Below are 115,343 nucleotides of genomic sequence, written 5' to 3'. Positions count from 1 at the left end.
TTGTTCAGCATGGTCAAAATTATCTTTGCCCAGATCACGGTCGCCAAAATAACGTTCCAGCCAAGTCACACAACCCATCGATAAGCTGATAAGCGTGGTGGCCTGAGCGCCAACACCGGTAACTAACTCCGTACTGCCGCCGCCAATATCGACGACTAAACGTTTATCCGGGCCGCCGGTTGTGTGGGCAACGCCGTGATAAATCAAGCGTGCTTCCTCTTCACCAGCGATTACCTGTACCGGACAGCCAAGAATTTCCTGCGCTTTTTGCAGAAACTCATCGGCATTACTCGCCAGGCGTAGCGTAGCGGTTGCCACCACTCGAATTTGTTCCCGCGGAATATCTTGCAGACGTTCCGAAAACAGCCTCAGGCACTGCCAACCCCGTTGCATGGCCTCCTGAGAAAGCAGGTTGTTTTGATCCAAACCTGCCGCCAGGCGTACTTTGCGTTTGATTCTCGCCAGCGTCTGAATACTGCCGGCCACCTCACGGACAACCAGCATATGAAAGCTGTTCGAGCCTAGATCTATCGCTGCATAAAGTGAGGTGGAGCTCAGCATAGTATCAGCCCGGACGCTTACGGTTGCTGCGCGGTGCACTGCTGCTGCGACGCGATGACGAATTGCCATTACGGCGTGGGCCGCTGCCGCTGCGGGCTCGTGCCAGACGTTTTGGCGCAGGCAAGTCTTCGAGCAAAGCATCGCTGTTGTATCGGCTAACCGGAATGCTATGGCCTGTATAGGTTTCAATCGCGGTTAAGTTCAACGCGTACTCTTCACAAGCCAGGCTGATGGAGTGGCCACTTAAACCAGCACGGCCAGTTCGGCCAATACGATGAACGTAATCTTCACAGTCGTCAGGCAAGTCATAGTTGAATACGTGAGTTACCGCAGGAATGTGCAAGCCACGTGCTGCAACATCGGTGGCAACCAAAATATCCAGTACACCTTTCGTAAAGTCTTCCAGCACGCGCAGACGTTTTTTCTGCGGCACATCGCCGGTCAGCAAACCGACACGGTGACCATCAGCAGCCAGATGGCCCCAGACGTCTTCACAGCGGTGTTTAGTGTTGGCGAAAATGATGCAACGGTCCGGCCACTCTTCTTCAATCAGCGTTTGCAACAGGCGCATTTTCTCTTCGTTTGAAGGGTAGAACAGCTCTTCCTGAATGCGGTGACCCGTTTTTTGTTCCGGTTCGATTTCAATCGACTCGGCGTTGTTCATGTTTTCGAAAGCCAGCTCTTTTACACGGTAAGAGAGGGTTGCGGAGAACAGCATATTAAGGCGCTGAGTCGCTGGCGGCATGCGGCGGAATATCCAGCGGATATCTTTAATAAAGCCGAGATCAAACATGCGGTCGGCTTCGTCGAGGACAACAACCTGGATTGCACCCAGATCAATATAATTTTGTTTAGCGTAGTCAATCAGACGGCCGGTTGTGCCGATGAGAATATCAACGCCACTTTCCAGCACTTTCAGCTGTTTGTCATAGCCGTCACCGCCGTAAGCTAAGCCTAGCTTCAGCCCGGTTGATTCAGACAATGCTTCAGCATCTGAATGAATTTGTACCGCCAGTTCGCGCGTTGGTGCCATGATTAAAGCACGCGGTTGATTGATCTGACGACCCTCAGCGGCAGGGTTAGAAAGCAGATAATGGAAAGTAGACGCTAGAAAAGCCAGCGTCTTGCCGGTACCGGTTTGCGCCTGACCTGCAACATCACGCCCAGCGAGCGTGATTGGCAATGCCAATGCCTGAATAGGAGTACAGTAATGAAAGCCTTTCTTTTCAAGGGCTTCAACTGCCAGCGGGTGCAGGGCGAAGTCGGAAAACTTCTGTTCGGTCAAGTGTGTTTTGCTCATAGTGTGGTAGAATATCAGCTAACTATTGCTTTACGAAAGCGTATCCGGTGAAATAAAGTCAACCTAATGTTGATTAATGCTACATCAACAAGGTAAAGATAATCCTTTGGAGTAGAACATGAGCGATAAAATTATTCACCTGACTGATGACAGTTTCGACAAAGATGTACTGAAAGCCGAAGGTCTTGTGCTTGTCGATTTCTGGGCTGAATGGTGTGGTCCGTGCAAGATGATTGCTCCGATTCTTGATGAAATCGCCACTGAGTTCGAAGGCAAGCTGACCATCGCTAAGCTGAATATCGATGAGAACCCAGGTACTGCACCTAAATATGGCATCCGTGGTATTCCTACCCTGCTGTTATTTAAAGACGGTGAAGTTGCAGCAACGAAAGTTGGCGCACTGTCGAAAGGTCAGTTGAAAGAGTTCCTGACGGCCAATCTGTAATCTGTTGGGATGACCAAACCTAGGTGTTTAGCGGGCTAATATGTTTTTCATATTGTCCGCTAGACGCCTGTCAAGAAGCGTGATAAGTTTACGCTTACTGCAAATAGAGCTTACCTGTAGTTTGATTCTTGCGTTTTATTCTGTGTCAAAAACATCTGCCTAGACCTATAAAGTGACTTTGATAAAATAAGTTGAACTGGCACTGTGCTTTGACAATCTAACGGTTTTGACAAAATCGGCATTAAGACACCTTCAAGATCAGTCTGCCCATTCAAGAATAGCCCTCGCGTGTTACTGCATGTGGTCTATATTCAGAAACTGCTAATGAGTGTCCTACACAAACAGGCATGGATGATCCTGCCTTACCCATTCACGACAGATGTTCGAGACATACCCCGAGTTTAAGAACCCATCATTATGAATCTTACCGAATTAAAGAACACGCCGGTCTCTGACCTTATTGCACTCGGCGAAAGTATGGGGCTAGAAAACCAAGCCCGTATGCGCAAGCAAGACATTATTTTTTCAATCTTGAAGCAGCATGCAAAAAGCGGAGAAGACATCTTCGGTGATGGTGTACTGGAGATATTGCAGGATGGATTTGGTTTCCTCCGCTCCGGGGACAGTTCCTATCTCGCCGGCCCCGACGACATCTACGTTTCACCAAGCCAAATTCGCCGTTTTAACCTCCGTACTGGTGATACTATTTCCGGTAAAATCCGTCCTCCAAAAGAAGGTGAACGTTATTTTGCCCTGTTGAAAGTTAACGAAGTTAACTACGACAAACCAGAAAACGCCCGCAACAAAATCTTGTTCGAAAACTTAACCCCGTTACATGCAAACTCACGTTTGCGTATGGAACGTGGCAACGGTTCTACCGAAGATTTAACCGCTCGCGTACTGGATCTTGCATCCCCAATTGGCCGTGGTCAGCGTGGTTTGATCGTTGCACCACCGAAAGCGGGTAAAACCATGTTGTTGCAAAACATCGCGACCAACATTGCGTATAACCACCCTGATTGTGTACTGATGGTACTGCTGATTGATGAGCGTCCGGAAGAAGTTACCGAGATGCAACGTCTGGTTAAAGGTGAAGTTATTGCATCAACCTTTGATGAGCCGGCTTCCCGTCACGTACAGGTAGCCGAGATGGTTATCGAAAAAGCGAAACGCCTGGTTGAGCACAAGAAGGATGTCATCATTCTTCTTGACTCCATTACCCGTTTGGCGCGTGCTTATAACACCGTGGTTCCGGCGTCAGGTAAAGTTCTGACCGGTGGTGTAGATGCTAACGCTTTGCATCGTCCAAAACGTTTCTTCGGTGCAGCACGTAATGTTGAAGAGGGCGGTAGCCTGACCATCATCGCGACCGCGCTGGTTGATACCGGTTCTAAAATGGATGAAGTTATCTACGAAGAATTCAAAGGTACCGGCAACATGGAACTGCATCTCGCGCGTAAAATCGCTGAGAAACGCGTTTTCCCTGCGATCGATTACAACCGTTCTGGTACGCGTAAAGAAGAGCTGCTTACTACTTCGGAAGAGCTGCAAAAAATGTGGATCCTGCGCAAAATTATCCATCCAATGGGTGAAATTGATGCAATGGAATTCCTGATTAACAAACTTGCGATGACTAAAACTAACGACGATTTCTTCGATATGATGAAACGCTCGTAATTGGTGCAAAAGAACGCTAACGCCACGCTAAGTCGTGGCGTTTTTTGCTTTTGGTCGCTACGCTAAAACAACTTGCGAAAATTGTTGCAATTAAGATAAGCGCCGATAGTTTTTTAGTGGCCATTTCTCTACCTTATGCAAGCTACACGGAAGACACCCCAGTAGAGGTATTGCGTTATACAAAACCGAAACTGTTCCATAGGATATGACTTTAAGGCTGTGAGGTTTTATGACGTTAGCCATGCTAAGCTGCCTTATCTTTTTGCAGAGATTTTTTGACTGTGAACATGCTCAATATGAGTACTGAACTCCTCGTTATTTTATTGTTTTCTTCTGTTTTTTTGTTTTTGGCCCGTAAGGTTGCCAAAAAAGTCGGCTTGGTTGACAAACCCAATTACCGCAAGCGTCATCAGGGGCTTATCCCGCTGGTTGGCGGTATTTCCGTATATGCCGGGATCTGCTTCACTTTCCTTATCACTGATTATCAGATAGCACATCGTATGCTCTATTTGAGCTGTGCTGGTTTATTGGTGTTTGTTGGCGTTCTGGATGATCGCTTCGATATTAGCGTTAAAATCCGCGCCTTCGTGCAGGCGCTGGTGGCGATTGCAATGATGGTTTATGCCGGGCTGACCCTGAAAAGCTTGGGCCACATTATCGGCCCCTGGGAGATGATCCTTGGACCCTTTGGCTATCCGATCACGCTGTTTGCCGTGTGGGCTGCCATCAACGCCTTTAACATGATGGATGGTATTGACGGGCTGCTTGGGGGATTATCCAGCGTCACCTTTGGCGCTATGGGGATCGTGATGTACATGAGTGGCCACATGGATCTTGCGCTCTGGTGCTTTGCCATGATTGCCGCCACCCTGCCTTACGTTCTGCTCAATCTTGGGGTTTTTGGCCCGCGTTATAAAGTCTTTATGGGTGATGCAGGTAGTACGTTGATTGGTTTTACGGTTATCTGGATCTTGCTGCAAAGCACCCAAGGAGTGACGCATCCCATGACGCCAGTGACCGCGTTGTGGTTGATTGCCATTCCCCTGATGGACATGATTGCCATCATGTACCGTCGTCTGCGTAAGGGGATGAGCCCCTTTTCCCCTGACCGGCAACACATTCATCATCTGATTATGCGAGCAGGATTCAGCTCACGTCAGGCATTTGTCTTGATCACTCTGGCTGCTGCTATGCTCGCTGCTGTGGGAGTGATCGGCGAACATCTCGTATTTGCCCCTGAATGGTTGATGTTGTTACTGTTCCTGTTGGCTTTCTTGTTCTATGGCTATTGTATCAAGCGCGCATGGCGCGTAGCGCGATCGCTTAAACGTTTTAAACGACGCCTTCGACGCGCTCAATAACCCCATTTATTATTCATTGTTTAGAGGTTTACTGGCTGTGATGACATCAGAGACAAATGCCAAAAAATTTGAGGCCAGTATTGATAATGAGCTGGATATCCGCGGTTTGTGCTGCACACTGTGGCGTGGGAAATTTTGGATTGTCGGCCTTGGGTTGTTGTTTGCCCTCATTGCGCTGGGTTCTTCGTATTTGATGAAGCAGGAGTGGAGCTCAACGGCGATCACTGACCGGCCAACGGTTAACAATCTGGCCTCGTATTTTTCTCAGGCCCAGTTTTTACGCAATTTAGATGTGCGTAATGCGCCTGTTCCGCTGAGCGATCAGCCGTCGATCTCCGAAGATGCCTATAACGAATTTATTATGCAACTGGGAGCATACGATACCCGGCGTGATTTCTGGTTAAGCAGCCCTTATTACCAGAAGCGCAAAGAAGGCGATGCCCGCAGCGATGCTGTCTTGCTTGATGACCTGGTTAATGACGTCCAGTTTACTGCGCGTGACGGACTAAAAATCCCTAATGACAGCGTGAAGCTGACTGCTGAAAATTCTGCTGACGCGAACAAACTGCTGCGCGAATATGTTAATTTCGCCAGCAAACGTGCTGCACAGCATTTATATAATGAACTGCAGGGAGCTTGGGCGGCGCGCACTCAGTCGATGAAAGCGCAGGTCAAACGTCAGGAAGTGGTGGCGCAGTCCATCTTCCAGCGTCAAACGAACAACACACAGCAGGCGCTGAAAATCGCCAAGCAGCAGAATATTAACAAGAGCCTCACGGAGACGCCTGCTGAGCAACTGCCCTCTTCGGATATGTTCCTGTTAGGGGCTCCGATGCTGCAGGCTCGCCTGGAGTTATTACAAGCTTCAGGTCCGAACTTTGACCTGGACTATGATCAAAATCGCGCCATGTTATCGACGCTGAACGTTGGGCCGACGCTCACCGCACATTTTCAGACTTACCGTTATCTGCGCACGCCGGAAGAACCGGTAAAACGCGACAGCCCGCGCCGGGCCTTCCTGATGATTATGTGGGGCGTAGTTGGCGGTCTGATGGGGGCTGGCGTTGCGCTGGTTCGTCGCCGGAGTGGGATAACCCAATAAATAAATCGATAAGGGCGAACAATTTCGCCTGGCCAGCAGGACGTGTCTGCGCCTAATTGAACAAGAGAGACTCACTGTGAAAGTGTTGACGATATTCGGCACCCGTCCGGAAGCCATAAAAATGGCACCGCTGGTGCACGCCTTGGCTCAGGATGAAGCCTTTGAGTCAAAAGTCTGTGTCACGGCCCAGCATCGTGAAATGTTAGATCAAGTATTGCATCTGTTTGGTATTCAACCTGAGTATGATCTCAACATCATGCGTCCAGGGCAGGACCTTACGGAGATAACCACCCGCATCCTGGAAGGATTAAAACCTGTTTTACAGGAATTCCAGCCTGACGTTGTATTGGTTCATGGCGACACCACCACCACACTGTCTGCCAGCCTTGCCGCATTTTATCAGCAGATCCCTGTCGGACATGTGGAGGCCGGTTTGCGTACTGGCGACCTCTCCTCCCCATGGCCTGAGGAGGCAAACCGCCGTTTAACCGCCCATTTGGCGAAGTGGCATTTTGCACCGACCGACACCTCGCGAGACAATTTGCTGCGCGAAGCGATCCCGGCAGAGAATATTTTCGTCACGGGCAATACCATCATTGATGCTTTGCTATGGGTACGTGATCGGGTCAAAGAGGATGCAAGCCTGGCCGAACAACTGGCAGCCCTTTATCCCTTCATCGACGCCAGCAAGAAAATGATTTTGGTCACCGGCCATCGTCGCGAGAGCTTTGGCGGCGGTTTCGACCGTATTTGCAATGCACTGGCTGAAATTGCGCGGCAGCATCCGGAGGTGCAAATCGTTTATCCGGTGCATCTCAACCCCAACGTCAGCGAGCCAGTAAATCGTATTCTGCGCGGCATCGACAACATTATTTTGATCGACCCACAAGACTATCTGCCATTCGTCTACCTGATGGATAAGGCCTACCTGATCCTCACGGACTCAGGAGGCATTCAGGAAGAGGCGCCATCATTGGGCAAACCGGTACTAGTGATGCGAGAGGCCACCGAGCGACCGGAGGCGATCAGCGCCGGAACCGTCAGACTGGTTGGCACCGATACCGCTAAAATAGTGAAAGAAGTGACCCGACTGCTAAATGACGAAAATGAATATCACAGCATGAGCCGGGCGCATAATCCTTATGGCGACGGACAAGCTTGCCGTCGTATTCTTGCCGCATTAAAGAATCAACGAGTATCACAATGAGCTTTCAAACGATCTCTGTCATTGGCCTGGGTTACATCGGTCTGCCAACTGCGGCAGCCTTTGCATCACGGCAGAAAAAAATCGTGGGTGTTGATATCAACCAGCATGCTGTTGACACAATAAATCGCGGTGCCATACATATTGTGGAGCCGGATCTTGATGCGCTGGTGAAAACCGCCGTTGAGGATGGTTTTCTTCAGGCATTCACTAGCCCACAACCCGCTGATGCTTTTCTGATTGCTGTCCCGACACCTTTTATGGGCAATCACCAGCCGGATTTGAAATACGTTGAGTCGGCTGCACGTTCTATTGCACCAGTGTTGAAAAAAGGCGATCTGGTGATCCTCGAATCCACGTCGCCAGTCGGTACGACCGAACTGATGGCTGGATGGCTGGCTGAATGTCGTCCTGACCTGCGCTTTCCCCAGCAAGAAGGTGAACGTGCCGATGTGAATATTGCCTACTGTCCTGAGCGTGTGCTCCCGGGGCAAGTAATGGTTGAATTGGTTAAAAACGATCGGGTGATTGGCGGGATGACGGCAGTCTGTTCGCAGCGCGCCTGTGATTTATACAATATATTCCTGCAGGGTGAATGCGTGGTGACCAACACACGCACCGCTGAAATGTGCAAGCTTACCGAAAACAGCTTCCGCGACGTCAATATCGCCTTCGCCAATGAACTGTCGCTGATTTGTGAAGCGCAGGGGATCAACGTCTGGGAGCTCATCGCGCTGGCCAATCGCCATCCGCGAGTCAATATTCTCCAGCCTGGTCCCGGCGTTGGCGGGCACTGTATCGCGGTCGATCCCTGGTTTATCGTGGCGCAAAACCCGGATCTGGCGCGGCTGATCAAAACAGCGCGTGAAGTCAATGATAGCAAGCCGTACTGGGTGGTTGACCGGGTAAAATCAGCGTTAGCCGATTGCCTGACGGCGACCGGTCAACGCGCATCTGAGGCGAAAATTGCTTGTTTCGGACTGGCATTCAAACCCAATATTGATGACCTGCGTGAAAGCCCGGCGGTTGAAGTGACCCATTTAATCGCCGACTGGCACGCCGGCGAAACCTGGGCAGTAGAACCTCATGTCCATCATCTTCCAGAGGTACTTGACGGTAAAGTGACCCTGCATACGGTGGAGGATGCGCTGCAAAACGCCGATCTGTTGGTCATGCTCGTCGATCATAAGATTTTCAAAGCGATCCCGGCGGAGCAGGTTCATCAGTTATGGATCATCGATACCAAAGGTGTCTGGCGTTAATCACTGATTGGAGACAGGCATGAATATCTGCGGCAGGCTCGAACCCCTCGACTGGGAAAGTGAATTTTTCAGTTTGAGCACGGCAAAACTGCACGTGGATCCGACGGCTGAAGTCCTGACGGAATCGACGTTTACTGCCTATAGTCGGGTGCAGGTAAAAGTAAATGCCGATGACAGCCAAATGCTTGACGCTTTGCAAAATCTGGGTTTTCGGCTGGTTGAAGGCGAGATTGATTTCTGCATTGCGCTGGACAGCTTAACATCGATGTCCGGTACCCTGCATACGGCGACTGAACTGGATATGGCTGAAGTCAGCACGGCGGCGAGCGTGGCCTTTCGTCTCAGCCGTTTCCGTGCTCCCTGGTATCAGCTGCAGGACAGTGAACGTTTTTATACCCTGTGGGCGCAAAAGGCCGTGCTGGGTACTTTTGATCATGTTTGTTTACTGGACAAAGGCCCTTCTGGTGAAACCCGCGGCTTTGTGACTATTCGCCAGACGGTATCCGGTGAGGCGCGCATTGGTTTGCTGGCCGTCCTGCCCGTATGGCAGGGTAGTGGCGTCGGAAAAACACTTATGGCGGCAGCACAACAGTGGTGCGCAGAAAGCGGCATTTCCCGGTTACATGTTGCGACACAAACCGGCAACCTTGCCGCCCTGAATCTTTATCTCGCCAGCGGGGGAAAAATTTCCCACGCGGCATATTGGCTGTACAGGTGAAAAAATGATCCCTTTTAACGCGCCTCCGATTGTCGGCACCGAAGTCGACTATATGCACTCAGCGATGAGCAGCGGAAAAATGTGTGGCGACGGCGGCTTTGGTCTGCGTTGCCAGCAGTGGTTCGAACAGCGTTTTGGCAGTGCAAAAGTGTTGTTGACGCCCTCCTGTACTGCGTCTTTAGAGATGGCCGCGCTGTTGCTCGACATCAAAGAAGGCGATGAAGTGATCATGCCAAGTTTCACCTTCGTCTCGACTGCCAATGCTTTTGTACTGCGTGGCGCAAAAATCGTGTTTGTCGATGTGCGCCCCGACACCATGAACATCAATGAGACGCTCATCGAAGCGGCGATCACTGACAAAACCCGCGTAATAGTGCCGGTACACTACGCAGGCGTGGCCTGTGAAATGGACCGCATCATGCAGCTGGCACAGCAGTACAAACTGTTTGTGGTGGAAGACGCGGCGCAGGGTGTGATGTCGACGTATAAAGGAAAAGCGCTCGGCACCATCGGCCACATCGGCTGTTTTAGTTTCCACGAAACCAAAAATTACACCTCGGGTGGTGAGGGCGGCGCGACGCTGATCAATGACAAAACCTTGATCGATCGTGCGGAAATCATTCGTGAGAAAGGCACTAACCGCAGCCAGTTTTTCCGCGGACAGGTGGATAAATACACCTGGCGCGATATTGGCTCCAGCTATCTGATGTCAGACTTACAGGCTGCGTATCTATGGGGCCAACTTGAAGCCGCTGAGCAGATCAACCAACGTCGTCTGGCGTTGTGGCACACCTATAATGAGACATTGCAAACGCTGGCGCAGGCTGGGCGTATTACACTGCCGTCGATTCCGCAGGGCTGTGTGCAGAATGCTCACATGTACTACATCCGGCTAAATGACATCAAAGACCGTGATGCCTTTATTGCACACATGAAAGCCGCCGATATTCTGACCGTTTTCCACTACATTCCTCTGCATACTAGTCCGGCGGGCGTCAGTTTTGGCCGTTTCAGTGGTGAAGACCGTTTCACAACGGTAGAAAGCGAACGTCTGGTGCGCCTGCCGCTGTTCTATAACATGACGGATGAGATTCATCAGACCATTATCGCCGCCATGCTGAAATACTTCGCCTGATATGTCTCTGGCAAAAGCTTCGGTCTGGACTGCGGGTTCAACGCTGATAAAAATCGCTGCGGGCTTGCTGGTGGTGAAATTGCTGGCCGTGGCCTTTGGCCCGAGCGGCGTTGGTCAGGCGGGTAACTTTCGCCAGATGGTCACCGTGCTGGGCGTGCTGTCTGGTGCCGGGATATTCAATGGTGTGACTAAATACGTCGCCGAGCATCATCAGGATCCGGCACGCTTAAAAGCCGTTCTGGGCACGGCATCCAGCTTGATTTTAGGGTTCTCGACGCTGTTGGCGGTGATTTTGCTGTTGGCTGCGGAGCCAATAAGCGTCGGCCTTTTTGGTCATATCGACGACCAGCCATTGATCCGTGCGGTCGCGTTGATTCAAATGGGTATCGCCTACGCCAACTATTTTCAGGCTATCCTCAAAGGCTATCGCGATGCCAGAGGCAATGCGCTGGCGGTGATTGGCGGTAGCCTGATTGGGTTGCTGGCTTATTTTCTCTGCTTCAAACTGGGCGGCTATGAAGGCGCGTTAGCTGGTTTAGCGTTGGTCCCTGCGCTGGTAGTACTGCCCGCAGGCGCGATGTTATGGCGCCGTAAGCCTTTCCCGCTGCATTTTTTGCGGCTGGGCTGGGACAGTGTAATAGCCAGCCATCTGGGTAAGTTTACCATTATGGCGCTCATCACTTCGGTGACGCTGCCGGTGGCGTATGTCATGATGCGAAATCTGCTGGCTAAGTACTACAGCTGGGACGATGTAGGGATCTGGCAGGGCGTCAGCAGCATTTCAGATGCCTACCTGCAATTTATCACCGCCTCGTTCAGTGTTTATCTGTTGCCGACGTTATCGCGCCTGACGGATAAGCAGGCGATTTCGCGCGAAATCATTAAGTCGCTGAAATTTGTGCTCCCGGCCGTCGCCTGCGCTAGTTTTATGGTGTGGCTATTGCGTGACTTCGCCATCTGGCTGCTGTTTTCCCACCAGTTCACCGCTATGCGCGATCTCTTTGCCTGGCAACTGGTCGGCGACGTCCTCAAAGTCGGATCTTATGTTTTTGGGTATCTGGTGATTGCCAAAGCGTCGCTGCGCTTTTATGTGCTGACCGAAATCAGCCAGTTTTTACTCCTGACCGGTTTTTCACACTGGCTGATCCCGTTACACGGCTCTTTGGGGGCAGCGCAGGCCTACATGGCGACCTACATCGTCTATTTCACCCTGTGCAGCGTCATTTTTGTTATCTATCGTAGGCGAGCATGACAACGCTGATTCACGTATTGGGATCTGATATCCCGCACCATAATCTCACCGTGCTGCGCTTCTTCAATGACGTGCTGGCAGAGTGCGCGCCGCAGGAACAAATCCGCAATTTCATGGTGGCCGCAGCGGACAGTGCCGCGTTTGCCGGATTGACGCGCCTGCAGCTTGATATCTACCCAGATAAAAAAAGTTTGGCACAAGCAGTGATCGCTAACGCACAGCAGAACCGCAGCCATCATTTCTTCCTGCACGGGCAATTTAACCCAACCCTGTGGCTGGCATTACTCGGCGGCAAGATCAAAGCGAGGCAGGTATGCTGGCATATGTGGGGTGCTGATTTGTATGAAGCATCCGGAAGCCTGAAGTTTCGTCTGTTTTATCTATTGCGGCGCATTGCCCAGGGGCGTGTCGGTCATGTATTTGGTACGCGCGGCGATCTGATTCATTATCATCAGCGCCATCCGCGGGTGGCTTCTTCGCTACTCTACTTTCCGACGCGTATGGATCCGGCCCTGACTCAGTTAGACAGTCAGGCGGAAAGCCGTGGGCTGATGACCGTTTTGGTCGGCAATTCCGGGGATGTCAGCAACCGGCATCTCGAAGCATTGAATGCGCTGTATCAGCAGTTTGGTGCGGATATTCGGGTGATTATTCCGCTGGGCTATCCGGACAATAATCAGCCTTATATTGAGCAAATCCGCGCTGAGGCCCTGAAGCTCTTTCCTGCCGAGAATGTTGAGTTACTGGCAGAGGCGATGGCCTTTGATGAGTACCTCAAGATGCTACGCCGCTGTTCGCTGGGTTATTTTATTTTTGATCGACAGCAAGGTATCGGCACCTTGTGTCTGCTCATTCAGTTTGGCGTGCCTTTTGTGGTGAGCCGCAAGAACCCGTTCTGGCAGGATTTAGCCGAGCAGCATCTGCCCGTGCTTTTTTACGGTGATCAGCTAGATAATGCGACCGTTGCCGAAGCGCGCCGTCAGTTACTGACTACCGATCGCCAAAACATCGCGTTCTTTAATCCAAACTATATTGCCGGATGGCATCAGGCGCTGAATCTGGCAGCAGGGGCGTCATCATGACGCTGGCGCAGTTCGGCGGTCTTTGCGTGGTCTACGCCTTTTCGCTGATATTCATTTTGACGCTGACCTACAAAGAATTTCGCCGCGTCCGTTTTAACTTCAACGTATTCTTTTCCATGCTGTATCTGCTGACGTTCTACTTCGGTTTCCCGCTGACCTGTCTGCTGGTGTTTCGTTTTGACGTGCAGGTGGTTCCGGTGGAGTACCTCCTGCAGGCGATGCTAGCCGCTACCTGTTTCTACGGCATTTACTATGTAAGTTATAAGACTCGACTTAAAGTACCCTCAGCGACGCCAAGAGCCGCGCTTTTTACCATGAACAGGGTGGAAACCCACCTGACGTGGATGCTGCTGGCACTCGTTGCCATCGTGACCGTGTCAATTTTCTTTCTGCATAACGGTTTGCTGTTGTTCAAACTCAAGTCGTACAGCCAGATCTTTTCCAGCGATGTCTCCGGTGTGGCGCTCAAACGTTTCTTCTACTTCTTCATTCCTGCCATGTTGGTGGTCTATTTTTTGCGGCAGAACAGCCGTAGCTGGCTGTTTTTTCTCCTGAGCACGGTAGCTTTTGGCCTGCTGACTTATGTGATCGTCGGCGGCACTCGTGCCAATATCATCATCGCTTTTGCGCTATTTCTGTTTATCGGCATTGTGCGTGGCTGGATATCGCTGTGGATGCTGGTCGTGGCGAGCGTTATGGCGATTATGGGTATGTTCTGGCTGGCCCTTAAGCGCTATGGGATGAACGTCAACGGGCCGGAGGCGTTCTATACTTTTCTCTACCTTACCCGCGACACTTTCTCGCCGTGGGAGAATCTGGGCCTGTTGCTACAGAATTACGACAAAATCAGCTTTCAGGGACTTGCTCCAATTATCCGCGACTTCTATGTCTTTATTCCGAGTTGGTTGTGGCCGGGCAGGCCCAGCGTGGTGCTCAATTCCGCCAACTACTTTACCTGGGAAGTACTCAATAATCATTCCGGGCTGGCCATCTCTCCGACCCTCATCGGCTCGCTGGTGGTGATGGGCGGGGTGTGGTTTATTCCTTTGGGAGCGGTGGCGGTTGGTTTGATCATCAAATGGTTCGACTGGCTGTATGAACTTGGAAAAGCGGAGAAAAATCGTTACAAAGCAGCAATTTTGCAAAGTTTTTGTTTTGGCGCGGTCTTTAATATGATTGTGCTTGCACGGGAAGGCCTGGATTCTTTTTTCTCGCGCGTAGTTTTCTTCTGCCTGATTTTTGGCGCGTGTCTGGCCATAGCAAAACTTCTGTACTGGTTTTTTGACGCAGTAGGTCTGATCAACCCGCGGCCATATCGCATTGTTAACATTATCAATACCGAAGGGATCCCAACGACGCATCCGTCGTTGGATGAACACTCATGAATTTAGATAATAACATTCCAATTTATTCAATCCGTGGTATTGATCTGTGGGGCTTTCGCGACATGGATCAGTTCCTTGACTATCTGTTTGCCTGCCACCGGGTGAAGACCGGTGCGCTGGTGGCTATCAATGCTGAAAAAGTGTTGGCTATGGAAAGCCAGCCGGAAATTGCCGGGCTTATTGGTCGCGCAGAGTACAAATACGCCGATGGCATAAGCGTTGTGCGTTCTATACGTCGTAAATACCCGCAGGCCGAGGTGTCGCGTATTCCTGGGGCGGATTTATGGGAAGGGATGATGCAGCGTGCGGGGCAGGAAGGGACGCCCGTCTTTCTGATTGGCGGTAAACCTGATGTGCTGGAGCAAACTGAAGCCAAACTGCGCGCGCAGTGGAATGTAAACATTGTTGGCAGCCAGAACGGTTATTTGGACCCACAGCAGCGTGATTCACTGTTTGAGCGTGTTAAAGCCAGTCATGCTGCCATTGTCACCGTCGCGATGGGATCACCTAAACAGGAGGTTCTCATGTACGACTGCCGTGCCGTGCATCCTGATGCCTTATACATGGGTATCGGTGGTACCTACGACGTGTTTACCGGTCATGTGAAGCGCGCACCGAAAATCTGGCAAAAGCTGGGGCTTGAGTGGCTCTATCGTTTAATCCGCCAGCCCAGTCGCCTCGGTCGTCAGATTAAACTGCTTAAATATCTTCGTTACCACTACTCTGGCCGCCTCTAAACGCCCCTGCGGTCATGGTATCTAAATTAGGGCAGCAGAGCGGATGGAAGTGGCAATTAATCCCGATACGAGGATTTATTTGCTGATAGGCAGGGTTTTCATCGCAGCGAACCGCCTGATATACTCCCCGCTGGGGATGAGCATGTGCTCGTCATTGACGGCTGAACAGACAAAATAACGTCGTTAGTCATGGGTAGTGAGAGTAAGTCGCCTATTTTTAGCGCGTATTGGACAAAGAGCAGTCAAACGAAACTTTTCCAATAAAAAGCACTAGACAGGGTGGTATGGAAACCGTAGTATCCTCATCCGCAACGGCGCTAAGCGCCCGTAGCTCAGCTGGATAGAGCGCTGCCCTCCGGAGGCAGAGGTCTCAGGTTCGAATCCTGTCGGGCGCACCATTAAGTTTGCGCTAGAGTTGCGGTGGTGATGTTTGAAGTTAAGCATCCCACGATGTAGAAGAGTTTGAAATGGTGGCTATAGCTCAGTTGGTAGAGCCCTGGATTGTGATTCCAGTTGTCGTGGGTTCGAGCCCCATTAGCCACCCCAAATTTTTTAAATGATTTTGTGAACGTGACATGCGATGGTGGCGGAATTGGTAGACGCGCTAGCTTCAGGTGTTAGTGTCCTTTGGATGTGAGGGTTCGAGTCCCTCCCTTCGCACCACACACAAAATGCATTTAAATGATGCAGTTAGTATCAAAAAATAGTAATATGCACGACATCGGCGAGTAGCGCAGCTTGGTAGCGCAACTGGTTTGGGACCAGTGGGTCGGAGGTTCGAATCCTCTCTCGCCGACCAATTTGAAAAGCCTGCTTTTGAAGCAGGTTTTTTTTCGCCTATCGTTTGTGAGGATGAGAACCTCCGCAGGAGGTTTGAGCCGAGCGCAGCGAGACCACGTTTTTCGTCTCCTTTTTCTGCTGCTCAATAATAGCGACACTGCCGTAGGCTCTTGTCGTTGCAGGGTGACATTCAGTCATATGAAAAATAAGGGTTTATCGGCCTCTTGCTTTGATTGTCGCTGAGCAGCGACACTAATTGGTGTTAAGTTGGTTTTCCGCTCTGCGCCGTTTTGAAAAATCCAAATTCCCCCGTCTAAATAAAAAATTTAAAGCATTAAAATCAATAAGATGAATTTATTATTTTGCGAGACCAAAAATACAGCCTGATGTGGCACGAGTCCTGCTATATCTAATATGTAGATGCTCATTCCACCTCTTATGTTTGCCTGACGGCTTCATAAACCTGGGAATGATGCAGAGCCAATTTATAGTGCCTATTGTCTATCTGACCGATAAGCGCCTCTCATCAGGCCTTTATCAACCAGCAGGCAAAACGTTGAGTGAGGCACTCCCCCTGTTGTCCATGACCTGATTGTTTTTAACACTTGCTGACCGGCAAGTGTTTTTTTTTGCAAATATCCGTCATCCTTCAAGTGCCAGATGCATTGGCTTACGGCTTCCCTTGCGCACTCGGATCCCTTCCCAATATCGATGTCAGGATAAATCAGAGAGGAGATCACATTGAGAAGCGCGCCAATACAACTGTGGTGCGGTAATGAATACTTTATTTAAAAAAAAGCGAAAGCACGCAGCATAAATGCGCATTTACTCACTACGATTGAACGCTTACACTTTCCACACGGACTTAAGGGGTATTGCCAAGGAGCGGGTATGTACTATAACGATCAAGTCATCAGTTATTTACAAGCCAATAGAATTCTCGCACTCAAACTCGATCATGCTTTAACTGCTGTCAGAAGACAGGTAGCCGATCAACTTAAAACATTGGGTGCGGGCGCTCAACGCTTGACCTATTACACATCGTGTTTTACTGACGACTATCAGGACGTCTGCCAGCAGCAAAAGACTGAAGATATTCGATTCCGAAATGCAGTTATCCATCTTCTTCGACATGGCGGCGTTGTCTTTGACATGCTTAAAATCTATTTCGAAGAAATATTTAAATACAAAACATCAGCACAATTAGAACGTATCAAAAAAATGCTAATGGCGGTGAATATTCACATTGCCGCCAGTTATCTCACCACAGCGGGATTCGCTTTAGCGGTCGCCTCTGTCGTTGCTGTTGGTATGAATCTAAGCCTTAATATGAGCGCCTTAATTGGGGGCAGGACTGCGGGTTTTTTAGCTGGAGTTGGCACATATGGCATTGTCCAGAAGGCAGCCGATAGCGCCCACCGTCTTTATTATACCTATCCGGCCTATTACGCCGCGCTGTATGCTCAAGAGCTGGAAATGATGTTTTTCCTAGTAGAATCATTGTTTGAACGAGCAGGTGCGTTTAAGCAATCAACATCAGATGGCGGTATTGCGGACATCATCACCAAGATGATTAGATAACATGACGAATCTTATAAAAAGATTTTTTAGGCGGATATTCAGGTCATTGGTTTCGTATTATGGCCCTACGGTACTAACCATCATATCCGCATTAGTGCAGGGTTTTTTATTCCCAGATAGTCCAATCTGGCTTATCCCCGCATTCTTCATATTCGTGATAATTGTTTTTTATCGTTACGTGAAATGGTAATTTGCCGGCAATCACCACTACTTAAACATTTAATAAGGAAATTTTATGTCGACTCCCGCGCACTCTTTAGCAGTCGCCACCGCTGTTAGTCTCGGCATGAATCTCAGCCTTGAAATAAGCGCCCTGACAGGCCGCACTGCTGGCACAGTGGCGGGGGTAGTGACTATGTATGCTGTTGTTCAAAAAGCGGCTGATAGCGCCCAACACTTGCGAATTGCTTATCCCGCCTATTATGCTGCACTGTATGCTCAAGGACTGGAAATGATGTATTTTCTGATAGAACCGACGTTTAAACGGGCCGGTGCGTTCAAAGCACAAGAAGCATCAGACTCAGGCATCGCGGAGATCATTAAAAGGATGATTAGGGAACCATGAGGTTTCTTAAAAGATTCTTACTCTGGCAATTTAAATTCTTATGTTCGATATACGCCCCAGGATTGCTAATACTTCTGTTTGCAATCGGCCTCTTCCATTTTTTCCTTGATGGCCCAATTTGGCCTGTCGGTGTATTCGCCATATTTATTGTGTTTATATTTTCTCGTTACGTGAAATGGTAATTTGCCGGCAATCACCACTACTTAAACATTTGATAAGGAAATTATATGTCTACTCCCGCGCACGTATGGTTTGAAGATGAAAATGGTTCGCCAATTGTTGGCGCTTGTTTAATGCCGATGCGTTTAGGCTCCATCGAATTAAAATCATTTTCCCACGGCGTCAGTATTCCCGTTGATCCACAGTGGGGCAAGCTCACTGGGACGCGAGTTCACAGCCCGATAGTGATCGTGAAAGAATTCGATCAAACCACACCGCTTCTATATCGCGCAGTATGCGAAGGTCGTCCTCTAAAAAAAGCAACGATCAAAATGTACCGCATTTTGGATGCTGGCATCGAAGTTGAGTATTTCAATATCATCCTGGAAAACGTCAAACTCACGGCAATTTCGCCTTATCTTTCGCCTACAGGCATGAGCAGTACTCACCTGGAGACGCTTGAATTACGTTATGAGGCGATCACATGGAAGTACACGGATGGTAACGTTATCTATCGTGATTCGTGGAATGATCGTTGCACTGCCTGATAACCATCCTGCAAGATGCCATAACCTTTAATCCGTTAAAGGGTAATGCAAACCTGTAGTGTGGGTTAACTTGTTGAAAGTATTCACCGGCCCCTGTGTAGAGCCAAAGCTAAAGGCTCCCGAAGGAGGCCTTTAGCCGGTGAGCATAAACTTACTGTTCTTGTGAATTATTCAGGGTCAGCATCAACCCTTTATGACGCATATCGGCGGCTTCTGCGGGCTTGCGTAGCTTATCGAGCGCATCCGCCAGCCATGCATAATCATAAGCGTCAGGGCGCTGCTTAAGCGCTTCATGGAAAGCCTCCGAGGCCTGCAACCATTCGCCATGCTTCATCAGCAACTGCCCCAGCGTGCTGTTCAGCAGCGGCGTAGCGCCATTTTGTTTGATGATCTGACGTACGGTTTTCTCGAGCTGTTCAGGATTGCCCGAACGTAGCTTCGGCATCATGGCGATCAGGCGTTCATCGTACTGGCGCTTTAGTCCGTCAAGAATCACTTCCTGTGCCAGATCCTGATCATTACATTCAATCAGATGCGCAGCCATCGCGACCTGCAGGGCCACTTCATGGCGGGTTTTACGGTTCTGGTCTTTCCACCAACGTTTCAGGCCTTCACTGCCTTCCTCCGCCATCATCTGATTCATCATGCCGATGTACGCTTGTTCTTGCAGCGCACGAAGCTCTTCGTCGTCATGAATACCGGCTTTGGACATTGAGGGCAGGATCTCCAGTAATGAGCCGTACGCACCGGTGCGTAAATAGGCCTGTTCGGCCAGACGCAGGATCTCCGGATGACGCGGCGACTGACCAATCAGTCGGTCAACGCCATGGCGCGCGGCATGAACTTCTCCCTGCGCCAACTGGATACGCACACGCGTGATATCCACAGGCATCTGATCAGTATCGGCCACTTCAGCCGCGCGTTCCAGATACTGGTTGGTGCGCATATTATCGCCACGTTGCTGTGCTGCTTCAGCCGCCATCAGGTAGTTCACCACCGGTTGCTCGGCGTGGTCAGCATTACGCGCCAACAATTTTTCCATCTGGCGATGGTCGCCTTCAGCCAGTTTCAGCATTGCTGCATGGGTCTGTTTTCGTGCTTTGGAGCTTTTACGACCCGCAAACCACCCACGCGTGCGCGCACCAGTGCGCAAGACACGGCGTAACAGCCACTCGATGAAGAACAGGACCAGCATCAGCACCACAAACATAATCACTAAACCAGTGACGCTGGTTTCGACGTTGTAATTGTCCGTCTGGATCAGTACATAGCCCTGATGTCCGGCTATCATCGGCCCGACGACAATCCCGGCAATGATGAGAATGAATAACACGAAAATCTTTAGCATGCGTTATTCCCCCTGAGCAGCGGCAGCGGGCTGTTGAAGCAGATTACGCACCCGAGATTGCATCAATTTCTCCAGCATCGGCTGGCTTTTCAGCTGATCGGGGACGTCCATCGAAATAGACTGCTGGCTGAGATTATCGACCTCTTCCAGGAAGGCTTTGGTCGACGGGTCGCTGGTATCGAAATAGGCGCGAACCCAGGTCGATACCGACTCGAGAGATTGTTTGTAGATTTCATCCTGATGACGAGGCACTGCCTGCGCGGCGATCAGCAGGCGAGAACGAATGTTTTCACGCAGATAAACGTCCTGATTGGGTGCCAGCAAAGGTTCGACGCTGCTATCGCGGCGACGTACAGTGATGAACTCTGACATAAAGTTATGCCAGCTCTTAGTCAGGTTTTGCCGCCATTCTGCGAGCGATCCTGACACGCTGGTGCCATCGTCGTCCATGGGAGCTTCATCGCTATCATTGTCGGCCAGACGCAGGTTATCGACTTGATTAGACAGCTGATTTACTTTCAGGATAATGCCGTCGAAATCGACCTGCGTCACGGCGGAGAGGCTGGCGACGTCCTCATTGATCGCACGGCGCACATCAATCAGGCTCGGGTCATTCATGTCAGCCAGGCTGGCGTCGGCGCTTTTCAGCAGCGCGGCGGCGGTGGTGACATCCTGATCGCTCCACAGTTTACGTCCCGCCAGTTTTACCAGGAAATCGGCCTGAGCCAGCATCCAGGTTTTGGCATCGCTGCCAGAAATGCTGGCAACCTTGTCCTGCAATTCATTCAACTGACGGCTAAACGAAGCCTGCTGGCGCTCGCTGGCCTGCTGTGATTTGTCTTGCTCACCGAGCAGGGCGTTAATTTGCTGTTTGTCCTGCTGCTGACTTTTTTGCAGGGCAACAAGCTGGTCTTGTAGTTCGTCGACAGCGGCCGTTTGCCCCAGCGCCTGCTGGTGCCCGTGATAATAAAGGCCAACGCCCAGCGCAATCACCAGCACAATTGCAATCGCCCCGAGAACCGGAGCAGTACGCTGTTTTTTACGTAAGGTGTCCAACGGGTCTTGTTGCTGTTTGTCACGTGAGTCAACGTCTGGCTGCTGGGGGCTCTCAACCGCAGGGATGATCACATCATCTTGTGCGGAAGGTTTTTTTTGTTCCGTCATTTTGGCACTTCCCTTAGTCAGGTTATTTTAATGCGCGGATCAGCGCATCATTATCTGCGTTCTCAGCAACCCGGATCTTGCTCCAGCCTAATTGGCGGGCGAGGGTGGCTAAGCGTTCACTGACTACTACAAGGTTACAACCCAGTAACCAGGTATCACGATAGTACTCAGGAACTAACGTATAAAGCAGTTGTAGCATCTCGCCGCTGGTGACGACCAGGGTCGAAATGCCTGCGCGCTGCCAACTTGAGCTTTGTTCACTGCCGTCATAGAAAATCGGGCTGCGTTGGTAACATTCGCAATAGATGACCTCAACCCCACGTTGGCGAAGCGTTTCGGCCAGCAGTTCCCTGCCGCCATTGCCGCGCAGGATCAGCGCTTTTTTGCCTGTGAGATTTTGTAAATCAGGCAGTTGTAGCAAGGTTTCGCTGGTTTCACCATCATGTGGGTAGACCACAGGAAGGTGACTCATACGATGAAACAACAGGCCCGTCGTGCGGCCAATCGCGTAGTAATCCAGGTTTTCAGGCCAGCTCTGGCGTGATTGCTGCAACGCCCGATCAGCGTATTTCACTGCGTGCTGAGAAAGAATGAACACCAGATCCTGCTGACTTAATGAGGATAGCAGGTTCGGCAATGCTGCGAGCCCGTTGCCGGGTGCAAAATCAATCAGTGGGGAGTGATAGGCAACCCGACCAAGCGTGCGCAAGCGGCTGACAAGCTGTTCTCCGAAAGGAGAAGGGCGGGTTACCAATATGGTCATCGTGGAAGATTTCCCTGATAAACCTTGTACAAGATCTCACGTGCGCCGTTAGCCAGTAACTCTTCGGCCAAATCAACGCCCAGACGTTCTGCATCGGTGGTATTGCCACGACGCTCGCCGCGCACCATCTGGCTGCCATCCGGTGCGCCAACCAGGGCGCGTAACCAGATTTGATCGCCATCCACCTCAGCATAGCTGCCAATCGGCACCTGGCAACCCCCTTCAAGTCGCATATTCATCGCCCGCTCCGCTAATACGCGCAGGGTAGTTTCACGGTGAGCTAAAGGCGCCAGTAATTCGCGGGTGCGGTGATCGTCAAGGCGGCATTCAATGCCGACTGCACCCTGGCCAACGGCGGGGAGACACTCTTCCGGCGACAGCGCAACGCGGATTCGATCTTGCAGGCCCAGACGCTTCAGACCGGCAACTGCCAAAATAATGGCATCGTAATCACCGTTGTCCAGTTTGCCTAGGCGGGTCCCGACGTTGCCGCGTAAATCGCGGATCACCAGGTCGGGGCGCTGTTCACGCAACTGGCACTGGCGACGCAAGCTTGAGGTGCCTACGATACTGCCAGCAGGCAAGGCGGCGAGATTGGCGAAATGGTTAGAAACGAAAGCATCACGCGGATCGTCGCGTTCACAAATTGTCACCAGACCCAACCCTTCAGGGAATTCTACCGGTACATCTTTCATTGAGTGCACGGCGATATCCGCGCGACCATCCTGCATCGCCAGTTCGAGTTCTTTAACGAACAGACCTTTGCCACCGACTTTTGCCAGAGGGGTATCCAAAATGATGTCACCACGTGTGACCATTGGCACCAGTTTAACCTGTAAACCGGGGTGAAACGCCATTAATTGGGTTTGAACATATTGTGCCTGCCACAAAGCCAGAGGGCTCTGCCGGGTAGCAATTCGAATGATTTTGTCTAACATGCTTATTACCATTTTACTGATTCACTGACCATCCTACCACCGACATAGGAAAGCTGTCAGCGTAAGAAGCCATAGTCAAAGGCGGGAAATGGGCGCAAAAGGAATGTGCTACATCCGTGCTCAGTGCGTGATCGGGAAGTAAAATGTAAAGTTGCGGAAGGATAATTGTGGTGCGTTACTTCCTTTACGGTCAATCAGCAAGGTGTTAAATTGATCACGTTTCCAGCATTTACCCGTCAACTAATTTCTTTTATACGATAAATGACGGTTTTGGAACGGGGTTTTTTCTAAACACTGTAAAATCAGGCGAACAGTCTTGTACCTCTACATCGAGACACTGAAGCAGAGATTGGATGCGATAAACCAGTTACGCGTGGATCGCGCCTTAGCGGCCATGGGACCGGCTTTCCAACAGGTCTACAGTCTTCTGCCAGTTTTACTACATTACCATCACCCCCTGATGCCCGGATACCTTGACGGTAAGGTCCCACACGGCGTCTGCATCTTTACGCCTGATGATATTCAAACTACCTACCTCGCTGACCTCGAAGATAAATGGGGCAGCTCTGTAGATGTTATGGCGAAAGGCGAACTGCCAATCACCGGCGTCTACTCGATGGGCAGTACCTCCTCTATTGGTCAGAGTAACACTTCGGATCTTGATATCTGGGTGTGTCATCAGTCGTGGCTCGACAACGAAGAGCGCAATCGCTTACAGCAGAAATGCAGCCTGTTGGAGAAATGGGCCGCGTCGCTTGGCGTGGAAGTGAGCTTCTTCCTGATTGATGAAAATCGCTTCCGCCATAATGAAAGTGGCAGCCTTGGTGGTGAAGACTGCGGATCGACGCAGCACATTCTTTTACTTGATGAATTTTACCGGACCGCCGTACGTCTGGCTGGGAAACGTATTCTGTGGAATATGGTGCCGGGTGAAGAAGAAGGACATTACGACGAATACGTGCTGTCGCTTTACGCCCAGGGGGCACTGACGCCCAATGAGTGGTTGGACCTAGGCGGACTCGACACGCTGTCGGCTGAAGAGTATTTCGGTGCCAGCTTGTGGCAACTGTATAAAAGTATTGATTCGCCTTACAAAGCGGTACTCAAAACCTTGCTATTGGAAGCCTATTCCTGGGAATACCCGAATACGTCACTGTTAGCGATGGACATCAAAAAACGTTTGCATCAGGGCGAAATTGTCTGCTTTGGCCTCGATTCTTACTGCATGATGCTCGAACGCGTGACCCGTTATCTAACCCAAGTTGAAGACACCACGCGCCTCGATCTTGTCCGCCGCTGCTTCTATCTGAAAGTGTGCGAAAAGCTCTCCCGCACCAGTGCTTCAGTGGGTTGGCGTCGTGAAATCCTCAGCCAACTGGTCAGCGAATGGGGCTGGAGTGATGATCGTCTGGCGATTCTTGATAACCGCGCTAACTGGAAAATCGAGCGGGTGCGCGAAGCGCATAACGAACTGCTTGATGCCATGATGCAGAGTTACCGCAATTTGATCCGTTTCGCCCGTCGCAACAATTTAAGCGTCAGCGCCAGCCCGCAGGATATCGGCGTGCTGACCCGTAAGTTGTACGCCGCATTTGAAGCGCTGCCGGGCAAAGTCACGCTGGTGAACCCACAGATTTCTCCTGACCTGTCAGAGAGCGATTTAACCTTTATCCACGTGCCTATTGGCCGCGCCAACCGCACCGGCTGGTATCTGTATAACCAGTCGCCGTCTATGGAGTCCATCGTCAGTCATCAGCCGCTGGAATATAACCGCTACCTGAACAAGCTGGTGGCCTGGGCCTATTTCAACGGCTTACTCACCTCCACCACGCGGTTGCATATTAAAAGCGGCAGTCTGTGTGATATCGCCAAACTGCGCGAGTTGGTGGCGGACGTTTCACATCATTTCTCGCTTCGACTGGCTGCACCTACGCCCAAAGCGTTGTACAGCCCGTGTGAAATCCGTCATCTGGCGATCATTGTTAACCTTGAACACGATCCGACTGCTGCCTTCCGTAATCAGGTGGTACATTTCGATTTCCGCAAACTGGACGTGTTCAGCTTTGGTCAGCAACAGCAATGCCTGGTTGGCAGTATTGATTTGCTGTACCGCAACTCTTGGAATGAAGTGCGAACGCTGCATTTCAGCGGCGAGCAGGCGGTGCTGGAAGCGCTGAAAACTATTCTGGGCAAAATGCACCAGGACGCCGCGCCGCCGGAGTCGGTGGAAGTGTTCTGCTATAGCCAACACTTACGCGGCCTTATCCGTACACGTATTCAACAGTTGGTCTCTGAGTGCATCGAACTGCGTTTGTCGAGCAAACGTCTTGAACCGGGCCGCTTTAAAGCGGTGCGCGTCGCCGGGCAAACCTGGGGATTATTCTTTGAGCGGCTGAGTGTTTCGGTGCAAAAACTGGAAAATGCTATCGAGTTCTACGGTGCTATTTCCAACAACAAGTTGCATGGTTTATCGGTCAAGGTGCAAACGGGTCAGGCGCATTTACCGGCGGTAATTGACGGCTACGCTAGCGAAGGGATTATTCAGTTCTTCTTCGAAGGGAGCAGTGATGATGTCGGTTTCAACATCTACATTCTTGATGAAGCCAATCGCGTCGAGGTTTATCACCACTGCGAAGGCAGTAAAGAAGATCTGGTGCGCGACGTCAGCCGTTTCTACTCATCATCGCATGACCGTTTTACCTATGGCTCTAGCTTTATCAATTTCAACCTGCCGCAGTTTTACCAGATTGTGTCACTCGATGGTCGTACCCAAGTGATCCCTTTTCGCAATAATCCGCTGGCGCATCTTTGTGCCACCGTGCCTGAAAGCACAGCAGAAGAGCCAAAGCGTTTTCAACTGCATTAAACCGGGATTTTTCCCCTTTGAATCTCTGAACTGCGCGGTCTGAGATTATCGATTCCTATTGCTTTTCATGATCCACCTGCGATTATAGAGAGCTTGGTGGCATGAATTACAGGCATTCATAAAATGAAAAACGTTTTACTCTGGTCTTTGGCCGCAACGGTACTCTTTACTCTTTCTGGCTGTGGATTGAAAGGACCACTCTATTTCCCACCGGCTGACAAATCATCAACACAAAAAAATGGTCAGGTGCCGGGCGTCGCAGGTGATGGTTCGTCTCAGCAAAATGGCGTGTCACCGGAGAAACTGGGCAGCCATTCTAGAACTTAATTGCGTGACCAGATTGCGCTTTCTGCAGGTTTTCTGCGGAAATAGACAATAATGTAAAGGATCATCGCGACTGGATCTGACCAGTGGTAAGCGGAGCAAAATATGCAGTTCTCCAAAATGCACGGCCTGGGCAACGACTTTATGGTCGTCGATGCTGTCACCCAAAATGTTTATTTCTCTCCCGAGTTGATCCGCCGTTTGTCTGACCGTAACCGTGGTGTAGGCTTTGACCAGTTGCTGGTTGTAGAACCCCCTTACGATCCTGAACTCGACTTTCACTACCGCATTTTCAACGCTGACGGCAGTGAAGTAGCACAATGTGGTAATGGCGCTCGCTGCTTTGCCCGTTTTGTGCGTATTAAAGGCTTAACCAGTAAACGTGACATTCGCGTCAGTACGCAAACCGGTCGCATGATATTAACCGTCACCGAAGACGAAATGGTGCAGGTGAATATGGGCGAACCGGTGTTTGACCCACAGTTAGTGCCTTTCCGCGCTGTAAAAGCAGAAAAGACCTACATCCTGCGCGCCGAAGAGCACACTATCTTTTGTGGTGTAGTCTCGATGGGTAACCCTCACTGTGTGTTGCAGGTCGAGGATGTCGCCACCGCCAGCGTTGAATTACTGGGCCCGATGCTGGAAAGTCACGAGCGTTTTCCTGAACGCGTCAACGTCGGCTTCATGCAGGTAGTTGACCGTGAAACGGTGAAACTGCGCGTTTACGAACGAGGTGCTGGTGAAACCCAGGCGTGTGGAAGCGGTGCCTGTGCAGCTGTCGCAGTCGGGATCCTGCAGGGTTTACTTGCTGAAGATGTTCTGGTGGAATTGCCGGGAGGCAACCTCGAGATCCTCTGGAAAGGACCCGGTCATCCGCTTTATATGACCGGCCCTGCCACCCACGTATATGACGGATTTATTCATCTATGAACAATCTTGACGACCAGTTGGACGCAGCTGTTGCCATCGCGCTTGACGACGATAGCGTGCTGCAATATCTGCTGCAAAACCCAGATTTCTTCATTCGTAATGCGCGCAGCGTTGAACAAATGCACGTACCGCACCCGGTGAAAGGCAGCATTTCGCTGGTGGAGTGGCAATTAGGCCGCCAGCGTAATCAGATTGGTCAGTTAGAAGAAGAGATCACCTTGCTGATGGAGCAGGCTTCCGTTAATGAAGCTCTGTTCGGACGTTTGATCGAGTTGCAGGCCACGCTGGCCGCAGCCAGTAGCTTGCAGGATATGCTTAACCGCCTGCAACGCTGGGCGCGCGGTCTTGGGCTGGCGGGTGCCAGCGTCCGTCTGTTCAGCGAAAGCTGGCGCATTGGTGCGCCGTCGGACTTTACTCATCTGGCACTCAACCGCAGTGCATTTGAGTCGCTACGCATTCAGCGTCTTGGCGACACCCATCATTTTCTCGGCAGCCTAAACGGCCCCGAATTGTTGTTGGTATTACCGCAGGCCAAAGCCGTTGGCTCCGTCGCGCTTTCATTGATGGGCGAAAACGGCGAGCTGGGCATGCTGATTTTCAGCAGTCGCGACGTGCAACACTATCAGCCGGGGATGGGCACCGTGATGCTCAACCAACTGGCGAAGATGCTGCCCGGTTTATTGGAACGTTGGATCGAACGGGCATGAGTCGCGCTGACTCGCCACTGAATCCAGCGGTCGAGGCATTTTTACGTTACCTGCGCGTTGAGCGCCAGCTTAGCCCGCTAACCTCCAGTAGCTACCAACGTCAGCTCGACGTCATTATCGGCATGGCCGGTGAAATCGGTATTACTCATTGGCGTCAACTGGATGCCCCAAAGGTGCGGATGTTACTGTCAAAAAGTAAACGCGCCGGACAAGGGGAAACCAGTCTTGCTTTACGCATGTCGGCATTGCGCAGTTTCCTTGACTGGCAAGTGAGCCAGGGAATGCTCGACGTGAATCCCGCCAAGGGTATCTCCACGCCGCGAATGAATAAGCATCTGCCCAAGAATCTTGATGTTGACGAAGTCGACAAACTCCTTGATATCGACCCCAGCGACCCCCTTGCAATACGCGATCGTGCGATGTTGGAAGTGATGTACGGAGCGGGTTTGCGCCTGTCAGAGCTGGTCGGCATTGATATCAAACATGTCGATATGCTCGCGGGTGAGGTTTGGGTGGTGGGGAAAGGCAGCAAGGAGCGACGATTGCCCATTGGCCGGACTGCCGTGGTCTGGCTGGAAAAATGGTTGGCCCTTCGTCTGGATTATGCCCCTCAGGATGATGCGATGTTTTTATCCAATCAAGGGAAGCGGATTTCCGCGCGTAATGTGCAGAAACGCTTTGCCGAATGGGGCGTCAAGCAAGGGGTTAACAGCCATATTCATCCGCATAAACTGCGGCACTCCTTTGCCACTCACGTGCTTGAGTCGAGTGGTGACCTCCGTGGCGTTCAAGAACTGTTAGGCCACTCCAGCTTGTCGACCACGCAAATTTACACCAGCTTAGACTTTCAGCATTTGGCGTCGGTGTACGATGCCGCGCATCCACGAGCCAAACGAGGAAAATCCTGATGAAGTTCTATCGACCGCTGAAACGTATTGAAGCGATCACCTTCGATTTAGACGACACGCTGTACGACAACCATGATGTTATCCGTCGTACTGATACTGAAACACTGAAGTTTATTCAGGGGTTTCATCCGGCACTGGCCGACCTGTCGGGAGACGTCATCCGTCTTGTGCGCGCAGAATTACTCACGCAGGATACCGAGATTTACCACGATGTCACCGAGTGGCGTCGTCAGGCGGTGCAACTGGCGATGACCCGCGCGGGTCTGAGTGATGACGATGCGAAGTATGGCACGAAAGCTGCGATGGAAACCTTCGCCTACTGGCGCAGCAAGATTTATGTTCCACAGGAAAACCATGATGCGTTGGCCGCGCTGGCTGAACGCTGGCCGCTGGTGGCCATCACCAATGGTAATGCGGATCCCCATGCCTGCGATTTATCTCAGTACTTCCAGTTCACCCTGAGAGCAGGCCAACATGGTCGTGCCAAGCCGTATGCTGACATGTATAAAAAGGCGGCGCTGAAACTGGATTTACCGCTCGAACATATCCTGCACGTGGGGGATGACCTCACCACCGACGTGGCCGGTTCTGTTGCGTGCGGTATGCAGTCATGCTGGATAAACCTGCGTGAAGGCAACCTGATGCATCTCAAAGATGCTCGCCTGTTACCGCATATTGAGATTTCGCAGTTGGCATCGCTGACAGCATTGCTATAATCCCCGTCATTCTCTGTATAAATTCACAGTAGAAAAGCGTCCGTTGGGCGTTTTTCTCTTCCAGACCAACGGTGCCTATGGACGTTTCTGACCTGCTCGACAGCCTGAATGAAAAACAACGTGAAGCCGTGGCCGCGCCACGCAGCAATCTGTTGGTGCTGGCAGGAGCAGGCAGTGGCAAAACCCGCGTCCTGGTTCATCGTATTGCCTGGCTTCTGTCGGTAGAAAACTGCTCGCCGTATTCCATCATGGCGGTGACCTTTACCAACAAAGCGGCGGCGGAAATGCGCCACCGTATTGACCATCTGATAGGGACCAGCCAGGGCGGCATGTGGATTGGTACTTTCCACGGTCTTGCGCATCGCCTGCTGCGCGCCCATCACCTTGACGCTAAACTGCCGCAGGACTTTCAGATCCTCGACAGTGATGACCAACTGCGTCTACTCAAGCGTATTGTCAAGGCGCTGAATATCGACGACAAACAGTGGCCACCGCGTCAGGCGATGTGGTACGTCAATGGAAAAAAAGACGAAGGTCTTCGTCCGCAACACGTTGAAACCTATAACAACCCAGTGGAAGCCACGTGGTTGCGCATCTATCAGGCCTATCAGGAGGCCTGCGACCGTGCCGGGCTGGTGGATTTTGCTGAACTGCTGCTGCGCGCCCATGAGTTGTGGCTGAACAAACCGCATATTCTGCAGCATTACCGCGACCGCTTTACCAACCTGATGGTGGACGAGTTTCAGGATACCAACAGTATTCAGTACGCGTGGATCCGTCTGCTGGCGGGCAACAACAATAATGTGATGATTGTCGGTGACGATGACCAGTCGATCTACGGCTGGCGCGGCGCCCAGGTCGAAAACATTCAGCGATTCCTGAAAGACTTCCCCAATGCGCACACCATTCGCCTGGAGCAGAACTACCGCTCCACCAGCACCATTCTGACCGCCGCCAACGCGCTGATCGCGAATAACAGTGGCCGTATGGGGAAAAATCTGTGGACCGAAGGGGTTGAAGGCGAACCGATTTCGCTCTACTGCGCGTTCAATGAACTCGATGAGTCACGCTTTGTAGTCAATCGCATCAAAGCCTGGCAGGACAACGGTGGCGCACTGAAAGATTGTGCGATTTTATACCGTAGCAACGCCCAGTCGCGTGTGCTGGAAGAAGCGTTATTACAGATGGCCATGCCGTACCGTATTTACGGTGGGCAGCGCTTCTTTGAACGCCAGGAAATTAGAGATGCGCTGGCTTACCTGCGCCTGATGGCCAACCGCAATGACGATGCTGCTTTCGAGCGCGTGGTGAATACGCCGACGCGCGGCATTGGCGATCGTACACTCGACGTGGTGCGTCAGACGGCACGTGACCGGCAAATGACCATGTGGCAGGCTACGCGTGCGCTGTTGCAGGATAAAGTGCTGGCGGGCCGGGCGGCATCGTCATTGCAACGATTTTGCGAGCTGGTGGATGCGCTGGCGCATGAAACTGCTGATATGTCGCTGCACGTTCAGACTGACCGGGTCATTAAAGACTCCGGCCTGTTTATGATGTATGAGCAGGAAAAAGGCGAGAAAGGTCAGGCGCGTATCGAAAACCTTGAGGAACTGGTGACGGCGACACGGCAGTTCAGCTATCAGGACGAAGATCAGGATCTGATGCCACTCCAGGCCTTCCTGTCCCACGCCGCGCTGGAAGCGGGTGAAGGGCAGGCGGATGCCAATCAGGATGCGGCTCAGCTGATGACGCTGCACTCGGCTAAAGGGCTGGAGTTCCCGCAGGTGTTCATTGTCGGTATGGAAGAGGGGATGTTCCCGAGCCAGATGTCACTCGACGAAGGCGGCCGTCTGGAAGAAGAGCGCCGTCTGGCCTACGTTGGCGTGACGCGTGCGATGCAAAAACTGACCCTGACCTACGCTGAAACCCGCCGCCTGTACGGCAAAGAGGTTTACCACAAGCCTTCACGCTTTGTCGGTGAATTACCGGAGAACTGTGTCGAAGAAGTTCGCCTGCGCGCCAGTGTGTCACGGCCGGTCAGTCATAAACGCATGGGCACGCCGATCAATACCAGCGACACCGGATTCACCCTCGGCCAGCGCGTGGTCCATCCGAAATTTGGTGAAGGCACCATCGTGAATATGGAAGGCAGTGGCGAACATAGCCGTCTGCAAGTGGCTTTCCCCGGCGAGGGGATCAAGTGGCTGGTCGCGGCCTACGCCAGACTCGAAGCCGCAAGCTAGCTTACTGGTGCTTTTGAGCTTGGGCAGTGCTCGCACAAAAGTGTGAGCACTTTTGAACGCCTTTGAAGGCGGCCCGTATGGGTGAACGTAGTGAATAATCCTCACGTACTTTAGTACGCTCCGGTTGCTCCGCGCTGTCCGCACTCAGAAGCCCTAAGCCGCTGACGCTTGCACCACGGTGTATTAAAGGGCGAAAACCTCACCGACTTCCGCTTTCGCATACCATTCCAGCGTTTCCTTCACGCCTTCTCCGCCTTCCGGCGGGGTACCTGGCAGATAATCCTGTTCGGTTACGGGTTGGTAGGCGCCGCATTTCACTTCAAAAATCACGCCACCTTCGTCGAGCGATAACACGCTGTGCCAGCTGTTGGCGGGGATCTCCAGCAGGCGGGTTTCTGCGCCCAGCCACAGGCGGTCGGTGACTTTGCCTGCGGCATCATAAATCAGCACCAGAAAGCGTCCGCGTAGCGCGGTGAGCATCTCCCAGGTGTGCGGATGGCGATGCACGCGCACGTAAGTGCCGGGTTCCATGGCAATCGCCAGACGCTGCACGTCATCTTCCGGAGTCGGATGCATATTCAGGTTCTGACGCAGGCGGGGTGAATTGGCGGCCTGGGTTATCAGTTCGCACATCATGTCTTGGTTAATCTGTTTAATCATCGGAGTTCCTGTGCGGCACGCGCCGAAAAAGGGCAGAATCAATGCCGTCGAGTGTAGCCAAAAAATCGGCGGCATATAAGTCTGTGTTGGTTATCGCGATAGCCTGAATATTATGCGTAAATGTTACGGGATTACTTTTGTTGGTAGTTGACACTGTTTTTCTTCTCGGCGTAACATGCGCGCACTAATATCAATGAGGACCTTCGCCTTGGACACACCCAGTAGATACTGGCTCGATAACCTGTTCTTCAGGTACCACTTCTAAGGCTATCCTCGTTCCTGATGGCCTTAGTGGTTGTCAGCGACCCCCGTTCTGTCGCTGTGAGTCGGATCTGAATTTGGTCTGAAACATGCCGGTGACACTTTTTCACCCTGTGTTTTCCTGTGCTTCAACGCGTTGTCCATACCTGTCACCTTTGGGAGAACGGGCACATGCTGAGTGCTTTTAAATTAGAGAACAGCCGCTTATCCCGCCTGGAGCTGGACGAATCTGAAGCCGAAACCGACGATCTGAAAACGTCGTTATGGGTCGACCTGATTGAGCCAGATGAACAGGAACGTGAGCGTGTTCAATGTGAGTTAGGCCAGAGCCTGGCAACGCGTCCGGAACTGGATGATATCGAAGCGTCGGCCCGTTTCTTCGAAGACGAAGATGGCCTGCACATTCACTCCTTTTTCTATTTTGAAGATGCGGAAGACCACGCGGGCAATAGCACCGTGGCATTTACTATCCGTGAAGGCCGCCTTTATACGCTGCGTGAGCGCGAACTACCGGCATTTCGTCTCTACCGTATGCGTGCCAGAAACCAGACGCTGGTGGACGGTAATGCCTATGAACTGCTGCTGGATCTGTTCGAAACCAAAATCGAACAGCTGGCGGATGAAATTGAAAATATCTACAGTGACCTGGAAAAACTCAGCCGGGTGATCATGGAAGGTCAGCAGGGTGACGAATATGATGCCGCGTTATCCACGCTGGCGGAGCTCGAAGATGTTGGCTGGAAAGTGCGTCTGTGTCTGATGGATACCCAGCGCGCCCTGAACTTTTTGGTACGCAAGGCCCGTTTACCCGGCAGCCAGCTTGAACAGGCGCGAGAAGTGTTGCGCGATATCGAATCGCTGCTGCCGCATAACGAATCGCTGTTTCAGAAGGTTAACTTCCTGATGCAAGCGGCGATGGGTTTCATTAACATCGAACAGAACCGCATTATCAAGATATTCTCGGTAGTGTCTGTGGTCTTCCTGCCGCCAACGCTGGTGGCATCTAGCTACGGCATGAACTTCAAGTTTATGCCTGAGCTGGATCTTACCTTTGGTTACCCGGCTGCGATTGGCCTGATGATCTTAGCCGGTTTGGCACCTTATCTGTACTTCAAACGCAAGAATTGGCTTTAAGCGTTAATCCTGCTGGCATGGTTGTGAACCTATGCCAGCAGACTCCTTGTGCCTGTTTATCCCGCCAGATTTCCCTGCGATGTTCAAACTATGTTAAAAATGTGCCTCCGCTTGTGCTGATGCAGAATTAAATTATGTTGATGGAAAGGATTGCTCCCTCGGGACAGTGGTCGTTGCTGGTTATCGCTTCGCTGATCCTCGGTTTCTTCTTTCAGGCATTTCACGTGCCGGCCGCTTTGCTGCTGGGGCCGATGATGGTCGGTGTCCTGATGGGATTATTGGGTGCAACTGTGCGTATCGCGCCGGTTTTCTTCAAAATTGCTCAAGGTATTCTTGGCTGCATGATTGCCCAGAGTTTATCGCCTTCGATCTTGCCTCCATTGCTCAATGACTGGCCGATGGTTCTTCTGGTACTGGTCGCTACGCTTCTTGCAAGCGGCATGTCAGGTTGGTTGCTGGTGAAATTCAGTAGCCTGCCTGGGCCGACCGGCGCGTGGGGCTCTTCCCCCGGCGGTGCCAGTGCGATGGTGGCGATGGCCGGAGACTTCGGGGCCGATGTGCGCCTGGTGGCCTTCATGCAGTATCTGCGGGTGTTGTTTGTGGCAACGGCTGCTGCATTTGTCGCGCGCATAAGCCTGGGTGATGGTGCGACGGCGGCAGCGGCTGTGATTTGGTTTCCACCGGTTGACTGGCGTTTCGCCGCCACGCTGCTGCTGGCGCTGGCAGGCTTCTGGCTTGGGCCCCGGCTGCGCATTCCTTCCGGTGCCTTATTACTACCTGCTGTGGTTGGCGCGGTGCTGCACTCTACCGGAACCATGGCGTTACAGGTGCCGGAGTGGCTTTTGGCGATGGCATATACCCTGATTGGCTGGAGCGTAGGATTAAGATTCACCCGGCCCATTTTCAGGCTTGCATTGCAGACGCTGCCACAAATGGTGGCATCAATTCTCGGGCTTATGCTGGTTTGCGGCGGGATGGCGTGGATTCTCACACAGGTGTTGCATGTCGATATGCTGACGGCTTATCTGGCGACAAGTCCGGGTGGGCTGGATACGGTGGCGATCATTGCGGCAGGCAGTGATGTCAATTTAGGGTTCGTCATGGCAATGCAAACGTTGCGTCTGCTGACCATCATTGTGACCGGTCCGGCCATGGCGAGGTTCATTTCGCGCAGAGCCAGACCTTCATCCTCAACGCCTTAGGCGGTGTTGAGTGTAAAGCGCGTCAGTGACGAAACAGATCAAACCGGCCCAGATAAACCCGAAGGTAATGAGCTGTGATACGTTGACTTTCTCACCGTAGAACACCGCCAGAATAAACATCAGCGTTGGGGCAAGATATTGGAAAAAGCCCAGCGTGGAGAGTTTGAGGCGTGCTGTTGCGGCGGTAAAAAACAGCAGTGGGATAGTGGTAATGACCCCCGCCGCTATTAGCAGCAGATTCAGCGACCATGGATTGGCTGGCAGATGACTGGTGACGGTGTCGGTGATGAAAAACAAATAGATGGCCGCTACCGGCAATAGCCACAGGGTTTCAATCAGCATGCCAGTTTGGGCTTCTACGCCGATGCGTTTACGCAACAGTCCGTATAGCGCAAAACTCAGCGACAGTCCCAGAGCAATCATCGGCACTGAACCAAATACCCACACCTGATAACCGACGCCAATAAACGCCAGCACCACGGCAACCCATTGCATCAGGCGGAAACGCTCACCTAAAAATATCATCCCCAACAGTACGTTAACCAGCGGGTTGATGAAGTAGCCAAGGCTGGCTTCCAGCAGATGATTATTGTTGATAGCCCAGATATACAACAGCCAGTTGCCGCCAATCACCGTGGCCGTCAACAACAACAGCGCCACCTTCTTCGGCACTTTTAACACCTGACGCACGTCTCCCCAGCGGTGGCTAACTGACAGTAAAACCAGCATAAAGAAGAACGACCAGATCACCCTGTGAGTGAGAATTTCGCCCGCGGGAACTTGTTTAATCAACTTAAAATAGATCGGGGCAATGCCCCAGATAAGATAGGCGATAAAAGCAAAAATAATGCCTTGCCGGGTGCGTTGTGCGTCCATGTTGATCTGGCCCGATGAAAATTAAGACAGCGAGTGTAACCGATACTTACCGATGGATTTGCTTTCTCATTATTCAGCCCACCAGATAAGTGGCATTGGCGGTAGCAATATGTACGCCACTGTCATTGTGTAGATCGACTCGCGCGACGGAAACTTTATTCCCAGCACGGATAAGCTGGCTGCTGACCGTAAATACCTCGCCACGCCCCGGGCGCAGATAGTCAACGCGCAGATCGATGGTACCCATTTTCGCCAGGCGTTGGCGCATTTCCGCTTCCAGCAGGGGATGGTCAGGCTTATCACGACGGATCAGCGAACTGGTGACGCATACCAGACCGGCAGCGACATCAAGTACGGCAGCGATCACACCACCGTGCAGGATCTTCTGTGCGGCATTACCGACCAAGCGGGCCTGATGAGTAAAGATGAGCTCAGCGTGGTCTGCATCAAGGTTTTTAAGTTCAAGGCCAAGTTCGCGGTTGAACGGCATATCATAAACGAAAATATCACCGATTAATTGGCGCGCGGCATCGTGGCTCATGGGAGTGACAGACATGACAGATTTCCTGAAGTGCGGGCCTGAATGTTAATGGAATGTAGATTTTAGGCCGTTGACTTATTGATTTCCAGAGTACGAATGATAAATCTAATCAATACTCAGTGAGAGTGCTATTTGTGTGTAAAATGGCCTGCTTTTTCTGGGTTCTCAAAAAATTCAATAAAATGGTGGCCGCACAGTCGGCAACTTAACAATTTTGGTGGAGAAGTAATGCGTAAAAATTGGGCTGTTGGGGTTGCTTTACTGGCTATGCCGGCGCTGGGCTATACGGCTGAAGCGACCATTCAGGATGTACATGATAAGCCGATTGTACGTGGTAGCGTGATCGCCAGCCTGCTGCAGGAGCACGACAACCCGTTTACCTTATATCCTTATGACACCAACTATCTGGTTTATAGTGACACCAGTGGTATCAATAAAAAAGCCATTAAATCATACGATTGGGCTGATAACGCACGCCATGATGAAGTCGAGTTCCAGCTCAGTCTGGGTTTCCCGATCTGGCGCGGAATTGCCGGTGACAACTCATTGCTTGGTGCATCCTACACGCAGAAATCCTTCTGGCAGCTTTCTAACCGCGCGGAGTCTTCGCCATTTCGTGAAACTAATTATGAGCCGCAAATCTTCATTGCCTGGGCGACAGATTACCAGTTGATGGGCTGGACCCTGCGTGAGGCAGAATATGGTTTAAACCATGACTCCAATGGCCGGTCAGATCCCACTTCCCGTAGCTGGAACCGCGTTTATGCGCGCTTTATGGCACAAAATGGCAACTGGCAAGTGGATCTCAAACCATGGTACCGCATTCCGGAAAGCGACAAAGATGACGATAACCCGGATATTAACAAGTATATGGGTTACTACCGTCTGAAAGTCGGCTATGCGCTGGGCGAAAGTGTTATCAGCGTTGAGAGCCGATACAACTGGAATACCGGTTACGGCGGTGCGGACGTTGGTGTCAGTTACCCGATCACTAAGCATATGCGCTTCTACACCAAAGTGTTCAGCGGCTACGGCGAGTCATTGATCGACTATAACTACAAGCAGACTCGTGTGGGTGTTGGTATCATGCTCAACGATATAATGTAACGTAGGCCTTCGGGCAACGTCATTAATACAGTCCCAACGGTCTGAAAGGCCGTTGGGCGGTTTAAACAGTTGGGGAATTGAGTGTCTACGGCGGCAGTGATAAATAAAGAAGAGCTGGCACAGCAGGTATTACGCGATACCTTTGGTTATCAGCAATTCCGACCAGGTCAGCAAACTATCATCAATACGGCAATCTCCGGGCGAGACTGCCTGGTAGTGATGCCTACGGGTGGCGGCAAGTCGTTGTGTTACCAAATTCCTGCTCTGGTGATGGATGGCCTGACGCTGGTGGTATCGCCGTTGATCTCACTGATGAAAGATCAGGTTGATCAACTGATGGCGGCGGGTGTCGAAGCCGGTTGCCTCAATTCTACTCAAAACCGCGAACAGCAACAGGATGTCATGGCGGGTTGCCGCAGCGGGCGCATTAAAATGCTCTATATCGCCCCGGAACGCCTGATGATGGGCGACTTCCTTGAACAGTTGCAGCAGTGGAATCCGGCCATGCTGGCCGTTGATGAGGCCCACTGTATTTCCCAATGGGGGCACGACTTCCGTCCAGAATATCGCGCTCTCGGCCAGTTAAAGCTACGCTATCCTCATTTGCCGGTGATTGCGCTTACTGCCACCGCCGACGAAGCTACCCGCAACGACATCGTCCGCCTGCTGGAGCTTAACGATCCGCTAATTCAGGTGAGCAGTTTTGATCGCCCCAACATCCGCTACACGCTGGTGGAAAAGTTTAAACCCCTCGATCAGTTGATTCGTTTCGTGCAGGACCAGCGCGGCAAAAGCGGCATTATTTACTGTAACAGCCGTGCCAAAGTCGAAGACACCGCCGCGCGTTTGCAAAGCCGTGGTATGAGTGTCGGCGCGTACCACGCCGGTCTGGATAACGACACCCGCGCTCGCGTGCAGGAAGGTTTCCAGCGCGACGATTTGCAAATTGTGGTCGCCACCGTGGCGTTTGGCATGGGCATCAACAAGCCCAACGTGCGTTTCGTTGTTCACTTTGATATTCCGCGTACCGTCGAGTCTTACTATCAGGAAACTGGTCGTGCAGGGCGTGATGGCCTGCCAGCCGAAGCGGTGCTGCTGTATGACCCGGCGGATATGGCGTGGCTGCGCCGCTGCCTGGAAGAGAAACCCCCAGGTGCCCAGCAGAACGTGGAACGCCACAAGCTGAATGCCATGAACGCGTTTGCCGAAGCGCAAACCTGCCGCCGTCTGGTGCTGCTCAACTATTTTGGTGAAGGCAAACAGAATGCCTGCGGTAACTGTGACGTCTGCCTTGACCCGCCAAAACGCTACGACGGTCTGCTTGATGCACAAAAGGCGCTATCCGTAGTGGCACGCGTGGGGCAACGCTTTGGTCTGGGCTATGTAGTGGAAGTGCTGCGCGGTGCTAACAACCAGCGTATCCGCGAATATGGGCACGATAAGCTGTCGGTATATGGCATCGGCAAAGAGCAAAGCAATGAACACTGGACTAGCGTGGTGCGCCAGCTGATTCACCTTGGCATGATTATGCAGAACATTGCCATGCACTCGGCGCTGCAACTGACCGAAGCGGCCCGCCCGGTACTGCGGGGCGAAACGCCTCTACAGCTGGCGGTTCCACGCATTCAGACGCTGAAGATTAAGAGCAGCGCGAGTCAGAAAACCTATGGTGGTAATTACGACCGCAAACTGTTTGCCAAACTGCGCAAGCTGCGTAAATCGTTGGCCGATGACAACAACGTGCCGCCGTACGTGGTCTTTAACGACACCACGCTGCTGGAAATGGCCGAGCATTTACCGATCAGCCCGAGCGACCTGCTGGATATCACCGGCGTCGGCCAACGCAAGTTGGAAAAATTTGGCCGACCGTTTATGGCAGTGATACGAGACCATATCGATAACGGCGACGACTGACAGATTCTAATCCCTACACATAACACAGAGAGTTAATCATGCTGACGTTGTTCCTGATGGTTGCGATGGTACATATGATTGCACTGGCGAGTCCCGGTCCTGACTTCTTCTTTGTCTCGCAAACGGCGGCCAGCCGCTCGCGTAAAGAAGCAATGATGGGTGTTATTGGTATTACGCTGGGTGTCGCAGTGTGGGCAGCCGTTGCGCTGATGGGGCTGCATCTGATCCTGCAAAAAATGGCATGGTTACATCATATTATTACTGTCGGCGGTGGCCTGTATTTGTGCTGGATGGGCTGGCAGTTACTGAAATCGGCGCGCGCTAAAAAGCAGGCCGGTGGTGCAGGAGAAGCCGACGTCGCCGTGGCATTACCTGCCCGTGGCCGCACCTTTATGCGCGGGCTGTTGACCAATCTTTCCAACCCGAAAGCGGTCATCTACTTCGGCAGTGTGTTCTCCATGTTTGTGGGTGACAGCGTCAGCGGTGGTGAGCGCACGGGCATATTTCTGTTGATCGTGATTGAAACCCTGGCCTGGTTCTCTTTGGTGGCCGTGGTCTTTGCTCTGCCGAAGATGCGTCGCGGCTATCAGCGTTTATCCAAATGGATTGATGGCGTAGCAGGCGTGGTGTTTACCGGTTTTGGAATTGCGTTGATTGTGAACCGTTAATCAGAAATTCTGCGCATGAAAAAGGGTCCGGCTTAACACCGGATCCTTTTTGCATTCTGAGGACTCAAACTTTCCGCGCACTTGCCAGCAACAGGCCGACCAGCATAAAGAGTGAGCCGAAAATCCGATTCAACAGTTGCATCTGTTTTGGTGCTTTGACCCAACCGGCAATGCGCGTCGCTAGCGTCGCGTAACCAATCATCACGATAATATCGACCACCACAGTGGTCACGCCTAGCGCGACATACTGCGCGGTCTGCGGCTGGTGCGGAATAATAAACTGCGGGAACAGCGCGGCTAAAAACACAATGCTCTTCGGATTGGTCAGGTTGACCAGAATCGCCCGTTTGAACAGGCGACGTCGTGGCATACTGCTGGCTAACGCATTGAGATCAATCGCACCGGCGGCCCGCCACTGACAGATACCCAGCCAGATTAAGTAAGCCGCACCCAGCCATTTCAGCACTTCGAATGCTATCAGGGATTGCGAAACCAGCGCACCAAGGCCAATGCCAACCAGCACGATGTGAATAGCCAGACCGAGTTGTAAGCCAGCAATCGATGCCACCGCGCCGCGATAACCATGGCTGATGCCCACGCTCATAGTATTGATGGCACCGGAACCCGGTGAAAGGCTTAAAATCGACGTGGTGAGCAGATAGGTTAACCACCAGTCCAACGTCATTGTACTACTCCCTGAAAAGGCTATTTTATGGCACAATACGCTATTGTTTATGCTTGTGCTACGGCTCACAAAAAACTTACTTCACATTCCTGTAACAGGTTTTCGGAACCCTTGAATGCCATCAAATTTTGTAAAGTGGTTAACGCGAGAGAAAGAGTTTTCTGCCTTTGCAACCGGGCCATTGCTGGATTTTTGGCGTCAGCGTGAAGAGAGGCATTTTGCCGGAGTCGATGATGTTGATATTCACTATGTCTGCTTCACTGCCGCTGAAAACGACAGTGTCATTCTGGTGTCACCGGGCCGTATTGAAAGCTATGTCAAATATCCGGAACTGGCTTACGACCTCTTTCACTGTGGCTACGATGTGATCATTGTCGATCACCGTGGGCAGGGACGTTCCGGCCGCATGTTGGAGGATCCGCATCGCGGCCATGTCCAGCATTTTGACGATTACGTTGAGGACTTACACCGCCTCTATCAGCTTGAAATTGCACCGCGAGGTTATGGTAAAAAATTCCTGCTGGCCCATTCGATGGGCGGGGCAATTGGCGCGTTGTTCCTGGCGAAATATCCCCAGACGTTCGACGCGGCAGCTTTTTGCGCACCGATGACCGGCATCTATTTACGGATACCCGGCTGGGTCTCACGGCGAATACTCAACTGGGCTGAAAACCGCCCGACGCGACGCGACGGGTACGCCCTTGGAACCGGCTACTGGCGTCCACTGCCATTTTTGGTTAATGGCCTGACGCACAGCCGCGAACGCTATCGCCGCAACATGCGTTTTTATGCGGATTACCCAGAATTACAGGTTGGTGGGCCGACCTACCACTGGGTTAGGGAAAGTATTGAAGCGGGAATGCATATTCTGCAACAAGCCGAAAACATTACTACACCCCTACTATTATTACAGGCAAGCGAGGATCGGGTGGTTGATAACCGCTCACAGCTTGCTTTTTGTCAGGCGATGGCCGTTGCCGGGCACCCTTGTGAAGGGGAGAAACCAATGGTCATCGAAGGCGCGCGCCATGAGATCCTGTTTGAGCGGGACGACCTTCGGGCACAGGCGCTCGATGCCATTATGCGCTTTTTCGCGCGGCATTAACTCGCGGCGGACTGCCGCGCACAACTCCATCAGAGGTTAGAACCTATCGCTATGTATCATGTTGTTGCTTCCGATTTAGATGGCACCTTGCTGTCACCCGATCACACCCTGAGCCCGTACGCCAAAGAGACGCTGAAGATGCTGACTCAACGCGGTGTACACTTCGTCTTTGCCACTGGCCGACATCACATTGATGTGGCGCAAATTCGCGACAATCTGGAGATCAGCGCATTTATGATAACCTCCAACGGTGCGCGGGTGCATAACACCGAAGGTGAGCTGATCTTCTCCCACAACGTAGATGAAGACATCGCCCGTGACTTGTTCGGTATCATGCATAGCAATCCGAATATTCTGACCAACGTTTACCGTAACGATGACTGGTATATGAACCGCGATCGTGACGATCAGGATCAGTTTTTCCGCGAGTCCGTGTTCAAGCACAAACTGTATGAACCGGGTCTACTGGAAACTGACGGCATTGGTAAGGTCTACTTCACCGCTGACACCCATGAAGAGTTAATGCCGTTGGAAGATGCGATCAATGCCCGCTGGGGGGATCGCGTTAATGTCAGCTTCTCGTTGCCAATCTGTCTGGAAGTGATGGCCGGTGGCGTGTCGAAAGGCCACGCGCTAGAGCACGTCTCTAAATTGATGGGCTATTCACTGAAGGATTGCATCGCCTTTGGCGACGGTCTGAATGATTTAGAAATGCTGACGATGGCGGGCAAAGGCTGTCTGATGAGTGGCTCGCTGCCTCGCCTGAAGGCAGCTATGCCGGACGCTGAAATTATTGGTTCGAACGCTGACGATGCGGTGCCGCATTACCTGCGGAAAATGTATTTGTCTGCACCGGCTTAACTTCGCGTTACGTTGAGCCATAAAAAACGGGCAGGGTGAAAACCTTGCCCGTTTTTATTGTCTGAGTGTACTGGATCACGCTATTTCATTGTTTGCTTGTACTTATATAAGCTATTATATTATTTTTCTGGTGTCTTATATTTTCTAACTCAATGAAATTAAAAAATAAAAAAGGTATATATGAAAGTTACATATAAGTTATTGCTCGGCTTTATTTTTGTTACAGCTCTCGCCGGTTGTGTGCGCACCGCGCCAATACTGACACCTCAAACTACAATTATCACACAAAACTCTGCCAATCAGGTTAAGTCAGCGATTTTTGAGGCGGGTCAACAGCGGGGTTGGATTATGACGCCTGCGGGCGCGGGCGTCATTAATGGTCGCTTGGCCAGCCGTGATTATACTGCAAATATTCGAGTTAATTATAGCGCCAAGGCTTATACGATTAACTATGTTAGCAGCACTAATCTCATGGCAAGTAGTGGAAGTATCCATCGTAATTACAATCGTTGGGTAAATAATCTGGATAAGGATATTCAGTTGCAGTTAGCAGCGAAAGCATTTAAATAAAAATAAGCTCGGTTTAAGCCAGATTGATATCTGGCTTAACTTTTTATTAGGAATGACGATCAGGGATATCGAAGAGTGACTGTACACTATAATTACGACAATGATAATATTAGTGCTTTAGATGCAATTACTGAGGCGCAAAGAATTGCATTTGCTCCGATGTTATTTCAGGCAGCGCTAAATTTGCGTGACTCTGGGATTTTAGCGTTGCTCGATAATTGCCGAAAGGAAGGCGTTACGCGCCAAGAGATAACGCTTGGTTGTGATCTGGATGATTATGCCGTTGGCGTTCTGCTCGATATGGGGATGAGTGGCCAGATTCTTTATCAAACGGATGAGCGCTATTTCATCGGCAAAATTGGCCATTATTTGCTTCACGATGCCATGACGCGCGTCAACATGGATTTTACGCAAGACGTCTGTTATCAGGGGCTATTCCATTTGAAAGAGTCCTTGCAGCAGGGTAAACCTGCGGGGTTACAGGTATTTGGTACATGGCCGACAATCTATCCTGCATTAAGCCAGTTACCTGAGCAGGCGAAACAGAGCTGGTTTGCCTTCGATCATTTTTACTCAGATGGCGCATTTAATGCAGCATTGCCGCACGTGTTTGGTCTTCAGCCGGCCAAAATTTATGATGTAGGTGGTAATACGGGCAAGTGGGCATTACGTTGCTGCCAGCACGATGATCAGATTGAAGTCACGATCATCGATCTCCCTCAGCAGATCGCCATAGCCGAAGAGAACGTTGCCAGGCATGGATTATCTGAACGTATTTTCGGTCATGCCGCAGATATGCTTTCTGACGAAAAATTGCCCAATGATGCCGATGTTTGGTGGATGAGCCAGTTCCTTGATTGCTTCTCTGAAGGTCAAATCGTTGCCATCTTGCAGAAAATCGCGGCAGAAATGAAACCGAATGCGCGCGTATGTATTATGGAACTGTTCTGGGATTGTCAGACCTATGAGGCTGCGGCTTTTAGCCTAAATGCTTCCTCTCTCTATTTTACCTGCATGGCAAATGGCAATAGTCGATTTTACAGCGCGGTAAATTTCCTGAGTTATTTACATAAAGCGGGTTTTGAAGTTGAAAAACAAATAGATAACCTTGGTGTTGGGCATACCTTGCTGATGTGTAAAAAGCGCTGATGCATTTTGAGGCAGGCCGCAGAATGGCGATAAACAAGGGAATATGATAGATAATGGGCAAATATTTCGTCATCAATAATGAACGCTGAATTTTGCTCATTTCTCCGCCAAGAGAGCACCAACTAATGAAGTTGACACTGAACATAACTGACTGGCAAGCCATTGCACCGGGGCTCGCGGATCGTGATGAGTGGTTATTATGGGCCGAACAGTATCCTGCCCGAGTGGATCACACCCAGCCGTTGGTGAAGTGCAGCCAATTACCCATGATGACTGCCCGTCGTTTAAGTTCTGGGAGTCGTTTAGCCGTTGAGTGTGGACTGGCCATTTTACGCCGCCAGCAAGTTGATGCCATCGTGTATACCAGCCGTCACGGAGAGCTTGAACGCAACTATCGCATTTTGGTAGCGTTGGCGACTGAGCAAAGTTTATCGCCTACGGATTTTGCCATGTCGGTGCACAACTCGGCGGTGGGGAATCTCACGATTGCGGCCAAACAGCCGCTAGTTTCTTCTTCACTTTCGGCCGGTATTGACACATTTCAACAAGGGTTATGCGAAGTGTTAGCGATGCATCAGGCAGGTTACTCCCGGGTGCTGATGGTGGATTTTGATGGTCTCATTCCTGAGTTCTATCATGCGTTAACGCCACCGACGATGCCTAAATATCCTTTTGCCACGGCATTACTGATCGAACCCGGCAACGAACTACGTTGTGAAACTGTTCCTCTCCTTCAGCCTAAATCTGAGCCTGATTTACCTCAGAGCCTGCAATTTTTGCATCATTGGCTTGGTAACTCTTTGTCATTTACGGTTACCGGTGGGCGCTTTGGCTGGCGGTGGGATCGCTAAAATGTGTGGTGACCGTTGAGTCTCTCGCCATTGAACGTTTTATGGTTGTCGAAAAGAGTGAGTGAGCGCCAGACGCTCACCCATTAAACTGACAATTCGCCCTGATTTTGACGCCTGATAAGGGCAACATACTTTTGGATGTAGCAAATGATGCAAGAACTCTCTCTTGAAATAAAAAAAATCATTATTGAGACCTTAAACCTGGAAGATATCAGTCCCAATGACATTGAGACTGATGGCGCGCTGTTTGGCGATGGGCTGGGATTAGATTCTATTGATGCGCTGGAATTGGGTTTAGCCGTTAAAAACCGTTATGGCGTGGTGCTATCTGCGGAAAGCGAAGAGATGCGTCAGCATTTCTATTCTGTAGCGACGTTAACGTCCTTTATTCAATCTCAACGTGCTTAATAGTTAGGTGACAATCAATGGAAAAACAAGATATCTACCAAGAAGTTTCTGGCCTTTTGGTTAAGCTTTTCGACATCTCTCCGGAACAAATTACACCGCAGGCGCGTTTGTATGAAGACCTGGATTTAGACAGTATTGATGCCGTAGATATGATCGTACATCTACAAAAGAAAACGGGACGCAGAATTAAGCCAGAGCTGTTCAAATCAGTTCGCACAGTACAAAACGTTGTGGATGCGGTAGAGCAGTTACTGCAAGAAAGCTGATTTCGTGTCGAATAAACGTATCAATCCGCGCTCACAGACACTGCTACGCGTTGCTAACGCGCTGCTGATGGTGTCGTGGCCGTTCATTATCTGGGCGGGTATTGTGCACGGGGCTTCTTTTTGGCTCGCTCCCGTTTTGGCCTTGTTTTTCCTGCTGCGTTTCTGGCTATTAAAGGGAAAAATGGGTGGAAAGCTGTATGCGGAAAAAGCCTTATCGCTAACTGGCGTAGCCTTATGTTCGGCCAGTTTATTGCTACGCGATCATCAACTGTTGCTGTTTTATCCCGTAGCGGTGAATGTTGTGCTGCTGCTACTGTTTGGCAGTTCACTGCTTTATGGCATGCCAATAGTGGAGCAGATCGCCCGGTTAGGTGAGCCAGACTTGCCACCCAAAGGGGTGACATATACCCGTAAAGTCACGCAGGTATGGTGCGTATTCTTTATTATTAACGGATCTATTTCCCTGGCAACCTGTTTGCATAACGATATAAAAATATGGACGTTATGGAACGGTTTCCTAAGTTATTTATTCATTGGAACGTTAATGGGCGTGGAATGGCTGGTTCGTCAGCGGGTCAAAAAATGAAAAGTATATTGCCGCTGTCTAAATGGTTATCTGATGTTCGCGCGAATGGCCATGTGGTTGCCCGCCGCGGGGATAAAAACATCTGTCTAGCGGATTTACGCCGCGATGTTGGCATGTTGCATGCTCGTTTGACCAAGCGTTCGGAGCGGCGATGGGCGCTCTGTTTTCATGATAGCTATCAGTTTTGCGTCGCGCTTCTGGCGCTATTGCACGCCGCAAAAGTGCCTATTTTGTTGGGGCATCATCGTCATGCTCAACTGATAGAGCAACGAGAGCATTTTGATGCGGCGCTGAGTGATATTTCACTCGATCTGCCTTGTGCAGTTTGGTCGCTGAGCGACGAGGGAAACGTCACGCCGGAGCTGCCTTCTGTTTCTGACTCCGCGTATCTCACGTTATTTACATCGGGATCGACCGGTGAACCGCGCCGTATTGTCAAACGGGTGAAAGCGATGGATCGCGAGGCCGAATGGCTGGCTCAATTATGGGGCGAGCAAATTGATGGCTGCCTGATTCGGGCATCCGTTAGTCACCAGCATTTATATGGACTTACGTTCCGCATTTGGTTGGGTCAGGCCTTGGGCATACCGTTCGAATGTGAAATGGTTGCGTTTCCTGAACAATTAGCCCGTAACGTTGTGCACAACAATCAGCGCAGCGTATTTATTACCAGCCCCGCTTTTTTGCAGCGTTTGGATACTCAATTACCTGCACCGCCAACGGCGCTGGTAATTTCTGCCGGTGGCCCGCTAACCCAAAAGGCCGCGCAGTTAGTTCACCGCTGGCTGGGGGTTAACGTTGATGAAATTTACGGCAGCACTGAAACTGGCGTGATGGCATGGCGTTCCCGGCAAACTGATGCTCAATGGCAGCGGTTTCCTGGGGTGAAATTCGAGCGCGACCTGCAAGATAACTGGTGCGTAATGTCGCCGTTGATTGCCAGCCCTGAAGGATTCATGCTCGATGATCGCCTGATTTTTGCGCCCGATGGTACATTTCAGCTTGATGGCCGCCATGATCGGGTGGTCAAGATTGAAGAGAAGCGGATCTCTCTTAGTGAGATTGAGCGTCGACTGGCGGCGTTAGACGGTATTGATCAGGCGGTTGTATTGCTGGTGCAGAGAGGGACGAGGCAATGTATAGGCGTGGTTCTGGTGCTCAATTCAACCGGACTACACTTACTCAATCAATTCGGACGAGGCGTTCAAATTCGTCGCTGGCGTCAGCAGCTTAGCGATTGGCTGGAGCCGGTTGCCATACCGCGCTACTGGCGCATTGTGAGTGAAATTCCACTTAATCAACAAAGTAAACGATCTTGGCCAGCGCTACAGGAGCTATTTAATGAAACCCACTGAGCTATGCCGCCATCCGTCGGAGCCGCATCAGATGGAGATTAGCCTGTACCTGGATCCCGCGCTTTCCTGGTTTACCGGACACTTCGATGTTCAGCCATTGTTGCCCGGAGTAGCACAGATTGACTGGGTGATGAGCTATGCCACTGAGCTTACTGGCTCTGGGTGGCAATTTTCTGGCATTGATAAGGTTAAGTTTCAGTTACCGTTATTGCCCAACAGTCGGGTTCTGCTCAAGCTGAATTGGAATGAGGCACGAGGTCTGATGACGTTCAGTTACGCGCTGTTGCAGGATCAAGAATCGCGCATCGCGAGCCACGGAAGCATCAAATTATGTCGCTAAGTGTGAGTCCTTTTTCTCCTTGCGTGGTTATCCCTTGCTATAACCACGGGGCAATGATGGCGTCGGTTCTGACTCGCCTGATACCTTTTGGTTTGCACTGTTTCATCGTCGATGACGGCAGCGATCGGGTAACCCAACAGACATTGGAGCAGCTGGCGCGCGCTCATTCTGAGGTTACGTTAATCAGGCAGTTGCAAAATAACGGCAAGGGTATAGCGGTATTGACGGGCTTTAGGGCGGCCTTACAGGCAGGATACACGCACGTATTACAGGTTGATGCGGATGGGCAGCACTGTATCGAAGATATTCCACGGATGTTGGAACAGGCACAGATGTTTCCCGAAAAATTGATTTCTGGGGCGCCGGTCTACGATGAGTCCGTGCCGAAATCAAGGCTCTATGGGCGCTACGTCACCCATGTTTGGGTTTGGATTGAAACGCTGTCGCTGTCGCTTAAAGACAGCATGTGCGGTTTTCGTGTCTACCCTCTTGCGCCCGTGATGGCGTTAATTGCCCGGCAGCCGATCGGTAAGCGAATGGATTTTGATACCGAAATTATGGTGCGGCTTTACTGGCAAGGTACCGACAGCCATTTTGTGCCTACAAGGGTCACTTATCCTGAAGATGGTCTGTCTCACTTTGATGCGCTGCGCGACAATCTGCGAATTTCATGGATGCACACCCGCCTATTTTTTGGCATGTTACCGCGATTACCCGCTTTGCTGATGCGTCGCCATCAGCAGCACTGGGCTGGGGTAAAAGAACGCAAAGGGCTGAGCGGAATGCGTTTTATGCTCGGTATTTATCGTCTGCTCGGTCGCCGGACGTTTGAAGTGATGTTGCGCCCCGTGGTGGGTTATTTTTGGCTCACGGGGACCACGCAGCGCTTGGCTTCTCAGCAGTACCTTTCTCGTGTGAAAGCTACCGCCGAACAACGGTCATTGACCTTGCCGAAAAATATTAACAGTTACCGACATTTTTTGCGTTTCGGTAGCGCGATGCTGGACAAAGTTGCCAGCTGGCGAGGTGATTTACGCTTAGGTCAGGAAATTGTCTTTGCTTCCGGTTCACAAGAGGCGATAAATGCAAAAAGTGATGGCGGGAAACTGATCCTGGCGTCGCATCTTGGTGATATTGAGGCGTGCCGTGCGCTGGCCCAACACCATGGTCATCGGCAGATTAATGCGCTGGTGTTCAGTGAACACGCTCAACGTTTTAAACAAGTTATTGAGGAAATTAGCCCGCAGGCAGGCATAAACCTGATCCCCGTGACGGATGTTGGGCCTGATACTGCCATGTTGTTGAAAGAGAAATTGGATGCGGGCGAATGGGTGGCTATCGTTGGCGACCGCACCTCCGTTAACATCCAGCGCGGCGGGGAGCGTCGGGTGGTGTGGAGTTCATTTTTGGGCCAGCCTGCACCTTTCCCGCAAGGTCCTTTTGTACTGGCTTCGGTGTTACGTTGTCCGGTGGTGCTGATGTTTGCTCTGCGGCAAGAAGGCAAATTACACATTCACTGTGAGCCGTTTGCCGATCCGTTGCTGTTGCCGAGGGCACAGCGTGCGGACGCCTTGCAGCAAATCGTCGATCGCTACGCCGCCAGACTAGAGCATTATGCTTTGCTGGCTCCGCTCGACTGGTTCAACTTTTTTGATTTTTGGCGACTGCCTGATGCGCCTTCAGATAAGGAATAACACGTGCTAACCGATACACGCTTTACCGCTGAGGTGACAATTACCGTTCCATTTCATGATATTGACCCGATGGGTGTAGTTTGGCACGGCAATTACTTTCGCTATTTTGAAGTGGCGCGTGAGGCGTTGCTTAACCAGTTCAATTACGGCTATCGCCAGATGCGTGAGTCTGGCTATGTTTGGCCCGTCGTCGATACCCGCGTGAAATATCGCGATATTATTGAATTCGAACAAAAAATCCGGGTGCGTGCCACGGTTGAAGAATTTGAGAATCGATTAAAAATAGGCTACCAAATTGTTGACGCACATAGTGGTAAGCGGACTACGACGGCCTACACCATTCAGGTTGCCGTAGACGCGGGCACGCGCGAAATGTGTTTTGTTAGCCCGGATATTTTGTTCGAGAGAATGGGGGTTTGGCCGTGAAAAAATGGATATTAATGCTGTTTATTCTGCTAAGCAGCGCCGCTCAGGCCGTCACCTTTGATGAAGTTCAGCAGCGTTTTGCCCAGCAACCGGTGGTCCGCGCGCAGTTTAGCCAGGAGCGCCATATTAAAGATATACCACAGGCGCTGCATTCTGGCGGCGAATTGATGATAGCCCGAGATAAGGGGCTATGGTGGCAGCAGCAAAAGCCATTTCCACTGACGTTAGTCTTGGACGATAGCCGCATGGTGCAGGTGATTAATGGGCAATCGCCACAGATTATTACCGCGGCATCCAACCCTCAGATGTTCCAATTTAATCATCTGCTGCGCGCGTTATTCCAGGCCGATCGTGCCGTTCTTGAGCAAAATTTCTCACTGAAATTTAGCGACCAGGGACAAGGGAAATGGCAGCTGGTATTAGTGCCAACCACATCACCACTCGACAAGCTGTTTAACACTATCACATTGCAAGGTCAGCAGTATCTGGACCACATTGCACTTAACGATCGTCAGGGTGACAGTACGGAGATCACCTTCAGCAACCAGCGATTAACGCCCAAAAATTTAACGCATGACGAGCAGCAGCGTTTTGTCTTCTAATCAGCCACGCCTGTGGGCGCTGATATGGCTTTTCATCTGCGTATTGCTTGGCGCGACGCTGACCGTATTAGTGCCACAATCGAAGATATCTGGCAGCGTGTTAGCGCTGTTACCGGCGCAGACGATGGGACACATCCCACCGGCGCTGAACGATGGCTTTATGCAGCGTTTAGATCGCCAGTTAGTATGGATGGTGAGCCCTGCTCAGGGGGATGATCCCGCAGCGGCGAAAGGGTGGTTAGAACGCCTGCAAGGGTTATCAATGCTGACGGCGGTGAAAGGCCCGATGGACGCCGAACAGCAGAAACAATGGGGACAGTTCTTCTACCAGCATCGCAATGGGATGATCGATCCACAGACGCGACAGCGCTTATCCAACGGTGGCGAAGGGCAGGCTAATTGGGTATTGGCCCAGCTGTATTCCGCTTTTGCCGGTGTCAGCGGCGTGGAGCTTAAAAACGATCCGCTGATGTTGGTACGTGGTTCTCAGCTTGCACTACAACAGAACGCCAGCCGCCTGCGGATGAAAAACGGGTGGCTGGTGGCGCAGGACGACCAAGGGCGCAGCTGGTACTTCATCCACGGCGAGCTCAATGGTTCGTCCTATAATATGCAGCAATCGCATCAGGTAGTTACCGATCTGGCCGCGTTGGAAACGGATCTTCAGCATCAGTTTCCGGGCGCAAAAGTGATGTCACGCGGCACATTGTTCTACAGCAATTACGCCAGCCAGCAGGCTAAGCATGATGTTTCAACGCTAGGAATCGCGACGATCATCGGTGTTTTGTTACTGATCTTTGGCGTGTTCCGCTCACTGCGCCCGTTATTACTCTGTGCATTATCCGTGGGAATGGGTGCATTAGCAGGCAGTACCGTAACGCTATTGATTTTTGGTGAACTGCATCTGATGACGCTGGTGATGAGTATCAGCATCGTGGGTATTTCCGCAGATTACACCCTCTATTATCTCACTGAGCGTATGGTTCACGGCCGTGAAACCACCACCTGGCAGAGTCTACATAAAGTTCTCCCCGCATTGATGATGGCGTTGAGCACCACGGTGATCGCCTATCTCATTATGATGCTGGCACCGTTTCCCGGAATACGCCAACTGGCTGTTTTTGCCGCCGCAGGCCTTACTGCATCATGCCTGACCGTCGTGTGCTGGTATCCATGGCTGGCGCGCGGTTTGCCGGTAAGACCGGTTCCCTTAATGCTGCCGCTGATGTGCTGGTTGGCGGCGTGGCGTAGCCGCAAGATGTTATATATTGGCTTGCCGGTGGTGTTGAGCATTTTCTCAGTCGCGGGATTACTGCATCTAAAGGTCAATGATGACATTGCCCAGCTACAGTCGCTGCCGCAGGATATTCAGCAACAAGAAAAAGCTATTACTGCGCTGACTGGGCAGGGTATCGACCAGAAATGGTTTGTGGTTTATGGCGATAACCCGGAACAGACACTGCAACGTCTGGAGCATTTTGTGCCGAAGCTGGATCAGGCCAAAAAACTCGGTTGGTTGGGGAGTTATCGTTTACTGCCGCTTTCGTCCTTAAAACAGCAACATATTGATTTAACGCTATTAAAGCAGGCATCGCCGAAAGTGGTGGACAATCTCGCCGTGGCGGGGATAACCAAGGTGCAGGTTGATGTTAATCCGATGCCGGTGACGCCAGAGACGTGGCTCAACAGCGTAGCCAGTGAAGGTTGGGCGCTGATGTGGCTCTCTTTGCCCGATGGCCGTAGCGGCGTGTTAGTTCCCACTGACGGTGTGAAAAATACGGTTGCGCTGAAACAAATGACGGTTAACCAGGCGGGCGTCAGTTGGGTCGACCGCAAAGCGTCATTCGACCAGATGTTTGCGTTTTATCGCGCCATGTTGGGATGGTTATTGCTAGGGGCCGTTGTGGCGATTGCATTCACCTATGTTATGCGGCTGGGTCTGCGTAGAGGGTTAATTAGCGTATTGCCCTCGCTGCTCTCCTTAGGCTGCGGGTTGGCGGTATTAACCTTTAGTGGTCACAGCTTAAATCTGTTTTCGCTATTGGCGCTGGTGCTGGTGCTGGGAATTGGCATCAATTATACGTTGTTCTTCAGCAATCCCCGCGGCACGCCGCTAACGTCGTTGCTTGCCGTTAGCGTGGCGATGAGTACCTCATTGCTGACGCTGGGTATGATGGTCTTTAGTAGCACTCAGGCGATTAGCAGTTTCGGTATTGTGTTGTGCAGTGGGATATTCACGGCATTTTTGCTTTCGCCATTGGCGATGCCACCGCGCCGCAGAGGAAAAAAACTATGATGATCTCACGCATTATTGCGGCGCTTTGTCTGGCGCTGGCACTGGCGTCCTGCGCCACCAAACCGCACGATAATCGGCCGCAGGCATGGTTAAAACCCGGGGTGCGCGTCACACTGCCTGCGCCGAATATCATGCCTGCGATCAGCCAACAGCAGTTGCTGACGGCCACAGTGAAAGGCAAACAACAGTCATTGCTGGTGTTGCTCAATGCGGATCAACAACGGTTGTCGCTGGCAGGTCTGTCTTCGTTAGGTATTCGCCTGTTTATGCTGACCTACGATGCGCAGGGCATCCACACGGAGCAATCGATCGTGTTGCCTGAGCTGCCGCCAGCCAGCCAGGTTTTGGCCGATATCATGCTCAGTTACTGGCCGATTGCCGCATGGCAGCCGCAGTTGCCGCAGGGATGGACGCTACGTGATAAAGGTGACCGCCGTGAACTGCGCGATAACCGCGGCAATCTGGTGACAGAAATCGTTTATATGACCAGTAAAGGTGAACGTCAACCTATTAGTATCCGCCAGCGGGTATTTGGTTATCAGATCGCCATTCAACATCTGGACAGCTAGCATGATTTACATTTCTGCGGTGGGTATGTTGAATGCGCTAGGGTGCAATGCTGATGAAATTGCTGAAAATTTACATCGTAACGAGGCTCCCGGTATGCGACTGAGTGACGGCTGGGTTCAGCCAGAACAGCCGTGTTGGCTTGGTAGCGTTGAGGGTGAGCTTCCTGAGATCCCTGTCGATTTGGCGATGCATCGCAGCCGCAACAACCAATTATTATTAGCGGCGTTAGCGCAAATCCGCCCTCAGGTTGATGAGGCTATTATACGTTTTGGCCGCGATCGCGTTGCGGTTGTATTGGGAACCAGTACCTCGGGGCTCAATGAGGGCGACCGCTTAGTGAATGGCCAGTTGAATAGTCAGACGACCGACGGTTATCACTATTATCAGCAGGAATTGGGCGACTCTGCGCGTTTTCTCAGCGTCTATCTCAATCTTGAAGGCCCTGAATTCACGATTTCTACCGCCTGTTCCTCAAGCTCACGCGCTATCATCAGCGGACGTCGTCTTATTGAAGCAGGTCTTGCCGACGTGGTGATTGTTGGCGGGGCAGATACCCTCAGCCGAATGCCAATTAATGGCTTTAATAGCTTAGAGTCCTTGTCTATGACGCGCTGCCAGCCGTTTGCCAGTGAACGTTGCGGGATCACTATTGGAGAAGCGGCAACGCTGATGTTACTCACTCGGGATGCACAACCGGTCGCCTTGCTGGGCGTAGGAGAATCAAGCGATGCATGGCATATGTCAGCACCGCACCCTGAAGGCGCTGGCGCTATCCGGGCCATCGAACAGGCATTACACGATGCCGGGTTATGTGTGAATGACGTCGGTTATATCAATTTGCACGGCACGGCAACGCGACTTAATGATCTCATCGAATCGAAGGTCGTACACCAGCTGTTTGGTGACAATACGCCTTGCAGCTCAACCAAGCATTTAACCGGACATACATTAGGTGCCGCTGGTGCTTGTGAAGCGGCGCTATGTTGGTTGTTGTTAACGCGTAAGATTCCTTTGCCTGCGCAGGACTTTTCAAATTCTACACCCGACGAGACACTGCCGAAATGTGGTTTATTGCTGAAAGCTGAACCGCTGATGAAACCGGTGGTGATGTCGAATTCTTTTGCTTTTGGCGGCAATAATACCAGCCTGATCTTGGGGGAAGTCTGATGGATGAATATCTGGCAGCAGGCGAGTATCTGCCACATAGTTCACCGATGATGCTGCTTGATGACGTTATCTCAGTGGAGGATGACAGCGTACATTGTCGCGTAATGGTGAGTCGTGAGGGTGTGTTAGCGCCGTTCCTGACGCCTGCAGGCGACTTACCCGCATGGTTTGCTCTGGAAATTATGGCGCAAACCGTCGGGGTATGGTCTGGCTGGCACAGTCGCCAACGCGGTGAGCCGTCGGCAAGGCTTGGAATGTTGCTGGGTGCGCGGATCTTACGCAGCCAAACGGCCACCATCGCCTGCGGCAGCTTATTAGACATAAAAATGACGCTGCTACTGCAAGATGAAAAATTTGGCAGTTTTGAAGGGGAAGTGAGCTGTACGGGATGCTCTTTGGCAACGGCCCGGCTAAATACATACCAGCCAGATCAACAAGAACTCAAACAACTATTTAAACAGGATGGAATGGCATGACGCGTTCAGTTTTGGTCACGGGTGCCAGTAAAGGTATTGGACGGGCGATCGCCTGCCAGCTCGCTGCCGATGGGTTTTGCATTGTGGTGCATTATCACCGTGATCTTCCGGGAGCACAGCAAACGTTAGCGCAGATCAAAGCCAACGGCGGCAGTGGTCGCGTGCTCAGTTTTGACATCGCAGATAGAGCAGCCAGTCGTAGCACCATTGAGTTGGACATTGAAAACCACGGAGCCTACTACGGCGTGGTTAATAATGCCGGGATCGCGCGCGATGGTGCATTCCCCGCGTTAAGCGAAGAGGATTGGGACTGCGTGATTCATACTAATTTAGACAGCTTTTATAACGTGATTCATCCCTGCGTGATGCCGATGATCGGGCTACGTCAGGGAGGGCGAATTATCACGCTGTCTTCGGTTTCTGGTCTGATGGGTAACCGTGGTCAGGTCAATTACAGCGCGGCGAAAGCCGGCATCATCGGTGCGACGAAGGCGTTGGCGATTGAGCTGGCGAAGCGAAAAATCACCGTTAACTGTATTGCTCCAGGCCTTATAGACACTGGTATGATCCAGATGGAAGAGCCTGCGCTAAAAGAAGCCATGAGCATGATCCCGATGAAACGCATGGGGGCGGCCGAGGAGGTCGCAGGGCTGGCGAGCTATTTGATGTCTGATATCGCTGGCTACGTCACGCGTCAGGTTATTTCTGTGAATGGGGGCATGCTATGACGCGTCGAGTGGTTATTACGGGTATGGGCGGCGTCACTGCTTTTGGCAACGATTGGCAAAGCGTTTCCGCAGGTCTATTAGCCGGACAGAATGCGGTTCGATACATGCCGGAATGGGCACAATACGACGGTTTAAATACCTTAGTTGGCGCACCGATAGACGATTTTGTATTGCCGGAACACTATACGCGCAAGCGAATTCGCTCGATGGGCCGCGTATCGCTATTGGCGACTCGTGCCACAGAATTAGCCTTGATGCAGTCTGGCCTGTTGGGTGAAGCGGTGCTGACCAACGGTGACACCGGTATTGCCTATGGCTCATCCACCGGCAGTACTAAACCGGTGAGTGAGTTTGCCACCATGCTCACGGAAAAACACACCAACAATATTACCGGCACCACCTATGTGCAGATGATGCCGCATACTGCAGCGGTCAATGCCGGGTTGTTCTTTGGTTTGAAAGGCCGGGTCATTCCGACGTCTAGCGCTTGTACCTCTGGTAGCCAGGGGATTGGATACGCGTGGGAAGCGATTCGTCATGGTTATCAAACGGTCATGGTGGCCGGAGGTGCGGAAGAGTTATGCCCCTCTGAAGCGGCGGTTTTCGATACCCTCTTCGCCACCAGCCAGCGCAATGATTCACCCCACACCACGCCAGCGCCCTTTGACCTCAATCGCGATGGGTTAGTTATCGGTGAAGGCGCGGGAACGCTGATTTTGGAAGAGCTTGAACATGCGAAGGCGCGTGGGGCAAAAATCTACGGCGAAATCGTCGGTTTTGCCACTAACTGCGATGCGGCGCACATTACCCAGCCGCAGCGTGAGACGATGCAAGTGTGTATCGAGAAAGCGCTGAAGATGGCTAATTTGCAGGCTGCGGACATGGGCTATATTAGTGCGCATGGAACGGCGACTGAGCGAGGGGATTTGGCTGAAAGTCACGCGACGGCAGCGGTCTTTGGCGATCGTACTCCGATTTCATCGTTGAAAAGTTATTTTGGTCATACGCTCGGCGCCTGTGGGGCATTAGAGGCATGGATGAGTTTGGAAATGATGAATGAAGGCTGGTTTGCGCCAACCATTAATCTCACCCAGCCAGACCCTGCCTGCGGTGAACTGGATTACATCATGGGTGAGGCGCGTCGCATCGACACCGAGTATTTCCAGAGTAATAACTTTGCATTCGGCGGAATTAATACTTCGCTGGTGTTCCGTCGCTGGCCGTAATGCATGTTCAAAACTGCGGATGGATCGATAGGTGAACTGAGCCAACCGGAAGAAATGTACGGTTGGCTCGGCGATGATGCATTAGCGCAGATACCCTCAGGGAAACGCCAGAAAGCGTGGCTTGCGGGGCGAGTCTTATTGGCCCAGTCCATCCAGGTGCGGCCTCTCCCTGCCATTTTGCTGGCATCAAACGGCAAACCCGCTTTTAGCCATGCAGAACTCCCCGCGTTTAATATCAGCCACAGCGGTGACTGTGTTTTCGTCGCCATAGCGATGTGCGGGCAGATCGGCTGTGATGTTGAACTGATCCGTGAACGACCGACCAGCCTTGAGATCGCCCATCATTATTTCAGCTCACGAGAGTATGCATGGCTTGCTGCACAACCGGACGAGGGTGTTTGCACTGAGTTTTGGCGGTTGTGGACGGTTCGCGAGGCGATCCTGAAGCAAAAAGGAGCGAGCGTGTGGCAAATGCAAAGTATTCAACTCGATCCTGAAACGCTGGCCACACCGGATGTTGCGGTTTCTCATTGGTATCAGAATGGGTATAGCTTCGCCGTGGCGATAGAAGAATAATGCGGGTATTGGGAATACCCGCATTGGTTTACTTGCTGGATCGAGATCTTACCTAAAGCGTGTGCATCCTTATGCAGTTTTCGCTAATTGTGCTTTGTGCTTGTTTTCACTCAGCATAACAATCACCAGCAAAATCACCGCCAGCACACAGCCGCCAATCATCACGATAAATCCGCCGTCCCAGCCAAAGTAGTCAACGGTATAGCCGACAATAGCACTGGCCGCAACCGAACCGCCGAGGTAACCGAACAGACCGGTAAAGCCAGCTGCCGTTCCTGCCGCCTTCTTCGGTGCCAGTTCCAGAGCGTGTAAGCCAATCAGCATGACCGGCCCGTAAATCAGGAAGCCAATGGTGATCATGCAGGCCATATCGATACCCGGATTACCGACTGGGTTCAGCCAGTACACCACGGTGGCGATAGTCACCAGTACCATGAAGAACACGCCGGTTGCGCCACGGTTACCTTTGAACACTTTGTCCGACATCCAGCCACACAGCAGCGTACCTGGAATGCCTGCATATTCGTAGAGGAAGTAAGCCCATGAAGATTTGTCGAGGGCGAAGTGCTTCACCTCTTTCAGGTAGGTTGGCGACCAGTCGAGGATGCCGTAACGCAACAGATAAACGAACACGTTGGCGATGGCGATATACCACAGCAGTTTGTTCGGCAGAATGTACTGCATGAAGATCTGTTTAGCGGTCAGTTCCTGCTCGGCTGACTCTTTTACGTAATCTGGTGGGTAGTCGTTTTTGTACTCTTCAATTGGCGGCAAACCGCAGGACTGCGGGGTGTCGCGCATGGTAATGAAGGCAAAAACGGCCAGTGCGATCGCACCGAAAGCTGGCATATACAGCGCCGCATGCCAGTCGTTAAACCATGCCATGCCCAACAGGAACAGCAGCGGAGGAATACCACCGCCGACGTTATGGGCGCAGTTCCATACGGACACGACACCGCCACGTTCTTTCTGCGACCACCAGTGCACCATGGTACGTCCGCAAGGTGGCCAGCCCATTCCCTGGAACCATCCGCACAGGAACAGCAGTACAAACATGATGGCAATGCTGGACGTTGCCCAAGGCACGAAGCCCATAAATAACATTACGGCAGCGGACAGAATCAGACCGACGGGCAGAAATACGCGTGGGTTGGAGCGGTCGGACACCGATCCCATGATGAATTTGGAAATACCGTAAGCGATAGAAATGCCGGACAGTGCAAAACCAAGATCGCCACGGGAGAAGCCTTGATCGATTAAATAAGGCATGGCCAGTGCGAAGTTTTTACGCACCAGATAGTAAGCGGCATAACCGAAGAAAATCCCCATGAAGATCTGCCAGCGCAGACGGCGGTACAAGGGATCAACATGGTCTGCTGCCACGGGAGCCTGATGGGCTGCGGGCTTGAAGATACTGAGCATTAACGCCTCCAATGGCATTGGTCAGGCCGTTCATCGTGAACGGTTGACAATAAAATCAAACTGAAATGTTCCATAACGAGCGTTATGCTAGTCGTATGTGCGTAAGTAAATTGTGATAGATGACATAATTGTTACACTTTTATGAAATTGGAGGCGAATATTGCAGCATTGGTTAACATTTGGAAATACGTAATGACCTCTTTTAGCCGTCAGTGATCACACTTTTGGTTTTTCATTGCCGTATGTTGGGGGAGTGGCGCGAAAATATTCGTTTATGAGCGAATAAGTCCATGGAGAGAGCGCGGATTTAGTGTGTCAGGACGCATCAGGAATGGATCAGAAATGAAAAAGCGGGGAGAGCCCCCGCTTTGAAATACTTAACTGAAAAGGATCACTGAATTTTAAGCGTATTTATGATCGCTTCTGCATCAGTTTGCGCCTGCTGCTGATTATCCGCAGGCAAGGTGATCTGCAAGGTTAGCAGGTGGCTGTCCACTTTACCCAGAACAATCGAGGAGTAAGCTTTCTGACCGGCAGAAGAGATCACGCTGTCGTACTGTTGCAGGGTCTGGCCGTTGATCTGAATCGACTTATTGGTCACCACTTGCAGATTGGTGTCGCGAGCTTTCTGTTGATCCTGCAGGCGGGCTGTCAGAACTTCCAGTGACTCGGTGGTGTTATCACCCAGGATCACAATCACCGCTTTCTGACCGGTACTGTCAGCGTAAACGTGCATATTATTGGCTTGGCTGCCCAGCTTACCGCTCTGGTCGCTCATGCCCTGCGGCAGAGAGAAAGTCACTTTACCGTCAAGCAGGCTGACTGGCACGGCCGCAGCAGTGGCAGATGCTGCCGGTGCGCCCTTATCAGCTGCTTTATCACTGGTTTTACCATCACACGCCGCCAGACCGATGATCAGCACGCTCATACCTGCAAATTTCACTAAATTACGCATAGTTCTTCCTTTGATTTTAACGCGCTATATACCCGCCCTATTTCAGGTTGCCGCCTTGCTGCAACGCGAAATTTTTTGGGTATAGATTCTTGATTTCACTGCCCGTATGGCAACCCATTAACGCGCTAAATGCAACTCCAATTATCTGGAATATAACGGCAGCGGACTAGTGAGAATCTAGCTGAAAATGTGGGTTATGCCCGCTTTGTGAAAGACGCTTCAACAGCATATTGAGTAGCACACCGTACATCGGCAGGAAGAACACGAGGCATATCAGTAGCTTGAATGTATAGTCCACTAAGGCGATCTCCACCCAGTTATTTGCCATAAACGCGTTACTGCTTTTATAGAAAGCGATAAAGAAGAATGACAGGGTATCGCTGATGTTGCCAAGGAACATGGCGGCGGCAGGCGCCACCCACCAGTTGCGCATCTGCCGCAGGCGGTTAAAGACGTAAACGTCGAGGATTTGGCCCAGCACATAAGCCATAAAGCTGGCGATAGCGATACGCGCCACCATAATATTCAGACTGCCAAGTGTGGCAAAACCTTGCCACGCCGCATCAAAGAACAGCGCAGAAATCACATAGGAGATGATTAGCGCAGGCATCATGACCGACAAAATAATACGTCGGGCCAGCGGTGCGCCAAAAATACGTACGGTCAGGTCGGTCGCCAGGAAAATGAAGGGAAAAGTGAACGCACCCCAGGTGGTGTGGAAACCGAATATAGAGATCGGCAGTTGCACCAGATAGTTACTGGACGTGATGATAACGATGTGGAATAACGACAGCCATACCAACGCGGAAAACCGCTGTTGAGCAGTAAAAGAATACATACATGTGACCTTTTTAGTGAATTGGGGTGAGGGAACCCAAATAAATACCTGGCGGACTTGAAGCCGCAGCGGCGCGCATAGTACATGTTTGCAAACCCTTTGCGCAACACATCCGGTGGTTAATTTTAGCGCAATGGTTTGCGTTGGTTGCACCAGACAACCAACGGGTTAAACTGTCGCGCAATTGATGCCGAAAGATGTTGAGAAACCCAATGACCGATTCCTTTTCTAATCCTGACTATCAACTGGATGCGTTAGGCCTGCGTTGTCCTGAACCGGTGATGATGGTTCGTAAAACGGTGCGCGCAATGAAAGATGGCGAAACCCTGCTGGTGATTGCCGATGATCCGGCAACCACCCGTGATATCCCGGGTTTTTGCCGTTTTATGGAACATACGTTGTTAGCAGCCGATACAGAACAGCTACCGTACCGCTATTTATTGGCAAAGGGCGTGGTAAAAGCGCAGTAAACGCTTACTTCGATTTATTACGCAATAACCTCAGCGCATTGGCGGTGACCAGCGCAGTGGCACCTGAGTCGGCCAGTACCGCCAGCCACAACCCGGTTAATCCCATCAGCGTAGTGACCAGAAAAATTGCTTTAAGCCCAAGTGCAATAGTGATGTTCTGGCGGATATTTGCTCGCGTGGCCCGTGACAGACTGATCATCTGCGCCAGCCCGCTGAGACGGTTGTGAGTCAACGCCGCATCCGCCGTTTCCAGTGCCACATCGGTCCCACTGCCCATCGCAATGCCTATGCGCGCGGCTTTCATTGCCGGTGCGTCATTGATGCCGTCACCGACCATCGCCGTCGGGTTCAGCAGAGCAAGCTCGGTGACGGCCTGCACTTTATCCGCAGGTAATAAACTGGCCCGATAATCAATGCCTAAACGATCGGCAATGGTCTTGGCGGCTCGTGGATTATCTCCGGTTAGCATGACGGCCGAGATGCCTAAAGCTTTCAGTTCGGCCAAAGCGCTGACCGCGTCGTCACGCAGTTTGTCCTGCATGGCGATCAGGCCGATGACATTACCTTCCTGAAGCACCGTGACCACAGTTTTACCTGTCGATTCCCAGTCGGCAATTTGCTGTAGCCATTCTGCTGCCACGCTATTGTCTGCCAGATTTTTCGGTGCCAGCACCTGAATTTTTTTACCCGACACCACGCCTTCGACACCCGAACCCGCCAAAGCACGGCGGTCCTGGGCATTAATCGGTAGCGGATTGCTCTGTTTGGCACGGGCAATGATGGCTAATGCCAGCGGATGGTGCGAACCGGCCTCTACCGCCGCCGCCAGACTCAGTAATTCATTTTCACTGACGCCATCCAGCGGCAGTACATTGGTGACCTCCGGTTTACCTTCGGTCAGGGTGCCGGTTTTATCCAACGCAACGGTACGGATCAACGCCAGCTGTTCCAGCGCGGCGCCACCTTTAATCAATGCTCCCTGGCGCGTTGCCGCTGCCAGCGCTGAGGTAATGGCGGCCGGAGTTGAAATAACCAACGCACAAGGGCAACCGATCAACAGCAGCGTTAGCCCGCGATAAATCCAGGTTTCCCATGACAAGCCCATTGCCAGCGGTGGGATCAAAATGACCAGCAGTGACATCAGCATGATGGCGGGCGTGTAGTAGCGGCTGAAGGTATCCAGGAAGCGTTCAATCGGGGCGCGGCGTTCGTCTGCTTCTTCAATCAGCTGCAGAATACGGTCAATGGCGCTGGCACCGGGGGCTGAAGCAACATTGAGACGGGCCACGCGGTCGACACACAAACTCCCTGCCGGGACTTTTTCACCCGGCTGGCGTTCCACCGGCACCGCTTCACCGGTCAGCGCGCTTTCGTCGAAGCTGGCGGCAGAATCGAGCAGGGTAGCATCGGTAGGGAGGCGGCCACCGGCGGATACCTCGATAACATCACCCGGCCGTAAATCAGCAACTGGCACGTTCGATGACTGGCCCGCAACAATGCGCACCGCGCTATCGGGGATCAGCGCCATTAGCGCTTTTACACCACTGCGCGCTCGGTCGGCGGCGAAAGACTCGAGCCGTTCACCGACCATAAACAGCAGCAGTACCATCGCGGCTTCCGCCGTGGCGCCAATGAATAACGCGCCCAATGCTGCGATGCTCATCAGGGTTTCAATCGTGAAAGGTGAGCCGGCGCGGGCGGAGCGTATAGCCTGCAATAAAACCGGCCACAGCCCGACCAGTGTCGTGACCACAAAGGCTATTTTGCCCAGTGGCTGGCTGAACTGATCCACGACCCAACTGCCCACCATCAACGCAATGAGGATCAGCAACGGCGCGTACTCTTTCAGACGCGACGTTTCGATGGCGGTTGGGTTAGGTTTTTGAGTCAGTGATTGCAGCGTGAAGCCTGCGCGGATGACGGCTTTGTGCACCTCGGCGGAGACGTCGCCTGCGGCGCTGACCACCAATTTCTCGGTGGCGAACTGGACTTTTACATGATTAACGCCTGTGACGGTGCTGACGGCTTTTTCGATGGTGCGGGCACAGGCCGGGCAGTCCATCCCTGTCACTTTCCAGCTCAGTTGGCAGGTATCGCTCAGGCCGGAAGGTAGCCCGCTGGGGTCACTGTCGGCGTCACCCGAACCGCTGTCATCACTGTCAGGCGTTGGTGAGTGCTCACTGGGTTGTGAGCGACAACTGTCGGATTTGCAGCAAGCCGAAGCAACAAGCGGGGCTTTTTCGCTACAAGAGTTAGCCGGATGAGGTTCGCTGTGGGCTACATCGATGATTTTTTTAATACGCAACATAGCCGGTTTGGTGCAACTGGCGGACTGGCAACCGCACTGAGAGGTTTTACGTGGCTGAAGCATACGGGCTCCTGTCGAAACAGAGTGGAATTGCGTTCAGTCTAAAGCCTGGAGTCTACTCCAGGGTCAAGAGAAAAATAATCAGGTGCATAACAGGGCAATAAAACGGCGAAACAGGTAGTTTCGCCTGAAGAGAGGACTTTAGAGATACAGTGAGCGAACAATCAGGAAATGGCCGCCAAAGTAGCAGGCAGCGACAATGGCGTCGGCTGCACGGAATTTAAAACGGTAGCGGCTGGTCAGCCAGAAAATATTGCCGAGCAGTAGCAACACGGTGCCGCACAACAGTGAAAATGCCATATCGGTGCTGCGGGCAAAATATTGCTCACCGGCCAGCCAGACCATCAGCAAGGTCATGGCGATGTAGGCTGATACCGCCCAGCGCATTTCTGCCAGCCGTGACCAGATAACCGCCAGTAGCAATGCTCCGGTAACGATCAGCGCCAGAGGTAACGGCCAAAAGAACGTCACGGTCATTTGGCTGGCGAAACTTAAGGTGTACAGCAAATGTGACAGGAAAAACGCGCCAATCGCATAGAGAAAACGCTCTTCCGGCAGCAATAGCAGGCCATCAGCCACCAGAGTTGCGGCCAGACCGAGCAGGATCAGGTAGCTATAAACATTCAGAACCGGCGCCTGCCAGGCGAGCAGCAGAAGCAGCAGCAGCGTGACCGGTTTGAACAACCAACGCTGCCAGCGCGGTCCGCGGTAACTGGCATCGACGAACAGCCAGCCGGAGAAAAATACGGCAAGAAATGGCCAACTCATTGTTTATCCTTTTTTAGAAAAAAATGTAAGCAAGGTTCTGCCAGTAAGGAAAGGTCTTACTGCATGGTTTACCGTTTTGGCAACGGAGGCTGTTTTTTTTGCCAGGCCAACAGTTCAAACACGCCGAACAGGAAGATTCTCAGCTGTAACCAGCCGCCGATTTTGGCCGGCTCCTTTCCCTGCGTGGCTTTGAGCAGCATGACCTGTAAACCGTGCATGAAAAACATAAATACCATCGCGACATCCAGAAAGTATTTCATCGGTTTTGGAAACGGGTGAATGATATTGAACAACAAGAAACTCCAAATGCACAGCATCAGTAACCGGCCAACATTTATTAACAATTTACTGCTCCTCTTCGCCCGACGTCGGCAATATATCTCGATGATAAAGACGATAAGCAACCTGTCCGGCAACCTTCTCGCGGTGCAGTCGCCAGCCTGCTGGCACGGGGATCGCACCGTGCTCAACTTCCGCTTCGACATAAATCCAGGCTTCATCCGCCAGCCAGCCCTGTTGTTCCAGCATAGCCAGCGTCTCTTGTAAAATGCCTTTACGGAATGGCGGATCGACAAATACCACGTCAAACGGCGTGCCGTTTTTTGCCAGCCAGTTTAGCGTGTTGGTATGAACCACTTTCGCATCACGGGTATTGAGCAGCGCCAGGTTTTTCTCCAACTGTTGGGCTACCGGACGTTCAAACTCCAGTAAAGTGGCACTGGCCGCATAGCGCGACAGCGCTTCGAGGCCCAGCGCACCGCTTCCGGCGAAACAGTCCAGGCAGTGCGCACCCCGGATGACTGGTGCCAGCCAGTTGAACAGGGTTTCGCGTACGCGATCGGTGGTAGGGCGCAGGCCCGGGCTGTTAGGGACCGGCAGTTTGCGTCCGCGCCATTGGCCACCAATCAGTCGGATCTGGCCCGCGGCGGGAGTGTTGGTTTTTTTAGCCATAGCTCGCTTCAATAATACGCTCCCGTAATGGCAGCATTGCAAATCAATTGGCGTCTATTCTACCGGTGTGTCGGCCTGCGGCAAATATTTAACATTCCCGATTGAATACCCTACGCAAATCAACATGCGGGTGTGTAGGCCTTATTGGAAAGTGATAGACTGGAACGCATTACCTTATTAACAATCCGTTCGCCCTGAATTCTCGGCGAGGAGTGAAGTTGTAAAATGGCAAAAGATAAAAAGCGCGGATTTTTCTCCTGGTTCGGTAGTGGTCGACAGGAAGAAGAACAGCAGCAGAAAGAAGAGACCAGCGTTGAACAGACTGTGGTCGAAGAACACTCCCCGGAATCGCATGATGCGGTTGTTCCAGAAGAGCAGCCGGTCAAGACTGAACCTGAAGTTGAACACGCGGAAGTTGCTGCAGAGATCGCGCCTGTAGTTGAAACCCTTCATGAGGTTCCCGCAGCGCCTGTTGAGCCAGAACCCGCCCCCAAAGCGTTAGCCGCCTTTGAACTGGCTGAAGAGATTGTTGCCGTCACGGAACAGGTCGTTGAAGTGCAGCATGACCATTTTGTTGAATCTGAAGCGGAGATCGCCGCCGATGAGCAGCAGGATGAAATTGATGTCGTTGACGACAGTTTGGCCGATGAGCCGCTGCCGGTCGTTTTGGATCCTATCGTTACCTTGCCTGCGCCTGAAGCTAATTTGCCTGCAGGTGAAACCGAACAGCAACGCCCGACCAAAGAGGGCTTCTTTGCGCGCCTGAAACGCAGCCTGGTCAAAACAAAAGCGAGTCTGGGGTCCGGCTTCGTCGGGTTGTTCAGCGGTAAGAAGATCGACGACGATCTTTTCGATGAACTGGAAGAGCAGTTGATCATCGCTGACGTTGGTGTTGAAACCACGCGTAAAATCATTACTTCACTGACCGAACATGCCAGCCGCAAGCAGTTAAAAGATGCGGAAGCTCTCTATGGCAAGCTGAAGGCAGAAATGTCTGAAATTTTGGCTAAAGTTGATCAGCCATTGGATGTCAGCGGCAAGACGCCCTTCGTGATCCTGATGGTCGGCGTCAACGGTGTGGGTAAAACCACCACCATCGGCAAAATGGCGCGCCAGTTTCAAGCGCAGGGCAAGTCAGTCATGCTGGCGGCGGGTGATACCTTCCGTGCTGCAGCGGTTGAACAGTTACAGGTCTGGGGCCAGCGCAACAAGATCCCGGTGATTGCACAGCATACCGGTGCCGACTCCGCGTCGGTGATTTTCGACGCTATCCAGGCGGCTAAAGCGCGCAATGTTGACGTGTTGATCGCCGATACTGCCGGACGTTTACAGAATAAAGCGCACCTGATGGAAGAACTGAAGAAGATTGTCCGCGTCATGAAAAAGCTAGACGAAGATGCCCCTCATGAGGTTATGCTGACGCTCGACGCCAGCACCGGCCAGAACGCGGTCAGTCAGGCGAAACTCTTTAATGAAACCGTGGGTCTGACCGGAATTACATTGACTAAACTGGACGGTACCGCCAAGGGCGGAGTGATATTCGCAATTGCCGATCAGTTCGAAATCCCTATTCGTTATATCGGTGTGGGTGAAGGCATTGAAGATTTGCGGCCTTTTAAGGCTGACGATTTTATTGAGGCACTTTTTGCCCGAGAGGATTAATACGGATGATTCGCTTTGAACAGGTCAGTAAAGCTTATCTAGGCGGGCGACAGGCGCTGCAGGGCGTCGATTTTCACATCCAGCAGGCTGAAATGGCCTTTCTGACCGGTCATTCCGGTGCGGGTAAAAGTACCCTGCTGAAACTGATTTGTGGAATTGAACGCCCGAGTGCCGGACATATTTTGTTCGGTGGACACGATATCAGTCGTCTAAAAGCGCGTGAAGTACCGTTTTTACGCCGTCAGATTGGCATGATTTTCCAGGACCATCACCTGCTGCTGGACCGCACCGTGTATGACAACGTTGCTATGCCGCTGATCATCGCGGGTGCCAGCAGTGAAGATATTCGACGCCGTGTCTCTGCGGCGCTGGATAAAGTCGGTCTGCTTGATAAAGCCAAGAACTTCCCGATCCAGCTCTCCGGCGGTGAACAACAGCGCGTGGGCATTGCCCGTGCGGTGGTGAACAAACCGGCGGTGTTACTGGCTGATGAACCAACCGGTAACCTTGACGACGCGCTGTCAGAAGGCATTTTGCGCCTGTTTGAAGAGTTCAACCGCGTCGGCGTGACCGTTTTGATGGCAACCCATGACATGGCACTGATTGCCCGTCGTAATTACCGCACGCTGACGTTGAGTCAGGGTCGCATGGTCGGAGGCGCACGTCATGGCCAATAGTCCAAATCCAGCGAAAACCGCCCAAAGCGCCCGTGCCGCCAAAAGCAAAGCGCTGCAGGGCGGCTGGCGTGAACAGTGGCGCTATGCGTGGATGAACGCCCTGGCGGACATGATCCGCCAGCCGCTGGCGACGCTGCTCACCGTGATGGTGATAGCGATTTCCCTTACGTTGCCAAGCGTCTGTTATCTGGTGTGGAAAAACGTCAGCACTGCCGCTGAGCAGTGGTATCCGACGCCACAGCTGACGGTATATCTCGATAAGGCGCTGGACGACAATGCCGCTGAAAATGTCATTAAGGCATTGAAAGCGGAAGCCGGTGTCGAGAAGGTGAATTATCTGTCGCGTGATGAAGCTATGGGCGAGTTCCGCAACTGGTCTGGCTTTGGTGGCGCAATGGATATGCTGGAACAGAATCCGCTGCCCGCGGTGGCGATCATCACGCCGAAAATGAATTTCCAGGACTCAAATACGCTTAACACCTTACGCGATCGTGTGGCGGCGGTGCAGGGCGTTGATGAGGTTCGCATGGATGACAGTTGGTTTGCGCGGCTGGCGGCGCTGACCGGGCTGGTCGGGCAGGTTGCTGCGATGATTGGCGTACTGATGATTGTGGCGGTATTTCTGGTGATTGGTAACAGCGTGCGTCTGAGTATCTTCAGTCGCCGCGACACCATCAACGTGATGAAACTGATCGGTGCCACTGACGGCTTTATCCTGCGGCCATTCCTTAATGGCGGCGCGATGCTCGGCTTCTGCGGGGCATTGCTGTCACTGATCCTTTCCGAAGCGCTGGTACTTCGACTGGAGAGTGTGGTCGCGCAGGTGGCCAAAGTCTTCGGCACCACCTTTGACTTGCATGGTCTGGCGTGGGATGAAAGCCTGCTGCTGCTGCTGATTTCCGCGATGATTGGCTGGATCGCCGCTTGGCTGGCAACGGTACAACATTTACGGCGATTTACACCACAATAACGATTCTTTGATATACTCTTCTCCTGCTGCAAAGGATCTTGTGCAGGGGAAGAGCCTGATTGGCGCTCCATCATTTCGCCTTTACTTCTCTTCTTCCCCGAAAGCACGAATTCCCTATCCTGTAGTCTGTTGGTCACATAAAGTCGCCATGCTGTTGCGTTGAGCGATGAACTTTATGTAAAATTAGTGGTCCTAATAGCGGCAAAAGAATCAACGAAACTTAAGAATAAACTGGCAGTAAAATATGAAGGGCTCTGCGTTGTTTTCTTAGTACGTCCAACCGGGCGGGCGGTATTCACTCCGCAGCAACGCAGTATAAAACCTACATTACGTCATACATGAGAGGCTTTGAATGACCAAAGAAATGCGAACTTTAGCACTGGTACCCCAAGGTAGTCTGGAAGCCTATGTCCGGGCGGCCAATACTTATCCGATGCTCACTGCTGAGGAAGAAAGGGCTCTGGCTGAACGGCTGCATTACGACGGTGACCTGGAAGCAGCGAAACACCTGATCCTGTCTCACCTGCGCTTTGTTGCTCACATTGCCCGCAACTATTCAGGTTACGGTCTGCCACAGGCTGACCTTATCCAGGAAGGCAACATCGGCCTGATGAAAGCGGTTCGTCGCTTTAATCCTGAAGTCGGTGTGCGTCTGGTCTCCTTTGCGGTGCATTGGATTAAAGCAGAAATTCACGAATACGTGCTGCGTAACTGGCGTATCGTGAAAGTCGCGACCACAAAGGCGCAACGTAAGTTGTTCTTCAACCTGCGTAAAAACAAACAGCGTCTTGGCTGGTTCAGTCACGATGAAGTGGAGCACGTTGCCCGCGAGCTGGGTGTCACCAGCAAAGACGTTATGGAAATGGAATCACGCATGGCTGCACAGGACATGACGTTTGACCCGACTCCTGACGATGAACCGCGCGATGGTGCTGCCATGGCACCGATGCTTTACCTGCAAGATAAAAGCTCTGACTTTGCAGAAAGCATTGAGGAAGATAACTGGGATAGCGACGCCGCAGATAAACTGAGTAATGCGATGGAAGGTTTGGACGAGCGTAGTCAGGATATCATTCGTGCGCGCTGGTTAGATGACGACAGCAAATCTACCCTGCAGGAACTGGCCGATAAGTACGGCGTATCCGCAGAGCGTGTTCGTCAGTTAGAAAAGAACGCGATGAAGAAACTGCGTGTGGCCATCGAAGCCTGATAAGCCCCCGCGCTTTTGAAGTGAAAAGCTGAAGTGAAAAGCGACCTACGGGTCGCTTTTTTTATGCCTTGCCTAAATGTCAGCTTATAACTTCTTCCAAATATTCCCTTCAAGAGAAAAACCACATGCCTGCATAAATGCAACAGTGACGGCATCGCCATCCGCTTTCATCTTCCAGCTTTTTATATGGGGCAACTGCGACTGCAGATCCTCAATCAGATATAGCCCAACGCCACGCCGACGGGTGACTTCCCGCACCAACAGATCGCTGAGTTCGCCATGATCCCCACTGAGATTTATTTTAACGGCAGCCAGAATGCGTTCATTAAACACGGCGACGAATAACATGCGGTTATCTGTCAGGCTGGCTTGCCAGTCATTTTCGATTTGCTCAGGCCAGATTTTTGCCAGATCGATCAGGTCTTGAGCGCTGAGCGTAGTCAGCTTTTCAATGGTTAATTTCATGGTTTTGGGCGCATAGAAAAACAGGCTGCCAGTGTAGCGGATCGTCCTGTTAGTCATGCGTAACTTTTTTTGTACAGTAACAAGTTGAAAAATTTTTCAGCGATCCCTGTATAAGCGATAAATGTTGGATTTAAAGGACTAAGCCAGTGCTAACTGCTAGATATCGATGAAATGGTCGAGTTAATGGCAAGATATAATTCTGTTTACACCTATTATTTCTGAATACATTATTTGATTTGCAGCAGAAAATTCCTGTTTAATGATATGAAATATAAAGTCTTATTGAAAAAAAAGACGCTATAAGCCGCTAACACATTATTAGTTATGACAAAATTATTAATTGATGATGTTTTAAGCAGGTGAAAAACAACATACACATCACATACAAATGGGGTATCAGGATGAAAGCAACAACGGGCAAGATCTGGCTGGCAGGATGTATCGCATTAGCAATGAGCCACGCCGCAGTGGCAAAAGATATCAAAGTGGCCATCGTTGGTGCCATGTCAGGTCCGGTTGCCCAATACGGTGACATGGAGTTCACCGGTGCCAAACAGGCTATCGCTGACATCAATGCCAAAGGCGGCGTAAAGGGTGACAAACTGGTTGGCGTTGAATATGACGATGCCTGTGACCCAAAACAAGCGGTGGCGGTGGCCAACAAAGTGATCAACGACGGCATTCGCTATGTCATCGGTCACCTGTGCTCATCTTCAACTCAGCCTGCGTCTGACATCTATGAAGATGAAGGCGTGCTAATGATAACGCCAGCGGCGACCAATGCAGACCTGACCACCCGTGGCTACAAAATGGTGATGCGCACCACGGGTCTGGATTCTGACCAAGGTCCAACTGCCGCCAAATACATCCTTGATACCATCAAGCCTAAACGTATTGCCGTGGTGCATGACAAACAGCAATACGGTGAAGGTCTGGCGCGTTCTGTTCAGGACAGCCTGAAGAAAAACGGCGGCAACGTCGTGCTGTTTGAAGGCATCACCGCAGGCGATAAAGATTTCTCCACGCTGGTGGCACGCATGAAAAAAGACAACGTGGACTTCGTCTATTTTGGTGGTTACTACCCGGAGATGGGCCAGATCCTGCGTCAGGCTAAACAAGCTGGTCTGAATGCCAAATTTATGGGGCCTGAAGGCGTAGGTAACTCGTCACTGTCGAACATTGCGGGTGATGCATCCGAAGGCATGCTGGTCACGCTGCCAAAACGTTACGATCAGGTTCCGGCTAACCAGCCAATCGTCGCTGCGCTGAAAGCCAAAAAGCTGGATCCAACGGGTCCGTTTGTTTGGACCACCTATGCTGCATTGCAGGCGCTGACTACCGGTATGGAGCGTAGCGGCAGCATGGAACCGGCTGATATAGCCAAGAATCTGAAGGCTGAACCGGTGAATACCGTAATGGGTCCGCTGAGCTGGGATGCGAAGGGCGACCTGAAAGGCTTCGAATTCGGTATCTTTGAGTGGCATAAGGACGGCACCTCCACCCCAATCAAATAAATGCCCTTCATCCTTCAGGTTGCAGGGGTGTTGGCTGCACTCGCTCACCCGAATCACTGACTTATGTCAGCTCATCGGGATTATGAGCTTCATTCATGAAGCTCACCCTGCGGGCCAGCGCAAGCGCTGTTCAAACCGGTCTTTGACCGGCTTGTCATCCGATTGCTGCCTACCTGCAACCAGAATGATTTTGTGCATGGCTATGCATTACGTAACAGAACAGCGCATTACTCTGCCCGGCGTCTACTGTTAAAAGAGACGCTGGGTTGTAGTCTCAGCACAGAATTCAACCCCCTTGATGTAAAAGGATAGGGTATGTCAGAGCAGTTTTTATATTTCCTTCAGCAGATGTTTAACGGCGTGACGTTGGGCAGTACCTACGCGCTGATTGCCATCGGCTACACCATGGTTTACGGCATTATCGGTATGATCAACTTCGCCCACGGCGAGGTGTATATGATCGGCAGCTATGTCTCTTTTATTGTGATTGCGGCCCTGATGATGATGGGTATCGATGCTAGCTGGTTGCTGATCGGTGCCGGATTCATCGCCGCGATTGTCATCTCCAGTGCCTATGGCTGGAGCATTGAACGCGTGGCCTATAAGCCGGTGCGTAACTCCAAACGCCTTATTGCGCTGATCTCTGCCATCGGAATGTCGATATTCCTGCAAAACTATGTCAGCCTGACGCAGGGCTCGCGCGACCTGGCATTGCCAAGTTTGGTCACCGGTCAGTGGACACTCGGCGTCGCCAACGGTTTTGCGGCAACTATTTCGACCATGCAGCTGATTATCTGGGTGGTCACCTTTGTCGCGATGCTCGCGCTAACGCTGTTTATTCGTTATTCCCGCATGGGACGCGCATGCCGTGCTTGCGCCGAAGATCTCAAAATGGCCAGCCTGCTGGGTATTAGCACTGATCGCGTGATCTCACTCACCTTTGTCATCGGCGCCTTAATGGCTGCGGTAGCGGGTGTCCTGCTTGGGCAGTTCTATGGTGTGATTAATCCGTATATCGGCTTTATGGCCGGGATGAAAGCCTTTACCGCTGCAGTGCTTGGCGGCATCGGTAGCATTCCTGGGGCGATGATTGGCGGCCTGATTCTGGGTGTGGCCGAAGCGCTGACTTCAGCCTATCTCAGCACCGAATATAAAGACGTTGTCTCCTTTGCACTGCTGATTGTGGTGTTGTTGGTGCTGCCAACAGGTATTTTGGGCCGTCCGGAGGTTGAGAAAGTATGAAGCACCTCAATCTGTTCAACGCCCTGCTTTCTGCCTTCGTCTTACTGGTGCTGGCCTCTTTCATTATGGGGCTGAAACTCGGTCTTGATGGCACCAAACTGGTGGTCAACGGCGCCGGCGAAGTTCGTTGGATGTGGATTGGCATCGGCTGTGCTGTGGTGTTCGTGTTCCAGCTGTTTCGTCCGCTAGTGAGCAGCGGCCTGAAGAAAATCTCCGGTCCGGGCTGGGTTCTGCCGAGCTTTGATGGCTCCACGCCGAAGCAAAAACTGCTGGCGCTGCTGCTGATCATTGCCGCTATCGCCTGGCCGTTTATCGTGTCACGCGGGACAGTGGATATCGCCACGTTGACGCTGATCTACATTATGCTCGGTCTGGGCCTTAACGTCGTGGTCGGTCTCTCTGGATTGCTGGTGCTCGGTTACGGTGGTTTTTACGCTATCGGCGCTTACACTTACGCGTTGCTCAACCACTATTACGGTATCGGATTCTGGGAAGCGTTGCCGTTGGCGGGTTTGGTCTCGGCCGCTTTTGGTTTCCTGCTCGGTTTCCCGGTGCTGCGGCTGCGGGGCGACTATCTCGCCATCGTGACGCTCGGTTTCGGCGAGATAGTGCGTATTTTGCTGCTGAATAATACTGAAATTACCGGTGGGCCGAACGGTATCAGCCAAATCCCCAAACCGACGCTGTTTGGTCTGGAGTTCAGCCGTACACCGCGCGATGGCGGCTGGGATACCTTCAGCCATTTCTTTGGCCTGAACTATGACCCCAGCGACCGGATCATTTTCCTCTATCTGGTTGCGCTGTTGCTGGTGGTTGCCACGCTGTTTATCATCAACCGCCTGTTGCGTATGCCGCTCGGCCGTGCGTGGGAAGCGCTGCGTGAAGACGAAATTGCCTGCCGTTCACTGGGTCTGAATCCAACCCGCATCAAGCTGACCGCTTTCACTATCAGTGCCGCTTTTGCGGGTTTTGCCGGTACGTTGTTTGCAGCGCGTCAGGGTTTCGTCAGCCCGGAGTCTTTCACCTTCGTCGAGTCGGCTTTCGTACTGGCGATTGTGGTGCTCGGCGGTATGGGCTCGCAGTTTGCTGTAATTTTGGCGGCAATTTTGCTGGTGGTTTCCCGCGAGCTGATGCGTGACTTAAATGAATACAGCATGTTATTACTCGGCGCGTTGATGGTGCTGATGATGATCTGGCGTCCGCAAGGTTTGTTGCCGATGAAACGCCCACAGTTAAAACTTAAGTTATCGAAAAAACAGATTGCCGATCGGGGAGAGCAAGCATGAGTATGCAACCTCTGTTGTCAGTCGAAGGCCTGATGATGCGTTTCGGCGGTTTGCTGGCGGTGAATAACGTCGCGCTGAATCTCAGTCAGGGCGAAATCGTTTCGCTGATCGGCCCGAACGGCGCCGGTAAAACCACGGTGTTCAACTGCCTGACCGGTTTCTACAAACCCAGCGGTGGCACCATTAAACTCCGTGACCAGCATCTGGAAGGGTTGCCTGGGCAGAAAATTGCCCGCATGGGCATAGTGCGAACCTTCCAGCATGTGCGCCTGTTCCGTGAAATGACGGTGATTGAAAACCTGCTGGTGGCGCAACATCAGCATCTGAAAAGCGGCGTGCTGGCCGGTCTGCTAAAAACGCCGGGTTTTCGGCGCGCAGAGGCCGATGCGCTGGACAGAGCAGCCGACTGGCTGGAACGCGTTGGCTTACTCGAACTGGCTAACCGCCAGGCAGGGAATCTGGCCTATGGTCAACAGCGGCGACTGGAGATCGTCCGCTGCATGGTGACGCGGCCGGAAATTCTGATGCTCGACGAACCTGCTGCCGGGCTGAACCCACGTGAAACCGAAGAGCTGAACCAACTGATCGCTGAGCTGCGTAACCAGCACAAGGTATCGGTGCTGTTAATCGAACATGATATGAAGTTGGTGATGGGCATTTCGGACCGTATCTACGTGGTCAATCAGGGCACGCCGCTGGCGCAGGGCACTCCGGCAGAAATCCGTAACAATCCTGACGTGATCCGTGCGTATTTAGGCGAAGGATAAGGGGCAGAACACGATGTTGTCATTCAATCAGGTATCCGCCCATTACGGCAAAATTCAGGCGCTGCATGACGTCAGCCTTAACATCAATAAGGGTGAAATCGTTACGCTTATCGGCGCGAATGGTGCTGGGAAAACCACGCTGCTCGGCAGTTTATGCGGTGAACCGCGCGCCTCTCACGGTTCGATTATGTTCGAAGGTCAGGACATTACCCAGTGGCCGACGGCAAAAATTATGCGGGGGGATATCGCCATTGTGCCGGAAGGCCGACGGGTATTCTCACGCATGACGGTGGAAGAAAATCTGGCGATGGGCGGCTTCTTCGCCACCCGTGACCAGTATCAGGCGCGGCTTGTGAAAGTTTTCGAGCTTTTTCCCCGGTTGAAAGAGCGCAGGGCCCAGCGCTCCGGCACGATGTCCGGCGGCGAACAGCAGATGCTGGCGATTGGCCGTGCGCTGATGAGCCAACCACGTCTGTTACTGCTCGACGAGCCTTCGCTCGGCCTGGCGCCGATTATCATTCAGCAAATTTTTGACACCATACAGCAGCTGCGTGAAGAAGGCATGACCATCTTCCTGGTAGAGCAAAACGCCAATCAGGCGCTAAAGCTCGCTGACCGTGGCTACGTGCTGGAGAATGGTCACGTCGTGCTGGAAGACAGCGGCGCGGCGCTGCTGGCTAACGAAGCGGTACGCTCGGCGTATCTCGGCGCATAGCGGCGGCTGATTTCGCAAAAATTTACTGTAATATCTCCAAACCGCACGGCTGGCGCTTTGCGGTTTTTATTTTGTCGATAAATTAAAACGCTTACATTCTTATAACTTCGCAAATCATCAGGAACATTTCATGAACACAGAAGGTTTACTCGCTGCCCGTATGGTCAGGCTCAAAAGTTCAGCCATCCGGGAACTGCTGAAACATAGCAAAATGGAAGACGTTATTTCACTGGCGGGTGGTATTCCTTCTTCAGCGTTGTTCGATTTCGACGGCCTGCGTGAAGCAACACAGCTGGCGATCACCGAATATGCTGAGCATGCATTCCAGTACGGCCTGACCGAAGGCAGTCATACGCTGCGTGAGCGTATTGCTGAGCTTTGCGAGGAGCGTGGCGTGGTGGCAAACGCGGACGATATCGTGGTCACCGCCGGTTCCCAGCAGGCGCTGGATCTGGTGATGCGTGCGGTTGTAGATCCGGATGATATTTTCGTGGTGGAACGTCCGACTTACCTGGCCGCATTGCAGACACTGGAACTGGCCGAAGCGCAGATTCTGTCCGTCGGTTCTGACGGCGATGGCATGATTGTCGATGAACTGGCTGAATTGCTGAAAACTTGCAAAATCAAAGGCGTGTACTTGGTGCCGACGTTCGGCAATCCGAGCGGCGTGACCCTGAGCCGTGCCCGTCGCGAGCAACTGGTGAAACTGGCGGCAAAGTACGAATTCCTGATTGTGGAAGATGATCCGTACGGCGAGTTGCGTTTCACCGACGAACGCCAGCCGACATTGTTCGCATTGTCCAAAGCGCTGTTCGGAAACACCGACAACATCATCTATACCTCGACGTTCTCCAAAATTCTGGCACCGGGCTTGCGTCTGGGCTGGGTGATCATGCCGCAATGGCTGCTGCATAAAGTCGCGATCATCAAACAGGCGGCGGATTTACACGCCAGCGCGCTGTCTCAGTCAGTGGCCGAATGCTATCTCGGTCTGAACCGCATGGCTGCACAGGTCGAAAAAATCCGCGCAGCCTATAAGAAAAAATGTGCTGTACTGGCGCAACTGCTGGAAAGCGAACTCGGTGATGTGCTGACGTTTGAATATCCGAAAGGCGGCATGTTCTTGTGGGTGCGTTTCCGCGAGCCGCGTAACTCCGCTGAGTGGATGAAAAAGACGCTGGAACAGGGCGTGGTATTTGTTCCCGGTGAGTATTTCTTTGCCGACAATCCCGATCACTCTACGTTCCGCTTGTCATTCGCCACGGCCACTGAAGAACAAATGCAGGAAGCGGTTGCCCGTCTGAAGCGCGCTTTATAATCTCTAAGGCGTATTGCGCCCGCAATACGCCCTTGTTCTGGTCCAGTAAAAGTTGCCATCTGTTCGTCACCTTTGCTTCACCTCTCTGTAACGCTAATGTCATTTAACGTTTATTTTTCTGTCATTTGTGCATGTCATGTTAGCTCCCGAAGCAGAAATCCTTGCACCACTGACATCACATCAGCCCTCTTCAGGAGACAAGCATGCTTAAGCACGCTGTTACAAAAACGACACTTTGCATCGCACTGGCATTCGCATTCAGCACCCAGGCGATGGCGGTTACGGAAATTCCTTTCTGGCATTCAATGGACGGCGAGTTAGGCAAAGAAGTGAATTCACTGGCGGACCGTTTTAACCAAACCCACCCGGACTTCAAAATTGTGCCTGTCTACAAAGGCAAATACGACGAGAGCCTGGCCGCAGGTATCGCCGCGTACCGCACCGGCAAAGCCCCCGCTATTTTGCAGGTTTACGAAGTGGGCACCGCCACCATGATGGCGAGTAAAGCCATTATGCCAGTTTACGAAGTGTTTGCGGATGCGGGCCTCAAGCAAGACCCTTCTCTGTTCGTGCCGACCGTCTCAGGTTACTACTCAGATTCTAAAGGCCGCCTGCTTTCGCAGCCTTTCAACAGCTCCACCCCCGTGCTGTACTACAACAAAGATGCCTTCAAAAAAGCGGGCCTGAACCCGGATCAGCCGCCAAAAACCTGGCAGGACATGGCCACCTATACTGAAAAACTGCGTCAATCGGGTGTCAAGTGTGGTTACGCCAGCGGCTGGCAGGGCTGGATCCAGATTGAGAACTTCAGCGCCTGGAATGGTCTGCCGGTCGCGACGAAAAACAACGGTTTTGATGGTACTGACGCCGTTCTGGAATTCAACAAACCGGAGCAAATCAAGCACATTCAGATGTTGCAGGACATGAACAAGAAGGGTGATTTCACCTATTTTGGTCGTAAAGATGAATCTACCGCTAAGTTCTATAACGGCGATTGTGCGATGACCACTGCATCGTCCGGTTCACTGGCCGATATCCGCCAGTACGCCAAATTCAACTACGGCGTAGGCATGATGCCTTACGACGCTGACGCGAAGGGCGCGCCACAAAACGCCATCATCGGCGGTGCCAGCCTGTGGGTGATGAACGGCAAAGACAAAGCCACCTATAAGGGTGTTGCAGAGTTCCTGCAATTCTTGACTACGCCGGCCATCGCGGCTGAGTGGCACCAGAAAACCGGTTATCTGCCAGTGACCACCGCTGCGTATGAGTTGACCAAGCAGCAGGGCTTCTACGAGAAGAACCCAGGTTCTGACGTGGCCACCCGCCAGATGCTGAACAAGCCACCGTTACCGTTCACTAAAGGTCTGCGTCTGGGCAATATGCAACAGATTCGTGCCGTCGTGGATGAAGAGCTGGAAAGCGTATGGAGCGGTAAGAAAACGGCCAAGGAAGCACTGGATAGCGCAGTGCAGCGCGGGAATGTATTACTACGTCGTTTCGAAGCTTCTACTAAATAGTTAACGGCTACTGCGCTTCGCCATTCTGGGATTGGGCAGTGCTCGCTCTCCTCATGGACTGTGTGTCCACTCGGGGAGCTGTGCGCTGTCCGCGCCCAGACTGGCTTTGCTCGCTACGCCTCATGCAGAGTGGCCTGCCTTTTGTCTCATCGCATCAACGAGTAAACCATTATGAGTTCACACCGTACCGGTTTTGGTTGCAGCTGGTTACCCTACGCGCTGGTTTTGCCCCAGTTGCTGATCACCGCGATATTCTTCCTGTGGCCAGCGGGTCAGGCGCTGTGGTATTCGGTACAGACGCTTGATCCTTTCGGCTTATCCAGTCAGTTTGTCGGCCTGAGCAATTTTGAGCAGCTGTTTCAGGACCCGTACTATCTCGAGTCTTTCTACACCACGCTGAAATTCAGCTTTATGGTGGCGTTTATCGGCCTTGCCGTTTCCCTGTTCTTTGCCGCCCTTGTGGACCACGTGGTGCGTGCCAGCCGGATTTACCAGACGCTGATGATTCTCCCTTATGCCGTGGCACCGGCCGTTGCCGCCGTGCTGTGGATGTTCCTGTTTAGCCCCGGCCTGGGCCTTATCACACACTTCCTTGGCTCGATAGGCTACAACTGGAACCACGCGCAGAATAGCGGCCAGGCGATGTTCCTGGTGGTGCTGGCGTCGGTCTGGAAACAAGTCAGCTACAACTTCCTGTTCTTCCTTGCCGCGCTGCAATCTATTCCTAAATCACTGGTAGAAGCGGCGGCTATTGACGGCGCCGGGCCGGTGAGACGTTTCTTTAATCTGGTGCTGCCGCTGATTTCACCGGTCAGTTTCTTTCTGTTGGTGGTCAATCTGGTGTACGCCTTCTTCGATACCTTTCCGGTTATCGATGCGGCGACCGGCGGCGGTCCGGTACAGGCGACTACCACACTGATTTATAAAGTTTATCGGGAAGGTTTCGCCGGCCTGGATCTCTCCAGCTCTGCGGCACAGTCGGTAGTACTGATGATGCTGGTTTGCGGCCTGACGTTTATTCAGTTCCGTTTCATCGAACGTAAGGTGCGTTACCAATGATTGAGAACCGCAGAGGGCTGGATATTTTCAGCCATATCATGCTGATCCTCGGCGTGCTGGTGATTTTATTTCCGCTGTATGTGGCGTTTGTCGCCGCTTCGCTGGACATCCAACAAATTCACCAGGTCCCGATGAGCCTGATCCCCGGCACCCATTTGTGGGAGAACATCCGTACCATCTGGACGCAGGGCGTGGGTGATGGCAGCCCGGCGTTTGGCCGTATGCTGATCAACAGTTTTATCATGGCGATAGTGATCACCATCGGTAAAATTTCAGTGTCGATGCTCTCTGCCTACGCCATTGTCTATTTCCGTTTTCCGTTGCGTAACCTGTTCTTCTGGCTGATTTTCCTCACGTTGATGCTGCCGGTGGAAGTGCGTATTTTCCCGACCATTCAGGTGATCGCCAACCTCAATATGCTCGACAGCTACACCGGCCTGACGCTGCCATTGATGGCCTCGGCAACCGCCACGTTCCTGTTCCGCCAATTCTTTATGACCCTGCCGGATGAACTGCTGGAAGCGGCGCGTATCGACGGTGCAGGCGCGATGCGCTTTTTCTGGGACATCGTACTGCCGTTGTCAAAAACGAACCTGGCAGCGCTGTTCGTCATCACCTTTATTTACGGCTGGAACCAATATTTGTGGCCGATTCTGATCACCAGCGATGCCTCGATGGGCACGGCGGTGGCAGGAATCAAAAGTATGATCTCTTCCGGCGACGGTTCCACCCAGTGGAATCAGGTGATGGCAGCGATGATTTTGACTTTATTGCCCCCGCTTGCGGTGGTGCTCCTGATGCAGCGCTGGTTTGTGCGCGGTCTGGTAGACAGTGAGAAGTAATGCGAAATGGCTAATTTAAAATTACAGGCAGTGACTAAATCCTATGACGGTAAAAATCAGATCATTCAGAGCATCGATCTGGACGTCGCGGATGGCGAATTTATTGTGATGGTCGGCCCGTCAGGCTGTGGTAAGTCAACACTGTTGCGCATGGTGGCTGGGCTTGAGCGCACGACCAGCGGTGATATCTACATTAACGATCAGCGCGTCACCGAGATGGAGCCGAAAGATCGCGGCATCGCTATGGTGTTTCAGAACTACGCGCTCTATCCGCACATGAGCGTGTTCGACAACATGGCGTACGGCCTGAAAATCCGTGGCTTCGGCAAAGCGCAGATCTTGGCTCGCGTCGAAGAAGCGGCACGTATTCTGGAGCTTGGCCCGCTGCTGAAACGTAAACCACGCGAGCTGTCTGGCGGTCAGCGTCAGCGTGTGGCAATGGGCCGCGCTATCGTGCGAGAACCGGCGGTATTCCTGTTTGATGAACCCTTGTCTAACCTCGATGCCAAACTGCGCGTGCAGATGCGCCTCGAGCTGCAGCAGTTGCACCGTCGCCTGCGCACCACCAGTTTGTACGTGACGCACGATCAGGTTGAAGCCATGACGCTGGCCGAGCGCGTGATTGTGATGAACAAAGGCGTGGCCGAGCAGATCGGCACGCCGTCTGAAGTTTACCGTCGCCCGGCGACGCTGTTTGTCGCCAGCTTCATTGGCTCTCCGGCCATGAATCTGCTGCCAGGCCAGCTTGCCAGCGATGGTACGTCGCTGGTTATGGAAGGTGGCTTCGAATTACCGCTGCCGATGCCGCGCCCTGAGTGGGGCGGCCGTGAGCTGACCGTTGGGATACGGCCTGAACATATTCAGCTATCTGATGATCCGCAGACCGGCATCCCACTTAACCTCACCATGCTGGAACTGCTGGGTGCCGACAACCTGGCGCATGGCAAATGGGCGGGCAGTGGTGTGGTGGTGCGGCTCAATTATGAAGTCTGCCCGGAGCCGGGCACCGAGTTACGTTTGGTTTTGCCGCCGAACGCGCTACACTTTTTCGATTCACACAGCGGCTCACGAATGGAGTAAAACATGTCAATCTGGCCTTATCCTCGGATTGTAGCGCATCGCGGCGGCGGTTCGCTGGCACCGGAAAATACCCTTGCTGCCATCGATATGGGCGCGAAATACGGTCATACCATGATTGAATTCGACGCCAAACTGGCGCAGGACGGAGAAATCTTTCTGCTGCATGACGATACCCTGAACCGCACCAGCAATGGCTGGGGCGTGGCGGGTGAACTGAGCTGGAGCAAGCTGAACGAACTGGACGCAGGCGGCTGGTACAGTGCGGCATTCAAAGGCGAGAAGTTGCCGACGCTGGCAGAAGTCGCCCGGCGCTGCGCGCATTATCAGATGATGGCGAATATCGAGATCAAGCCGACCACGGGTACCAATGTCGAAACCGGTACGCAGATAGCACTGTCTGCCCGTGAATTGTGGAAAGATCACGCTGCGCCGCCGCTGCTCTCCTCGTTCGAGTTTGACGCGCTGATGGCGGCCAAAAAAGCCGCGCCTGAGTTGCCGCGTGGACTGTTGATCGACCAATGGCAAGATGACTGGGAAGTGCTGACCGACGAACTGGAGTGCGCGTCGTTGCACCTCAATCACAAAGTGCTGACCGAAGCGCGCGTTAAGGCGCTCAAGGACGCCGGTTTGCATATTCTGGTTTACACGGTCAATAAACCCGAGCGCGCGCGCGAACTGCTCCGCTGGGGCGTGGATTGCATCTGCACTGACAATATTGATGTGATCGGGCCGGACTTTGTCTGAGTCAATCGCCTGAATGCACCGCACTGAAAAGGGGTATCTCTTATGGGATATCCCGGTGATACCTTTCTTGTATTAATTTCTTTGAAATTCTCCCTGTTTTGACCTTGCTTCATACTCATCTCTTATTCTGAGGAGAGACGAAGATGCAAATAAGAACATTAGGTAGAGAATTACGCGTATCGGCGATGGGCTTTGGTGCAATGGGGCTGAGTGAGTTCTACGGTGAGGCCAACGATACGCATTCACTCGAAGTACTGAAAACGGTGATCGACACTGGCGTTAACATGATCGACACCGCTGACGTTTACGGTCGCGGACACAACGAACGGTTGATCGGACATTTTCTGGCTACGCTGAAAAACGCTCAGCGTGAACAAATAAAAATCGCCACTAAATGTGGTATCGACCGCCCAGTTGACGCCTCCTACGAACGCAACATCAACAACCAGCCTGATTACATTCGCCAATGCTGTCATACGTCTTTGCAGCGTTTAGGCGTGGAACGTATTGATCTCTATTACCTGCACCGGGTCAATCCTGATGCTTCCATTGAGGAGAGCATGTCTTGCCTGAGCGAACTGGTGAAAGAGGGCAAAATTGCTCACGTGGGGTTGTGTGAGGTCTCGGCCGCAACGCTCGAAAAAGCTCACCGTGTTCATCCGGTCGCCGCGTTGCAAACCGAGTATTCCGTATGGACGCGCGATATTGAACAGGACATTCTGCCGATGGCCATCAAATTAGGGATTGGTGTGGTGCCCTATTCACCGCTGGGACGTGGTTTCCTGACGGGGAAATACCTCAATAACAGCCATTTCTCTGAAGGGGATTTCCGTAAGAACAATGCCCGTTTCAGTGATGAGAATATGAAGTACAACACTCGCATCCTGGATGTTATTCAGCCCTTGGCCGAAAAATATCACTGCACATTGGGGCAAATCGCCCTAGCGTGGCTGTTGGCGCAATATGACCAGATTGTGCCGATCCCAGGGACCAAAAACAGTCAGTATGCGGTAGAAAATGCCGGTGCGGCTGATATTACGTTAAGCCCTGAAGATGTGGCGTTCATTAACGCGCTCAAAAACAGTATTGAAATTAAAGGCGAGCGTTACAGCCTCGAAGGCATGAAAGGCGTGAATGCTTAGCGTGGATACAAGCCATATTTGTGGCGTCAGGGGTTAATGGCCATGATGTGTCTGTACAGGTTGTTCTTCTGATATTGACTATTTCCTCTTTCTCTCTGGATCCAGGAAACATGACGCGGGAACTATGTATTGAACTATTTCAGCGAAAAATTACCTACAATCAAACAATTACAATGTTTTGTTGCTGTGGCTCATGAACTTAATTTTCGGCGGGCCGCCGAACGGATGCGCATGACTCAGCCCCCGCTGACCCGTCAGATTCAGTGTCTTGAAGAGATGATCGGCTGTCCGCTTTTTACCCGGAATACTCATCAGGTTCACTTAACTGAGGAAGGTTTGCGGTTACAGACTCAGGCAATACAACTGATTGAACAACTCTCACAGCTGGTCAAAAACCTTAAAGTAGAAAGCGGGAAAGTCAGAATTGGCGTGACCCGTGCTCTGGATTTCACGTTAATTCCCACCATTAATGCCTATTTGGAAAAATTGATAGATGCCGATGATGTTGCTGCTTATCAGCTGACCTCTAAGCAGTTATTACAACTTCTCGCCCGGGGAGACTTGGATATTGCGCTGACCGGGGAGAAGTCTTCACGTCATGATGATGAATTCGATTTCCACTGGCTGCATTGTGAGCCTTTGATGCTGGCTCTGCCTTCAACACATCCGGCAAGTATCAAGCACAGCCTGTCATTGCAGGACGTGGCAGATTTGCCACTGTATTGGTTCAGCCGCAGCGCAAACCCCTGCTTTTATGATAAGTGCGAAGGTTTTTTTGAAAAACTGCCTTGTGCCCTTAAGCGGAAATCAGAAGCGGATGACTCTTTGCTGACGCTGGCGAATATAGCCCGTGGAAAAGGGATGGCACTGATGCCTGAATCGATGTGTTTGTCGACGCGCGAAGGGTTATGTTACCGCAAACTTGACGAGCGGACAGCCCGGCAGCTGAATATTGATGTCTATTTAGTGGTGCGCAAAAATGAGCTGCGCGAAAATGTACTCAGAGCCGTGGAGCAGTTGATGCCGCTGGTCCCCGGCGCGCAGACTGAGCGGGTTTAAACCAAACCGGGCAAGCGAGGGATGGAAAAGACGCCGTTATGGCGTCTGATTTTACTTTTGCTGCAACAACTGATTATTCTGATTCAGCTGTTGGGTTTGCAGACGTTGCTGATCGTTTTGGATCTGCGAACGCAGCTTTAGCTGTTGCTGCTGCTGGCTGTTATTAATACCCTGCTGTAACTGGCGCTGTTGCAGCTGTGAGTTGGTCTGCTGCTGTTGCTGCATCCGTTGTTGCGACGGATTATTTAACAGCTGCTGTGCGCGGTCCGGTGGTGGGATCGTATTGGCCGCAGTGGCTTGTACGGCGAAAATCAGCGGCACTAAGGCCAAGAGTCCATAAGAACGTTTCATCAGAGTATCCTCCATTCAGTCATTCCTTAAGTCTACGCCATAGAACCGCACAGCGTGGAGGTTCGCAGCACGTAACGCTTAAAGCGTGTCCTGGCTCTCATTCGGTTTATTATTGTACAGAGGTAAACCTACTTTGCCCGTCGTACCTTTCCAACTTCCGTTACAATCAGCCATCTTCTTCATTTTCGGGCTTAACTTCGTGCCATTACTTATTATTACCACCATTTTATGGGCCTTTTCTTTTAGCCTGATTGGCGTCTATCTTGCCGGTCAGGTTGACAGCGTGTTTTCCGTACTGGTACGTCTGGGGCTGGCCGCGCTGATCTTCCTGCCGTTTCTGCGCTGGAAAGGGTATCCGGTTAAAACTCTGCTGATGTACATGGCGGTCGGCGCAATGCAGCTTGGCATCATGTATCTCATCAGCTTTGAGGCCTATTTGTACCTCTCGGTGCCGGAGTTCCTGCTTTTCACCGTAATGACGCCGCTGTACGTGACGCTGATCTATGACCTGCTCAGCGGCCGCAAAATCCGTATCGGCTATGCGTTGAGCGCGCTGCTGGCTGTCGCAGGTGCGGCAATCATCCGCTATGACCATATCAGCGAACATTTCATCATCGGATTGTTGCTGGTGCAGGCGGCGAATCTCTGCTTCGCGCTCGGGCAGGTGGGTTATAAGCGTCTGATGGAAACCCATCCGATGCCGCAGCATACGGCGTTTTCCTGGTTCTATCTTGGCGCACTGCTCTGCGCGGTGGTGGCGTGGTGCCTGTGGGGCAATCCGCAAAAACTACCGACCACTGAACTGCAATGGGGGATTCTGGTGTGGCTGGGGATTGGGGCATCGGGGCTGGGTTACTTCATGTGGAACTACGGCGCGACGCAGGTAGACGCCGGAACGTTGGGGATTATGAACAATTTTCACGTCCCGGCTGGGCTGCTGGTTAACCTGGCTATCTGGCAACAGCAACCACACTGGCTGAGTTTTATCCTCGGCGCTGCGGTGATTATGTCCTCACTGTGGGTGCACCGGCGTTGGGTCGTGCCGCATCGCGGACAAAAGGCAGATGATCGCAAGCGTGCTGCCGCGCAGAACGAATAAAAGCTTCAACCACCGGTTGACGCTGCTCTCCATCGCGCACGGCGGCGTACAACCGGCTCCATAAACCTTCGCCCAGGGTTTTTGTCACCACCAAACCCTGGCGCTCAAAACTTTCCACCACCCAGTGTGGTAACGCCGCAATCCCCATTCTCGCCGACACCATCTGAATCAATAATAAGGTGTTATCGACGCTTTTCAGCGACGGGCTGACGCCTGCCGGTTGCAGGAAATACCGCCAGATATCCAGACGTTGACGTTGAACCGGATAAATCATCAGCGTTTCTGTGCTGAGATCTTCCGGCATGATGACGGCTTTGGCGGCCAGCGGATGATCCGGTGCCAGCACCAGGCGTACTTCAAAATCAAACATCGGTGAATAGTGCAAACCACTGCGCGGCAGAATGTCGGAGGTCAGGACGATGTCGAGCTCGCCCTGTTGCAGCGCCGGTTGCGGGTCAAAGGTTACGCCGGACTTGAAGTCCATAAGGACCTGCGGCCAGTTGATACGAAAGTTATCCAGCGCAGGAGTCAGCCATTGAATACAGCTGTGACATTCAATGGCAATACGCAGTGATGTCTGATGCGGCTCAGTGCAGGCCTGTAGCGCCTGCTGGATTTGTGGCAAAACCTGTTCCGCCAGGTTCAGCATGATTTCACCCTGAGGTGTAAAGCGCAGTGGCTGGCTTTTACGCACAAACAGCCGAAAACCCAGGCGTTGCTCAAGGTCGCTGAATTGGTGCGAAAGAGCCGATTGGGTTTGGTGCAGCTGTGAAGCTGCGGCGGCCAGCGACCCGGTGTTGCGCAGAGCCTGCAACGTCCTGAGGTGTTTCAATTCGATCATGAGAGTCCTTCACTGTGCCATGAATAATTTGCGCTTGTGCAATATACAGTACCTGCGGATTATAGATGTGTAAACATCTGGACGGCTAAACAGGAATTTAAAAATGACCATATTGAATCATACCCTCGGTTTTCCACGTGTTGGTCTGCGTCGTGAGCTGAAGAAAGCACAAGAAAGCTATTGGGCAGGAAACTCTACTCAGGAAGAACTGCTGGCAACCGGCCGCGAACTGCGCGCTCGTCACTGGCAGCAGCAACAGGAAGCTGGCGTTGATTTGGTGCCAGTGGGCGATTTCGCCTGGTACGATCACGTACTGACCACCAGCCTGCTGCTGGGTAACGTGCCAGCTCGCCATCAGAATGCTGACGGTTCGGTCGATATTGATACCCTGTTCCGTCTGGGACGTGGCCGTGCACCAACCGGTAAACCGGCGGCGGCGGCTGAAATGACCAAATGGTTCAACACCAACTATCACTACATGGTGCCGGAGTTCGTGCAAGGCCAGCAATTCAAACTGACCTGGACACAACTGCTGGAAGAAGTCGATGAAGCGCTGGCGCTCGGTCATAAAATCAAACCTGTGCTGCTCGGTCCATTGACCTATCTGTGGCTGGGTAAAGTGAAAGGTGAGCAATTTGACCGTCTTTCTCTGATTAACGACATTCTTCCTATTTACCAGCAAGTGCTGGCCGAACTGGCAAAACGTGGCATCGAATGGGTGCAGATTGACGAGCCTGCGCTGGTGCTGGAACTACCGCAAGAGTGGCTGGATGCCTACAAACCGGCATATGAACAGTTGCAGGGCAAAACCAAACTGCTGCTGACCACCTATTTTGACAGCGTAGGCCACAACCTCGACACGATCCGTCAGTTGCCGGTTCAAGGCCTGCATATTGACGCGGTGGCCGGTCGTGATGACCTGCAAACCGTTATCAACGCACTGCCAAAAGAGTGGCTGATTTCACTGGGCGTGATCAATGGCCGTAACGTCTGGCGCGCCGATCTGAGCACCTGGTTTGACCGTCTGAAGCCGTTGGTTGAAGGCCGCAACGTCTGGATCGGCAGCTCCTGTTCACTGCTGCACAGCCCGATCGACTTAAGCGTTGAAAGTCGTCTGGATGAAGAAGTGAAAAGCTGGTTCGCGTTTGCGCTGCAAAAATGTGCGGAGCTTTCGCTACTGACTGAAGCACTGAACAACCCAACGGCTGAAGCACAGCAAAAACTGGCGAAATATAGCGCGCCAATCCTCGCCCGTCGCGAATCGACCCGGGTGAACAACGCCGCCGTCGGCAAACGCGTCGCCGCTATTACCGCTGCCGATATTGAGCGCCCGCACGTTTACACTCAACGTGCCGAAGCGCAGCGAGCGCGCTTCAAACTTCCGTCATGGCCGACCACGACCATCGGTTCATTCCCGCAAACTACTGAAATCCGTGGCCTGCGTCTGGACTTCAAACAGGGTCGCCTCGACGGTAAAAACTACCGTACCGGCATCAGTGAACATATCCGTCAGGCTATTAAAGAACAGGAGCGTCTGGATCTGGATGTTCTGGTGCACGGCGAAGCTGAACGTAATGACATGGTCGAATACTTCGGCGAACATCTGGACGGTTTTGTGTTCACGCAAAACGGCTGGGTACAGAGCTATGGCTCCCGCTGCGTCAAACCACCGGTGATTATCGGCGACGTCAGCCGTCCTGAAGCGATCACTGTTGAATGGGCGAAGTACGCACAGTCTCTGACTGAAAAACCAGTCAAAGGGATGCTAACCGGCCCGATCACCATTCTTTGCTGGTCCTTCCCGCGTGAAGATGTCAGCCGTGAAACCATCGCTAAACAAATTGCGCTGGCGCTGCGTGACGAAGTGGAAGATCTGGAAAAAGCCGGTATCGGCATCATTCAGATTGACGAACCGGCACTGCGCGAAGGCCTGCCGCTGCGTCAGTCTGAGTGGAATGCTTACCTGCGCTGGGCAGTAGATGCGTTCAAGTTGAACGCCGCGATTGCCAAAGATGACACGCAAATCCACACGCATATGTGTTATTGCGAGTTCAACGACATCATGGATTCGATTGCCGCGCTGGATGCGGACGTGATCACCATCGAAACCTCACGTTCTGATATGGATCTGCTGGAGTCCTTCAAAGACTTCGAATACCCGAATGAAATCGGACCCGGCGTTTACGATATTCACTCGCCAAACGTGCCAAGCGTTGAGTGGATTGAAGCCCTGCTGCGTAAAGCCGCCGACCGTATCCCGGCAGAGCGCCTGTGGGTTAACCCGGACTGCGGCCTGAAAACCCGTGGTTGGCCGGAGACCCGCGAGTCGCTGGAAAACATGGTCAAAGCCGCTAAACGTCTGCGCGCTGAGCAAATCTAGTGTGATGATATAAGCTTCATGTTGTGATGAAACCCAGGGGCGCTTCGGCGCTCCTTTTCTATGGTGTCGACGTGCAGTTATGTCGCGTGTTTGCAGTTTATGTCGCCGAGGAAAAGTTTGAACGGGAGTAGCAGGGTACGTTTGGGCAGTTTGATTTGGCCTAAGACAGAAAAAGCCCCGCCCGACATCGTATCTTCGGGGCTTCCATTGCTGGTTATGCCTTGACGCCATATTGAGCAAACCATCCAAGCATACGTTGCCAGCCATCGGCAGCCGCTTCCGGATCATAGCTTGCCCGGTAATCGGCGTTAAACGCATGTCCGGCTTGCGGGTACACCACAATTTCAGCTGTGGCATTAGCTGCCCGAATCGCCTGACGCATGGTTTCCACGTTCTCAAGGGAAATGCCCGAATCTTTACCGCCATACAGGCCCAACACGGGTGATGTCAGGTCTACCGCTTCATCAACCGGGTGGGTCGGCGTGGTCAGTGTTTTATCTCCCACCAATTTCCCGTACCAGGCCACACCGGCTTTTAGTTGCGGGTTGTGTGCTGCATAAAGCCAGGTTATACGTCCACCCCAGCAAAAACCGGTGATGGCCAGTTTTGAAGCGTCCCCGCCGTGTTGCGAAGCCCAATGCGCGGTGTGGTCAAGATCGGACAACACCTGCTGATCGGGTACTTTACCTACCACTTTGCTGATGATGTCGCTGATTTCAGTGTAGTCGCGCGGATCGCCCTGGCGAAAGTAGAGCTCAGGCGCGATGGCCATATAACCTTGTTTCGCCAGCCGACGGCACACATCCTGGATGTGCTCATGCACACCGAAAATCTCCTGCACCACCAAAACAACGGGCAATTTCCCTGTGTAGTTTTCAGGACGCGCCAAATAGGCCGGCATGTCCTCACCCTGAGATGGAATGTTGGTCTGACCGGCATGCAGCCCTTCGGCATCTGTGTGTACCGTGGTGCTGGCGACAGGCGTCACGGCCGGTGCGAAGCTGGTCGGAGCTTGTTTTACTTGCGGTGCAGGCACAGGTAAATCGTCATTCTTCATGTGGGTCTCCATACTTTTCTTATGAAATGAGTCGAGCTGTTGTTTTTAAACTATAGCCATAAACCCGGCACGGCAAGGTAGAAGACATGTCCTATAGTTAGGTGTTGAGGATAAAAAGTCTTAAGACTGAGGCTCAGAACTGAAAGCGAAGACGACGAACCTGTCGTCGTGACAACGCTCGTTGTGAAACGGAATGTTAAAGGAGTTCAATTCAATGTCGAAATCAGCCCCGAAAAAGAAAAGTGAGCAGAAACCGGTTAACCGCGCCCCCGCCACGGGCATATCGTCATCACAGCCTGGATTGGGAAGTCTGGCACCTGCGGATGGTTCTCATAAAGTGACGGCAAAACCTACTCCGCCGGGCAAAGAGCCGACGGCTTCGGGTAGCGCCAAAAGCCCGAAAAACACCAACGCTAAACTGATGGCACTGGATATTCACCGTAAAAAGGGTGAGAAGCACGCTCTGACCACGGATCAAGGTACCAAAATATCCGATGATCAAAATTCATTAACGGCAGGTAGCCGTGGTCCGACGCTGCTCGAAGATTTCATCCTGCGCGAAAAAATCACCCACTTTGACCATGAGCGCATTCCTGAGCGTATTGTCCATGCCCGCGGAGCCGCCGCTCATGGTTATTTCCAGCCCTATCGCAGTCTGTCAGATGTGTCTAAGGCTGATTTTCTTTCCGATCCAAATAAGAAAACGCCGGTCTTTGTGCGCTTCTCTACGGTTCAGGGATCGCGAGGTTCGGCAGATTCCGTGCGCGATATACGTGGCTGGGCGACTAAATTTTACACCGAGGAAGGCGTTTACGACTTAGTCGGCAACAATACTCCGGTGTTCTTTATCCAGGATGCGCATAAATTCCCAGATTTCGTCCATGCAGTGAAACCCGAGCCGCATAATGAGATCCCGCAGGGCGCCAGCGCGCATGACAGTTTCTGGGATTACGTATCGCTGCAACCTGAAACCTTGCATAACGTCTTTTGGGCCATGTCCGACCGCGGTATTCCTCGCAGCTACCGGACAATGGAAGGCTTTGGCATCCACACTTTCCGTTTTGTGAATGCCAAAGGGAAATCAACCTTCGTACGTTTTCATTGGAAACCGCTGGCCGGAAAGGCCTCTCTGCTGTGGGATGAAGCGCAGAAGCTGGCCGGGAAAGATGCTGATTTCCACCGCCGCGATCTCTGGGAAGCCATCGAAGCCGGGGATTACCCGGAGTATGAACTCGGTGTGCAGTTGATCCCTGAGGAGGACGAGTTCAAATTTGACTTCGATCTGCTCGATGCCACAAAACTGATCCCCGAGAAGCTGGTGCCGGTAGAACTGGTCGGCAAGATGGTTCTTAACCGTAACCCTGATAACTATTTTGCTGAAACTGAACAGGTCGCCTTCCATCCTGGGCATGTTGTGCCTGGTATTGATTTCAGTAATGACCCGTTGTTGCAGGGACGTCTCTTCTCTTATACCGATACGCAAATCAGCCGTTTAGGCGGGCCGAATTTCCATGAGATCCCGATCAACCGGCCCACCTGCCCGTATCATAATTTCCAGCGCGACGGCATGCATCGGCAGGATATCGACACCAACCCCGCTAACTATGAGCCGAATTCGCTCAACGATAACTGGCCTCGTGAAATACCCCCGGCTGCGAAAGGTGGTGGTTTTGAGAGTTACCATGAGCACATTGATGGCGATAAAATACGCCAGCGGAGTGAGTCATTTGCTGAGTTCTACTCTCAGCCACGGCTGTTCTGGCTAAGTCAGACACCTGTTGAACAGGACCACATTGTTGCGGCATTCTCTTTCGAACTCTCCAAAGTGGCACGTGCTTATATTCGTGAACGGGTAGTCGATTTGTTGACGCATATTGATGTGCAGCTAGCGGAGAAAGTGGCGAACAATCTGGGAATTAACCTCAGTGACGATGCGCTGAAAACCCAGCCACCGAAACCGGTAAATGGACTGGATAAAGATAGTTCCCTCAGTCTGTATGCCAGCGGTAAAGGCGTTATTAAAGGGCGCCAGGTGGCGATTTTGCTCAGCGATGGTGTCAATGCTGCGGACGTGCTCAATGCTTTGCAGGCTTTACAGGCGGCCGGCGTGCATCCAAAACTACTCGCCAGTCACCTAGGGGAAGTCGTGGCTGATGATGGTTCAACTTTATCGGTTGACGCCACGTTTGCCGGTTCTCCTTCTATTACCGTGGATGCATTACTTGTGCCGCATGGCCACATTGATGCGCTGCTAATGAGTGGTGATGCGCGGCATTACGTGCTGGAAGCCTATAAGCATCTCAAAGTGGTTGGCCTGAGCGGTGACGCCCGTCGTTTCAAATCCTTGCTGGGCCTGGAGGATGGAGTGGCTGAGGAAGGGGTAGTTGAAGGTGAGAAAGCCGAAGGTGCGCTGCTGGAGACTTTCCTCGCTGATATGTTTAAACACCGCATCTGGTCACGCAGTGTAAAAGCTGAGGGCGTCCCCGCCTAGATAGTTAACGTCACTACGTGCTTTAAAACAGGCATTGGCTGGTAACGGGCAATGCCTTTGCATTTTTCAGGGCATATAGAAAAAACGTAATAGTATTAATAATCACCAAATTAGGCCTTTGTTGTGATATTTATCACACTTTAAATGTACGCACTGATTTTGTTGTTACATCGTAGTGATCCTCATCACGAAATAACGGCACAATGATCAGTAGAGTAGCTGGGTGTCCTCCTGCGAAAATATGACCTTAAATAAAGAGGAGTTTGTTATGTCTGACGTTTTCCACCTTGGCCTGACCAAAAAAGATTTAAACGGCGCGACGCTGGCTATCGTTCCTGGTGATCCTGAGCGCGTCGAGAAGATCGCCAATTTGATGGAGAACCCAGTACATCTGGCTTCTCATCGTGAATTTACCTCATGGCGCGCCGAAATTGATGGCAAATCTGTCATCGTCTGTTCTACGGGTATCGGCGGTCCATCGACCTCTATTGCAGTAGAAGAGCTGGCTCAACTGGGTATCCGTACTTTCCTGCGCGTGGGGACGACCGGTGCGATTCAGCCACACATTAATGTGGGTGACGTACTGGTGACCACCGCAGCCGTGCGCCTGGATGGTGCAAGCCTGCACTTCGCGCCGCTGGAATTCCCGGCAGTAGCCGACTTCACCTGTACCACCGCACTGGTTGCTGCGGCGAAGGCCGTTGGCGCAGAAACTCACATCGGTGTGACCGCATCTTCTGACACCTTCTATCCGGGTCAGGAACGTTATGACACTTACTCCGGCCGCGTGGTTCGTCGCTTTAAAGAGTCGATGAAAGAGTGGCAGGAAATGGGCGTCATGAACTATGAAATGGAATCTGCGACACTGCTGACCATGTGTGCAAGCCAGGGCCTGCGTGCTGGTATGGTGGCGGGCGTTATCGTCAACCGTACCCAGCAAGAAATTCCGAATGCCGAGACGATGAAAAAAACCGAAAGTCATGCGGTGAAGATTGTCGTAGAGGCAGCACGCCACCTGATCTAAAGGCCGCGGCGTTGCTTTTGCTTTTACTTATTTATAAAGAGCTATAAAGCGTTATAAATGGCTATAACGGGCTACCTACGGGGGCCCGTTTTTTTATCTCGCAACGCGAATCTGTTAAGGTCTGGGAATAGATAATTCCCGAAAAAGGACCTTTTATGACAGCAACCATCTTGCTTCACCCTTCATTGACGCCTCTTGAAGGTGGTGTTAACTTTCGCGAATTAGGGGGCAACACCGCCGCCGATGGACGCCGCATTAAACGCGGCTGGTTGTACCGCTCCGGCTCACTTGATGCACTGACGGCGAAAGATTGCGACTTCCTCAGCAAGGTCCCGGTCACGCATATCCTCGACTATCGTGATGCCGATGAAGTTGCTGCAAAACCTGATGTACTCTGGCACGGTGCTCAGTATTACCACGCACCAGCCAACCCGCTGAGCAACGAGGTTAACGCCAATCTCGAGAAATTGACCGAGCACACTATCAATGCTTTTGACCCTGAAGCCTTTATGTTGGAGCTTTATCGCCGGTTACCCTTCAATAATTCGGCTTATCAGCAACTGGCAATCCTGCTGATGCAACCGGGTGGTGGTGCTATTGTCCAGCACTGTGCAGTGGGTAAGGACCGCACGGGAATGGGGGCTGCGCTGGTCCTTTTTGCATTGGGTGCAGACCGCAACACGGTGCTGGAAGATTACTTGCTCACTGACACCACGCTGGCGCCTTTTCGCGAGCAAATGCTTAATCAAATGTCCATCCAGCTCACCCCAAAAGCGCTGGCTAAATTTGCCTATGTTCTTTCTGTGCGCGAAGCGTTTATCGAAACTGCGCTAAAATCTATCGATGATTTGTACGGCTCCACCGATCTGTGGCTTGAAAAAGAGTACGGGTTGACAGCTGAGCAGCGTGGGAATCTGCGTGACCGTTATCTTGAGTAGCTCCGGATATCAAATCTCCACCCCTTTGATTAGCCAGCACGACTGGTTCTAAAGTACGTATTACGAGGAAGACTTTTGACCGTTAATGAAATTATTCACCTCACCACTGAGTTTGTGCGTGCGCATGAGGGCTGGGCTGTGCCGATTGTTTTTTTTCTGGCATTCGGTGAATCACTGGCATTTCTCTCTCTGCTGCTTCCCGCCACGGTGATTTTACTGGGCCTTGGGGCATTAATAGGTGAAAGCGGCATTTCTTTCTGGCCTATCTGGGCGGCGGCCGCGGCGGGTGCCTTCATCGGTGACTGGGTTTCTTACTGGGTTGGCGCACATTTCCAGGACCGGGTCGGTAATTTTTGGCCGCTTTCAAAGCATCCGCAGATGCTGGAACGCGGACATGCTTTCTTTGATAAATGGGGCATGGCCGGCGCCTTTATTGGTCGTTTCTTTGGCCCCCTTCGTGCCGTTGTACCTTTGGTTGCGGGCATTTGCGGTATGCCACAGCGTTATTTCCAAATAGCCAACTTTTCTTCTGCCTTGATATGGGCATTTGGGGTTCTGGCACCTGGCGCTTTTGGTATTCAATGGCTGAGCCGCTGGTTTTAATTTTGTGGTGATAAAAAATTTTGCACAAGAGGGCTGTGGGTGAGAAATCACGTCTTGCGAGACGTCTCGCAAAGTGCCAGAACGCCTTAAAATTGGCTGGACATCCATACAGCATCACATTACCGTGACCGCAATAATTGACTGAAATGGAGACTCCGTGGACCTCAGTATCCTATACCTGATGGGCGGCGGTTTGGCTGGCTTATTGTTGGGATGGCTTATTGTCAGCCTGCGCCAGCAGCGGCATCAGAGCGAGCATGAAACGCAGCACCGGTTGTTACAGCAGGCGCTGGAGCAGCAGAAAACGGAAAACGACGGACTGAAGGCAGAGCGCCAGCAGGCGCAGCAGCATATCCGTCAGGCCGAACTGGATCTGCGCAATTTACACAGTGAGCTGGCGGGCAACCGTGAAAAACTACAGGGCCTGGCGCATTGGCAGAGTGAGTGCGAACAGCTGAATCAGGAGTTGCGCGCCCAGCGTGAAATCAACAGCGCACAGGAAGCTGAACTGCGCGAAGTCGCAACCCGTCTCGATGAAACCCGTATGGCGGCCGAAGAAAAACAGCGACTGTTGATCAACAGTGAACAGCGGTTGACCAGCCAGTTTGAAAATCTGGCTAACCGGATTTTCGAGCACAACGGGCGCATGGCCGATGAGCAAAATAAACAAAGTCTGGATAAGTTATTGTTGCCACTGCGTGAACAGCTGGATGGTTTTCGCCGCCAGGTGCAGGACAGCTTTGGCCAGGAAGCGCGTGAACGGCATACTTTATCCCATGAAATTCGCAATCTTCAGCAATTGAACGAACAGATGGCGCGTGAAGCGATCAATCTCACCAAGGCGCTTAAAGGCGATAACAAAACTCAGGGTAACTGGGGGGAGGTTGTATTAAGCCGGGTTCTTGAAGCCTCCGGGCTGCGTGAGGGGCACGAATATCAAACTCAGGTCAGTGTGCAGGTTGATACCAATAGCCGCATGCAACCTGATGTTGTGGTAAGGCTGCCGCAAAATAAAGACGTTGTAATCGATGCCAAAATGACGCTGGTGGCTTACGAGCGCTATTTTAATAGCCAGGATGATACTGAGCGTGAGATCGCGTTGAACGAACATATTACGTCTGTTCGTGGTCATATTCGTCTACTGGGACGTAAAGATTATCAACAGTTACCTGGTCTACGCAGTCTCGACTATGTGCTGATGTTCATTCCGGTTGAACCCGCTTTTATGTTGGCTATCGACCGTGAGCCCGAATTGATAAGCGAAGCGCTTAAACACAATATTATGTTGGTCAGCCCGACGACCTTACTCGTGGCATTAAGAACCATAAGTAACCTGTGGCGCTATGAACATCAAAGTCAAAACGCCAAGCGTATCGCTGACCGGGCCGCGCGGCTCTATGATAAACTGCGCTTGTTCGTTGATGATATGGAGTCGATGGGGCAGAGCCTTGAAAAAGCGCAGGGCAGCTACCGTCTGGCGATGAACAAACTGACCCAGGGACGAGGTAACCTGATTGGCCAGGTCGAAGGTTTTCGTGCTCTGGGTGTTGAAGTTAAACGGCCCATCAGCCCCTCTTTGGCTGAGCAGGCAAGCGCTGAAGACCAGCAGGAAACCCCTCCTTCGTTCGAAGATACTTTGCCGCAAGAGGATCATGACCCTATGCAGGAAAACAATGATAGCGACGCTGGCCTGTTCCGTGAACGGCAATAGTCAGGTCTCATCTCCGTTGTTTCTCAGAGATTCGTCATGTGAATGTCTTTGGCGGTTGAATCACTATCTGTGATGGGGCTTTCACCGGGGTTCTGATACACTTTATCCAATAGTTTGACTGAATAAGTAGGCATAAATAATGGAAAAGCAGACGCAGGAAACCACTCATTTCGGTTTTCGTACCGTAGCCAAAGATGAAAAAGCGGAAATGGTGGCAGAAGTTTTCCACTCCGTTGCGGCCAAATATGACTTAATGAATGACCTGATGTCCTTCGGTATTCATCGTATTTGGAAGCGTTTTACCATCGACAGCAGCGGCGTTCGCCGCGGTCAGCGCGTTCTCGATTTAGCGGGTGGTACTGGCGATCTCACCGCTAAGTTCTCCCGTCTGGTCGGTGAAACGGGCGAAGTGGTGCTGGCAGATATTAATGATTCAATGCTGAAAATGGGTCGCGAAAAGCTACGTAATTTGGGCATTGTCGGCAACGTCAGCTATGTGCAGGCTAACGCTGAAGCGTTGCCATTCCCCGATAACTATTTTGATTGCATCACGATTTCATTCGGTTTACGTAATGTGACCGAAAAAGAAAAAGCGCTGCGTTCTATGTTCCGCGTGCTCAAACCGGGTGGCCGTTTACTGGTGCTAGAGTTCTCCAAACCACTGCTGAAACCGCTGAGCAAAGCGTACGACACTTATTCCTTCCACATTTTGCCGCGCATTGGTGAGCTGGTCGCGCAAGATGCGGAAAGCTATCGCTATCTCGCGGAGTCCATCCGTATGCATCCCGATCAGGAAACACTCAAAGGTATGATGACTGATGCGGGTTTCGACAATGTAACCTACAGCAATCTGACCGGCGGCATTGTCGCACTGCACCGTGGTTTTAAGTTCTGAGATGAGTATGCCGATGTTGTTGACGCCGTTACTGACTGCCGCGATTGAAACATCGCTGAATTATCTGCTGTTCAGAGACCGGAGTTTGAAAACTGCGCGAACCCGATTAGCGGGGAAAGTTTTGCGTGTGGAATTGCAAGAGCTGAGCTCTCCGCTGACGTTCATCTTCAGTGAGCAGAAAATTGATGTACTGGGACAGTGGGATGGGGCTGCGGATTGTACCGTTACGTCAAAACTATCGGTGTTGCAAAAACTACGTGATCGGCAGCAACTCTCTCCTTTGATGCGCAACGGTGAGCTCATTGTCGAAGGCGATATTTCAGTTGTCCAGCAGTTAGTCGCATTGTTTGATCTTGCTGAGTGGGAGCCCGCTGAACTTTTTGCGCCCTATATTGGCGACATTGCGGCACAGGGCTTTACCCAGGCTTTAGCGAGCAGTTTTCGCCTGGTACAAAATGGCCTGAAACGTCAGCAAAACTATCTGGCGCAAACACTAACGGAAGAGTGGAAACTGGCGCCGGGAACGCTCGAAGTGGTGTGGTTCAACGATGAAGTTTCTGCACTGGCCCGTGAACTTGATGCACTGGATAAACGTTTCAATAGGCTGGAGGATACGCCATGACTCCAGGTGAAATGCGACGCCTGTACCTGATTATTCGCATGTTTTTGACCTACGGTCTTGACGAGCTGATTCCTAAAATTCGTTTAACGTTGCCATTACGTCTGGGTAGGTATCTGTTTTTCTGGTTACCGCATCGCCACAAAGATAAACCCCTTGGCACTCGCTTACGTTTGGCACTGGAGCAACTTGGCCCTGTGTGGATCAAGTTCGGTCAGATGCTGTCTACGCGCCGTGATCTTTTTCCGCCGCATATAGCCGACCAGTTGGCGTTATTGCAAGATCAAGTCGCGCCTTTCGACGGTGCGCTGGCTCGCAAGCAAATTGAACAGGCGTTAGGTGGCCCGCTGGAAACCTGGTTTGATGAATTTGATCAGACGCCTCTGGCGTCTGCCTCTATTGCACAGGTACATACTGCCATTCTAAAAGAGAACGGCAAGCCTATCGTACTCAAAGTGATTCGCCCTGATATTTTGCCGATCATCAAAGCTGATATTCGGCTGATGTCGCGCCTGGCCGGCTGGGTGCCAATATTGCTCCCAGATGGTCGTCGTCTAAAACCCCGCGAAGTGGTGCGGGAATATGAAAAAACGCTGCTTGATGAACTGAATCTTCTGCGTGAGTCTGCCAATGCGATCCAGCTGCGCCGCAATTTCACGGGTAGCTCGATGTTATATATTCCAGAAGTTTACCCGGATTATTGCAGCGAGCGGCTGATGGTGATGGAGCGTATTTATGGTATTCCTGTTTCTGACGTGAAAGCGCTGGAAAAACAGGGCACCAATATGAAATTACTGGCTGAACGCGGTGTCCAGGTGTTCTTTACTCAGGTCTTTCGTGACAGTTTCTTTCATGCGGACATGCATCCGGGCAATATTTTCGTCAGCTATGAAACGCCTGAAGACCCTTGCTACATAGGCATTGATTGCGGCATAGTTGGTTCACTGAACAAAGACGACAAGCGTTATCTCGCTGAGAACTTCATCGCCTTTTTCAACCGCGATTACCGCAAAGTTGCTGAGTTGCATGTCGATTCAGGTTGGGTTCCCCGTGATACCAATGTTGAAGAGTTTGAGTTCGCCATTCGAACCGTCTGCGAACCTATATTTGAGAAACCTTTAGCAGAAATCTCCTTTGGTAACGTGCTGTTAAATCTGTTTAACACCGCTCGTCGCTTTAATATGGAGGTACAGCCTCAGTTAGTGCTGCTACAAAAAACACTGTTATACGTTGAGGGGTTGGGGCGTCAGCTTTACCCTCAGCTTGATCTCTGGACTACAGCAAAACCGTTCCTTGAAAGCTGGGTTAAAGATCAGGTCGGTTTGCCCGCGATGCTGCGTGCGTTTAAAGAGAAGGCGCCTTTCTGGATTGAGAAAATGCCTGAGATTCCCGATCTAATTTACCAGAGCCTGCATCAGCATAAGCTTTTGCAATACAACATCGAGAAGCTGTCTTCGCAGATGCAGCATCAGGGAGCACGTCAGGGGCAGTCACGATATCTTTTCGGTATTGGTGCAACTCTTCTGCTTAGCGGTACAATCCTGCTGATCGGACAAGTTGAAGTTTATCCCGCGTGGCTGATGGCAGCAGGCGTGGCTGCCTGGCTCATTGGCTGGAGACGCAGCAGCTGATCGCTACAGCTTTGAGAACGATTTAACGTATCAAAATCGAGTGTCGCGTTTGGCGGCAATGGACATAGTCTCTTTCATATTGAGGTGAAGATAATGGGTGGCATTAGCATTACACAACTTCTGATCATTGCGGTGATCGTGGTCTTGCTGTTCGGTACTAAGAAACTGCGCAGTTTGGGTTCCGATTTGGGTTCTTCAATTAAAGGCTTCAAAAAAGCCATGGGCGATGAAGATACTGCGAGCAAAGTACATAAAGAAAATGACACTACCGGCGCTGACGCTGATTTCACGGCTAAACCTCTTGAGGTTAAACCAGAAGTTAAAGCGGAAGAAACCAAGAGCCCAAACAAAGAGCAGGTATAAGCCGTGTTCGACATAGGATTTAGTGAACTGTTGCTGGTGTTGGTGATTGGTCTGGTTGTGCTTGGACCCGAGCGTTTACCAGTGGCCGTCAGAACAGTTGCAGGCTGGATCCGTGCGCTACGCGCCATGGCGGCTTCGGTACAGAATGAGTTATCGCAAGAACTGAAACTTCAGGAGTTGCAGGATAGCCTTAAGAAAGCTGAAGAGTCTGGCCTTAAGAATTTGACGCCAGAAATCAAAGCTTCTATGGACGAGTTGAAAGAGGCTGCGGAGTCAATGAAGCGATCTTTTACCGCCGAGCCTGATGCGTCAGCTAAAGCGGTTGAAAGCGCAACGTCTGAAGGCAATACCATTCATAATCCTGTGGTCCAGGAAGCTGAAGCTTTGCATGACGAAGGTATTTCTCCCGCCACTGCCAGCCATGTAGCCACTTCACCAGCGCAAGCTCCACAAAATGCTGTGGAAGCGGCTCTCGCGTCGAGCAAACCTGTTCATCAGGCTGAAGCTGTTGTCGAAGCCTATGCTGACTCTGCGCCTTTCAATGAATCTGTGCAGGGTAACGAGCTGCGGACTGCTGATCATGAAGCTAATGTTATTGACACCCCAACTCCGACGGGTGAATCAGTACCAGCGGTAAAACCAACCCCATCGACTCATTCTACAGGCGAACGTTAAAATATGGCTGTTGAAGATACCCAACCGCTTATCAGCCATCTGATAGAACTGCGTAAGCGCCTTCTCAACTCCATCATCTGTATTGTGGTGGTGTTCCTTGCATTGGCCTATTTTTCCAATGATATCTACTATCTGGTCTCTGCTCCGTTAATCAAGCAAATGCCGCTTGGGGCAAGCATGATTGCCACCGATGTAGCATCGCCATTCTTTACCCCAATCAAGTTGACGATGATTGTTTCGGTGTTTGCTTCTGCGCCGTTTATTCTTTATCAGGTATGGGGTTTTGTGGCCCCTGCGCTCTATAAGCACGAACGCCGTCTGATGATGCCGTTGCTTTTCTCCAGCTCGTTGCTGTTTTATCTGGGCATGGCGTTCGCCTATTTTGTGGTGTTTCCGCTTGCGTTTGCCTTCTTTGCTAAAACAGCACCTGTTGGTGTGCAAATTGCGACGGATATTAATAACTATCTCGATTTCGTCATGGCGTTGTTTATGGCGTTCGGCGTGTCATTTGAAGTGCCGATCGCTATTGTGTTGTTGTGCTGGAGTGGTGTAACAACGCCGGAAGATTTGAAGAAAAAACGTCCTTATGTTTTGGTAGGTGCGTTCGTGGTCGGCATGTTGTTGACGCCTCCTGACGTTTTTTCGCAAACATTATTGGCTATTCCGATGTACTTTCTGTTTGAAATTGGCGTTTTCTTTGCCCGTTTTTATGTCGGTAAGCGGCGCCGCTCCGACGTTGATGCTGAAGATGATGAGCAGGATCAGGCTTCCTGATAGTGTCATTGAAGTGAAAAACCGCCCTGTTGGGCGGTTTGTGTTTTAGGACCCGGTATGTTTGAAATTGGTGTAAACCTTACGAGTAATCAGTTCGATAAAGATCGTCTGCAGGTGGTAGAACGCGCACGTACTGCGGGGCTGTCCGGCATGTTGATCACCGGAACATCTGCGAATGAAAGTATTGAAGCCGCGCTACTTGCTGCACAATATCCGCAGTTCTGCTGGTCTACTGCGGGTGTGCATCCCCATCAGGCGAGTAGCTGGAACAACGAGGTCGAGCAGATCATCAGAACGTTGGCGGTCAGCCCCCAGGTTGTGGCAATCGGCGAATGTGGGTTGGATTTTAACCGGAATTGTTCTCCCGCAGATAAACAGGAAGAGGCTTTCAGTGCACAACTGGCGCTGGCTGCGGAACTCGAACTGCCTGTATTCCTGCACTGTCGTGACGCTCATCAGCGTTTTACCGACCTGCTGACACCATCGCTTAGTAAGCTTCCGGGCGCAGTGGTTCACTGTTTTACCGGTGATCAGCGGGAACTTGAATTATATCTATCGTTGGGACTATCTATCGGTATAACCGGATGGGTGTGCGATGAACGCCGAGGATTGGCGTTGCGCGAGATACTCGGACAGATACCTGCAGACCGGTTGCTGCTCGAAACTGACGCGCCTTATTTACTCCCTCGGGATATGCAGGACAAGCCAAAAAACTGTCGTAATGAGCCTGCTTTTTTAGCACATATCGTCAGTCAGGTTGCGCTTTGGCGCGGGGAAGATCCGGCATGGCTTGCGGAAAAAACCGAGAATAACGCGCGTGCGCTGTTTGGCTTATAGCGCCGGATACAATAAAGGCACCTTAACGGATACAATAAAGGCACCTTAACGGGTGCCTTTGCTTTACGTGAAAACGCTATGCATCAGGAGATGATGAGCTCAACTACCCATCAAATTTTCTGGAAATGTGTGTTATCGAGGCTTTGTTTAACCCGTTGATTGATAAGATTGAGCAACAATAACGAGCGGGCTTCGCCATCGGGTTCGGTATAAATGGCTTCGAACCCTTCAAAGATACCCTGAGTAATGACCACCATATCACCATTGTACGGAGTTTGCGGATCGCGCACTTCTGGCATGGGTTGAGTCATTAGTTGTTGGATAACATCCGGCTGTACCGTTGCCAGATGCGGGCCAAAGCGCACAAAATGGCTGACACCACGCGTTGCGCTTATAGTCGTTGTGTGGATACGTTCGGGATCAAACTCAATAAACAGATAGTTTGGGAACAAAGGCTCACTAACCGGAGTCCTGCGGCCACGCAGCATTTTTTCCAGTGTGATCATAGGCGTTAAACAGTTAACCTGTTGACGCTCTAAATGTTCTTTAGCGCGAAGAAGTTGCCCGCGTTTGCAATATAATAGGTACCAGGATTCCATAGTCTCACACGCCTTCAAGCCTAGCCGTGAAGCATACCAAAAGTGGCAGGTGATAAACAGACGGGCGGGTGGGCGAGTGCAAAAGCTTATCAAAGCACTAGATAAATCTAACGATAATACGGAGAGGCGTTATGGAGTTGCTCTTGCTGAGTAACGGCAAGCTGTCAGGGGAGTCCGCTCTGTTAGGCTATGCCAATGAACATATTCAGGCGATGTTTAAAGCCCGTAATATTAGTTCTGCTGTTTTGATCCCTTATGCCCTAATCCGCAGCGACTATGACGCCCGCGCGCAAAACCTTGAAGACGCGCTTGGCATAAAAGTTAGCAGTATTCACCATGCAAAGTCACTTTCCGAAGCTATCGAACAGGCGCAGTGCATTTTGATAAGCGGTGGGAATACCTGGATGCTGAATCAGCTGTTGCATGAGAATGGATTGATCGTCCCCATTCAGCGCGCCGTGCGTGAACGCAATGTGCCGTATATCGGCTGGAGTGCAGGTTGTAACGTCGCTACGCCAAGTATTCGCACTACCAATGATATGCCGGTGAGAAATTCAGTGGTGCTGCCTTCCCTTGGCTTGTTCCCGGTGCAAATCAATCCGCATTACATTGATGCACATCTCAGTGGGCACATGGGCGAAACCCGCGACGAACGCATTGCCGAGTTTTGCGCTGTTAACCCGAGCGAGTCAGTCATTGCGCTGCGCGAAGGTAGTCTGCTGCAGGTCTCTGGTAATGATCTTAGCTACTTCAGTGCCAAAGAGCAGGGCTTTAAAGTTTTCCGTCACGGCCAGGAAATTCAGGAGTACCAGGACACTCAGGCGCTGAGTTCCCTGGTCCCGTTTAACTGCCAATAGTAAAAATGTTTACCTTTTCGCATCGTCAGCCCAATCGGAAACCGGGCTGACGGTTACACTGTTTTTTCATTACCAGTATTGACTTACTGGTAATGAAAGGCAGCAACAACTCTGGAGAGAACCTAAAATGCTCTCCACCAATTTGGCGATAAAAATCAGTATGAAATACCGTGATTTACGTGATTTTCTCTCATTACTTGAAAAGAGAGGCGAACTGAAACGCATTACTCAGCCTGTCGATACCTATCTGGAAATGACCGAAATTGCTGACCGCACCCTGCGTGCCGGTGGCCCCGCGCTATTGTTTGAAAACCCCAAGGGTTACGATATGCCGGTGCTGTGCAATTTGTTCGGTACGCCTGAACGCGTTGCGTTGGGAATGGGGCAGGAAGATGTCAGTGCGCTGCGTGAAGTTGGCGAATTGCTGGCGTTTCTGAAAGAGCCCGAGCCTCCGCGGGGATTTCGTGATTTCTACGACAAAATGCCGAAGTTCAAGCAAGTGATGAATATGCCGACCAAGGTTCTGCACTCTGCGCCTTGTCAGGAGCTGGTTTGGGCAGGTGATGATGTTGATCTCACGCGCATTCCGGTTATGCACTGCTGGCCGGAAGATGCCGCACCGCTGATCACCTGGGGCCTGACTGTCACCCGTGGGCCGCACAAGCAGCGTCAGAATTTGGGAATTTATCGCCAGCAGGTTCTCGGTAAAAATAAAGTGATTATGCGTTGGTTATCTCATCGCGGCGGCGCGCTGGATTTCCAGGAGTGGTGTCAGCAAAACCCAGGCAAACCTTTTCCCGTATCTGTGGCGCTCGGCGCGGATCCGGCGACCATCCTCGGCGCGGTGACACCGGTACCGGATACGCTGTCGGAATATGCTTTTGCCGGTCTGTTGCGTGGGAATAAGACTGAAGTTGTAAAGTGTATTTCCAACGATCTTGAAGTCCCTGCCAGCGCTGAAATCGTGCTGGAAGGTTATATTGATCCGGCGGAACTGGCCCCAGAAGGCCCTTATGGCGATCACACGGGTTACTATAATGAAGTAGACAATTTCCCGGTGTTTACCATCACCCATATTACTCAGCGTAAAAACGCCATTTACCATTCCACCTACACGGGCCGACCGCCTGATGAACCTGCCGTGCTGGGCGTGGCGCTGAATGAAGTCTTTGTGCCGATTTTGAAGAAACAATTCCCGGAAATTGTGGATTTTTATCTTCCGCCTGAGGGTTGCTCCTACCGGCTTGCAGTCGTTACCATGAAGAAGCAGTATGCTGGTCATGCCAAGCGCGTAATGATGGGTGTTTGGTCATTCCTGCGGCAGTTTATGTACACTAAATTTGTGATTGTTTGTGATGATGACATTAATGCCCGCGACTGGAATGACGTGATCTGGGCAATAACGACTCGCATGGATCCAGCACGTGACACGGTGTTAGTTGAAAATACACCGATTGATTATCTCGACTTTGCTTCTCCGGTTTCCGGTTTGGGCTCGAAGATGGGTTTAGACGCCACCAATAAATGGCCGGGTGAAACGCAGCGCGAGTGGGGTCGTCCCATTGTGAAGGATCCCGCTGTGACTGCACGCGTTGATGCTATCTGGGATGAGCTTGCTATCTTTGCCGGTGATAAATACGCCAGTAAAGCGCCAACCTATAATAAAAGTGCAGACAGTGGCAGCGCGAAGAAATAACCGTGCCGCTGTTTTCCGCTTTGTTTTGATGACCCACAGAGGGAACGCATGACAACATTGAGCTGTAAAGTAACCTCGGTTGAGGCCATTACTGATACGGTGTATCGGGTTCGGTTATTGCCAGAAGCCCCTTTTTCTTTCCGCCCTGGTCAGTATTTGATGGTGGTGATGGACGAGCGCGATAAGCGCCCATTCTCACTGGCTTCTACACCCGCTGAGAGCGGAATGATTGAGCTGCATATTGGCGCTTCAGAGTTGAACCTATACGCCATGGCGGTGATGGATCGTATCCTGAAAGAGCAAAATATCACCGTGGATATTCCGCATGGTGATGCCTGGCTGCGTGATGATGGTGATCGCCCACTGGTGTTGATCGCAGGTGGCACCGGTTTCTCTTACGTGCGTTCAATTCTGGTGGCCGCCCTTGAGCAGCAGCCGGATCGTGATATTTCCATTTATTGGGGCGGTCGCGAACTTAAACATCTTTATGATTTGGGCGAACTGGAAGCGCTGAGCGTGAATCATCCAAATCTGAAGGTGATCCCAGTGGTTGAACAGCCAGAAGAGGGCTGGCAGGGACGAAGTGGTACCGTTCTAAGTGCTGTGTTGCAGGACTTTTCGTCACTTGCGAGCCACGACATCTATATCGCAGGGCGTTTTGAGATGGCTAAGATTGCCCGCGAACGTTTTGTGGCAGAACGTGGGGCGTTAGAAGACCGTATGTATGGTGATGCTTTTTCCTTCATTTAAATGCTGCCAATTATTTAAATACTGCCAATAAGAAAACCGCCCTGATGGGCGGTAAAACGGTAAATAAACACAATAATAAGAAGCAGATTGAAAGCGGGCAGATACTGGTTTTTTACGCGCGATCAGACTCTCTCGAAAACAGTCGCAATCCCCTGTCCCAGTCCTATACACATTGTCGCTACGCCAAACTGCACATCGCGACGCTCCATCAGGTTAAGTAGTGTGGTGGAGATGCGTGAGCCGGAACAGCCGAGCGGGTGGCCTAATGCAATGGCGCCGCCGTTGAGATTAATGCGCTCCTCCATGGTTTCCAACAGCCCCAGATCTTTCGCGCAAGGCAGAGCCTGTGCGGCAAAAGCTTCGTTCAGTTCAAACAAACCAATATCTTGCACGCTCAGTCCGGCACGTTTCAATGCAAGACGGGTCGCTGGCACCGGGCCATATCCCATAATTGAGGGATCGCAGCCGACGACAGCCATCGCTCTGATACGAGCACGGGCTTTTAAACCCAATGATTTAGCCTTCGACTCGCTCATGATCAGCATGGCAGAAGCGCCGTCAGAGAGAGCCGACGAGCTACCGGCGGTCACCGTACCGTTGACCGGGTCGAATGCCGGGCGTAAAGCGGATAGGGTAGCGACGGTAGTTTCAGGGCGGATCACTTCATCATAATTGTAATTTGTCAGCACACCATCGGCGTTATGACCATCGGTGGGGACAATTTCATTAGCGAAGTATCCGGCGATGGTTGCTGCGTGTGCTCGCTGGTGTGAGCGTGCGGCAAACTCGTCCTGCATTTCGCGGCTGATCTGGTGCATTTTTGCCAGCATTTCTGCTGTCAGTCCCATCATGCCTGCGGCTTTTGCCACTGTACGGCTGAGGCCCGGATGGAAATCCACTCCGTGGCTCATGGGCACGTGGCCCATATGCTCCACGCCACCAATCAAGCCGATGTGTGTATCGCCGACCATAATGGCGCGAGCTGCGTCATGCAGGGCCTGCATTGAAGAACCACACAGACGATTCACTGTAGTCGCAGGTACGCTATGCGGAATTTCCGCCAGAAGCGCGGCATTGCGGGCAATATTGAAGCCTTGCTCCAGGGTTTGCTGAACGCAGCCCCAGTAAATATCGTCAATCTCTTTTGGATCCAGCCCTGGATTTCGGGTCAGAATGGCGCGCATCAGGTGAGCGGATAAATCCTCTGCGCGTACGTTACGGAATGCCCCGCCTTTTGAACGGCCCATTGGTGTGCGTACGGCGTCAACAATGACTACGTTTTCCATGATTTCGCTCCTTATGCCTCTGTACCGGTGTTGAGATCTTCCAGCGGTGCAGCGACTGGATAATAGGTGTCATTGGTTTTGGCTTTTGCGCACAACCCATCAGGTGCATGATACAGCGCGCCAAGGTGCATATATTGCTCAGTCAGTTTCAGGTAAGCCGCAGTACCCAGCGTATCGAGATAGCGGAACGCGCCGCCGTGGAACGGTGGGAAACCAATACCATAAACCAGCGCCATATCGGCCTCGGCCGGACTGGCGACAATGCCCTCTTCCAGACAACGCACAACTTCGTTAATCATCGGGATCATCATGCGGGCAATGATATCTTCTGGTGTGAATTCGGTCTTTTTGGCGCCATTGTCAGCCAGTAGTTTATCAACCTGATCGTCATTCTCTTTACGCGGTTTCCCTTTGCTGTCTTCGCTGTAACGGTAGAAGCCGAGCTGGTTCTTCTGGCCGAAGCGCTGGCTGTCAAACAAAACGTCGACGGCATCGCGATACTCTTTCGCCATGCGATCCGGGAAACCGGCGGCCATAACGGCCTGCGCATGATGTGCGGTATCAATACCTACTACGTCGAGCAGATAGGCGGGCCCCATTGGCCAGCCAAACTGTTTTTCCATCACTTTGTCGATCTGGCGGAAATCTGCGCCATCTCGCAGTAACAAGCTGAATCCGGCGAAGTAGGGGAATAACACGCGGTTTACGAAGAATCCCGGGCAGTCGTTGACCACAATCGGCGTTTTACCCATGGTTAGCGCATAGGAAATGATACGTGACAGGGTTCTTTCCGAGGTCTTGGCACCCCGAACGATTTCGACCAGCGGCATACGGTGAACCGGGTTGAAGAAGTGCATGCCGCAGAAATTTTCAGGACGCTTCAGCGCAGCGGCTAATTGATTTATCGGAATGGTTGACGTGTTGGAGGCCAGCACGGTGTCGCTGTCCAGCAGCGCTTCGGCTTCTGCCAAAACGGCCGACTTTATTTTTGGATTCTCAACTACGGCTTCGACGACGATTTTAGCGCGCTCAATGCCGCTGTAACTCAGCGTCGGTTGAATGGTGGAGAGCACCTTCGCCATTTTCAGGCCATCAAGTTTACCGCGTTCCAGCTGTCTGTTGAGCAGTTTGGCGGCTTCGTCCATGCCCAGTGTCAGTGATTTTTCATTGATGTCTTTCATAATGACCGGCACACCTTTCAGCGCAGACTGATAGGCGATGCCGCCGCCCATGATCCCTGCGCCGAGAACGGCAGCCTGTGCGGTTTTCTCACTGTCACCCGCCATTTTTTTGGCTTTGCCTTTGACGAACTGATCGTTAAGAAAGATTCCAACTAGTGCGCGGGCTTCTTTAGATTGTGCGAGCGGAACGAAGCTGGCGGTTTCCAGTTTCAGGGCTTCGTCACGACCCAGTTTCGCTGCAGCCTCAATAGTTTTCACTGCGGTCATCGGTGCGGGGTAATGTTTTCCTGCCGTTTGCAGCACCATACTTTTGGCTACGCTGAAGCTCATCGTGGCTTCAATGATGCTGAGCTTCAGTGGCTGAAGCTTGGGGGCGCGGCGTGCCTGCCAATCCAGTTTACTTTCAATCGCCTGCTGCAACATGTTCAGCCCCGCGTCGCGGAGTGTGTCCGCAGCGACTACGGCATCCACCAGGCCGATTTTCAGCGCCTCTTTGCCACTGATGTCTTTACCCGCGGCAATAATCTCTAGTGCGCTGTCGGCACCGAGCAGACGCGGTAAACGTACCGAGCCACCAAAGCCCGGCATGATCCCCAGACGTGTTTCCGGCAGGCCGATGCGGGCATCTTGCGTAGCAATACGGAAATCCGTTGCCAGCACGCACTCACAGCCGCCACCCAGAGCATATCCTGCAATCGCGGAAAGAGTCGGCACCGGTAAATCTTCCAGACGATTAAAGATACTGTTAGCGAAATTCAGCCACTGATGCAGCTTTTCCGCCGGTGCATTAAACAGTGAAAGGAATTCGGTAATGTCGGCACCTACGATAAACGCCGGTTTTGCCGAACTTAACAGCAGTGCTTTAAGGTCTGCCTGTTTCTCCAGCACGCCGATTGCCTCGCCTAGACTGGCGACGGTGCGGGTGTCGAGTTTGTTAACCGAGCCGGGTGCATCAAACACCAGCTCGGCAATACCGTCGCGGAGCCAGTGCAGGTATAGAGTTTCGCCTTGGTAGAGCATGTGTCTCTCCTGAATCATCTTGGATGATCTGGTATGACCAGATGAACCGAGTGTGGTTTTTATGTTAATAATTTGCAAATGAGATGAGTGTAATTTGCTAGCAAGATCACAAACCTTCCGGGGCTACGACCCATGCGTGGCTGTGATAAGATGCAGCATCGTTGTGCAGGAAAAAGGAGTCTTTGATGGAATCGCTCTCTACGCTTTACAAAGAACACATTGCCACGCTGCAAGCGCGTGCACGTGAAATACTGCAACACAGCCAGCTCGATGCGTTATTGATTCACTCCGGTGAGTTGATGACCACCTTCCTCGATGACCACAGCTATCCGTTCAAGGTAAATCCCCAATTCAAAGCCTGGGTGCCCGTTACCAAAGTGCCCAATTGCTGGCTATGGGTAGATGGCGTTAACGCACCTAAACTCTGGTTCTATTCGCCGGTGGATTACTGGCACAGTGTTGAGTCTCTGCCGGATTCTTTCTGGACGGATGAAGTTGCACTCTCGCCGCTGGCGAAAGCTGATGAAATCAGGAATCAGCTGCCAGCTGATTTAAAACGAGTGGCCTATTTAGGTTCGAGTCAGGATCGCGCCCTGCAAATGGGCGTGCCGGCTGACAATATTAATCCTCAGAGCGTGCTGGATTACCTCCACTACCATCGTGCATACAAAACAGGCTATGAATTAGCCTGTATGCGTGAGGCGCAAAAGGTCGCCGTTAGCGGCCATCGCTCGGCACAGGAGGCATTCCTGTCTGGCATGGGCGAGTTCGATATTAACCTCGCTTACCTGACGGCCACCGGCCACCGTGATACCGATGTGCCTTATGACAACATTGTGGCGCTGAACGAACATGCTTCCGTGCTGCATTACACCAAACTTGATCATCAGCCGCCGTCTGAGATGCGTAGCTTCCTGATGGATGCCGGTGCCGAATATAACGGCTATGCCGCTGATATCACACGCACCTACGCGGGTAACCCTGACAGCGATTTTGCCGCGCTGGTGAAGGATTTAAACCAAGAAGAACTTGCGCTGATTGACTCCATAAAAGCCGGTGTGAGCTATACCGACTATCATGTCCAGATACATCACCGCATTGCCAAATTGCTCAAAGCGCACAAGCTGGTGGTGGATATTAGTGAAGAAGCCATGGTCGAGAAAAACCTGACCGGACCTTTCTTGCCGCATGGTCTTGGCCATCCGCTAGGGCTACAGGTTCATGATGTGGCGGGTTTTATGCAGGATGAGAAGGGCACGCATCTTGCGGCTCCGGCGCAGTATCCTTTCCTGCGTTGTACCCGCATTATCCAGCCGGGTATGGTTTTAACCATCGAACCGGGTCTCTATTTTATCGAATCTCTGCTGGCACCGTGGCGTGACGGCGAGTTCAGCAAGCATTTTGCGTGGGATCGTATCGAGGCGATGAAACCGTACGGCGGGATTCGCATCGAAGACAATATTGTCATTCACGATAATCATATTGAAAACATGACGCGTGATTTGAAACTTGCCTGATGCAGCCTTATCCGGTTCCCACTGAAGCTGGCAGTTTCAGTGAAGAAATAAAGAAAAGCCGTTTTATTACGCTGTTGGCGCCGACCGAAGGCATAGAAGCGGCTAAAGCTTTTATAAAGGATGTAAGAAATCAGCACCCGGCGGCGAGGCATCACTGCTGGGCGTTTGTAGCCGGAGCACCTGCGGATTCACAACAGTTCGGATTTTCTGATGATGGTGAACCCGCGGGAACGGCGGGAAAACCGATCCTCGGGCATTTGATGGGGAGTGGCGTCGGTGAGATAACCGCCGTGGTTGTGCGCTATTATGGCGGCATCATGTTGGGCACTGGCGGCCTGGTGAGAGCCTACGGTGGTGGTACTCAGCAGGCGTTGAAACAACTTATAGTTCATCAAAAAGTCCCATTTAAAGAATATAAGCTGCAATGTGATTATCCCCAGCTCGCGTTGGTAGAAAGTCTAATGCAGCAGGTTGGTGGGCAAATTCTGCATAGTGATTATGGTGCTGCTGTCGAGCTGCGTCTGGCCTTACCGGCCTTCGAGGCGGTGGCAATTATCATTCGTTTATATGATCTCAGTCGCGGCATGCTCCAATTGCAGCCGGCTTCATAAATTTTCATTCAATGGTTAATTCGCTGAGGAACGCGCCAGCATGCATTTTCGTGCCATAACACGCATTGTGGGGGTGCTCGTCATCCTGTTCTCTGGAACGATGATTATTCCCGGATTGGTTGCGCTGATTTATCGTGATGGCGCAGGGCGCGCATTCAGTCAGACGTTCTTTGTCGCACTGGCCATCGGTCTTTTCCTGTGGTTGCCGAACCGAAAACAGAAAAGTGAGCTTAAACCCCGCGAAGGCTTCCTGATTGTGGTGCTGTTCTGGACCGTATTGGGAAGCGTAGGTGCGCTGCCTTTTCTCTTCTCCGATCGGCCAAATCTGTCACTTACTGACGCCTTTTTTGAATCCTTCTCAGGCTTAACCACCACGGGTGCTACCACCCTTGTCGGTCTGGATTCATTGCCGAAAGCCATCCTGTTCTACCGCCAGATGCTGCAATGGTTTGGGGGAATGGGGATCATTGTGCTGGCTGTCGCTATTTTGCCTATTTTGGGCGTTGGGGGCATGCAGCTGTACCGCGCTGAAATGCCGGGACCGCTGAAAGATAACAAGATGCGGCCACGTATTGCCGAAACGGCGAAAACGCTGTGGCTGATCTATGTCCTGCTGACCATTGCCTGTGCGCTTTCGCTCTGGGGCGCAGGAATGTCGGTATTTGACGCAATAGCCCACAGTTTTTCAACGATTGCGATTGGCGGTTTCTCTACGCATGATGCCAGTATTGGCTATTACCATAGCGGTACGATTAACACCATTATCGCCGTTTTCCTGCTTATATCCGGCTGTAACTATGGTTTACACTTTGCCGTATTGAGTGGGCGCAATCTGAAGGTGTACTGGCGCGATCCGGAATTTCGCATGTTTATTGGTGTGCAGTTAACGTTAGTGGTGGTCTGTACGTCAGTGCTCTGGATGCATGATGTATACAGCTCTGGACTCGAAACGCTGAATCAGGCGTTCTTCCAGGTCGTGTCGATGGCTACCACGGCAGGTTATACCACCGACAGTATCTCCAAATGGCCGCTGTTCCTGCCTATCCTGCTGTTGTGTTCTGCATTTATCGGGGGTTGCGCAGGGTCTACCGGGGGCGGTCTGAAGGTGATTCGCATCCTGCTGCTTTATTTACAAGGGTCACGAGAGTTAAAACGTCTGGTTCATCCCAACGCGGTCTATACCATAAAGCTGGGTAATCGGGCGTTACCCGAACGTATTATCGAGGCGGTCTGGGGTTTCTTCTCGGCTTATGCTTTGGTGTTTATCATCAGCATGCTGGCTATTGTGGCAACGGGCGTGGATGACTTCTCAGCCTTTGCGGCCGTTACAGCGACGTTAAATAACCTTGGGCCGGGTCTGGGTGTCGTGGCTGACAACTTTGCGTCGATGAACTCTACGGCGAAATGGATCCTGATTGTTACGATGCTGTTTGGTCGACTGGAAGTGTTTACTTTACTGGTTCTGTTTACGCCGACCTTCTGGCGTGAATAATTAAGAACCTCATAAAAGAAAGGAACCTGTTATGAAAGCATTGGTGCTCTATTCAACGCGTGATGGGCAAACACATGCCATTGCGTCTTATATAGCGAATTGCATAAAAGAGAAGTGCGAGTGCGATGTGATTGATCTGGTACACGCGCAGCATGTTACGCTTTCTCAATACGATAAGGTGCTGGTGGGAGCGTCAATCCGCTACGGGCACTTCAATGCCGTGCTTGATAAATTCGTTGGACAGAATATTGAACAGCTTAATGGTATGGCATCGGCGTTCTTTGCGGTGAACCTTACTGCACGCAAACCTGAAAAACGTACGCCCCAGACTAACTCCTATGTACGTAAGTTTCTGCTGGCGACGCCGTGGAAGCCTGCGATGTGTGGTGTATTCGCCGGAGCACTTCGTTACCCGCGCTATAAGTGGATAGATAAGGTCATGATTCAGCTTATTATGCGTATGACCGGTGGCGAAACGGATACCAGTAAAGAAGTGGAATACACCGATTGGGAGCAAGTTAAGAAGTTTGCTGAGGATTTTGGCAAGTTATCGTACAAAAAACCGCTCTGATGCTGGATCTCTGGGCGTATTGTCCAAAAAAAAGACGGTCAGTAATTTATTTGAAATTAGGGGTTGCGGCCTTCTGAGAACTCCCTATAATGCGCCTCCACTGACCGGGAACAACGATTGCGAAGTCGCCTGATTGGGAAGAAAAAAGAAGAATGTTCGAATGAATAATCTCTTGACTCTTCAGCGGGAAAACGTAATATACGCCTCCCGCGCCGCATAAGATTCTTATCGGAACAGCGGCATGCTCTTTAACAATTTATCAGACAATCTGTGTGGGCACTCACAAGACGATATCAGCCACCTCGGTGGCAAAATAATATCAAGTCTTGAAGAGTGACCAAGCAGTAATTCATTTAGTTGAATTATTAC

Annotated in this window: 110 protein-coding genes and 4 tRNA genes (1 of these 114 running past the window's edge); 90 read left to right on the top strand and 24 right to left on the bottom strand. The window is 51.8% G+C overall.

Features of this window, described 5'->3' with window-relative positions; all coding sequences use genetic code 11:
• Nucleotides 1-561: the 5' end (the start) of a guanosine-5'-triphosphate,3'-diphosphate diphosphatase gene (gene gppA / locus ACMV8I_RS16840; RefSeq protein WP_498866357.1), read on the bottom strand. The gene continues 936 nt to the left of window position 1, outside the view; the window shows 561 of its 1,497 coding nt (coding positions 1-561); its start codon is at nt 559-561; the stop codon falls past the left edge of the window.
• A 4-nt stretch (nt 562-565) separates the two neighbouring features.
• Nucleotides 566-1,861 carry an ATP-dependent RNA helicase RhlB gene (gene rhlB / locus ACMV8I_RS16835; RefSeq protein ID WP_498866356.1) on the bottom strand — a complete coding sequence of 432 codons (1,296 nt, stop codon included), beginning with the start codon at nt 1,859-1,861 and terminating at the stop codon, nt 566-568.
• A 118-nt stretch (nt 1,862-1,979) separates the two neighbouring features.
• Here rhlB and trxA point away from each other — a divergent pair, with 118 nt between their 5' ends.
• The 19 genes from trxA (at nt 1,980) to ACMV8I_RS16740 (ending at nt 18,854) form a co-directional block, all read left to right on the top strand.
• Nucleotides 1,980-2,306, top strand: coding sequence for a thioredoxin TrxA (trxA, locus tag ACMV8I_RS16830; protein WP_498866355.1), 327 nt, complete (start codon nt 1,980-1,982; stop codon nt 2,304-2,306).
• Between the two features lie 417 nt (nt 2,307-2,723).
• Nucleotides 2,724-3,983, top strand: coding sequence for a transcription termination factor Rho (rho, locus tag ACMV8I_RS16825; RefSeq protein WP_498866354.1), 1,260 nt, complete (start codon nt 2,724-2,726; stop codon nt 3,981-3,983).
• A gap of 281 nt (nt 3,984-4,264) precedes the next feature.
• A complete protein-coding gene (wecA, locus tag ACMV8I_RS16820) occupies nt 4,265-5,344 on the top strand; it encodes a UDP-N-acetylglucosamine--undecaprenyl-phosphate N-acetylglucosaminephosphotransferase (protein WP_498866353.1) in 1,080 nt (359 codons plus the stop codon).
• Nucleotides 5,345-5,384: 40 nt separating this feature from the next.
• Nucleotides 5,385-6,446, top strand: a complete 1,062-nt coding sequence (gene wzzE / locus ACMV8I_RS16815; RefSeq protein WP_498866352.1) for an ECA polysaccharide chain length modulation protein — start codon at nt 5,385-5,387, stop codon at nt 6,444-6,446.
• 76 nt (nt 6,447-6,522) lie between these two features.
• Complete coding sequence (wecB, locus tag ACMV8I_RS16810) at nt 6,523-7,653, top strand: non-hydrolyzing UDP-N-acetylglucosamine 2-epimerase (protein WP_498866351.1); 1,131 nt, start codon at nt 6,523-6,525, stop codon at nt 7,651-7,653.
• A complete protein-coding gene (gene wecC / locus ACMV8I_RS16805) occupies nt 7,650-8,912 on the top strand; it encodes a UDP-N-acetyl-D-mannosamine dehydrogenase (protein WP_498866350.1) in 1,263 nt (420 codons plus the stop codon). The genes wecB and wecC overlap by 4 nt, the downstream gene beginning before the upstream one ends.
• Before the next feature lie 19 nt (nt 8,913-8,931).
• Nucleotides 8,932-9,630 (top strand): dTDP-4-amino-4,6-dideoxy-D-galactose acyltransferase, encoded by a 699-nt coding sequence (gene rffC / locus ACMV8I_RS16800; protein ID WP_498866349.1) that lies wholly within the window; start codon nt 8,932-8,934, stop codon nt 9,628-9,630.
• A 4-nt stretch (nt 9,631-9,634) separates the two neighbouring features.
• Nucleotides 9,635-10,765 carry a dTDP-4-amino-4,6-dideoxygalactose transaminase gene (rffA, locus tag ACMV8I_RS16795; protein WP_498866348.1) on the top strand — a complete coding sequence of 377 codons (1,131 nt, stop codon included), beginning with the start codon at nt 9,635-9,637 and terminating at the stop codon, nt 10,763-10,765.
• A 1-nt stretch (nt 10,766) separates the two neighbouring features.
• Nucleotides 10,767-12,017: a lipid III flippase WzxE gene (gene wzxE / locus ACMV8I_RS16790; protein WP_498866347.1), complete on the top strand. Its 1,251-nt coding sequence runs from the start codon at nt 10,767-10,769 to the stop codon at nt 12,015-12,017.
• Complete coding sequence (locus tag ACMV8I_RS16785) at nt 12,014-13,099, top strand: TDP-N-acetylfucosamine:lipid II N-acetylfucosaminyltransferase (RefSeq protein ID WP_498866346.1); 1,086 nt, start codon at nt 12,014-12,016, stop codon at nt 13,097-13,099. The genes wzxE and ACMV8I_RS16785 overlap by 4 nt, the downstream gene beginning before the upstream one ends.
• Nucleotides 13,096-14,484, top strand: coding sequence for an ECA oligosaccharide polymerase (wzyE, locus tag ACMV8I_RS16780; protein ID WP_498866345.1), 1,389 nt, complete (start codon nt 13,096-13,098; stop codon nt 14,482-14,484). Before ACMV8I_RS16785 ends, wzyE begins: the two co-directional genes overlap by 4 nt.
• Entirely contained in the window at nt 14,481-15,221 is a 741-nt protein-coding gene (gene wecG / locus ACMV8I_RS16775) for a lipopolysaccharide N-acetylmannosaminouronosyltransferase (RefSeq protein WP_498866344.1), read from the top strand. The genes wzyE and wecG overlap by 4 nt, the downstream gene beginning before the upstream one ends.
• A gap of 321 nt (nt 15,222-15,542) precedes the next feature.
• A tRNA-Arg gene (locus tag ACMV8I_RS16770) sits at nt 15,543-15,619 on the top strand.
• 72 nt (nt 15,620-15,691) lie between these two features.
• Nucleotides 15,692-15,767: transfer RNA gene (locus ACMV8I_RS16765), tRNA-His, on the top strand.
• A gap of 31 nt (nt 15,768-15,798) precedes the next feature.
• Nucleotides 15,799-15,884, top strand: a tRNA-Leu gene (locus ACMV8I_RS16760).
• Nucleotides 15,885-15,943: 59 nt separating this feature from the next.
• A tRNA-Pro gene (locus ACMV8I_RS16755) sits at nt 15,944-16,020 on the top strand.
• An 872-nt stretch (nt 16,021-16,892) separates the two neighbouring features.
• A complete protein-coding gene (locus tag ACMV8I_RS16750; RefSeq protein WP_498866343.1) occupies nt 16,893-17,582 on the top strand; it encodes a hypothetical protein in 690 nt (229 codons plus the stop codon).
• 235 nt (nt 17,583-17,817) lie between these two features.
• Entirely contained in the window at nt 17,818-18,147 is a 330-nt protein-coding gene (locus ACMV8I_RS16745; RefSeq protein WP_498866342.1) for a hypothetical protein, read from the top strand.
• 227 nt (nt 18,148-18,374) lie between these two features.
• Entirely contained in the window at nt 18,375-18,854 is a 480-nt protein-coding gene (locus tag ACMV8I_RS16740) for an Hcp family type VI secretion system effector (RefSeq protein WP_498866341.1), read from the top strand.
• 151 nt (nt 18,855-19,005) lie between these two features.
• Here ACMV8I_RS16740 and hemY read toward each other — a convergent pair whose 3' ends face one another.
• From hemY to hemC, 4 genes are read right to left on the bottom strand one after another with little or no spacing between them, the layout of a single operon-like run.
• Nucleotides 19,006-20,202: a protoheme IX biogenesis protein HemY gene (gene hemY / locus ACMV8I_RS16735; protein ID WP_498866340.1), complete on the bottom strand. Its 1,197-nt coding sequence runs from the start codon at nt 20,200-20,202 to the stop codon at nt 19,006-19,008.
• Between the two features lie 3 nt (nt 20,203-20,205).
• Nucleotides 20,206-21,366: a uroporphyrinogen-III C-methyltransferase gene (hemX, locus tag ACMV8I_RS16730; protein WP_498866339.1), complete on the bottom strand. Its 1,161-nt coding sequence runs from the start codon at nt 21,364-21,366 to the stop codon at nt 20,206-20,208.
• Between the two features lie 22 nt (nt 21,367-21,388).
• Nucleotides 21,389-22,129 carry a uroporphyrinogen-III synthase gene (hemD, locus tag ACMV8I_RS16725; RefSeq protein WP_498866338.1) on the bottom strand — a complete coding sequence of 247 codons (741 nt, stop codon included), beginning with the start codon at nt 22,127-22,129 and terminating at the stop codon, nt 21,389-21,391.
• A complete protein-coding gene (gene hemC, locus ACMV8I_RS16720) occupies nt 22,126-23,067 on the bottom strand; it encodes a hydroxymethylbilane synthase (protein WP_498866337.1) in 942 nt (313 codons plus the stop codon). The genes hemD and hemC overlap by 4 nt, the downstream gene beginning before the upstream one ends.
• A 316-nt stretch (nt 23,068-23,383) precedes the next feature.
• Between hemC and ACMV8I_RS16715 the strand changes: the two genes are divergently transcribed.
• The 7 genes from ACMV8I_RS16715 (at nt 23,384) to uvrD (ending at nt 31,761) form a co-directional block, all read left to right on the top strand.
• Nucleotides 23,384-25,933, top strand: coding sequence for a class I adenylate cyclase (locus tag ACMV8I_RS16715; protein ID WP_498866336.1), 2,550 nt, complete (start codon nt 23,384-23,386; stop codon nt 25,931-25,933).
• Nucleotides 25,934-26,056: 123 nt separating this feature from the next.
• Nucleotides 26,057-26,260, top strand: coding sequence for an LPS translocon maturation chaperone LptM (gene lptM / locus ACMV8I_RS16710; protein ID WP_498866335.1), 204 nt, complete (start codon nt 26,057-26,059; stop codon nt 26,258-26,260).
• Between the two features lie 102 nt (nt 26,261-26,362).
• Entirely contained in the window at nt 26,363-27,187 is an 825-nt protein-coding gene (dapF, locus tag ACMV8I_RS16705; protein WP_498866334.1) for a diaminopimelate epimerase, read from the top strand.
• On the top strand, nt 27,184-27,894 hold the full coding sequence (locus ACMV8I_RS16700) for a DUF484 domain-containing protein (protein ID WP_498866333.1): 711 nt from the start codon (nt 27,184-27,186) through the stop codon (nt 27,892-27,894). Before dapF ends, ACMV8I_RS16700 begins: the two co-directional genes overlap by 4 nt.
• Entirely contained in the window at nt 27,891-28,802 is a 912-nt protein-coding gene (gene xerC, locus ACMV8I_RS16695; protein ID WP_498866332.1) for a tyrosine recombinase XerC, read from the top strand. The genes ACMV8I_RS16700 and xerC overlap by 4 nt, the downstream gene beginning before the upstream one ends.
• Nucleotides 28,802-29,518 carry a 5-amino-6-(5-phospho-D-ribitylamino)uracil phosphatase YigB gene (gene yigB / locus ACMV8I_RS16690; protein ID WP_498866331.1) on the top strand — a complete coding sequence of 239 codons (717 nt, stop codon included), beginning with the start codon at nt 28,802-28,804 and terminating at the stop codon, nt 29,516-29,518. The genes xerC and yigB overlap by 1 nt, the downstream gene beginning before the upstream one ends.
• Nucleotides 29,519-29,595: 77 nt before the next feature.
• Nucleotides 29,596-31,761: a DNA helicase II gene (gene uvrD, locus ACMV8I_RS16685; protein ID WP_498866330.1), complete on the top strand. Its 2,166-nt coding sequence runs from the start codon at nt 29,596-29,598 to the stop codon at nt 31,759-31,761.
• A gap of 183 nt (nt 31,762-31,944) precedes the next feature.
• Here the strand turns inward: uvrD and ACMV8I_RS16680 are convergent, their stop codons facing one another.
• Entirely contained in the window at nt 31,945-32,421 is a 477-nt protein-coding gene (locus ACMV8I_RS16680; protein WP_498866329.1) for a WbuC family cupin fold metalloprotein, read from the bottom strand.
• Between the two features lie 432 nt (nt 32,422-32,853).
• Between ACMV8I_RS16680 and corA the strand changes: the two genes are divergently transcribed.
• Together corA and ACMV8I_RS16670 are read left to right on the top strand one after the other, a co-directional pair.
• Nucleotides 32,854-33,816: a magnesium/cobalt transporter CorA gene (corA, locus tag ACMV8I_RS16675; RefSeq protein WP_498866328.1), complete on the top strand. Its 963-nt coding sequence runs from the start codon at nt 32,854-32,856 to the stop codon at nt 33,814-33,816.
• 134 nt (nt 33,817-33,950) lie between these two features.
• Nucleotides 33,951-35,018 carry an AbrB family transcriptional regulator gene (locus ACMV8I_RS16670; protein WP_498866327.1) on the top strand — a complete coding sequence of 356 codons (1,068 nt, stop codon included), beginning with the start codon at nt 33,951-33,953 and terminating at the stop codon, nt 35,016-35,018.
• Here ACMV8I_RS16670 and rarD read toward each other — a convergent pair.
• Both rarD and ACMV8I_RS16660 read right to left on the bottom strand, forming a co-directional pair.
• The gene (rarD, locus tag ACMV8I_RS16665) at nt 35,007-35,894 is read right to left on the bottom strand and encodes an EamA family transporter RarD (protein WP_498866326.1); all 888 of its coding nucleotides are present in this window, start codon (nt 35,892-35,894) and stop codon (nt 35,007-35,009) included. The genes ACMV8I_RS16670 and rarD overlap by 12 nt on opposite strands.
• A 73-nt stretch (nt 35,895-35,967) precedes the next feature.
• Entirely contained in the window at nt 35,968-36,450 is a 483-nt protein-coding gene (locus tag ACMV8I_RS16660) for a thioesterase family protein (RefSeq protein WP_498866325.1), read from the bottom strand.
• Between the two features lie 213 nt (nt 36,451-36,663).
• Here ACMV8I_RS16660 and pldA point away from each other — a divergent pair, with 213 nt between their 5' ends.
• The 3 genes from pldA to rhtC all read left to right on the top strand — a co-directional run bounded on the left by pldA (nt 36,664) and on the right by rhtC (nt 40,124).
• Entirely contained in the window at nt 36,664-37,542 is an 879-nt protein-coding gene (pldA, locus tag ACMV8I_RS16655; protein ID WP_498866324.1) for a phospholipase A, read from the top strand.
• Between the two features lie 81 nt (nt 37,543-37,623).
• Nucleotides 37,624-39,456, top strand: coding sequence for an ATP-dependent DNA helicase RecQ (gene recQ / locus ACMV8I_RS16650; protein WP_498866323.1), 1,833 nt, complete (start codon nt 37,624-37,626; stop codon nt 39,454-39,456).
• Nucleotides 39,457-39,494: 38 nt separating this feature from the next.
• Nucleotides 39,495-40,124: a threonine export protein RhtC gene (gene rhtC, locus ACMV8I_RS16645; protein ID WP_498866322.1), complete on the top strand. Its 630-nt coding sequence runs from the start codon at nt 39,495-39,497 to the stop codon at nt 40,122-40,124.
• A gap of 64 nt (nt 40,125-40,188) precedes the next feature.
• On the opposite strand, the gene rhtB is transcribed toward rhtC, so the two are convergent.
• Nucleotides 40,189-40,809, bottom strand: coding sequence for a homoserine/homoserine lactone efflux protein (gene rhtB, locus ACMV8I_RS16640; protein WP_498866321.1), 621 nt, complete (start codon nt 40,807-40,809; stop codon nt 40,189-40,191).
• A gap of 115 nt (nt 40,810-40,924) precedes the next feature.
• Between rhtB and pldB the strand changes: the two genes are divergently transcribed.
• The 20 genes from pldB (at nt 40,925) to ACMV8I_RS16540 (ending at nt 58,061) form a co-directional block, all read left to right on the top strand.
• Nucleotides 40,925-41,914, top strand: a complete 990-nt coding sequence (gene pldB / locus ACMV8I_RS16635; protein WP_498866320.1) for a lysophospholipase L2 — start codon at nt 40,925-40,927, stop codon at nt 41,912-41,914.
• A gap of 51 nt (nt 41,915-41,965) precedes the next feature.
• The gene (yigL, locus tag ACMV8I_RS16630) at nt 41,966-42,775 is read left to right on the top strand and encodes a sugar/pyridoxal phosphate phosphatase YigL (RefSeq protein ID WP_498866319.1); all 810 of its coding nucleotides are present in this window, start codon (nt 41,966-41,968) and stop codon (nt 42,773-42,775) included.
• A gap of 180 nt (nt 42,776-42,955) precedes the next feature.
• Nucleotides 42,956-43,345 carry a hypothetical protein gene (locus ACMV8I_RS16625; protein ID WP_498866318.1) on the top strand — a complete coding sequence of 130 codons (390 nt, stop codon included), beginning with the start codon at nt 42,956-42,958 and terminating at the stop codon, nt 43,343-43,345.
• A 75-nt stretch (nt 43,346-43,420) separates the two neighbouring features.
• Complete coding sequence (locus ACMV8I_RS16620; protein ID WP_498866317.1) at nt 43,421-44,494, top strand: methyltransferase; 1,074 nt, start codon at nt 43,421-43,423, stop codon at nt 44,492-44,494.
• A gap of 125 nt (nt 44,495-44,619) precedes the next feature.
• Nucleotides 44,620-45,345: a beta-ketoacyl synthase chain length factor gene (locus ACMV8I_RS16615; protein WP_498866316.1), complete on the top strand. Its 726-nt coding sequence runs from the start codon at nt 44,620-44,622 to the stop codon at nt 45,343-45,345.
• A gap of 150 nt (nt 45,346-45,495) precedes the next feature.
• On the top strand, nt 45,496-45,753 hold the full coding sequence (locus ACMV8I_RS16610) for a phosphopantetheine-binding protein (RefSeq protein WP_498866376.1): 258 nt from the start codon (nt 45,496-45,498) through the stop codon (nt 45,751-45,753).
• Between the two features lie 17 nt (nt 45,754-45,770).
• Nucleotides 45,771-46,019: an acyl carrier protein gene (locus ACMV8I_RS16605; RefSeq protein WP_498866315.1), complete on the top strand. Its 249-nt coding sequence runs from the start codon at nt 45,771-45,773 to the stop codon at nt 46,017-46,019.
• A 67-nt stretch (nt 46,020-46,086) separates the two neighbouring features.
• A complete protein-coding gene (locus tag ACMV8I_RS16600; RefSeq protein ID WP_498866375.1) occupies nt 46,087-46,605 on the top strand; it encodes a COG4648 family protein in 519 nt (172 codons plus the stop codon).
• A complete protein-coding gene (locus tag ACMV8I_RS16595; RefSeq protein WP_498866314.1) occupies nt 46,602-47,960 on the top strand; it encodes an AMP-binding protein in 1,359 nt (452 codons plus the stop codon). The genes ACMV8I_RS16600 and ACMV8I_RS16595 overlap by 4 nt, the downstream gene beginning before the upstream one ends.
• Nucleotides 47,947-48,300 carry an ApeI family dehydratase gene (locus ACMV8I_RS16590; RefSeq protein WP_498866313.1) on the top strand — a complete coding sequence of 118 codons (354 nt, stop codon included), beginning with the start codon at nt 47,947-47,949 and terminating at the stop codon, nt 48,298-48,300. The genes ACMV8I_RS16595 and ACMV8I_RS16590 overlap by 14 nt, the downstream gene beginning before the upstream one ends.
• On the top strand, nt 48,291-49,994 hold the full coding sequence (locus ACMV8I_RS16585; RefSeq protein ID WP_498866312.1) for a glycosyltransferase family 2 protein: 1,704 nt from the start codon (nt 48,291-48,293) through the stop codon (nt 49,992-49,994). The genes ACMV8I_RS16590 and ACMV8I_RS16585 overlap by 10 nt, the downstream gene beginning before the upstream one ends.
• Before the next feature lie 3 nt (nt 49,995-49,997).
• Nucleotides 49,998-50,420 (top strand): acyl-CoA thioesterase, encoded by a 423-nt coding sequence (locus tag ACMV8I_RS16580; RefSeq protein ID WP_498866311.1) that lies wholly within the window; start codon nt 49,998-50,000, stop codon nt 50,418-50,420.
• Between the two features lie 14 nt (nt 50,421-50,434).
• Nucleotides 50,435-51,022, top strand: a complete 588-nt coding sequence (locus ACMV8I_RS16575; protein WP_498866374.1) for a LolA family protein — start codon at nt 50,435-50,437, stop codon at nt 51,020-51,022.
• Nucleotides 50,994-53,318: an MMPL family transporter gene (locus ACMV8I_RS16570; RefSeq protein ID WP_498866310.1), complete on the top strand. Its 2,325-nt coding sequence runs from the start codon at nt 50,994-50,996 to the stop codon at nt 53,316-53,318. The genes ACMV8I_RS16575 and ACMV8I_RS16570 overlap by 29 nt, the downstream gene beginning before the upstream one ends.
• The gene (locus ACMV8I_RS16565; RefSeq protein ID WP_498866309.1) at nt 53,315-53,887 is read left to right on the top strand and encodes a DUF3261 domain-containing protein; all 573 of its coding nucleotides are present in this window, start codon (nt 53,315-53,317) and stop codon (nt 53,885-53,887) included. Before ACMV8I_RS16570 ends, ACMV8I_RS16565 begins: the two co-directional genes overlap by 4 nt.
• Nucleotide 53,888: 1 nt before the next feature.
• On the top strand, nt 53,889-55,055 hold the full coding sequence (locus ACMV8I_RS16560; protein WP_498866308.1) for a beta-ketoacyl-[acyl-carrier-protein] synthase family protein: 1,167 nt from the start codon (nt 53,889-53,891) through the stop codon (nt 55,053-55,055).
• Nucleotides 55,055-55,531 carry a hotdog family protein gene (locus tag ACMV8I_RS16555; protein WP_498866307.1) on the top strand — a complete coding sequence of 159 codons (477 nt, stop codon included), beginning with the start codon at nt 55,055-55,057 and terminating at the stop codon, nt 55,529-55,531. Before ACMV8I_RS16560 ends, ACMV8I_RS16555 begins: the two co-directional genes overlap by 1 nt.
• Entirely contained in the window at nt 55,528-56,259 is a 732-nt protein-coding gene (locus tag ACMV8I_RS16550; RefSeq protein WP_498866306.1) for a 3-ketoacyl-ACP reductase FabG2, read from the top strand. Before ACMV8I_RS16555 ends, ACMV8I_RS16550 begins: the two co-directional genes overlap by 4 nt.
• Complete coding sequence (locus tag ACMV8I_RS16545) at nt 56,256-57,485, top strand: beta-ketoacyl-ACP synthase (protein WP_498866305.1); 1,230 nt, start codon at nt 56,256-56,258, stop codon at nt 57,483-57,485. Before ACMV8I_RS16550 ends, ACMV8I_RS16545 begins: the two co-directional genes overlap by 4 nt.
• A 3-nt stretch (nt 57,486-57,488) precedes the next feature.
• Nucleotides 57,489-58,061 (top strand): 4'-phosphopantetheinyl transferase superfamily protein, encoded by a 573-nt coding sequence (locus tag ACMV8I_RS16540; RefSeq protein WP_498866304.1) that lies wholly within the window; start codon nt 57,489-57,491, stop codon nt 58,059-58,061.
• 69 nt (nt 58,062-58,130) lie between these two features.
• Here the strand turns inward: ACMV8I_RS16540 and glpT are convergent, their stop codons facing one another.
• From glpT to ACMV8I_RS16525, 3 genes are all read right to left on the bottom strand, one after another.
• Complete coding sequence (gene glpT, locus ACMV8I_RS16535) at nt 58,131-59,483, bottom strand: glycerol-3-phosphate transporter (protein ID WP_498866303.1); 1,353 nt, start codon at nt 59,481-59,483, stop codon at nt 58,131-58,133.
• A 391-nt stretch (nt 59,484-59,874) separates the two neighbouring features.
• Nucleotides 59,875-60,438 carry a DcrB family lipoprotein gene (locus tag ACMV8I_RS16530; protein WP_498866302.1) on the bottom strand — a complete coding sequence of 188 codons (564 nt, stop codon included), beginning with the start codon at nt 60,436-60,438 and terminating at the stop codon, nt 59,875-59,877.
• Nucleotides 60,439-60,604: 166 nt separating this feature from the next.
• Nucleotides 60,605-61,276, bottom strand: coding sequence for a 7-cyano-7-deazaguanine/7-aminomethyl-7-deazaguanine transporter (locus ACMV8I_RS16525; RefSeq protein ID WP_498866301.1), 672 nt, complete (start codon nt 61,274-61,276; stop codon nt 60,605-60,607).
• A gap of 212 nt (nt 61,277-61,488) precedes the next feature.
• Between ACMV8I_RS16525 and tusA the strand changes: the two genes are divergently transcribed.
• Entirely contained in the window at nt 61,489-61,746 is a 258-nt protein-coding gene (tusA, locus tag ACMV8I_RS16520) for a sulfurtransferase TusA (RefSeq protein WP_498866300.1), read from the top strand.
• 4 nt (nt 61,747-61,750) lie between these two features.
• Here tusA and ACMV8I_RS16515 read toward each other — a convergent pair whose 3' ends face one another.
• The 4 genes from ACMV8I_RS16515 to rsmD form a co-directional block, all read right to left on the bottom strand.
• The gene (locus ACMV8I_RS16515) at nt 61,751-64,117 is read right to left on the bottom strand and encodes a zinc/cadmium/mercury/lead-transporting ATPase (RefSeq protein ID WP_498866299.1); all 2,367 of its coding nucleotides are present in this window, start codon (nt 64,115-64,117) and stop codon (nt 61,751-61,753) included.
• A gap of 138 nt (nt 64,118-64,255) precedes the next feature.
• Nucleotides 64,256-64,882, bottom strand: a complete 627-nt coding sequence (locus ACMV8I_RS16510) for a lysoplasmalogenase (RefSeq protein WP_498866298.1) — start codon at nt 64,880-64,882, stop codon at nt 64,256-64,258.
• A 68-nt stretch (nt 64,883-64,950) separates the two neighbouring features.
• Nucleotides 64,951-65,226, bottom strand: coding sequence for a DUF1145 family protein (locus ACMV8I_RS16505; protein WP_498866297.1), 276 nt, complete (start codon nt 65,224-65,226; stop codon nt 64,951-64,953).
• Nucleotide 65,227: 1 nt separating this feature from the next.
• Complete coding sequence (gene rsmD / locus ACMV8I_RS16500; protein WP_498866296.1) at nt 65,228-65,833, bottom strand: 16S rRNA (guanine(966)-N(2))-methyltransferase; 606 nt, start codon at nt 65,831-65,833, stop codon at nt 65,228-65,230.
• Between the two features lie 225 nt (nt 65,834-66,058).
• Here rsmD and ftsY point away from each other — a divergent pair, with 225 nt between their 5' ends.
• From ftsY to rpoH, 4 genes are all read left to right on the top strand, one after another.
• A complete protein-coding gene (gene ftsY, locus ACMV8I_RS16495; RefSeq protein ID WP_498866295.1) occupies nt 66,059-67,495 on the top strand; it encodes a signal recognition particle-docking protein FtsY in 1,437 nt (478 codons plus the stop codon).
• Nucleotides 67,496-67,500: 5 nt separating this feature from the next.
• Nucleotides 67,501-68,172, top strand: a complete 672-nt coding sequence (gene ftsE / locus ACMV8I_RS16490) for a cell division ATP-binding protein FtsE (protein ID WP_498866294.1) — start codon at nt 67,501-67,503, stop codon at nt 68,170-68,172.
• Nucleotides 68,162-69,142: a permease-like cell division protein FtsX gene (gene ftsX / locus ACMV8I_RS16485; protein ID WP_498866293.1), complete on the top strand. Its 981-nt coding sequence runs from the start codon at nt 68,162-68,164 to the stop codon at nt 69,140-69,142. Before ftsE ends, ftsX begins: the two co-directional genes overlap by 11 nt.
• 352 nt (nt 69,143-69,494) lie before the next feature.
• Complete coding sequence (rpoH, locus tag ACMV8I_RS16480) at nt 69,495-70,352, top strand: RNA polymerase sigma factor RpoH (RefSeq protein WP_498866292.1); 858 nt, start codon at nt 69,495-69,497, stop codon at nt 70,350-70,352.
• Nucleotides 70,353-70,436: 84 nt separating this feature from the next.
• Here the strand turns inward: rpoH and panM are convergent, their stop codons facing one another.
• Nucleotides 70,437-70,817: an aspartate 1-decarboxylase autocleavage activator PanM gene (panM, locus tag ACMV8I_RS16475; RefSeq protein ID WP_498866373.1), complete on the bottom strand. Its 381-nt coding sequence runs from the start codon at nt 70,815-70,817 to the stop codon at nt 70,437-70,439.
• A 401-nt stretch (nt 70,818-71,218) separates the two neighbouring features.
• On the opposite strand from panM, the gene ACMV8I_RS16470 reads away from it, so the two are divergent.
• The 13 genes from ACMV8I_RS16470 to ACMV8I_RS16410 all read left to right on the top strand — a co-directional run bounded on the left by ACMV8I_RS16470 (nt 71,219) and on the right by ACMV8I_RS16410 (nt 85,105).
• On the top strand, nt 71,219-72,331 hold the full coding sequence (locus ACMV8I_RS16470; protein ID WP_498866291.1) for a branched-chain amino acid ABC transporter substrate-binding protein: 1,113 nt from the start codon (nt 71,219-71,221) through the stop codon (nt 72,329-72,331).
• A 315-nt stretch (nt 72,332-72,646) separates the two neighbouring features.
• The gene (gene livH, locus ACMV8I_RS16465) at nt 72,647-73,573 is read left to right on the top strand and encodes a high-affinity branched-chain amino acid ABC transporter permease LivH (protein WP_463739123.1); all 927 of its coding nucleotides are present in this window, start codon (nt 72,647-72,649) and stop codon (nt 73,571-73,573) included.
• Nucleotides 73,570-74,859, top strand: coding sequence for a high-affinity branched-chain amino acid ABC transporter permease LivM (locus ACMV8I_RS16460; RefSeq protein WP_498866290.1), 1,290 nt, complete (start codon nt 73,570-73,572; stop codon nt 74,857-74,859). Before livH ends, ACMV8I_RS16460 begins: the two co-directional genes overlap by 4 nt.
• Nucleotides 74,856-75,626: a high-affinity branched-chain amino acid ABC transporter ATP-binding protein LivG gene (gene livG, locus ACMV8I_RS16455; protein ID WP_498866289.1), complete on the top strand. Its 771-nt coding sequence runs from the start codon at nt 74,856-74,858 to the stop codon at nt 75,624-75,626. Before ACMV8I_RS16460 ends, livG begins: the two co-directional genes overlap by 4 nt.
• Before the next feature lie 13 nt (nt 75,627-75,639).
• Nucleotides 75,640-76,341: a high-affinity branched-chain amino acid ABC transporter ATP-binding protein LivF gene (livF, locus tag ACMV8I_RS16450; RefSeq protein ID WP_498866288.1), complete on the top strand. Its 702-nt coding sequence runs from the start codon at nt 75,640-75,642 to the stop codon at nt 76,339-76,341.
• Nucleotides 76,342-76,471: 130 nt separating this feature from the next.
• Nucleotides 76,472-77,659 (top strand): aminotransferase-like domain-containing protein, encoded by a 1,188-nt coding sequence (locus ACMV8I_RS16445; RefSeq protein ID WP_498866287.1) that lies wholly within the window; start codon nt 76,472-76,474, stop codon nt 77,657-77,659.
• A gap of 203 nt (nt 77,660-77,862) precedes the next feature.
• Entirely contained in the window at nt 77,863-79,179 is a 1,317-nt protein-coding gene (gene ugpB, locus ACMV8I_RS16440) for a sn-glycerol-3-phosphate ABC transporter substrate-binding protein UgpB (protein ID WP_498866286.1), read from the top strand.
• Between the two features lie 171 nt (nt 79,180-79,350).
• Nucleotides 79,351-80,238, top strand: coding sequence for a sn-glycerol-3-phosphate ABC transporter permease UgpA (gene ugpA, locus ACMV8I_RS16435; protein ID WP_498866285.1), 888 nt, complete (start codon nt 79,351-79,353; stop codon nt 80,236-80,238).
• Nucleotides 80,235-81,080: a sn-glycerol-3-phosphate ABC transporter permease UgpE gene (gene ugpE / locus ACMV8I_RS16430; RefSeq protein WP_498866284.1), complete on the top strand. Its 846-nt coding sequence runs from the start codon at nt 80,235-80,237 to the stop codon at nt 81,078-81,080. Before ugpA ends, ugpE begins: the two co-directional genes overlap by 4 nt.
• 6 nt (nt 81,081-81,086) lie before the next feature.
• Nucleotides 81,087-82,160, top strand: a complete 1,074-nt coding sequence (locus ACMV8I_RS16425; protein WP_498866283.1) for a sn-glycerol-3-phosphate import ATP-binding protein UgpC — start codon at nt 81,087-81,089, stop codon at nt 82,158-82,160.
• 3 nt (nt 82,161-82,163) lie between these two features.
• Entirely contained in the window at nt 82,164-82,904 is a 741-nt protein-coding gene (gene ugpQ, locus ACMV8I_RS16420; RefSeq protein ID WP_498866282.1) for a glycerophosphodiester phosphodiesterase, read from the top strand.
• 143 nt (nt 82,905-83,047) lie between these two features.
• Complete coding sequence (locus ACMV8I_RS16415) at nt 83,048-84,046, top strand: aldo/keto reductase (RefSeq protein ID WP_498866281.1); 999 nt, start codon at nt 83,048-83,050, stop codon at nt 84,044-84,046.
• Nucleotides 84,047-84,175: 129 nt separating this feature from the next.
• Entirely contained in the window at nt 84,176-85,105 is a 930-nt protein-coding gene (locus ACMV8I_RS16410) for a LysR family transcriptional regulator (RefSeq protein ID WP_498866280.1), read from the top strand.
• A 51-nt stretch (nt 85,106-85,156) separates the two neighbouring features.
• Here the strand turns inward: ACMV8I_RS16410 and ACMV8I_RS16405 are convergent, their stop codons facing one another.
• A complete protein-coding gene (locus ACMV8I_RS16405) occupies nt 85,157-85,456 on the bottom strand; it encodes a DUF2756 domain-containing protein (RefSeq protein ID WP_498866279.1) in 300 nt (99 codons plus the stop codon).
• A 199-nt stretch (nt 85,457-85,655) separates the two neighbouring features.
• Between ACMV8I_RS16405 and ACMV8I_RS16400 the strand changes: the two genes are divergently transcribed.
• Nucleotides 85,656-86,555: a carboxylate/amino acid/amine transporter gene (locus ACMV8I_RS16400; protein ID WP_498866278.1), complete on the top strand. Its 900-nt coding sequence runs from the start codon at nt 85,656-85,658 to the stop codon at nt 86,553-86,555.
• On the opposite strand, the gene metR is transcribed toward ACMV8I_RS16400, so the two are convergent.
• A complete protein-coding gene (gene metR, locus ACMV8I_RS16395; RefSeq protein ID WP_498866277.1) occupies nt 86,461-87,396 on the bottom strand; it encodes an HTH-type transcriptional regulator MetR in 936 nt (311 codons plus the stop codon). The genes ACMV8I_RS16400 and metR overlap by 95 nt on opposite strands.
• 103 nt (nt 87,397-87,499) lie before the next feature.
• Between metR and metE the strand changes: the two genes are divergently transcribed.
• Nucleotides 87,500-89,776 carry a 5-methyltetrahydropteroyltriglutamate--homocysteine S-methyltransferase gene (gene metE, locus ACMV8I_RS16390; RefSeq protein ID WP_498866276.1) on the top strand — a complete coding sequence of 759 codons (2,277 nt, stop codon included), beginning with the start codon at nt 87,500-87,502 and terminating at the stop codon, nt 89,774-89,776.
• Nucleotides 89,777-89,990: 214 nt separating this feature from the next.
• Here the strand turns inward: metE and ACMV8I_RS16385 are convergent, their stop codons facing one another.
• Nucleotides 89,991-90,833 (bottom strand): dienelactone hydrolase family protein, encoded by an 843-nt coding sequence (locus ACMV8I_RS16385; RefSeq protein WP_498866275.1) that lies wholly within the window; start codon nt 90,831-90,833, stop codon nt 89,991-89,993.
• Between the two features lie 214 nt (nt 90,834-91,047).
• On the opposite strand from ACMV8I_RS16385, the gene katE reads away from it, so the two are divergent.
• The 12 genes from katE to tatD all read left to right on the top strand — a co-directional run bounded on the left by katE (nt 91,048) and on the right by tatD (nt 103,394).
• Nucleotides 91,048-93,324, top strand: coding sequence for a catalase HPII (gene katE, locus ACMV8I_RS16380; RefSeq protein WP_498866274.1), 2,277 nt, complete (start codon nt 91,048-91,050; stop codon nt 93,322-93,324).
• A gap of 268 nt (nt 93,325-93,592) precedes the next feature.
• Complete coding sequence (gene udp / locus ACMV8I_RS16375) at nt 93,593-94,348, top strand: uridine phosphorylase (RefSeq protein ID WP_498866273.1); 756 nt, start codon at nt 93,593-93,595, stop codon at nt 94,346-94,348.
• 155 nt (nt 94,349-94,503) lie between these two features.
• The gene (locus tag ACMV8I_RS16370; protein WP_498866272.1) at nt 94,504-95,286 is read left to right on the top strand and encodes a tyrosine-protein phosphatase; all 783 of its coding nucleotides are present in this window, start codon (nt 94,504-94,506) and stop codon (nt 95,284-95,286) included.
• 75 nt (nt 95,287-95,361) lie between these two features.
• Entirely contained in the window at nt 95,362-95,889 is a 528-nt protein-coding gene (locus tag ACMV8I_RS16365) for a DedA family protein (protein ID WP_498866271.1), read from the top strand.
• A 157-nt stretch (nt 95,890-96,046) separates the two neighbouring features.
• A complete protein-coding gene (gene rmuC, locus ACMV8I_RS16360) occupies nt 96,047-97,600 on the top strand; it encodes a DNA recombination protein RmuC (RefSeq protein WP_498866270.1) in 1,554 nt (517 codons plus the stop codon).
• A 139-nt stretch (nt 97,601-97,739) separates the two neighbouring features.
• A complete protein-coding gene (gene ubiE, locus ACMV8I_RS16355) occupies nt 97,740-98,495 on the top strand; it encodes a bifunctional demethylmenaquinone methyltransferase/2-methoxy-6-polyprenyl-1,4-benzoquinol methylase UbiE (RefSeq protein ID WP_498866269.1) in 756 nt (251 codons plus the stop codon).
• Between the two features lie 13 nt (nt 98,496-98,508).
• Nucleotides 98,509-99,117, top strand: coding sequence for a ubiquinone biosynthesis protein UbiJ (gene ubiJ / locus ACMV8I_RS16350; protein WP_498866268.1), 609 nt, complete (start codon nt 98,509-98,511; stop codon nt 99,115-99,117).
• The gene (ubiB, locus tag ACMV8I_RS16345) at nt 99,114-100,745 is read left to right on the top strand and encodes a ubiquinone biosynthesis regulatory protein kinase UbiB (protein ID WP_498866267.1); all 1,632 of its coding nucleotides are present in this window, start codon (nt 99,114-99,116) and stop codon (nt 100,743-100,745) included. Before ubiJ ends, ubiB begins: the two co-directional genes overlap by 4 nt.
• Before the next feature lie 93 nt (nt 100,746-100,838).
• Entirely contained in the window at nt 100,839-101,108 is a 270-nt protein-coding gene (tatE, locus tag ACMV8I_RS16340) for a twin-arginine translocase subunit TatE (RefSeq protein ID WP_498866266.1), read from the top strand.
• A 3-nt stretch (nt 101,109-101,111) separates the two neighbouring features.
• Complete coding sequence (gene tatB / locus ACMV8I_RS16335) at nt 101,112-101,783, top strand: Sec-independent protein translocase protein TatB (RefSeq protein ID WP_498866265.1); 672 nt, start codon at nt 101,112-101,114, stop codon at nt 101,781-101,783.
• Between the two features lie 3 nt (nt 101,784-101,786).
• Nucleotides 101,787-102,557 carry a Sec-independent protein translocase subunit TatC gene (tatC, locus tag ACMV8I_RS16330; RefSeq protein WP_498866264.1) on the top strand — a complete coding sequence of 257 codons (771 nt, stop codon included), beginning with the start codon at nt 101,787-101,789 and terminating at the stop codon, nt 102,555-102,557.
• A gap of 57 nt (nt 102,558-102,614) precedes the next feature.
• The gene (gene tatD / locus ACMV8I_RS16325) at nt 102,615-103,394 is read left to right on the top strand and encodes a 3'-5' ssDNA/RNA exonuclease TatD (protein WP_498866263.1); all 780 of its coding nucleotides are present in this window, start codon (nt 102,615-102,617) and stop codon (nt 103,392-103,394) included.
• A 110-nt stretch (nt 103,395-103,504) separates the two neighbouring features.
• On the opposite strand, the gene rfaH is transcribed toward tatD, so the two are convergent.
• On the bottom strand, nt 103,505-103,993 hold the full coding sequence (gene rfaH, locus ACMV8I_RS16320) for a transcription/translation regulatory transformer protein RfaH (RefSeq protein ID WP_498866262.1): 489 nt from the start codon (nt 103,991-103,993) through the stop codon (nt 103,505-103,507).
• Between the two features lie 131 nt (nt 103,994-104,124).
• Here rfaH and pepE point away from each other — a divergent pair, with 131 nt between their 5' ends.
• The 3 genes from pepE (at nt 104,125) to fre (ending at nt 107,296) form a co-directional block, all read left to right on the top strand.
• The gene (gene pepE / locus ACMV8I_RS16315) at nt 104,125-104,850 is read left to right on the top strand and encodes a dipeptidase PepE (protein ID WP_498866261.1); all 726 of its coding nucleotides are present in this window, start codon (nt 104,125-104,127) and stop codon (nt 104,848-104,850) included.
• 160 nt (nt 104,851-105,010) lie between these two features.
• Complete coding sequence (ubiD, locus tag ACMV8I_RS16310; protein ID WP_498866372.1) at nt 105,011-106,546, top strand: 4-hydroxy-3-polyprenylbenzoate decarboxylase; 1,536 nt, start codon at nt 105,011-105,013, stop codon at nt 106,544-106,546.
• A gap of 48 nt (nt 106,547-106,594) precedes the next feature.
• Nucleotides 106,595-107,296 carry an NAD(P)H-flavin reductase gene (gene fre / locus ACMV8I_RS16305; RefSeq protein WP_498866260.1) on the top strand — a complete coding sequence of 234 codons (702 nt, stop codon included), beginning with the start codon at nt 106,595-106,597 and terminating at the stop codon, nt 107,294-107,296.
• Nucleotides 107,297-107,418: 122 nt separating this feature from the next.
• Here the strand turns inward: fre and fadA are convergent, their stop codons facing one another.
• Both fadA and fadB read right to left on the bottom strand, forming a co-directional pair.
• Entirely contained in the window at nt 107,419-108,582 is a 1,164-nt protein-coding gene (gene fadA / locus ACMV8I_RS16300) for an acetyl-CoA C-acyltransferase FadA (protein ID WP_498866259.1), read from the bottom strand.
• 11 nt (nt 108,583-108,593) lie between these two features.
• Entirely contained in the window at nt 108,594-110,783 is a 2,190-nt protein-coding gene (fadB, locus tag ACMV8I_RS16295; RefSeq protein ID WP_498866258.1) for a fatty acid oxidation complex subunit alpha FadB, read from the bottom strand.
• A gap of 185 nt (nt 110,784-110,968) precedes the next feature.
• Here fadB and pepQ point away from each other — a divergent pair, with 185 nt between their 5' ends.
• The 4 genes from pepQ to hemG are packed head-to-tail and all read left to right on the top strand — an operon-like array spanning nt 110,969 to nt 114,974.
• Entirely contained in the window at nt 110,969-112,300 is a 1,332-nt protein-coding gene (gene pepQ, locus ACMV8I_RS16290) for a Xaa-Pro dipeptidase (protein WP_498866257.1), read from the top strand.
• Complete coding sequence (locus ACMV8I_RS16285; RefSeq protein WP_498866256.1) at nt 112,300-112,911, top strand: IMPACT family protein; 612 nt, start codon at nt 112,300-112,302, stop codon at nt 112,909-112,911. Before pepQ ends, ACMV8I_RS16285 begins: the two co-directional genes overlap by 1 nt.
• 40 nt (nt 112,912-112,951) lie before the next feature.
• On the top strand, nt 112,952-114,403 hold the full coding sequence (gene trkH, locus ACMV8I_RS16280; RefSeq protein ID WP_498866255.1) for a Trk system potassium transporter TrkH: 1,452 nt from the start codon (nt 112,952-112,954) through the stop codon (nt 114,401-114,403).
• 31 nt (nt 114,404-114,434) lie between these two features.
• Nucleotides 114,435-114,974, top strand: coding sequence for a menaquinone-dependent protoporphyrinogen IX dehydrogenase (gene hemG / locus ACMV8I_RS16275; RefSeq protein WP_498866254.1), 540 nt, complete (start codon nt 114,435-114,437; stop codon nt 114,972-114,974).
• The last annotated feature ends 369 nt before the right edge of the window (nt 114,975-115,343 follow it).

Origin of the sequence: Ewingella sp. S1.OA.A_B6 (assembly GCF_049889095.1) — a bacterium.
Lineage (GTDB): Bacteria > Pseudomonadota > Gammaproteobacteria > Enterobacterales > Enterobacteriaceae > Ewingella.
The sequence above is the reverse complement of the archived record's forward strand: the minus strand, read 5'-3'. Positions and strand labels throughout refer to the sequence as shown.

Coding starts and splice junctions, on each gene's coding strand:
- ACMV8I_RS16660 (WP_498866325.1), bottom strand. CDS start 36,450: ATGTCTGTCACTCCCATGAGCCACGATGCCGCGCGCCAATTAATCGGT.
- wzzE (WP_498866352.1), top strand. CDS start 5,385: ATGACATCAGAGACAAATGCCAAAAAATTTGAGGCCAGTATTGATAAT.
- glpT (WP_498866303.1), bottom strand. CDS start 59,483: ATGCTCAGTATCTTCAAGCCCGCAGCCCATCAGGCTCCCGTGGCAGCA.
- ugpA (WP_498866285.1), top strand. CDS start 79,351: ATGAGTTCACACCGTACCGGTTTTGGTTGCAGCTGGTTACCCTACGCG.
- ftsY (WP_498866295.1), top strand. CDS start 66,059: ATGGCAAAAGATAAAAAGCGCGGATTTTTCTCCTGGTTCGGTAGTGGT.
- ACMV8I_RS16560 (WP_498866308.1), top strand. CDS start 53,889: ATGATTTACATTTCTGCGGTGGGTATGTTGAATGCGCTAGGGTGCAAT.
- ACMV8I_RS16550 (WP_498866306.1), top strand. CDS start 55,528: ATGACGCGTTCAGTTTTGGTCACGGGTGCCAGTAAAGGTATTGGACGG.
- ACMV8I_RS16425 (WP_498866283.1), top strand. CDS start 81,087: ATGGCTAATTTAAAATTACAGGCAGTGACTAAATCCTATGACGGTAAA.
- trxA (WP_498866355.1), top strand. CDS start 1,980: ATGAGCGATAAAATTATTCACCTGACTGATGACAGTTTCGACAAAGAT.
- ACMV8I_RS16470 (WP_498866291.1), top strand. CDS start 71,219: ATGAAAGCAACAACGGGCAAGATCTGGCTGGCAGGATGTATCGCATTA.
- ACMV8I_RS16285 (WP_498866256.1), top strand. CDS start 112,300: ATGCAGCCTTATCCGGTTCCCACTGAAGCTGGCAGTTTCAGTGAAGAA.
- ACMV8I_RS16530 (WP_498866302.1), bottom strand. CDS start 60,438: ATGCGTAATTTAGTGAAATTTGCAGGTATGAGCGTGCTGATCATCGGT.
- yigL (WP_498866319.1), top strand. CDS start 41,966: ATGTATCATGTTGTTGCTTCCGATTTAGATGGCACCTTGCTGTCACCC.
- ACMV8I_RS16570 (WP_498866310.1), top strand. CDS start 50,994: ATGACGAGCAGCAGCGTTTTGTCTTCTAATCAGCCACGCCTGTGGGCG.
- rpoH (WP_498866292.1), top strand. CDS start 69,495: ATGACCAAAGAAATGCGAACTTTAGCACTGGTACCCCAAGGTAGTCTG.
- yigB (WP_498866331.1), top strand. CDS start 28,802: ATGAAGTTCTATCGACCGCTGAAACGTATTGAAGCGATCACCTTCGAT.
- ACMV8I_RS16415 (WP_498866281.1), top strand. CDS start 83,048: ATGCAAATAAGAACATTAGGTAGAGAATTACGCGTATCGGCGATGGGC.
- dapF (WP_498866334.1), top strand. CDS start 26,363: ATGCAGTTCTCCAAAATGCACGGCCTGGGCAACGACTTTATGGTCGTC.
- rffC (WP_498866349.1), top strand. CDS start 8,932: ATGAATATCTGCGGCAGGCTCGAACCCCTCGACTGGGAAAGTGAATTT.
- ACMV8I_RS16370 (WP_498866272.1), top strand. CDS start 94,504: ATGACAGCAACCATCTTGCTTCACCCTTCATTGACGCCTCTTGAAGGT.
- livF (WP_498866288.1), top strand. CDS start 75,640: ATGTTGTCATTCAATCAGGTATCCGCCCATTACGGCAAAATTCAGGCG.
- pepE (WP_498866261.1), top strand. CDS start 104,125: ATGGAGTTGCTCTTGCTGAGTAACGGCAAGCTGTCAGGGGAGTCCGCT.
- ACMV8I_RS16605 (WP_498866315.1), top strand. CDS start 45,771: ATGGAAAAACAAGATATCTACCAAGAAGTTTCTGGCCTTTTGGTTAAG.
- ACMV8I_RS16515 (WP_498866299.1), bottom strand. CDS start 64,117: ATGCTTCAGCCACGTAAAACCTCTCAGTGCGGTTGCCAGTCCGCCAGT.
- livH (WP_463739123.1), top strand. CDS start 72,647: ATGTCAGAGCAGTTTTTATATTTCCTTCAGCAGATGTTTAACGGCGTG.
- ACMV8I_RS16555 (WP_498866307.1), top strand. CDS start 55,055: ATGGATGAATATCTGGCAGCAGGCGAGTATCTGCCACATAGTTCACCG.
- ugpB (WP_498866286.1), top strand. CDS start 77,863: ATGCTTAAGCACGCTGTTACAAAAACGACACTTTGCATCGCACTGGCA.
- ubiJ (WP_498866268.1), top strand. CDS start 98,509: ATGTTGTTGACGCCGTTACTGACTGCCGCGATTGAAACATCGCTGAAT.
- ACMV8I_RS16600 (WP_498866375.1), top strand. CDS start 46,087: ATGGTGTCGTGGCCGTTCATTATCTGGGCGGGTATTGTGCACGGGGCT.
- rhtC (WP_498866322.1), top strand. CDS start 39,495: ATGCTGACGTTGTTCCTGATGGTTGCGATGGTACATATGATTGCACTG.
- corA (WP_498866328.1), top strand. CDS start 32,854: ATGCTGAGTGCTTTTAAATTAGAGAACAGCCGCTTATCCCGCCTGGAG.
- ACMV8I_RS16575 (WP_498866374.1), top strand. CDS start 50,435: ATGCTGTTTATTCTGCTAAGCAGCGCCGCTCAGGCCGTCACCTTTGAT.
- katE (WP_498866274.1), top strand. CDS start 91,048: ATGTCGAAATCAGCCCCGAAAAAGAAAAGTGAGCAGAAACCGGTTAAC.
- ugpQ (WP_498866282.1), top strand. CDS start 82,164: ATGTCAATCTGGCCTTATCCTCGGATTGTAGCGCATCGCGGCGGCGGT.
- wecC (WP_498866350.1), top strand. CDS start 7,650: ATGAGCTTTCAAACGATCTCTGTCATTGGCCTGGGTTACATCGGTCTG.
- rho (WP_498866354.1), top strand. CDS start 2,724: ATGAATCTTACCGAATTAAAGAACACGCCGGTCTCTGACCTTATTGCA.
- ACMV8I_RS16545 (WP_498866305.1), top strand. CDS start 56,256: ATGACGCGTCGAGTGGTTATTACGGGTATGGGCGGCGTCACTGCTTTT.
- ACMV8I_RS16540 (WP_498866304.1), top strand. CDS start 57,489: ATGTTCAAAACTGCGGATGGATCGATAGGTGAACTGAGCCAACCGGAA.
- ACMV8I_RS16785 (WP_498866346.1), top strand. CDS start 12,014: ATGACAACGCTGATTCACGTATTGGGATCTGATATCCCGCACCATAAT.
- livG (WP_498866289.1), top strand. CDS start 74,856: ATGAGTATGCAACCTCTGTTGTCAGTCGAAGGCCTGATGATGCGTTTC.
- ftsX (WP_498866293.1), top strand. CDS start 68,162: ATGGCCAATAGTCCAAATCCAGCGAAAACCGCCCAAAGCGCCCGTGCC.
- ubiE (WP_498866269.1), top strand. CDS start 97,740: ATGGAAAAGCAGACGCAGGAAACCACTCATTTCGGTTTTCGTACCGTA.
- ACMV8I_RS16615 (WP_498866316.1), top strand. CDS start 44,620: ATGAAGTTGACACTGAACATAACTGACTGGCAAGCCATTGCACCGGGG.
- tatD (WP_498866263.1), top strand. CDS start 102,615: ATGTTTGAAATTGGTGTAAACCTTACGAGTAATCAGTTCGATAAAGAT.
- wecG (WP_498866344.1), top strand. CDS start 14,481: ATGAATTTAGATAATAACATTCCAATTTATTCAATCCGTGGTATTGAT.
- ACMV8I_RS16585 (WP_498866312.1), top strand. CDS start 48,291: ATGTCGCTAAGTGTGAGTCCTTTTTCTCCTTGCGTGGTTATCCCTTGC.
- rarD (WP_498866326.1), bottom strand. CDS start 35,894: ATGGACGCACAACGCACCCGGCAAGGCATTATTTTTGCTTTTATCGCC.
- uvrD (WP_498866330.1), top strand. CDS start 29,596: ATGGACGTTTCTGACCTGCTCGACAGCCTGAATGAAAAACAACGTGAA.
- ubiD (WP_498866372.1), top strand. CDS start 105,011: ATGAAATACCGTGATTTACGTGATTTTCTCTCATTACTTGAAAAGAGA.
- tusA (WP_498866300.1), top strand. CDS start 61,489: ATGACCGATTCCTTTTCTAATCCTGACTATCAACTGGATGCGTTAGGC.
- metR (WP_498866277.1), bottom strand. CDS start 87,396: ATGATCGAATTGAAACACCTCAGGACGTTGCAGGCTCTGCGCAACACC.
- xerC (WP_498866332.1), top strand. CDS start 27,891: ATGAGTCGCGCTGACTCGCCACTGAATCCAGCGGTCGAGGCATTTTTA.
- ACMV8I_RS16700 (WP_498866333.1), top strand. CDS start 27,184: ATGAACAATCTTGACGACCAGTTGGACGCAGCTGTTGCCATCGCGCTT.
- hemY (WP_498866340.1), bottom strand. CDS start 20,202: ATGCTAAAGATTTTCGTGTTATTCATTCTCATCATTGCCGGGATTGTC.
- pldB (WP_498866320.1), top strand. CDS start 40,925: ATGCCATCAAATTTTGTAAAGTGGTTAACGCGAGAGAAAGAGTTTTCT.
- fre (WP_498866260.1), top strand. CDS start 106,595: ATGACAACATTGAGCTGTAAAGTAACCTCGGTTGAGGCCATTACTGAT.
- hemC (WP_498866337.1), bottom strand. CDS start 23,067: ATGTTAGACAAAATCATTCGAATTGCTACCCGGCAGAGCCCTCTGGCT.
- ACMV8I_RS16590 (WP_498866313.1), top strand. CDS start 47,947: ATGAAACCCACTGAGCTATGCCGCCATCCGTCGGAGCCGCATCAGATG.
- trkH (WP_498866255.1), top strand. CDS start 112,952: ATGCATTTTCGTGCCATAACACGCATTGTGGGGGTGCTCGTCATCCTG.
- rfaH (WP_498866262.1), bottom strand. CDS start 103,993: ATGGAATCCTGGTACCTATTATATTGCAAACGCGGGCAACTTCTTCGC.
- ACMV8I_RS16405 (WP_498866279.1), bottom strand. CDS start 85,456: ATGAAACGTTCTTATGGACTCTTGGCCTTAGTGCCGCTGATTTTCGCC.
- rsmD (WP_498866296.1), bottom strand. CDS start 65,833: ATGGCTAAAAAAACCAACACTCCCGCCGCGGGCCAGATCCGACTGATT.
- ACMV8I_RS16460 (WP_498866290.1), top strand. CDS start 73,570: ATGAAGCACCTCAATCTGTTCAACGCCCTGCTTTCTGCCTTCGTCTTA.
- ACMV8I_RS16610 (WP_498866376.1), top strand. CDS start 45,496: ATGCAAGAACTCTCTCTTGAAATAAAAAAAATCATTATTGAGACCTTA.
- wzxE (WP_498866347.1), top strand. CDS start 10,767: ATGTCTCTGGCAAAAGCTTCGGTCTGGACTGCGGGTTCAACGCTGATA.
- hemX (WP_498866339.1), bottom strand. CDS start 21,366: ATGACGGAACAAAAAAAACCTTCCGCACAAGATGATGTGATCATCCCT.
- ACMV8I_RS16740 (WP_498866341.1), top strand. CDS start 18,375: ATGTCTACTCCCGCGCACGTATGGTTTGAAGATGAAAATGGTTCGCCA.
- ftsE (WP_498866294.1), top strand. CDS start 67,501: ATGATTCGCTTTGAACAGGTCAGTAAAGCTTATCTAGGCGGGCGACAG.
- hemD (WP_498866338.1), bottom strand. CDS start 22,129: ATGACCATATTGGTAACCCGCCCTTCTCCTTTCGGAGAACAGCTTGTC.
- ACMV8I_RS16525 (WP_498866301.1), bottom strand. CDS start 61,276: ATGTATTCTTTTACTGCTCAACAGCGGTTTTCCGCGTTGGTATGGCTG.
- ACMV8I_RS16565 (WP_498866309.1), top strand. CDS start 53,315: ATGATGATCTCACGCATTATTGCGGCGCTTTGTCTGGCGCTGGCACTG.
- rhtB (WP_498866321.1), bottom strand. CDS start 40,809: ATGACGTTGGACTGGTGGTTAACCTATCTGCTCACCACGTCGATTTTA.
- ACMV8I_RS16745 (WP_498866342.1), top strand. CDS start 17,818: ATGTCGACTCCCGCGCACTCTTTAGCAGTCGCCACCGCTGTTAGTCTC.
- rffA (WP_498866348.1), top strand. CDS start 9,635: ATGATCCCTTTTAACGCGCCTCCGATTGTCGGCACCGAAGTCGACTAT.
- rhlB (WP_498866356.1), bottom strand. CDS start 1,861: ATGAGCAAAACACACTTGACCGAACAGAAGTTTTCCGACTTCGCCCTG.
- wzyE (WP_498866345.1), top strand. CDS start 13,096: ATGACGCTGGCGCAGTTCGGCGGTCTTTGCGTGGTCTACGCCTTTTCG.
- ubiB (WP_498866267.1), top strand. CDS start 99,114: ATGACTCCAGGTGAAATGCGACGCCTGTACCTGATTATTCGCATGTTT.
- udp (WP_498866273.1), top strand. CDS start 93,593: ATGTCTGACGTTTTCCACCTTGGCCTGACCAAAAAAGATTTAAACGGC.
- ACMV8I_RS16445 (WP_498866287.1), top strand. CDS start 76,472: ATGAACACAGAAGGTTTACTCGCTGCCCGTATGGTCAGGCTCAAAAGT.
- fadB (WP_498866258.1), bottom strand. CDS start 110,783: ATGCTCTACCAAGGCGAAACTCTATACCTGCACTGGCTCCGCGACGGT.
- ACMV8I_RS16625 (WP_498866318.1), top strand. CDS start 42,956: ATGAAAGTTACATATAAGTTATTGCTCGGCTTTATTTTTGTTACAGCT.
- panM (WP_498866373.1), bottom strand. CDS start 70,817: ATGAAATTAACCATTGAAAAGCTGACTACGCTCAGCGCTCAAGACCTG.
- ACMV8I_RS16510 (WP_498866298.1), bottom strand. CDS start 64,882: ATGAGTTGGCCATTTCTTGCCGTATTTTTCTCCGGCTGGCTGTTCGTC.
- lptM (WP_498866335.1), top strand. CDS start 26,057: ATGAAAAACGTTTTACTCTGGTCTTTGGCCGCAACGGTACTCTTTACT.
- ACMV8I_RS16680 (WP_498866329.1), bottom strand. CDS start 32,421: ATGATTAAACAGATTAACCAAGACATGATGTGCGAACTGATAACCCAG.
- pldA (WP_498866324.1), top strand. CDS start 36,664: ATGCGTAAAAATTGGGCTGTTGGGGTTGCTTTACTGGCTATGCCGGCG.
- metE (WP_498866276.1), top strand. CDS start 87,500: ATGACCATATTGAATCATACCCTCGGTTTTCCACGTGTTGGTCTGCGT.
- tatC (WP_498866264.1), top strand. CDS start 101,787: ATGGCTGTTGAAGATACCCAACCGCTTATCAGCCATCTGATAGAACTG.
- ACMV8I_RS16750 (WP_498866343.1), top strand. CDS start 16,893: ATGTACTATAACGATCAAGTCATCAGTTATTTACAAGCCAATAGAATT.
- ACMV8I_RS16595 (WP_498866314.1), top strand. CDS start 46,602: ATGAAAAGTATATTGCCGCTGTCTAAATGGTTATCTGATGTTCGCGCG.
- pepQ (WP_498866257.1), top strand. CDS start 110,969: ATGGAATCGCTCTCTACGCTTTACAAAGAACACATTGCCACGCTGCAA.
- ACMV8I_RS16385 (WP_498866275.1), bottom strand. CDS start 90,833: ATGAAGAATGACGATTTACCTGTGCCTGCACCGCAAGTAAAACAAGCT.
- ACMV8I_RS16670 (WP_498866327.1), top strand. CDS start 33,951: ATGTTGATGGAAAGGATTGCTCCCTCGGGACAGTGGTCGTTGCTGGTT.
- tatE (WP_498866266.1), top strand. CDS start 100,839: ATGGGTGGCATTAGCATTACACAACTTCTGATCATTGCGGTGATCGTG.
- ugpE (WP_498866284.1), top strand. CDS start 80,235: ATGATTGAGAACCGCAGAGGGCTGGATATTTTCAGCCATATCATGCTG.
- fadA (WP_498866259.1), bottom strand. CDS start 108,582: ATGGAAAACGTAGTCATTGTTGACGCCGTACGCACACCAATGGGCCGT.
- hemG (WP_498866254.1), top strand. CDS start 114,435: ATGAAAGCATTGGTGCTCTATTCAACGCGTGATGGGCAAACACATGCC.